The 115,343-nt window shown below is 45.7% G+C and carries 90 protein-coding genes and 1 pseudogene (1 of these 91 running past the window's edge); 72 read left to right on the top strand and 19 right to left on the bottom strand.

The window, feature by feature from the left end:
* From ARB69_RS03380 to ARB69_RS03345, 8 genes are all read left to right on the top strand, one after another.
* Positions 1-6, top strand: partial view of an RpiB/LacA/LacB family sugar-phosphate isomerase gene (locus tag ARB69_RS03380; RefSeq protein ID WP_055151077.1) — the final stretch only. The gene continues 579 nt to the left of window position 1, outside the view; only the last 6 of its 585 coding nucleotides appear in the window; its start codon lies off the left edge, out of view; its stop codon occupies positions 4-6.
* A 276-nt stretch (positions 7-282) separates the two neighbouring features.
* The gene (locus tag ARB69_RS03375) at positions 283-1,602 is read left to right on the top strand and encodes an ABC transporter substrate-binding protein (RefSeq protein WP_055151074.1); all 1,320 of its coding nucleotides are present in this window, start codon (positions 283-285) and stop codon (positions 1,600-1,602) included.
* A 24-nt stretch (positions 1,603-1,626) separates the two neighbouring features.
* On the top strand, positions 1,627-2,496 hold the full coding sequence (locus ARB69_RS03370) for a carbohydrate ABC transporter permease (RefSeq protein ID WP_055151071.1): 870 nt from the start codon (positions 1,627-1,629) through the stop codon (positions 2,494-2,496).
* 21 nt (positions 2,497-2,517) lie between these two features.
* A complete protein-coding gene (locus ARB69_RS03365) occupies positions 2,518-3,357 on the top strand; it encodes a carbohydrate ABC transporter permease (RefSeq protein WP_044926034.1) in 840 nt (279 codons plus the stop codon).
* A 64-nt stretch (positions 3,358-3,421) separates the two neighbouring features.
* The gene (melA, locus tag ARB69_RS03360) at positions 3,422-4,735 is read left to right on the top strand and encodes an alpha-galactosidase (protein ID WP_055151068.1); all 1,314 of its coding nucleotides are present in this window, start codon (positions 3,422-3,424) and stop codon (positions 4,733-4,735) included.
* A 19-nt stretch (positions 4,736-4,754) separates the two neighbouring features.
* Entirely contained in the window at positions 4,755-5,879 is a 1,125-nt protein-coding gene (locus ARB69_RS03355) for a uroporphyrinogen decarboxylase family protein (RefSeq protein ID WP_055151065.1), read from the top strand.
* Positions 5,880-5,955: 76 nt separating this feature from the next.
* Positions 5,956-7,734, top strand: coding sequence for a sensor histidine kinase (locus ARB69_RS03350; RefSeq protein WP_055151062.1), 1,779 nt, complete (start codon positions 5,956-5,958; stop codon positions 7,732-7,734).
* A gap of 18 nt (positions 7,735-7,752) precedes the next feature.
* On the top strand, positions 7,753-9,198 hold the full coding sequence (locus ARB69_RS03345; protein ID WP_055151060.1) for a response regulator transcription factor: 1,446 nt from the start codon (positions 7,753-7,755) through the stop codon (positions 9,196-9,198).
* A 219-nt stretch (positions 9,199-9,417) separates the two neighbouring features.
* On the opposite strand, the gene ARB69_RS03340 is transcribed toward ARB69_RS03345, so the two are convergent.
* A complete protein-coding gene (locus ARB69_RS03340) occupies positions 9,418-10,677 on the bottom strand; it encodes a response regulator transcription factor (RefSeq protein WP_055151058.1) in 1,260 nt (419 codons plus the stop codon).
* Between the two features lie 23 nt (positions 10,678-10,700).
* Positions 10,701-12,407: a sensor histidine kinase gene (locus ARB69_RS03335; protein WP_167702479.1), complete on the bottom strand. Its 1,707-nt coding sequence runs from the start codon at positions 12,405-12,407 to the stop codon at positions 10,701-10,703.
* A gap of 265 nt (positions 12,408-12,672) precedes the next feature.
* On the opposite strand from ARB69_RS03335, the gene ARB69_RS03330 reads away from it, so the two are divergent.
* The 4 genes from ARB69_RS03330 to ARB69_RS03315 are packed head-to-tail and all read left to right on the top strand — an operon-like array spanning position 12,673 to position 16,714.
* The gene (locus tag ARB69_RS03330; protein ID WP_055151052.1) at positions 12,673-13,947 is read left to right on the top strand and encodes an ABC transporter substrate-binding protein; all 1,275 of its coding nucleotides are present in this window, start codon (positions 12,673-12,675) and stop codon (positions 13,945-13,947) included.
* A 25-nt stretch (positions 13,948-13,972) separates the two neighbouring features.
* Positions 13,973-14,842: a carbohydrate ABC transporter permease gene (locus tag ARB69_RS03325; RefSeq protein ID WP_050639288.1), complete on the top strand. Its 870-nt coding sequence runs from the start codon at positions 13,973-13,975 to the stop codon at positions 14,840-14,842.
* A 9-nt stretch (positions 14,843-14,851) separates the two neighbouring features.
* On the top strand, positions 14,852-15,682 hold the full coding sequence (locus ARB69_RS03320; protein ID WP_050639289.1) for a carbohydrate ABC transporter permease: 831 nt from the start codon (positions 14,852-14,854) through the stop codon (positions 15,680-15,682).
* Positions 15,683-15,688: 6 nt separating this feature from the next.
* Positions 15,689-16,714, top strand: coding sequence for a family 43 glycosylhydrolase (locus tag ARB69_RS03315; RefSeq protein WP_050639290.1), 1,026 nt, complete (start codon positions 15,689-15,691; stop codon positions 16,712-16,714).
* A 214-nt stretch (positions 16,715-16,928) separates the two neighbouring features.
* Here the strand turns inward: ARB69_RS03315 and ARB69_RS03310 are convergent, their stop codons facing one another.
* Both ARB69_RS03310 and ARB69_RS03305 read right to left on the bottom strand, forming a co-directional pair.
* Positions 16,929-18,419 carry an LPXTG cell wall anchor domain-containing protein gene (locus tag ARB69_RS03310; protein WP_055151050.1) on the bottom strand — a complete coding sequence of 497 codons (1,491 nt, stop codon included), beginning with the start codon at positions 18,417-18,419 and terminating at the stop codon, positions 16,929-16,931.
* A gap of 342 nt (positions 18,420-18,761) precedes the next feature.
* A complete protein-coding gene (locus ARB69_RS03305; RefSeq protein WP_050639292.1) occupies positions 18,762-19,394 on the bottom strand; it encodes a TetR/AcrR family transcriptional regulator in 633 nt (210 codons plus the stop codon).
* Positions 19,395-19,635: 241 nt separating this feature from the next.
* Here ARB69_RS03305 and ARB69_RS03300 point away from each other — a divergent pair, with 241 nt between their 5' ends.
* The 12 genes from ARB69_RS03300 (at position 19,636) to ARB69_RS03245 (ending at position 32,153) form a co-directional block, all read left to right on the top strand.
* Entirely contained in the window at positions 19,636-20,754 is a 1,119-nt protein-coding gene (locus tag ARB69_RS03300) for an alpha/beta hydrolase family protein (RefSeq protein ID WP_055151047.1), read from the top strand.
* Between the two features lie 290 nt (positions 20,755-21,044).
* Positions 21,045-22,064, top strand: a complete 1,020-nt coding sequence (locus tag ARB69_RS03295) for an SPFH domain-containing protein (protein ID WP_055151043.1) — start codon at positions 21,045-21,047, stop codon at positions 22,062-22,064.
* A 2-nt stretch (positions 22,065-22,066) separates the two neighbouring features.
* Positions 22,067-22,270, top strand: coding sequence for a PTS ascorbate transporter subunit IIC (locus ARB69_RS03290; protein WP_050639295.1), 204 nt, complete (start codon positions 22,067-22,069; stop codon positions 22,268-22,270).
* Positions 22,271-22,538: 268 nt separating this feature from the next.
* Positions 22,539-23,129 (top strand): RNA polymerase sigma factor, encoded by a 591-nt coding sequence (locus tag ARB69_RS03285; protein ID WP_070102313.1) that lies wholly within the window; start codon positions 22,539-22,541, stop codon positions 23,127-23,129.
* Positions 23,053-24,156 carry a DUF4179 domain-containing protein gene (locus tag ARB69_RS03280; RefSeq protein ID WP_055151040.1) on the top strand — a complete coding sequence of 368 codons (1,104 nt, stop codon included), beginning with the start codon at positions 23,053-23,055 and terminating at the stop codon, positions 24,154-24,156. The genes ARB69_RS03285 and ARB69_RS03280 overlap by 77 nt, the downstream gene beginning before the upstream one ends.
* Before the next feature lie 133 nt (positions 24,157-24,289).
* Positions 24,290-25,009 (top strand): deoxyribose-phosphate aldolase, encoded by a 720-nt coding sequence (gene deoC, locus ARB69_RS03275; protein WP_055151036.1) that lies wholly within the window; start codon positions 24,290-24,292, stop codon positions 25,007-25,009.
* Between the two features lie 57 nt (positions 25,010-25,066).
* Entirely contained in the window at positions 25,067-25,504 is a 438-nt protein-coding gene (locus ARB69_RS03270; RefSeq protein ID WP_055151033.1) for an RbsD/FucU family protein, read from the top strand.
* A gap of 17 nt (positions 25,505-25,521) precedes the next feature.
* Complete coding sequence (locus ARB69_RS03265; protein WP_055151030.1) at positions 25,522-26,976, top strand: xylulokinase; 1,455 nt, start codon at positions 25,522-25,524, stop codon at positions 26,974-26,976.
* 248 nt (positions 26,977-27,224) lie between these two features.
* Positions 27,225-28,385: an iron-containing alcohol dehydrogenase gene (locus tag ARB69_RS03260; RefSeq protein WP_055151027.1), complete on the top strand. Its 1,161-nt coding sequence runs from the start codon at positions 27,225-27,227 to the stop codon at positions 28,383-28,385.
* Positions 28,386-28,406: 21 nt separating this feature from the next.
* Entirely contained in the window at positions 28,407-29,540 is a 1,134-nt protein-coding gene (locus ARB69_RS03255) for a substrate-binding domain-containing protein (RefSeq protein ID WP_055151023.1), read from the top strand.
* A 96-nt stretch (positions 29,541-29,636) separates the two neighbouring features.
* Entirely contained in the window at positions 29,637-31,136 is a 1,500-nt protein-coding gene (locus ARB69_RS03250; protein WP_055151020.1) for a sugar ABC transporter ATP-binding protein, read from the top strand.
* Between the two features lie 177 nt (positions 31,137-31,313).
* The gene (locus ARB69_RS03245) at positions 31,314-32,153 is read left to right on the top strand and encodes an ABC transporter permease (protein WP_242857519.1); all 840 of its coding nucleotides are present in this window, start codon (positions 31,314-31,316) and stop codon (positions 32,151-32,153) included.
* A gap of 100 nt (positions 32,154-32,253) precedes the next feature.
* Here the strand turns inward: ARB69_RS03245 and ARB69_RS03240 are convergent, their stop codons facing one another.
* Positions 32,254-33,237, bottom strand: a complete 984-nt coding sequence (locus tag ARB69_RS03240; RefSeq protein WP_055151014.1) for an AraC family transcriptional regulator — start codon at positions 33,235-33,237, stop codon at positions 32,254-32,256.
* A gap of 349 nt (positions 33,238-33,586) precedes the next feature.
* Between ARB69_RS03240 and ARB69_RS03235 the strand changes: the two genes are divergently transcribed.
* Positions 33,587-36,340 carry a cation-translocating P-type ATPase gene (locus ARB69_RS03235; protein WP_083487006.1) on the top strand — a complete coding sequence of 918 codons (2,754 nt, stop codon included), beginning with the start codon at positions 33,587-33,589 and terminating at the stop codon, positions 36,338-36,340.
* 161 nt (positions 36,341-36,501) lie between these two features.
* Here the strand turns inward: ARB69_RS03235 and ARB69_RS03230 are convergent, their stop codons facing one another.
* The 10 genes from ARB69_RS03230 to ARB69_RS03185 all read right to left on the bottom strand — a co-directional run bounded on the left by ARB69_RS03230 (position 36,502) and on the right by ARB69_RS03185 (position 43,628).
* Positions 36,502-37,563 (bottom strand): type IV pilus twitching motility protein PilT, encoded by a 1,062-nt coding sequence (locus ARB69_RS03230; RefSeq protein ID WP_050639302.1) that lies wholly within the window; start codon positions 37,561-37,563, stop codon positions 36,502-36,504.
* A 60-nt stretch (positions 37,564-37,623) separates the two neighbouring features.
* On the bottom strand, positions 37,624-38,130 hold the full coding sequence (locus ARB69_RS03225; protein WP_055151008.1) for a hypothetical protein: 507 nt from the start codon (positions 38,128-38,130) through the stop codon (positions 37,624-37,626).
* Positions 38,127-38,582, bottom strand: a complete 456-nt coding sequence (locus ARB69_RS27585) for a type IV pilus modification PilV family protein (RefSeq protein ID WP_050639304.1) — start codon at positions 38,580-38,582, stop codon at positions 38,127-38,129. The genes ARB69_RS03225 and ARB69_RS27585 overlap by 4 nt, the downstream gene beginning before the upstream one ends.
* 21 nt (positions 38,583-38,603) lie before the next feature.
* Positions 38,604-39,095 (bottom strand): DUF4860 domain-containing protein, encoded by a 492-nt coding sequence (locus tag ARB69_RS03215; RefSeq protein WP_055151005.1) that lies wholly within the window; start codon positions 39,093-39,095, stop codon positions 38,604-38,606.
* Positions 39,096-39,097: 2 nt separating this feature from the next.
* Complete coding sequence (locus ARB69_RS03210; RefSeq protein ID WP_050639306.1) at positions 39,098-39,427, bottom strand: hypothetical protein; 330 nt, start codon at positions 39,425-39,427, stop codon at positions 39,098-39,100.
* Positions 39,428-39,439: 12 nt separating this feature from the next.
* The gene (locus ARB69_RS03205; RefSeq protein ID WP_050639307.1) at positions 39,440-40,492 is read right to left on the bottom strand and encodes a type II secretion system F family protein; all 1,053 of its coding nucleotides are present in this window, start codon (positions 40,490-40,492) and stop codon (positions 39,440-39,442) included.
* A gap of 129 nt (positions 40,493-40,621) precedes the next feature.
* Complete coding sequence (locus ARB69_RS03200; protein ID WP_050639308.1) at positions 40,622-41,557, bottom strand: transglutaminase-like domain-containing protein; 936 nt, start codon at positions 41,555-41,557, stop codon at positions 40,622-40,624.
* A gap of 30 nt (positions 41,558-41,587) precedes the next feature.
* Positions 41,588-42,313 (bottom strand): hypothetical protein, encoded by a 726-nt coding sequence (locus ARB69_RS03195; RefSeq protein WP_055151002.1) that lies wholly within the window; start codon positions 42,311-42,313, stop codon positions 41,588-41,590.
* A gap of 16 nt (positions 42,314-42,329) precedes the next feature.
* A complete protein-coding gene (locus ARB69_RS03190; protein WP_050639310.1) occupies positions 42,330-42,899 on the bottom strand; it encodes an RNA polymerase sigma factor in 570 nt (189 codons plus the stop codon).
* A 42-nt stretch (positions 42,900-42,941) separates the two neighbouring features.
* On the bottom strand, positions 42,942-43,628 hold the full coding sequence (locus ARB69_RS03185; protein WP_050639311.1) for a GGDEF domain-containing protein: 687 nt from the start codon (positions 43,626-43,628) through the stop codon (positions 42,942-42,944).
* Between the two features lie 377 nt (positions 43,629-44,005).
* Here ARB69_RS03185 and ARB69_RS03180 point away from each other — a divergent pair, with 377 nt between their 5' ends.
* From ARB69_RS03180 to ARB69_RS03090, 20 genes and pseudogenes are all read left to right on the top strand, one after another.
* Positions 44,006-59,815 carry a DUF7507 domain-containing protein gene (locus ARB69_RS03180; protein WP_055150999.1) on the top strand — a complete coding sequence of 5,270 codons (15,810 nt, stop codon included), beginning with the start codon at positions 44,006-44,008 and terminating at the stop codon, positions 59,813-59,815.
* Between the two features lie 35 nt (positions 59,816-59,850).
* Positions 59,851-60,063: a hypothetical protein gene (locus ARB69_RS03175; protein WP_050639313.1), complete on the top strand. Its 213-nt coding sequence runs from the start codon at positions 59,851-59,853 to the stop codon at positions 60,061-60,063.
* Positions 60,064-60,130: 67 nt separating this feature from the next.
* Positions 60,131-60,322: a hypothetical protein gene (locus ARB69_RS03170; protein ID WP_050639314.1), complete on the top strand. Its 192-nt coding sequence runs from the start codon at positions 60,131-60,133 to the stop codon at positions 60,320-60,322.
* 152 nt (positions 60,323-60,474) lie between these two features.
* Positions 60,475-60,993: a signal peptidase I gene (gene lepB / locus ARB69_RS03165; RefSeq protein ID WP_055150996.1), complete on the top strand. Its 519-nt coding sequence runs from the start codon at positions 60,475-60,477 to the stop codon at positions 60,991-60,993.
* 192 nt (positions 60,994-61,185) lie between these two features.
* Entirely contained in the window at positions 61,186-62,025 is an 840-nt protein-coding gene (locus ARB69_RS03160) for a tyrosine-type recombinase/integrase (RefSeq protein WP_055150993.1), read from the top strand.
* Positions 62,026-62,390: 365 nt separating this feature from the next.
* Positions 62,391-62,783 carry a hypothetical protein gene (locus ARB69_RS03155; RefSeq protein ID WP_055150990.1) on the top strand — a complete coding sequence of 131 codons (393 nt, stop codon included), beginning with the start codon at positions 62,391-62,393 and terminating at the stop codon, positions 62,781-62,783.
* Positions 62,784-62,802: 19 nt separating this feature from the next.
* Positions 62,803-63,189, top strand: a complete 387-nt coding sequence (locus ARB69_RS03150) for a DUF2304 domain-containing protein (protein ID WP_083487005.1) — start codon at positions 62,803-62,805, stop codon at positions 63,187-63,189.
* Positions 63,186-65,309 carry an NAD-dependent epimerase/dehydratase family protein gene (locus ARB69_RS03145; RefSeq protein ID WP_055150987.1) on the top strand — a complete coding sequence of 708 codons (2,124 nt, stop codon included), beginning with the start codon at positions 63,186-63,188 and terminating at the stop codon, positions 65,307-65,309. Before ARB69_RS03150 ends, ARB69_RS03145 begins: the two co-directional genes overlap by 4 nt.
* 15 nt (positions 65,310-65,324) lie before the next feature.
* The gene (locus tag ARB69_RS03140; protein ID WP_242843797.1) at positions 65,325-66,236 is read left to right on the top strand and encodes a hypothetical protein; all 912 of its coding nucleotides are present in this window, start codon (positions 65,325-65,327) and stop codon (positions 66,234-66,236) included.
* Between the two features lie 98 nt (positions 66,237-66,334).
* Positions 66,335-68,557, top strand: coding sequence for a hypothetical protein (locus ARB69_RS03135; RefSeq protein ID WP_055150983.1), 2,223 nt, complete (start codon positions 66,335-66,337; stop codon positions 68,555-68,557).
* On the top strand, positions 68,554-68,850 hold the full coding sequence (locus tag ARB69_RS27580) for a glycosyltransferase (protein ID WP_242857518.1): 297 nt from the start codon (positions 68,554-68,556) through the stop codon (positions 68,848-68,850). Before ARB69_RS03135 ends, ARB69_RS27580 begins: the two co-directional genes overlap by 4 nt.
* Positions 68,814-69,326, top strand: a complete 513-nt coding sequence (locus tag ARB69_RS03130; RefSeq protein ID WP_242857516.1) for a hypothetical protein — start codon at positions 68,814-68,816, stop codon at positions 69,324-69,326. Before ARB69_RS27580 ends, ARB69_RS03130 begins: the two co-directional genes overlap by 37 nt.
* On the top strand, positions 69,323-70,999 hold the full coding sequence (locus tag ARB69_RS03125) for a DUF2194 domain-containing protein (protein WP_055150980.1): 1,677 nt from the start codon (positions 69,323-69,325) through the stop codon (positions 70,997-70,999). Before ARB69_RS03130 ends, ARB69_RS03125 begins: the two co-directional genes overlap by 4 nt.
* A 56-nt stretch (positions 71,000-71,055) precedes the next feature.
* Positions 71,056-72,495, top strand: a pseudogene (gene pelF, locus ARB69_RS03120) (GT4 family glycosyltransferase PelF).
* Entirely contained in the window at positions 72,476-73,933 is a 1,458-nt protein-coding gene (pelG, locus tag ARB69_RS03115; RefSeq protein ID WP_055150977.1) for an exopolysaccharide Pel transporter PelG, read from the top strand. Before pelF ends, pelG begins: the two are co-directional and overlap by 20 nt.
* Positions 73,920-75,419 carry a hypothetical protein gene (locus ARB69_RS03110; RefSeq protein WP_055150974.1) on the top strand — a complete coding sequence of 500 codons (1,500 nt, stop codon included), beginning with the start codon at positions 73,920-73,922 and terminating at the stop codon, positions 75,417-75,419. The genes pelG and ARB69_RS03110 overlap by 14 nt, the downstream gene beginning before the upstream one ends.
* Before the next feature lie 41 nt (positions 75,420-75,460).
* Entirely contained in the window at positions 75,461-76,525 is a 1,065-nt protein-coding gene (locus ARB69_RS03105) for a glycosyltransferase family 2 protein (protein WP_055150970.1), read from the top strand.
* 51 nt (positions 76,526-76,576) lie between these two features.
* Positions 76,577-77,596: a glycosyltransferase family 2 protein gene (locus tag ARB69_RS03100; RefSeq protein WP_055150967.1), complete on the top strand. Its 1,020-nt coding sequence runs from the start codon at positions 76,577-76,579 to the stop codon at positions 77,594-77,596.
* A gap of 43 nt (positions 77,597-77,639) precedes the next feature.
* Positions 77,640-78,926 (top strand): DUF4832 domain-containing protein, encoded by a 1,287-nt coding sequence (locus ARB69_RS03095; RefSeq protein WP_242857514.1) that lies wholly within the window; start codon positions 77,640-77,642, stop codon positions 78,924-78,926.
* A 13-nt stretch (positions 78,927-78,939) separates the two neighbouring features.
* A complete protein-coding gene (locus ARB69_RS03090; protein ID WP_055150964.1) occupies positions 78,940-80,109 on the top strand; it encodes a CDP-glycerol glycerophosphotransferase family protein in 1,170 nt (389 codons plus the stop codon).
* A 20-nt stretch (positions 80,110-80,129) separates the two neighbouring features.
* Here ARB69_RS03090 and ARB69_RS03085 read toward each other — a convergent pair whose 3' ends face one another.
* Both ARB69_RS03085 and ARB69_RS03075 read right to left on the bottom strand, forming a co-directional pair.
* A complete protein-coding gene (locus ARB69_RS03085) occupies positions 80,130-80,972 on the bottom strand; it encodes a DUF368 domain-containing protein (protein ID WP_055150961.1) in 843 nt (280 codons plus the stop codon).
* Between the two features lie 732 nt (positions 80,973-81,704).
* Complete coding sequence (locus ARB69_RS03075) at positions 81,705-82,982, bottom strand: MFS transporter (protein ID WP_050639330.1); 1,278 nt, start codon at positions 82,980-82,982, stop codon at positions 81,705-81,707.
* Positions 82,983-83,266: 284 nt separating this feature from the next.
* Between ARB69_RS03075 and ARB69_RS03070 the strand changes: the two genes are divergently transcribed.
* From ARB69_RS03070 to ARB69_RS02985, 18 genes are all read left to right on the top strand, one after another.
* Complete coding sequence (locus ARB69_RS03070) at positions 83,267-84,253, top strand: carbohydrate kinase family protein (RefSeq protein ID WP_050639331.1); 987 nt, start codon at positions 83,267-83,269, stop codon at positions 84,251-84,253.
* A 23-nt stretch (positions 84,254-84,276) separates the two neighbouring features.
* Positions 84,277-85,068: a BtpA/SgcQ family protein gene (locus ARB69_RS03065; protein ID WP_055150958.1), complete on the top strand. Its 792-nt coding sequence runs from the start codon at positions 84,277-84,279 to the stop codon at positions 85,066-85,068.
* 7 nt (positions 85,069-85,075) lie between these two features.
* Complete coding sequence (locus tag ARB69_RS03060) at positions 85,076-85,807, top strand: tryptophan synthase subunit alpha (protein ID WP_278312353.1); 732 nt, start codon at positions 85,076-85,078, stop codon at positions 85,805-85,807.
* Positions 85,808-85,913: 106 nt separating this feature from the next.
* Entirely contained in the window at positions 85,914-86,675 is a 762-nt protein-coding gene (locus ARB69_RS03055; RefSeq protein WP_050639334.1) for a GntR family transcriptional regulator, read from the top strand.
* Positions 86,676-86,758: 83 nt separating this feature from the next.
* The gene (locus tag ARB69_RS03050; protein WP_055150952.1) at positions 86,759-87,340 is read left to right on the top strand and encodes a cysteine hydrolase family protein; all 582 of its coding nucleotides are present in this window, start codon (positions 86,759-86,761) and stop codon (positions 87,338-87,340) included.
* 14 nt (positions 87,341-87,354) lie between these two features.
* Positions 87,355-87,936 (top strand): cysteine hydrolase family protein, encoded by a 582-nt coding sequence (locus ARB69_RS03045; protein ID WP_050639336.1) that lies wholly within the window; start codon positions 87,355-87,357, stop codon positions 87,934-87,936.
* 13 nt (positions 87,937-87,949) lie between these two features.
* Positions 87,950-88,681: a tryptophan synthase subunit alpha gene (locus ARB69_RS03040; RefSeq protein ID WP_050639337.1), complete on the top strand. Its 732-nt coding sequence runs from the start codon at positions 87,950-87,952 to the stop codon at positions 88,679-88,681.
* A gap of 61 nt (positions 88,682-88,742) precedes the next feature.
* Entirely contained in the window at positions 88,743-89,465 is a 723-nt protein-coding gene (locus tag ARB69_RS03035) for a tryptophan synthase subunit alpha (protein WP_055150949.1), read from the top strand.
* Between the two features lie 26 nt (positions 89,466-89,491).
* Positions 89,492-90,697, top strand: a complete 1,206-nt coding sequence (locus ARB69_RS03030) for an iron-containing alcohol dehydrogenase (RefSeq protein ID WP_050639339.1) — start codon at positions 89,492-89,494, stop codon at positions 90,695-90,697.
* Between the two features lie 517 nt (positions 90,698-91,214).
* On the top strand, positions 91,215-92,573 hold the full coding sequence (locus ARB69_RS03025; protein WP_055150946.1) for a Wadjet anti-phage system protein JetA family protein: 1,359 nt from the start codon (positions 91,215-91,217) through the stop codon (positions 92,571-92,573).
* A gap of 94 nt (positions 92,574-92,667) precedes the next feature.
* Complete coding sequence (locus tag ARB69_RS03020; RefSeq protein WP_055150943.1) at positions 92,668-93,312, top strand: DUF4194 domain-containing protein; 645 nt, start codon at positions 92,668-92,670, stop codon at positions 93,310-93,312.
* The gene (locus tag ARB69_RS03015; protein WP_055150940.1) at positions 93,263-96,613 is read left to right on the top strand and encodes an ATP-binding protein; all 3,351 of its coding nucleotides are present in this window, start codon (positions 93,263-93,265) and stop codon (positions 96,611-96,613) included. The genes ARB69_RS03020 and ARB69_RS03015 overlap by 50 nt, the downstream gene beginning before the upstream one ends.
* A gap of 87 nt (positions 96,614-96,700) precedes the next feature.
* Positions 96,701-97,888, top strand: coding sequence for a Wadjet anti-phage system protein JetD domain-containing protein (locus tag ARB69_RS03010; protein WP_055150937.1), 1,188 nt, complete (start codon positions 96,701-96,703; stop codon positions 97,886-97,888).
* 98 nt (positions 97,889-97,986) lie between these two features.
* The gene (locus ARB69_RS03005) at positions 97,987-98,664 is read left to right on the top strand and encodes a TIGR00266 family protein (RefSeq protein WP_055151166.1); all 678 of its coding nucleotides are present in this window, start codon (positions 97,987-97,989) and stop codon (positions 98,662-98,664) included.
* Between the two features lie 47 nt (positions 98,665-98,711).
* Complete coding sequence (gene yfcE / locus ARB69_RS03000) at positions 98,712-99,266, top strand: phosphodiesterase (protein ID WP_055150934.1); 555 nt, start codon at positions 98,712-98,714, stop codon at positions 99,264-99,266.
* The gene (locus ARB69_RS02995; RefSeq protein WP_050639345.1) at positions 99,242-100,207 is read left to right on the top strand and encodes an NYN domain-containing protein; all 966 of its coding nucleotides are present in this window, start codon (positions 99,242-99,244) and stop codon (positions 100,205-100,207) included. Before yfcE ends, ARB69_RS02995 begins: the two co-directional genes overlap by 25 nt.
* Positions 100,208-100,438: 231 nt before the next feature.
* Positions 100,439-102,847, top strand: a complete 2,409-nt coding sequence (locus ARB69_RS02990; RefSeq protein WP_055150931.1) for a glycyl radical protein — start codon at positions 100,439-100,441, stop codon at positions 102,845-102,847.
* 13 nt (positions 102,848-102,860) lie between these two features.
* Entirely contained in the window at positions 102,861-103,772 is a 912-nt protein-coding gene (locus ARB69_RS02985) for a glycyl-radical enzyme activating protein (protein ID WP_055150928.1), read from the top strand.
* A 117-nt stretch (positions 103,773-103,889) separates the two neighbouring features.
* Here the strand turns inward: ARB69_RS02985 and ARB69_RS02980 are convergent, their stop codons facing one another.
* Positions 103,890-104,702 carry a GntR family transcriptional regulator gene (locus ARB69_RS02980; RefSeq protein ID WP_050639348.1) on the bottom strand — a complete coding sequence of 271 codons (813 nt, stop codon included), beginning with the start codon at positions 104,700-104,702 and terminating at the stop codon, positions 103,890-103,892.
* A 291-nt stretch (positions 104,703-104,993) separates the two neighbouring features.
* On the opposite strand from ARB69_RS02980, the gene ARB69_RS02975 reads away from it, so the two are divergent.
* From ARB69_RS02975 to ARB69_RS02940, 8 genes are all read left to right on the top strand, one after another.
* On the top strand, positions 104,994-105,785 hold the full coding sequence (locus ARB69_RS02975) for a DeoR/GlpR family DNA-binding transcription regulator (protein WP_050639349.1): 792 nt from the start codon (positions 104,994-104,996) through the stop codon (positions 105,783-105,785).
* Positions 105,786-105,830: 45 nt separating this feature from the next.
* Positions 105,831-106,439 (top strand): sugar O-acetyltransferase, encoded by a 609-nt coding sequence (locus ARB69_RS02970; protein WP_055150925.1) that lies wholly within the window; start codon positions 105,831-105,833, stop codon positions 106,437-106,439.
* Complete coding sequence (locus tag ARB69_RS02965; RefSeq protein ID WP_055150922.1) at positions 106,436-107,311, top strand: PHP domain-containing protein; 876 nt, start codon at positions 106,436-106,438, stop codon at positions 107,309-107,311. Before ARB69_RS02970 ends, ARB69_RS02965 begins: the two co-directional genes overlap by 4 nt.
* 27 nt (positions 107,312-107,338) lie before the next feature.
* Positions 107,339-107,950, top strand: coding sequence for a DUF1349 domain-containing protein (locus tag ARB69_RS02960; protein ID WP_050639352.1), 612 nt, complete (start codon positions 107,339-107,341; stop codon positions 107,948-107,950).
* Positions 107,951-108,340: 390 nt separating this feature from the next.
* Positions 108,341-108,994 (top strand): nuclear transport factor 2 family protein, encoded by a 654-nt coding sequence (locus tag ARB69_RS02955; RefSeq protein WP_055150919.1) that lies wholly within the window; start codon positions 108,341-108,343, stop codon positions 108,992-108,994.
* Positions 108,995-109,278: 284 nt separating this feature from the next.
* Positions 109,279-110,850 carry a response regulator transcription factor gene (locus ARB69_RS02950; protein ID WP_055150916.1) on the top strand — a complete coding sequence of 524 codons (1,572 nt, stop codon included), beginning with the start codon at positions 109,279-109,281 and terminating at the stop codon, positions 110,848-110,850.
* Complete coding sequence (locus tag ARB69_RS02945; RefSeq protein ID WP_050639355.1) at positions 110,837-112,510, top strand: sensor histidine kinase; 1,674 nt, start codon at positions 110,837-110,839, stop codon at positions 112,508-112,510. The genes ARB69_RS02950 and ARB69_RS02945 overlap by 14 nt, the downstream gene beginning before the upstream one ends.
* Before the next feature lie 102 nt (positions 112,511-112,612).
* Positions 112,613-113,905 carry an ABC transporter substrate-binding protein gene (locus ARB69_RS02940; protein ID WP_050639356.1) on the top strand — a complete coding sequence of 431 codons (1,293 nt, stop codon included), beginning with the start codon at positions 112,613-112,615 and terminating at the stop codon, positions 113,903-113,905.
* 244 nt (positions 113,906-114,149) lie between these two features.
* On the opposite strand, the gene ARB69_RS28205 is transcribed toward ARB69_RS02940, so the two are convergent.
* Positions 114,150-114,551, bottom strand: coding sequence for a PBECR4 domain-containing protein (locus ARB69_RS28205; protein WP_278312356.1), 402 nt, complete (start codon positions 114,549-114,551; stop codon positions 114,150-114,152).
* Between the two features lie 512 nt (positions 114,552-115,063).
* Between ARB69_RS28205 and ARB69_RS02935 the strand changes: the two genes are divergently transcribed.
* On the top strand, positions 115,064-115,255 hold the full coding sequence (locus ARB69_RS02935; RefSeq protein ID WP_055150913.1) for a sugar ABC transporter permease: 192 nt from the start codon (positions 115,064-115,066) through the stop codon (positions 115,253-115,255).
* The last annotated feature ends 88 nt before the right edge of the window (positions 115,256-115,343 follow it).

Below are 115,343 nucleotides of genomic sequence, written 5' to 3'. Positions count from 1 at the left end.
AGGTAGAAATGAGAAAAATTTTATACTTTAGAACAATAGAAAAGGTTTGATATGCTCCCTTCCGGGCAGCAAGTTGAAGTAATTAGGACTTGCGGCTCAGGAGGGAGCATATTTTATGGGAATAAATAGCAGGGGGCCGGCAGAGAGTATAAAAATACACCCCTAAAGTATAAAAAACGACTCTTATAAGGTAAATGGAATCCGTATATAATAGATTCAGGATATCCGAAGAAGAAACTCATTTAGCAGTGAAAAAGTGAAAAGTACGTGGGAGGGTTCATCATGAAAAGAAGATTAAAAAAATTAGCTGCATTTGGTTTGGCAGCAGTTATGACAACTGGTATGCTGGCAGGCTGCGGCAGTGGACAGGCCGACAGTGAAAAAACAGATTCCAAAGAAGCGGATAAGTCAGCAAAAAATGAGAATACGCTGGAGGTAGAGGTTATCTACACGGGTCAGCCGCTGGATCAGTTCCGGGAAGTTTTGGACGGATTCACAGAAGAGACAGGAATTGGAATTGAATTGGTTACACCGGGTTCAGATTATGAGGCTGTTATGAAAACAAGGATGGCATCAGGAGAAATGCCGGATGTTTTTGTGACACACGGCTGGTCTATTGCAAGGTATAAGGAATACCTGACAGCCTTGAATGACGAGGAGTGGTACGACAGAATTGATGATCCGGTTCTGCCCATTATTTCTGACGACGACGGCAGCATATACGTACTGCCTGTCAGCCAGGTGACAAACGGTGTTGTATATAATAAGACGGTGCTTGAAAATGCAGGAGTAAATGTCGGTGATATCCGCACTATGGACGATTTTAAAGATGCCTGTGAGAAGATTAAAGCTTCCGGGGTTACCCCATTTTTCGTGGGAGGAAAAGACACCTGGACTGCAGCGGTTCTCTATAATGCGATGGCGCCGGCATTCTATACCACAGAAGGCTGTAAATACCCATCCGGTGAGGAGCTGAAAGATGGAACCTTCGACTGGGATACAAAAGGAAGCTGTGTTCTGGAAGAAATCGCAGATATGGTACAGGCCGGATACTTTAATAAAGACCTTGTTACCGCTGATAATGCGGCAACCCTGACAGCTCTGGGGGAAGATGCCTGTGGATTTAGTACCGAGGTTGAGATTGTGAAAGTATTAAACGTAGCTCCGGATGCACAGCTTGGGATCATGCCGATTCCATGTACGACTGAGGAGGGTAAATCCCAGTATATGATCGGGGAAGGAAGCTGCTTTGGAATCTGGAAAGACACAGAAAAGATGAAGGAAGCAAAACAGTTTTTAAATTACCTTGCAAAACCGGAAGTGGCAGACAAGATCATGGAACTGGACGGAGGGCTGCCCGCTCTTAAGGATATGAACACGGAAAATGTAAGCTACAAGGCCTTTTCAGAAAGCCAGGAAATCTTTGAAGGTGATATCTTCTACGATAATCTGTTCGACCGGGAATATTTCCCAAGCGGAATGTTTAATGCAGATGCGGATGCAGTGATCGAGGTTTTTATGGACCCAACAGAAAAAGGGGTTAACGCCGGACTGCAGCATTTAAAGAGTACGTTCCAGGATAAATATGTAGCAGCAGAGTAAGCAATGTAAAGGAGTGAAACCAAAGTGAGGAAACGAGCAGTAAAAATGAGCTGCTTTTACATACCGGCCATTTGTCTGATTTTGTTTTTTGTAGTGAGGCCTTTTTGTGAAACGGTTTATGTATCTTTGTGTAAGTGGAATGGGTATTCGCCGGAAAAAATCTTCATAGGACTTGAAAACTACAAGGCAATGTTTTCGGACAAGCGTCTCTTGACGGCATTTATTAATACACTCATATACGGTTTTGTGTCCACTGTGCTTCAGAATATCATCGGATTGGGGGCGGCATTGTTTGTCAATTCCCGTTTTAAGGGCAACAACCTGATCCGTGTGGTGATCTATATGCCGATTATGATATCAAGCCTGATTATGGGGTACATCATGTATTTCTTTTTAACCTATGACAATGGTGTGCTCAACGATATTCTGGGGATATTTGGCAAGGGGGCAGTAGATTGGCTGGCAGACGGAAAGAATGGAGTATTGTTCATCACCATAATTAATACCTGGCAGTACGCGGGATATTGTATGATCATATATCTTTCCGGGCTTCAGAATATCTCGAAAACATATATTGAGGCGGCAGAAATTGATGGAGCAGGCTCATTTGCACGTTTCCGGTACATTACCCTGCCCATGCTGATTCCGGCCATCACAAGTGCTGTAATGATCGACCTGATCGGCGGACTGAAAATATTTGACGGCATTATATCATTGACAAACGGCGGGCCGAATTACAGCACGCATTCGATGATGACGTATTTGAACAGCCAGTATTTTCTGGCGGAGAAAGCGGGTTATGCATCTGCCATAGGTATTACCACCTTTGTTATGATTATGGTGGTCGCTCTGTACAGCAATCACTATTTAGAGAAAAAGAGTATCGAAGCGTAGAGAAAGCGGGACGGTTAACAGATGAAAACAGGAACATTAAAAAAACAGATCAAACAGAATTGGTGGAAGTATCTGGTGGCGGCCGGCATATTGATTATTTATCTGCTTCCAATTTATGTGGTAGTGGTTACATCCTTAAAACCTATGACAGATCACACGTCCAGACTGCTGCCGCCCATGGAACTTCATTGGGAGAATTATATCAGGGCATTTCAAAACAGTAACATATTAAATGCCATTAAAAATTCCTTTATTATTACAGTTGGAACAGTTATGATTGTAGTGATAGTAGGCTGCCTTGCAGCTTATCCAATGGCAAGGAATAGAAACCGGCTCAGTAAGACCATGAAGACTTTTGTGCTGGGCGTGATGATGGTGCCGGGAATGTCTATGGTTGTTGGTATTTATTCCACCCTGGTTTCGATCCACGCGATTTCTACCTACTGGGGAATTATCGCGGTGAGTGCGGCGTTTGGACTGCCGGTATCCATTTATATGTACAGTAACTTTATTATGGCAATCCCGACGTCTCTGGACGAAGCAGCTTATATGGATGGCGCCGGAATTTTAAGGACATTTTTTCAGATTATCCTTCCGCAGCTGAAGCCGGTGACGGCCACGGTTGTGCTGATGCAGGCGGTTTCAACCTGGAATGAATATGGATATTCACTCTATATTCTGCAGAAGAAGGAGATGTATAATGTCACCCTGACCGTAAAACAGTTTTTCGGGGAGCAGATGAAGGACTTAAACGGTGCAGCTGCCTGTGCGGTGATTGCGATTGTTCCGGTGGTGATTGCCTACTTGTTTTTACAGAAATATTTTATCCAGGGCAGCCTGGACAGTGCGGTAAAAGGGTAGGGAAGAGGTAAGTGTTCCTAACCATGAGCCGCCACAATGAGACAAGACACAAGGAGTAAATAAGATGAAAAAAATTGCATTTATAGGCGCAGGCAGTGTTGTATTTACCAGAAGCCTGGTGCGGGATCTGATGACGTTTCCGGCATTCCAGGATGCCACGATTGCCCTGATGGATATTGATGATGAAAAACTTATGTATGCTGCAAAGTCTGTAGAGAAAATTATTGGTTCCGGAAATTATCCGGCAAAAGTGATTTCTACGAAAAGCCGGATTGAGGCTCTTAAGGATGCTGACGGCGTTGTCAGCACCATTAATATAGGAGACCTTGCTGTCTGGGCAAATGATATTACGATTCCAAAGAAATACGGTGTAGACATTAATGTGGGGGATACCAGGGGACCGGCCGGAATCTTCCGGGCGATGCGGACCCTGCCGGAGATGCTTGCTATCTGTAAGGATATTGAAACCTACTGTCCCGGGGCCATATTTTTGAACTATACCAATCCTATGGCAATGCTGTGCAGAGGGATGCAGAGCGAGACAAAGGTGAATGTGACGGGACTGTGCCATAGCGTCCAGGGGACTGCGGAAATGCTGGCACGGTGGATCAAAGCCGATATGGAGGATATTACATATACCTGCGCCGGCATCAACCATCAGGCCTTTTATCTGGATTATAAATGGAAGGGGGAGGATGCATACCCTCTGATTAAACAGGCGGCAGAAGAGCATTATCAGGAGGAGATCGTGCGAAATGAGATGCTCCGTCATCTTGGCTACTATGTGACAGAGTCCAGCGGACATGCCTCAGAATATGTGGCCTGGTTCCGTAAACGTCCGGATCTTATTGAAAAATATTGTACTCACGGAACAGGCTGGAACCCCGGACACTATTTCATGGTGAAGGACGAGTACGAAAAAAGAGAACATACCTGGAAGAAAGAATTTCTGGAATGGGCCGACAATCCGGTGAATCTGAAACGTGGAAATGAGTATGCCGCCAATATTTTCAATGCCATGTTTGGTGATGGCGCGCTGTATAAATTCAACGGGAATGTAAGAAACTTCGGCCTGATTGACAACCTTCCGGAAGGCTGCTGCGTGGAAGTGCCGGTGCTTGCCTCCAAAGGCACGCTGGAACCGATTCATGTAGGTCCGCTGCCTCCTCATCTCGCGCTTCTAAATAATGTGAGCTCCAGAATCGAGGAGCTGGCTGTAGAAGGGGCAATTACCGGAGATCCGCAGAAGATCTACCAGGCCTGCTATTTTGACCCATTGACGTCCGCAGTCTTAAGCCTTGCAGAGATTAAATCTATGGTGCGGGAAATGTTTGAAGCAAATAAAGAATATCTGCCGCAATTCAAATATTACGAATAAATACAGAGGAGATTATAGCATGACATTTCGTGAGAACGTACTGGCGATCCTGCATTATGAAAAATATGAACACTTCCCGGTAGTTTCCTTCGGGTATTGGGAAGAAACCTTGGACAAATGGGCGCAGGAAGGCCACATTACCCAGGAAGAGGCAGAAGGATACCGCAGGGAAGGGGACAATTCCTCCGCTGATCAGTCTGTCATGAAGAGGTTGGGATTTGATTTTAACTGGAATTCCTGTATAAGCACAAAAAATCAGATGTTCCCAGCCTTTGAAAAAAAGATTCTGGAGGAAAAACCAGATGGCAGCAGGATTGTAAGGGATGAGCAGGGCCTGATTGTTCTGGAAAAACTGGACACCATTTCAATTCCGGCGGAAATTGGGACTTCTCTTATGGATCGGAAGGCATGGGAAGAACTCTATCTGCCAAAGCTTGAGTGGAAGGAAACACGGGTAGACCGGGAATTTTTCAAAAATCTTCCTTCTCAGGGCAGCAGGGAAATCCCCATTGGCCTGCACTGCGGCTCTCTGATTGGGTATATGAGAAATCTGCTGGGGGTTGAGCAGTTAAGCTATCTGTATGTGGATGATGAGGATCTGTATGTGGAGATCATTGACACCATCGCAGAACTGGGGTATCAATGCCTGGAAGAGGTCTTAAAGACGGGAGCAAAGTTTGATTATGCTCATTTCTGGGAGGATATTTGTTATAAGAATGGACCGTTGGTTACACCAACCGTTTTTGAGGATTATGTGGCTCCTCATTATAAAAAGTATACGGCATTGCTGAAGCAGCATGATATTGACATCGTTTCTGTGGACTGTGACGGCTGTATTGACCGACTGGTACCTATCTGGCTTGAGAATGGGGTTAATACCATGTTTCCCATTGAGGTGGGTACCTGGAATGCAAGCATTGGGCCATGGAGAGCGCAGTATGGCAAAGAGCTCCGCGGCGTGGGCGGCATGAACAAGACAGTATTTGCCCGTGATAATAAGGCGGTCGACGAGGAGATAGAAAGGTTAAAGACGCTGATTGAACTGGGAGGATATATCCCATGTCCGGACCATAGAATTGCTCCGGATGCTAAGTTTGAGGTGGTTCAATACTACTGTGAGAAAATGCAGAATCTGAAATTATAAAGAATGGGGCGCAAAGGGGTCTGACCCCTTTGCGTACCATTTTCTGAATATTCTGAACATTATCGGGGAGGGCATAATGAAAAAATATTCTTTGAAGGTATCTTTGTACCGGGCATTTGCCAGTTCTGTGTTTATGCCCTTCATTATAATCAGTTTTATTTTATTGAACTTTTTTAACCATCAACTCTTAAACAGTTACAATACTAACAATAGGATTATTCTTCAGACCCTTACAAATCAGCTGGACAGTTCCCTGCAGAATGGAGAGCATTTTTTTCTGCAGTATTTGGCGGATACGAATATTGCCAGGTTTTATCAATATGTAAATAACACTGAAATTGATGCTTCACAGGAGAATTTGTATGGTTATATCCGATATTCGGTCAAGTACAGAAGCGCATTGAATAAGTATCTGACCGTGTCGGATCCCATTCACAGAGGGATTGGATTTTTGCCGGAAAATGCGAATAAGGGAAATTTCTTTTATTTGAATAAGTATGGCGGATCAATCCTGCGGTATGAGGAGAATGCAGAGCCGTTGTATGAAGAGCTGACAAAGCTGTTATCTGGTGAGGTGAGATTTTTCCCCGGCAGCCTTATGTCCGGAAGTGAGGAATATCATGAGGAGCAGCCTGTCTTTACGATGCTGTGTCCGGTGAGCAATCTGGAAACGGCATCACGGCAGGGATATGCGTTTTTGGAACTGTCCCAATCGGTATTTTCAGACCTGAATGAAAAAATTACGCTGCCTGAGGGAGCGGGACTGGTTATTTATTTTCCGGACGGGACTCCGGCCTATGCCACAGAGGAAAGGTTTATCACAGAGCAGGATGATATGGCGGACACGAAGGAGCTCATGGGCAGGAAGGTGAGGATAGAAGGAGATACACATTATCTGTACCATATGAAGGAGGAGAAATATGGGTTCAAAATTGATTATGTGCTGCCGCACAGCACCATATTAAGGGAGGCCAACCATACTTCATTTGTGATCCTGCTGTTTTGGTTTTGTGCGATGGCAGCGGCATTTTTTATTTTTATGAATTTAAGCCGCCGTATATCTGTTTCTACGGAAAGGATTGTCTCGTATATCCAGAAGTACCGGTTGGGAGATGAGGAGAGCAGCGGGAATATGCCTGCAATCCCCATAGAGGAGTTTTCGGAGATTTCTCTGGCAATGACGGAGATGACAGAGCGGATCACGGATCTTGTACAGCACGAGTACATCTGGAAAATGAACCAGCAGATGGCGGAATATAAGGCTATGCAGGCGGAAATTAATCCTCACTTCTTCTATAATGTCATGAACTCCCTTCAGGCGCTGAATCGGATCGGGGATACGAAAAATCTGGAAAAGGGGATTTTAAATCTTTCCCGGATGTTTCGTTATACCTGTGAACCGGGATATGATTCAAGCATTCAGAAGGAATGCCAGTTTATTGAAAGTTATCTTATGCTGGAAAAAATCCGGTTTGAAGAACGCTTGTATTATGATATTCAAGTGGAGGAGCAGCTAATGGACTTTACCATTCCCAAGCTCTTGCTTCAGCCTTTGATTGAAAATGCTATGCGTCATGGAATGGCGCCGGATGGAAGTTCCTTAAGCATTTTGCTGCGGGTCTGCCAGGTAAAGAGCACAAATGGAGCGGCTTTTGTATGGATTCAGGTAGCTAATGACGGAATCCCATATAAAGAGCAGGATATCTATACCAAGGACAGGGTAGGAATTACGAGTGTTCGGGATCGCCTTTTTATTACATATCCGAACTCCTTTTTTTGGTATGACAGAAAAGGAAGATATCAAACGGTCTGTAACCTGTTGATTGCAAAAGAAGAAAGTCTGTACCAGTATTGAGGAAGGCAGGGGAAATTTATGAATATCTTAATAACAGATGATGAGAGGCTGATAAGGCTGAGTTTACTGTCTATGCTGGAGGAACTGTATCCGGGGATTCATCACATTTCACAGGCAAAAGATGGGGAAGAAATGATCCGTATGGTGGAACAATCATTCTACGATCTGGTTTTTCTGGACATTAATATGCCGAAAGTTAATGGACTGGATGCTCTGGAAATATGCCGTCAGAAGGCTCCTGAGACCCAGTGGTGTATTCTAACGGGGTATGCTGAGTTTGAATATGCGAAGCGGTCGATTGGCCTTGGAGTCAAGGAATATCTGCTGAAGCCATTAGATATTGACCAACTAAAGCAGCTCATGGGTGAGATCATAAAAGGAAAGCAGCAAAAGCTTCAGAACCAGAATCAGCTCTTCGAAAACAGAGTGAGCCAGGCCATTGCCCTGGCGGACATGGCAGGGGGTGTCAAGCAGATGCAGCCGGCAGGGAAGGACGCGGTTTACAGTATGTATGTGTTCTTCTTGGATACGGATGAGAACAGAAAAAGGCAGGAGCTATATGCAGAGCTGTACGAACATCTCTCCGTATATCTGAGCAAAACTATAGAGGAAAGGGACCGCTATGCCTTGTTCTTTCTGCAGACCAGTGAGCTTTGCCTGGTCATTGAGGGAAAAGAATATATGAGGATTCATTCCTATTTGCGCCACCATCAGGATCTGTTTGACAAAAATACGAGAATTGTGGCAGTAAGTGCGGTGGCAAAGGACTTCCGGGAGATGTATATGAATAAGCAGATTATGCTGGCGCTGGCAAGCGTCCGTATACTGGAGGAAAATTATAAGACCATATCTTTACAGGCATTAAATGATCAAAAAGATTTGATGGAAAAACAGTATTTATGCGAGAAAATAGAAATGCTTACAGCCAGCTATATGACGGGAAACTATGGGTTGGCAAACGAATTGCTGCAGGAAATGGAGCGTGAAGACGAACTGAGAAAAAGCTTTGAAAAAATAGACAGCCGTCCCCTGCGCGCCTATTTGTCCGTTATCTGGAAAAGCAGCTTTGAGGGAGAAGAATATGCAGATCTGCTACGGCATTTCCGAAAGCTCCTGCAAAATGCCACGTGGGAACAGAACAGCGAAAATCATGATATTGTTCAGCAGATTAAGGATTATGTGACGGTAAATTACATGAATGATGTGACCATAGCGGAGATGGGGAACCGATTTGATATCAGCCCTTCCTATATCAGCAGAATTTTCCGGAATAAAACAGGGGAGAAATATATTGACTTTGTCACCGCAGTAAGGATGAAGAAGGCAATGGAAATTATCCGGAAGAGCCCGTCTTTATCAGTTAAGGAAGTGGCGGAACGTGTGGGATATATTAGTGAAAAGCATTTTTCAAAAACCTTTAAAAAATATTTTGACTGCCTGCCTTCGCAAGTGGCGAGAGAATAGGCGGTTTATTATGGGAAACTATATACCCAAAGGGCACTCCGCAACTTATGCCCTTTGGGTATATCTTATTTTTCAGCTTTGCTGAGGACTCGCCCGGCAGGGGGAGGGAATCCTTTTGGTGATGCAATGCCTTGTCTTTATGTAGGATTCAAATACAATAGTTGAATATATAAAATGCTAAGCTTCGACATATGTAAGCACAATTTAAAAGCAAATCATCTAATTGATCTCCGAAATCATTCTAAATTCCGTAGGAGACATACCGGCTATTTTCTTGAATGTATTAGAAAAATAGCTTACATCGTTAAATCCAACTGCCATGGCAATATCCCGTAATCTTAAGGATTCATCCTTTAAAAGTTCCTTTGCCTTTTCGATCCGAAACTGAGTAAGGTGTTCTGTGATAGATTCACCCGTTTCTTTTTTGAATAAACGGCTAAGATAACTGGCATTAAGACCAACAGCGTCTGCAATGTCGTTAAGCCCAATCTGTTCATTAAAGTTGTTTTCGATATATTGTACAGCTTTTTTTATAGGCAGATTCTGGCTGAGTGAGGGAGAAGATGTATTATTTTCGGCGCTGTAAAACAGGATTTTCTTTTCACTTTTTGCTTTGTGTTTGAAACAATAGCAGCATTCGAGATAAGCTGTATTCAGTTCTGTGATCGAAGAATGGGGAGTACTGATTGCAGCTTTTAATCTGTATGCCGGATAATTTTCTGCAAAAGTAAAAATCTGATTTAAGGAAGGCACGATGGGTGTATGCTCCAGTTTACTGGTATCATTTAATACAATGCACAAGTATTTGGAGTGCACCGGAAAAATAACAGGTTTTACAGAGGAGAAAATTCCTCTGAGGAATCGGGTAACTGTGTTGATAAAATCTTCTTTAAGCTGGGCGGAGTCGTCGATGATCCGGATCTTTATGAGGATACAGTAAAAATTATTGCCGGATACCTGATAAAGCCGTGTTTTATCGATAATCTCATCGGGAGAAAGCGGAACATCGTAGACAAGATCCTGGTAGAATTTTATCTGAAGTTCTTCCTGATTTTTGATAATTGTCTCCTGTATACTGTCAAAATGGCGCTGCTTTTTCTGCTCCTCCTGTATGGCACTGATTGCCCTGCGGACAGCATTTTCTATCTTACTTAAGGGATTATCCTTTAATATAAAGTCGAATGCCCCATGACGCAGGGCTTCCTGGGCATACTTAAAATCGGAATACCCGGACAGGATGATTAATTTGGTGGAAGGGGCATATTTCTGCACATACTCTGCTAACTCTAACCCATTTTTTCCGGGCATGCGGATATCCGTAATTACGATATTCACACAGGTGGTTTGGAGAAATTCAATAGCTTCCAGACCGTCGGATGCTGAGTGTACAATCTGGCAATCCAGGCCTGCCCAGTCTATAAAAGTGCTGATTCCTTCCCGGATAATTAATTCATCATCTACAATCATGATTCGATACATAGAACATCCTCCTTTTTGCTCTGTCATGACAGCGGCAGCCTGACAGATATTGTAGTTCCTTCGCCCGGCGTGCTGGCAATGGTAATCCCATACTGTTCGCCATAGGTGTATTTTAAGCGTAAGTGTGTATTAATCAGACCAATGTGGTGTCCTTTTCCCTCGGATTGGGATAACACTGAAGCATCTGGCTCATTCAGCTGTCTATTCATTTCTTCTGGATGAAACCCAATTCCATTATCAATGATCTGGAGCAGCATTTCCTGTTCATCTACGATATCTCCCGTAATTAATATTGTACCTTCCTCCACCTTATTCTCCAGGCCATGGACAACAGCATTCTCTACAAGCGGCTGCAGGCAGAGCTTCAGAATGGAATGATCCATCAATTTTGTATCTACATCAATATCGTAAGATAGTTTTGGACCAAAGCGCACCTTCTGTATCTGCAGATAGTACCGGACATTCTGAAGCTCTTCCTGCAAAGTGATAAACTTTGTTGCAGGAGTATAAATATTGGCATTGAGTAAACTGCTGAGTGCCGTAATCATCTCATAACATTCCATATCCTGGTTTGCACGGGCTTTCCAGCTGACAGACAGAAGCGTATTAAATAGGAAATGCGGGTTAATCTGCGCCTGCAGTGCCTTGAGTTCACTCTCTTTTAAAAGGACTTCATTGGCATACTTTTCATTTAAAAGCCTTTTGATCTGAGAGGACATCGTAGTAAAAGCTGTACTGAGGTTATCAAGCTCTGTAATTCCGTATACAGGCAGGGTTTGTGAATAGTCGCTTTGGCTTAACCGGGTCATGCGTTTGATCAGTAAGTGAATATATCTGCTTACATACCGGGAAACTGCGAGGGCAAATACGATAACGAGCAGCAGCAAACAGATAAAGATAACCAGATAACCTCTTAATTGACTATGAAGTTCCTGATAGATGGGCTCCAGCGGAATCAGTACGCAGGCAGTAAGCGGATAATTCGTTAAAGTCTTCGTTTTGGCCAGATAGTTGTCTGGATCTTCCATCATATGTTTTAAAGAGACCCCTTGGACGGATAAAGCGGATATGGTTTCGCCCTGCAGTTCCTCTTTGCTGCTCATGATGACAGTTCCTGATTCATCAAAGGCAAAACAAAGCGTGTCCGTGTACTTATCAAAGTCGGTGAAATTGGACATGAGTGATTCCTCGCTTAACTGGAAACTGAGCAGGCCTTTAAAAGCGCCATCGGGATACCCATAATAGTCCCGTATATAAAACAGGCTGCCGGAGTCATCTCTGGAATGCATAAGGGTGTGGATTCTTTCGGTACCCAGTGATTTGCTGAGAGCTTCCCGATTATCGGTAATCATGTTAAGGGCGGAAGAATCCTCCTTGCCAGGATATACGCCATATTTTGGATTACCTATATAATGATACGTATTAAAATCATTCGTAAGGGTAATTGAAGTCAGGATATTTTCGTTCCAAATCGTGGTATAAAACATCATTTTCGTAAGGCGTTCATCGACAGATTCGTTGAATGTAGTTTCATTGCCTGGAAAGATATAATTATATAGCTCGGGATTGATTACCGGATCACTGATGATTGAGTAATAAGCATTTTTTACAGAGAGCAGAGTAGAGTCAAGAGAGCTGAAGGAGCTTTCGGCGGATGAATCGATATTTCGCTCAATTGTATCAAAGGTGCTGTTCCTCAGAGTGGCATAGAAGTAAATACCTGCAATCATACAAGGCGTAATCATACATAAGGAAATAATAAGGGTTATTATAACAAAAAGTGATACAGGTTTTTTCGTATGCGGCAGCAAATTGGACACCCCCATAAAAGGTAAAATAATTACATAATATAAAAATGTTTTACATGTTTCCAGGTCAAAAGCATTATAATGTAAAAAATATATAAAAACAAGTAAAATCCACTGATTTATTTATAGATTATGCCAAGATATAATAAATCCATCAAATACAAAAAATAAAAAGGAGAAAAGGAATATGAAAGCAAAACGAATCGTATCGTTAATGCTGGCATTTAGTATGGCAGTGGGATTAACGGCTTGCGGCGGGGAAGCAGGAGGAAAAGCGGAAAAGGAAGACGGAAAGGTAAGCATTACCGTTTTCAGTGAATGGGTAGGAGCACATCCATATGCAAAATATTTCGCAGAGAGGGTGGAAAGTTTTGAAGAAGCCCATCCGGAGATCGATGTAAATGTTGAAGAGATAGCAGGTTCTACAACAGCCAATATGGATGCAAAATTAAAAGTGCAGGTTTCATCTGGAGAACTTCCGGATGTATTCTATACCAATGACCAGAGTATTATTGATCTGGCCAAAAAGTCAAACTTACTTTATGACTTTAAGGATAAATTGGATGCAGACGCTGAATTAAAGGATGAGCTGGATATGGAGGACATTGCGTCGTGGAATGAGGGATCGGACCAGGTATATGGCACCTGTTCTCATAAAGATTTTTTTGGGTTTTTCTATAATAAAGAAATACTAAAAGCGGCTGGATATGAAAAATTTCCAGAGAGCTGGGATGAGCTTTATGATTTATGTGAAAAATTAAAAGGAGACGGAGTAGCTGCTATGGCTCTGGAGACAAAGACAGCTTGGTATTCAAGCCTTACACTTCTGGCAGCACTGGCCAGCGGAAGCGAGAAAGGGCAGGAGATGGCGAAAACGGTTGGGCTTACAGATTATAACACGCCGGAATTCATCGAGGCCGCTTCACAGCTTCAAAAAATGTTTATGGAATATTCAACCACAGATGCTCCGGGTTCGGATATTAGCGTTGCTTTGAATAACTTTACAAGCGATAAAACAGCGATTGTTCTGGATGGGGCCTGGAGGATTGCCGAACTAACGGAAGCTATGGGAGATAAGGTGGGAGAAGCATATCTTCCTGGTAAGGGTGCTGTATCTTACCCGGGGTATGCATGGTTCTCCGGCTCTAAGGATGAGAAAACGGCGGCGGCTTCCTATGAATTCATTAAATGGTTTAACAACAAAGAGGATCAGGCCATCCGCCTGGAACAGTTAGGTTTGATTCCGGCCTCCGCAAATATTGACTATGAATCTCTGGAACTGTCACCACTTATGATGGAAATTTTGGAAATGAAAGACGATGTTAATTACACAGTAAGTTCCTGTTGGAGAGTGTATCCTGCCGCAGTGACGGCCATCATACCCCAGGAACTTGCAGCATTGGGAACAGGCCAAAGCACGCCCGAACAGTTTGCAGAGAATTTAACAAAAGCATCAAACTAAACGCACCCCTGTAGGAGGAGTCTGAATGAAATCTAAAAAAACTAAAATCTGGCTTGCAGCCTTTTTGGCTCCCACGCTGATCCTCTTTTTGGGGTTTTACGCATATTCCATTATTACGGTCGGAATTACCGGATTTACGGACTGGAAGCTGGGGGAGCCCATAAGATTTGCAGGTGTTGACAATTTTATAAAAATGTTTCAGGATTCCACTTTCCATATATCCTTTAAAAATACAATTATATGGATGGCCCTGCATTGGGTCATATTAGTAGGAACCAGCCTTCTGGTGGCATTGGCAACGTTAAAAAAGTCACGCTTATCAAAAGCCGTGAGAGTAATCTATCTGATCCCGAAAATGATGCCGCTGGCAGTAATCGGATTTTTATTCTACTTCATGTTTAATCCATCTATTGGGCTTGTAAATGATTTTATCCGCAAAATAGGATTTGAGAATTTTAATGTAAACTGGTTTCAGGACGCAAGGACTGCATTTGTGGCGGTTACTGTGACGACCATTTTTTACGGGGGAGTTTTTATGCTGCTGATCTCATCAGAGATAGCAGCAATCCCCGCAGAAGTATATGAGTCGGCAAAAGTGGACGGAGCGACAGAATCCCAAATCAACAGATTAATTGTGATGCCCCTGATCAAAAATATCGTGGGAACATGCCTGATTCTTGCAACGGTAGACTGCCTGAAAACGTTTGAAGTCATATATCTGACCACGAGCGGAGGCCCGGGTAATTTAACAATGAATCTGCCGGTTATGATTTTCAGGACGGCAATGAATAATTCCAATTATGGATATGCCAATGCAATCGCGTTTGTAACAATTCTGATTGGAGCAGCAGCAATGCTGTTGATAACAAAAGTGTTCCGCATAGGAAAAGATTAAGGAGTAGCTATGAAGGCAGGACAAATCATCGGAAAATTAGGAAGAATTGTATTTTTGGTATTTATAATTGCAATTTCGACGGTACCACTTTTATGGACGCTGGTATCTTCTTTCAAAACAAATAAAGAGATTATGGATTCCGCATTCTCCTTACCGGTTTCCATCAACCTTGACAATTATATCATGGCATTTAAATATTCACCGTTGGGTACATACTTTTGGAATACATTTATAATCACCGTTTTCTGTATTTTTTTTGGGCTAATCATATTCAGCATGTCGGCATATGTGTTTGCAAGGTTCGAGTTTAAAGGAAAAAACTTTTTATTTGCCTTAATCGGCATGTCAATGCTTGTACCTACATCGGCATTGATATTTCCGGTGTACAAGCTGATGAATGCCATGAACCTTTATAATACGAAAAGCGGACTTGTGCTTGTATATATGGCAATTGCGATGCCGGCAGTACTGTTTGTTTTAAGAAGTTATTTCCTGACGATCCCGAGGGAAATGGAAGAGGCGGCGAGAATTGACGGTTCCGGGTTTTTAAGAACCTTTATTACTATTATGCTTCCGCTTGTTAAGCCGGCCATGGCAACGGCTGCGATACTGATCTTCATGGCGAGCTGGAATGATTTTATTTACAACCTGATGCTTTCATCAGGCAACAATGCGAGAAATGTATCGGTAGCATTGTCGCAGTTTTTGAGCATGTTTGGAAGCGACTATGGTCAGCTGTTTGCGGCATCGTTTGTCGTAGTGCTGCCAAGTATACTGCTCTATTGTCTGCTTCAAAAAAGAATAGAATCCGCACTATTAGCAGGTGCAGTTAAGGGGTAACAGAATATGCAGTATAATTTAGCAAAATATAAGACTGATGTAAAATATGGGACAGAGGTTATGGGGCCGTCAGGTGTCCCTGGCGCATATGATGAGATGGCTGTGGATTGTCCCTTCGTGTTTTATCACAATAATCAATACTATATGATGCATGTAGGTTTTGACGGAAAAGGATATCAGACAGGTCTCGCAGTAAGCCGGGATCTGCTTCACTGGGAAAAAGAGTCGATTATATTCAAAAGAGGAGAACAGGAAGGCTGGGATAAAGGTGGAGTCGCAGGCATGTGGATCCTGAAAGAAAATGATCTGTTCAAAAAACCGTCCTTAAAAAAGGTGGACGGGAAGTACTGGATGATATACCATAGCTATCCGGATGAGGGATATGAGGCTGGTCCTGCCCAAATCGGACTTGCTTATACTGAGGACGAGTCGCTGCATCACTGGACACGTCTGGACAAACCGATCCTGAGCTGGAAAGATGGTGATGACTGGGAACGGGCAGGGTTATATAAAGGCTGCCTGATTGAGGACCGTGGGAAATATTATATGTTTTATAATGCCAAAGACAGCGAGGTATGGAAATGGCATGAACAAATTGGAATGGCGGTATCCGATGATATGCTGGAATGGAAACGGGTATCCGGGCAGCCGGTTATTTGTAATACAAAACCTGGCTGGGATTCGTACTTTTGCGCTGACCCCTGTGTGGTTAAGGATGGTGGATTATGGCTGATGTATTATTACGGATATGATGGAGAGCATGCACAGGAGGGGATTGCATTTTCAGAAGACTTGTACCGCTGGGAGAAGGTGGATACCCCGATTTTAAAACATGGGAATGCGGGAGAGATCGATGAACTGCATGCACATAAACCCTGCGTTATAGAAAAGGATGGAACCTTGTATCATTTTTATTGTGCTGTAAGGGAAAGCAGGGAAAAAGACAAGGCTGTCAATATAGATCCTACCCAAGAGGAGGGAGAAGAAAAAACGGAGTATCGCTGCATATCTGTAGCAACAAAACGGGCATAGAGTACTAAGTATTCATGGTTATATATATCTTCCTTTACAACAAAAAGATATGCTAAATGAAAATAGAAATAGGAGCAACCGCCTGCGAAGTAGTTAGCCTCTGATTAGTAAAAAGCCTACTTAGTACTGCAAAGTACAGAAGTAGGCTTCTTAATTTTCGATTATTAATTTTTATTTAGACAAGCAGTGTAATATGAATGATATCAATATCAAATTATCTGTGTCTGCGCTTCACAGAAACAACAGCAATCCCGCATGCTGCGAACAATGCAATTATGTAGAACACCATCATACTGCTGTCGCCTGTTTTTGGGCTGACGGCTTTTGCAGTAGTTTTAGGCTTTTCAGTAGTCTGAGGTTTTGTTGTGTTATCCGTTTTCCCCTTATCATCGTTCTGACTTGGTTTATTATTATCCGGTTTATTATTTGGTTTGTTATTTGGCTTGTCATTTGGTTTGTCATTTGGTTTATTACCCGTCTCATCTTTCAGAGCCGGTATTGTTAAGTTAATAGATACATAACCCAACCCATCACCTTTTGTTAAACTTAATGATCCTTCTTCAATCAGGCCATCCTGGTTTTTCTGGGCTTTGATCATTTTGAAGTCAGCATACCACTCGATATTAATATCGTTACCTATTGCATTTTTTACGACATTATAAATATCATCTTTCGTTGTATCGTTCGATGGTACAAATGCATCTAAAGCGTCATATGCTGCCTGCTTTGCTTTTTCAATATATTCCTGGTCTGCGTTCGGATTATTCTGGGGCTCGTCAAGTTTAGGGATTATCAAATTTACGGAAAGTATCGTGCTTTCACTTCCTACGGATAACCGTATCTCGCCTGTGACAGCGCCTTCTTTTGTTGTAGTAGCTTGCTGGATTTTCATTTCTGTGGCCCAATCTGCATCGGCAGCAGAACCAATCGCATTTTTTACTAATTGGAGAATCCCTGGAGCATAGGCGTTATTCGAAGGTTCTATAGCTTTTAGGGCCCTTGTTGCATCAGCTATTGCAATCTCCAGGAGCTCTGCATCGGTCATAGGCCTTTTGGGGATGGTAAAGTGCCAGGCAAAATTCTGACTGTTGTCTTCCCCTGCTGTCATTCGAAAGTTTATATCAAATGTGCCTTCCTCCGTGAGTGTGGACTCTTTTTTGTCACAGTCAATCAGACTGAATTCCACACCATTAATATAACGGCTGAGAGCGCCTAATATGTCTTCCGGCATCATTTCGTTAGACATTTCCATGGCAACTTGCGCCTTAATGTCGTCTAACTTTGAAAGTGCATTTTCAAAATTCTGTTCATCTTGAGTCATAATCCGGATCGTTCTTTCAAAGGGGTATTTTTGCGATTGGTTACCTACGCATATAAGTAACGTTGCCCGAATCTTTCCTTCACGTTCTGTAGTAGCATTAGTTTTTCGGAAATCTGTAAAGGTAAGTGTGACCTTATCTGACACCTGCCCACGGCATGCATTTAAAAAAGTTTCCTCATTTGTCGAATTAGTAACCGGATCAGGGATACTGCTGATACAACCATCCACGATCCAGAATGCTTCAGTAAGCAGCTCCTCATCCGTCTTATCTGCAGCATTTACCTCCGCTGCACCCATTCCGCCAAGTAGAGAAATTCCCATTATGACAGCGGCGAGCAGGCTGAACAGTCGTTTCCCTATTCCTTTTTTCTTTTTCAATTCCATTGTCCTTCCTCCTAGTATTCTTCCTAACAGGTCCCGGGAATCTGTTCTCCCCGATTTTCTCCCCTAAATCAAATATTCACAGGACTGCCGGACATAGTTTTACTCTCCTAGAATACTATAAAAATCTCATTCTGGTGTGATTTAGAAGATTTGTTGTTATTTGTTGTTGTTTTTTGCAAGGAGCGGTATGCTTCTTGGGAGCTGATGCCTACATTTGGTTCGCAGCAATTTAAATGCACAAAAGCACCCCCGCTGAAATTATGTTTATCATTAGTATAATTTCAGCGGAAGGTGCTTTAGTGTGTGTTTGATGTGGCGGAGAACCTCACATTCTATAAAAGTTTAAGATATACTTAATATCTCATCTAAAAATTCCTGATATAAGTCCATATAATCCTTAACAATATATGGTTTCAAAAGTACGGAAAGATTTTTCGAAATAGGTACCGGTGTAAGCCCTTCGTTATAAAACGGCATGCATTCCATAAGCCAGCCGGCTGTTTGTGCTGTAAAAGATAGTGAAAGGATATTTAGCTCTTCAGCAGAAAATTTTTTATCGATAATGCCGGCATTTTGAAGCGTAATAAAACAGGAATTATAGTAATTATAAAGCTTTATCTGGAAGTTAAATCCCTTACTCTTAAAATAATCCGAGCTTTTTACAAGATCATTGAGATTTTTAAAATAGAACGGAAAATGCTGTTCATTCTCTTCTACTTTTCTAAATGACGAGATCAAATCTTTTAACAAATCCACCCCGGAGAGCTCTGCATTGAGATATATCTGGAAATCTTCATGAAGTTCTGAAACGATCTGTATCACAATATCTTCTTTTTTAGGGAAATAATATGTCAAGTTTCCAATCGTTGTACCTGCTTGCTTAGCAATTTCCCGCATACTTACCTGATCATATCCTTTTTCATTAAATAGCTGTGCCGCTGCATCACAGATGGCCTCTTTTCTATTGATACGCATTCTACATCACCTTTTTTCATCATAATCCCTATTCTATCAAAAGACCCGGAGAAAGTAAATGCATAAGAGTTCAGGCAAAGCCGGACGGTAACCACAAAGTGTAACAGTTCAAACAATCCTGAATTGTTATCATAAATCTACAATATTTAGTACAATGTACTAAATAATGATTGACAAATAAAATAGTACAGTGTACTATAAAGTAAAGAACAAATTAAAACTACATACAGGAGGTAGAAAAATGGAAATCAGAAAACGTCCGCCAGCCCAAAACATGGGGAGAATTCTTGCCGGAGGAATGGCAGCAGAGGATTTTATTGTGTTAATGAACCGCACAGAGCTTAACTGTGAAACATTTGAAAAGGTATCCCCCGAGGATGCAGAGGATTTTGTAGCAGTGTGTGAAGAACTCGGGGACAAAGCAATTGCTTATGCCGAAGAACACGAGAAACTTGGTCATAAACAAACAGCAAGCGACTACTATTTTAATGCATGTTCTCTTTTCAGAATCGCAGATTATGGTATACGCGGAGTGAATGAAGAAAAATTTAGAATATATGGAAAATTAGTAGATAGCTTTCATAAAAGTAAGGAACTTACCTGCTATGAAAAAGTTGAATTTGTTGAGGTGCCGTTTGAGGGAAACAGCATGCCGGGATATCTTGTGCTGCCGGATCATATTGATAAAGAGACGCCGGTGATCATTTATGTTCCCGGAGCAACCGGTTTTAAGGAGGAAAATTACACCGCACCAAAAAAACTATGGGAACGCGGAGCAGTATCCATCATCTTTGACGGCCCGGGCCAGGGAGAGGCCCTATTAAACAGAAATATGTATTTAACGGCAGATAATTATGACAGGGCTATTAAGGCAGTCGTTGACTTTATCAAGGAGGATGGCAGATTTGGTAATAAGATTGGACTTATGGGAGTGAGTTATGGTGGATATTTAGCGGCCAGCGGCGCTATCTACTGCGGCGATGATATCAAGGCGCTGGTATCACGCGGGGGATGTTCCAAAACGGATCAGCTCACCATGCATCCGTTTGCGGGAATCGATAACTTCTACCTTAACGGCTTTCTTCCGAAGTTTCATGTCACAGACCCGGAAGAAGCAGCGGCCATAAGCCATCAGATGGACATAGAGGATAAACTTTATAAGATCAAGTGTCCATTACTTGTCCAACATACGGAAAAAGACCCCATTATTGGAACAGAAGGGGCAAAAGCGCTCTATCATAAGTCATCAAGCGAAGTGAAAGAGTATTGGGAACACGAAGGAAGTATGCATTGTGCAAATGATATAGAGCTGAAAGCATGTGCATATGCTGTTGACTGGATTTTAGATCAGTTAAAATAAACAGATGTCACAATAAACCCATGATCCAGAAGATTTTTATGGCATATACGACATTTAAAAGATGAATACAAGAGCAGGCACATGATTCTAAATGAATATTAAGACTACATCACAGAAGGTTTACCGGTCGGCTTAGCTGACCGATAAACCTTTATTATAATAGGGAATTGCCCGGCACGCTTTGTTTTTTTTCTATCATATTGGTAATTGACAAAATGATATCATTATGATATCATTCAGATATAAACAAGAATTACCAATTACTTAGGAAGTGAAAGAGAGGGATTATTATGAATGAAAAGATCCTTAGTACAAAAAAGAATGGCATGCTGGTTTTAATTATTACAATACTGCTCTATGCAGCAGCCATCGCAGGCTGCATATTCGGCGGGGTGATCGTGAACGACGGCGGCTTGCCGGTTCTGCTGATTATCAGCATAATCTGGCTTTGCATCGGATGGCTTCCATTCTGTGGGCTAAAGGTTTTGAAACCGCAGGAAGCGCTGGTACTGACGCTTTTTGGTAAATATGTGGGCACCTTAAAGGATGACGGCTTTTACTTCGTGAATCCATTCTGCACCAGCGTGAACCCGGCAGCCAAGACAAAGCTGAACCAGAGCGGCGATGTGGACGGCGGAGCACAGAAGGCCTTCGCAGTCACTGTTAAAAATGAAATTTCCGTTGGGGAAGCATCCAGCAAAAAGATTTCCCTGAAGATCATGACGCTGAATAATAACCGGCAGAAGATCAATGACTGCCTTGGCAATCCTGTTGAGATTGGGATCGCAGTTATGTGGCGGGTGACAGATACCGCAAAGGCAGTATTTAATGTAGACAACTACAAAGAATATCTGTCATTGCAATGCGACAGTGCGCTCCGCAATATTGTACGGATTTATCCATACGATGTGGCGCCGAATGTAGATACTACTGGTGATGGCGTTGCGGATGAGGGAAGTCTGCGTGGTTCCAGTGAAGTGGTTGCTTCCAGAATCCGGGATGAGATCCAGCAGAAAGTAGCGGATGCAGGGCTGGAGGTGATCGAAGCCCGTATTACTTATCTGGCGTACGCACAGGAGATCGCAGCTGTTATGCTCCAGAGGCAGCAGGCTTCCGCAATTATCGATGCAAGGAAGATGATCGTGGACGGTGCGGTCGGCATGGTGGAGATGGCTCTGGACCGTCTGAACGAGAAAGAGATTGTGGAACTGGATGAAGAAAGAAAAGCGGCCATGGTTTCCAATCTGCTGGTGGTGCTCTGCGGCAATCATGATACGCAGCCCATCGTTAACACGGGAAGCCTCTACTAAGTATGGCAGATTCCAAGAAGAAACAGGTTCCCCTGAGGTTATCCGAAAAATTGTACAATGCCATTGCCGCTTGGGCGGAAGATGATTTTCGCTCTGTGAACGGACAAATCGAATACCTTCTGACAGAATGCGTAAGGCAGAGAAAAAAAGATGGGAAATACGTTTCAGAGCATTTGGATGAACCACCGGAACTGGATATTAAGTAGCGCAAAGGGGTCTGACCCCTTTGCCGAAAGGTTTGTTCTTTTTAAAGATTAACAGTTATATAAAAGAGGTTTTCAGCATAATACTGGAAGCCTCTTTTTCGTTTAAGGAGGGGAATTTGAAAATCAGCAGTATTATTCATGAAAAAATGTACTGGGCGCAGGTAAAGCAGAATGGATAAGAATAAATAGTGAAATGTTTAAAAAGTTGAAACAGGAAGTCCAATTACAGTGTCTAATGAGTAGAAAGAGGCTGAGGGGAGGGAAAAGAGTGGAAGAGCTGGTTCGAAAAGCAAAACAGAAAGATCCGGAAGCATTTACGGAGCTGATGCGGTTACACATGCAGAGCATGTATAAGGTTGCCAGGGCATATCTATCCTCAGACGAGGATGCGGCGGATGCTGTGCAGGAGACGATTCTGACCTGTTATGAAAAGCTTCCGCTGCTGAAACACGATAAATATTTCAAAACATGGATGACAAAAATACTAATGAGAAAATGCTGTGATATTTTAAAGAGCCAGAAGGTCATTGATTTTAACGGGAAAACCGCGGAGCAGGGGGCCTGTGATAAGTCCTTTGAGGAATTAGAATGGAAAGAAGTCATTGGGCTTTTGGATGAAAAATACCGTCTGATTATGGTGCTGTATTATGTGGAAGGGTTTCAGACAGGGGAGATCGCCCAGATCCTGGATATGAATGAAAATACGGTGCGGACCAGGCTGAAACGGGGCAAGGAGCAGATGCAGGATGTATATGTAAAAAAATCAGGAAGGAGGAAACCGCATGGACGAAAAACGGGAGTGGCTGCGAAAGCTGCAGGAAGAGGCGGAAATTCCGGAAGTCGTATGGAAAAAGGCTGAGCAGACCTTTGAAAAAATCCGGGAAGAAGAAACTTACAGGGAGATTCCCAGGCGTACAAATAAGAGGAAACGCAGGCGTAGCAAGAGGACAATCGCAGTTATCATTGCGGCGGCAGTGCTTATGGTCAGTACATTGACAGTTGGGGCAGCCAAATATTTTCACTGGAACGACAGCTTTTCCAAAAGATACAACATTGATCCTGAAACAGAGAAAAAGCTGAATGATGCGAACTCTGCGAAGGAAATGAACCAGTATACGGAACATGACGGCATCAGGATAGAGGCAGTGCAATCCGTAGCAGACAGCTATGCGGCTCATATTGTTCTGATGATCCGGGGAAGCGAAGAGTTCCCGCTTGAGAGCCACATGGGGTTTGAGAGCATTGATGTGCAGGTGGAAGGGAATGAAATGATCGGCTGGGAGGGGAGATTCCTCAAAGAGGTGACCGATGACTGGTCGGATGGAGTGGAATATGAAATTACCGTACAAGATCTCGGTGAAAAAGGGTTGTTAAACAAACCTATTAAGCTGTCGTTTCACAAAATAACAGATGCGTACACAGGAAAATTAAACAGAACCGCGCCGCCTGTACTGCTGGATACCTCCTGGGAGCTTACACTGAATCTGGATAATGAGGATACCGGAAAGGTATACCAGGTCAACCAGAAGATACCTGGAAGTGAAGCAGTCGCCAAATCGCTTCGTTTATCCTCAATCTCTTATACTCTGGATATGGAATGGACGTATCAGAAAGAGACTTTGTCGGGTATTGATCCCAACACAGGTGTGGAGGTGGAATTTGAACATGTCAAGAACCCGCCAATGCTTATGGGGCTTGTATATGAGGATGGGAGTGTGCGTGAAAATGTACTTCTCCATATGAGTGGACATTTTACCAATGAAGAAAGAACGGAGTACCGGGCGTATGGGTATAATTACGAGATGGCTGAGTATGAAAATGTGAGCGGGCTGCTCTTTTTTGTGGGAGAAGAAGTGGTACGTGTGCCGGTGGAGAAGCCGGATTAAAGTAGTGTCAATAATTGCTTACATTTTGCCATACGGAATCTGTGCTTTTTGCGTTACGCGGCGAATTTTCCTTTGTTAGAATACAATTGTTACAAGCTCAGTTAACAATGATTCATTATAGGAGGAAATGACAATGGTAGATCTTTCAAAAATTGCAAACAAAGAGGAATTCGCTAAATTATTTGACTATAACATTCTAGGGCGTAAGGAAGCCACAACTGCAGAACTTTACTCTGCCCTGGAAACAATGAAAAAGTATAAGTTTGCCTGCTTTATGACTGGAGCTGCAATGGTTCCTATCGTAGCAGAAGAGCTAAAGGACTTAGACTGTGAAATTGGGACTGTTATAGATTTTCCTTTTGGATATTCGGATACAAAAACTAAAATTCAAGCTACCCAAAATGCGGTAAAATTGGGTGCAACCTCTGTTGACATGGTGTTCAATATAAGAGTGCTCAGGGAACATAGATATGATTACTGCCTGAATGAATTAAAAGAACACGTGAAGGCAGCAGAGGGCGCGGTTACCAAGCCGATACTGGAAGTTGCGTTTTTAACCGATGACGAAATCAAGGCTGGGTGCGACATTATTGTTGAAGCAGAGGCAACCTTTGCAAAAACTTCTACCGGACAGTCTAAAGGTCCTTCCCTGGAACAGATTCTGGTAATCAAAAAGGCTGTGGAGGGAACGAATGTAAAAGTAAAGGCAGGGGTTGTTTTTCCGAAACCTCAGAATTCAGTTGCTTTCTTTAAGGCAGGGTGTGATCGGATCGGATGCTTTGAGGCCCCAATGGTGGTGGATTTGTTTGATACCATGCGTGAGATTGATATTATCCCGCCTTATGCAGGTTGAATAAAGAGCTGAGCAAGGAGTGTTTAGAAACGGAGTTTCGGAAAGGAAGTGCAGGTTATGTTAAAAAAAATATCACCATTATTATCCCCGGAAATATTAAAACTGCTGGCAGAGATGGGGCACCAGGACAGACTGGTGCTTGGTGACGCCAATTTCCCGGCGGAGCGTTATGCAAAACAGGGTGTCATTGTACTTAGGGCGGATGGAATCCGGGCGCCGGAGCTGTTGGAGGCGGTTCTGGAATTATATCCGTTGGATGAATATGTCCGGACTCCGGTTAACCTGATGGCGGTTCCGGCGGATCAGAATGTGGAGACGCCCATCTGGGATACTTACAAAGATATCGTAGGGAAATACGACAGCCGCGGAACAGATGCTGTCGGGGTACTGAAGAGGGACACTTTTTATGAAGCATGCGCAGACGCATATGCTATAATACAGACAGGAGAAACTGCGGTGTATGCGAATATCATGCTGGATAAAGGCATCGTATAGTGAAAGGCGGAGTAAGGATGAAAAAATCTGCAATAATGGGAGTCGATTTTGGACTTTCAAAAATCAATTCTACACTTACCTGTATAGAGAACGGAAAGCTTCTGCTGGATTCTGAGTTCAGATACAAGTGGGATGTTCAGGCAAATAACTGGATGGAGACGAACCCGGAGCAGTTGTGGGAGGTGTCCCAGAGGGCGGCGGAGGAAGTGATCGCCAGATGTGATTTTCAAGAGGTGGAGATCTGTGCCATTGTATTGTCGTGCTTTGGGGAAACGATCGTGCCTGTTGACAGGGATGGGAATCATTTATATCCGATCATTGGATCCAATGATATCAGAGCCAATAGGGAAAGTATGCAGATTAAAGAAGGCGTCCCGGATTACAGTCAGATCGCAGGAGGAAACATAGCGCCCTCTGCCGCGGCCTCAAAGATACTGTGGCTTCGGAACAACCGGCCGGAGATCTTCGGAAAGACGGCAAGTTTTTATTCGCTCCAGGAATATATTCTAAGGAAAATGGGTGCTCACCCAATGAACGATTACACCCTCGCCTCCAGAAAAATGCTGTATGACTTGAGGCGGTATGAATGGTCAACAGAGATCACCCGGTTCCTGGAAATAGCGCCGGAACAGCTGGGTGTGGCGGGTCCTTCAGCAGAAACAATAGACGAGCTGGATCATTATGGGCGGGTAAAACTTCCGCATAAGGTGCCGGTTGTGATTGGGGCGCATGACGCCTGCAGCTCCGCTCTGGGCCTGGGGATCCATCCGAAGAACGATGGGACTCTGAATGGAAATAATTCGGGGACATGGAATTTAATGAACCTATATTATAACCACTTTGTGGATGTATCGGAAAATGCGTCGAAACTGACGCCGGGGTGCGGTCCCGTCCGGGGCAGCTATTATTACCAGGCTGCGGGTGCAGTTGGGCCGGTGCTTGATTGGTTTATCAGGACATTTTCCAGGGAGGGCTTAAATGAGCTCAGTAAAAAAGCCGTGTATGACGGTTCCTGTCATGTGCGCCTGCAACAGGATCCGATGGAAGGGAGCGGAGTCTTCTCAGGTTTGTCACTGACGGACGAACTTTCCGATGTCTTTACGGGCCTGATTGAAAGCGTTACCTTTCCGATGAAGGATATGCTGATACAGTTTGAAAACCTCACAGGAAGACGATTTGAGGCCATGCGCATCAGCGCAGGCGGGGCCAAAGCGGACAACTGGGTGCAGCTGAAAGCGAACGTCATGAATATTGCTATGGAGCGGGTCTCCAACCTGCAGGCATCCGCCCTGGGAGCTGCTATTAATGCAGCAGTCGGGATTGGGGCTTATGCGGATTATGATGAGGCAATCAAAAAGATGGTACAGGTCGAAAAAGTATTTGAGCCGGATTCGGAGATGGTGAAGAGATATCAGGAACGGAATGAAGAATTCCGCGAGCTGGGGGTGAAGGGGCCCTGCTTTTTCCTTTAGCCCGGGTGGTGCTGCCTGGGGCTGTAATAATAAGCAAGGATTAGTTGTTTTTTATATATGAAAGATATAGAGACGGGGGGCAGATCAAGAGGTCTGCCCCCGTTGTTGTCCCTCCTTACCGATATGATCCAATAATTTAACAGATGACATCTTAGAATTTCGCCTTATTCATATAAAACTGCACTGATATAATTAGGCTATCACTAACAGACCTATAGTTATTCAGCAAAGAAAAGGAGGAAAACATTATGCAAAAGGTAAAGTATTTCATGACAAGTCCGGTTTTGGCAGGCCAGGGAGCGGCGAAGGATGTTGGAGCAGAAGCCGGGAAACTGGGGATGAGAAAGGCCATGATTGTGACAGACAAGGGTGTTGCAAAAGCCGGGATTGCAGAGCTGATTGCAGGGTATCTGAAGGCAGCGGGGATTGAGACAGTCATCTTCGATGAAGTACAGCCGGATCCACTGGATACAACTTGTGTGGCGGGGGCCGAATTTGCGGTGGCAAATGAAGTGGACGGTATCATCGGGCTGGGCGGTGGAAGTGTGATGGATGCCAGCAAGGCGATGAATATTCTGACCCATAATCCCCTGCCTCTGTCACAGTACTATGAGTCCTGGGATTACAATAAGGCGTTTCCGCTTATCCTTATTCCAACTACAGCAGGAACCGGTGCGGAGAATACTTTATATGGTGTAATCAGCTGTACGGAGACGGGACGAAAGAGAGTTGTCTGTGAGGTGGGCAGCCTGACAATCCTGGATCCCGAGCTGGCGTACGGGCTGCCGGCTGATATCACGGCTTACACAGGGATCGATGCATTTTCGCATATTGTAGAAGGCATGACCTGCAATGTATTAAATCCGCTGACTGACGCTCTTGGCATTGACGCAATCAAACGGATTTACAAATGGCTCCCTATTGCGGTAAAAGAGCCTGACAATCTGGAAGCGCGGGAAAACATGGCGATTGCCAGTAACTTTGCGGGAACGGCGAACACGAACACATGCAGCCATCTGGGACATGCGATGGCACAGTGTATCGGGGCAAGATTTCACGTGACGCATGGAATAGCCTGTGCCTGGTCTGTTCCGGAGGTCATGGCATATGCTGCGAAGGGCCGCATGGACCAGCTGCAGAAAATTGCCGATGCATTGGGATTCACGTTCGATGAAAACGATACGGTTGAGGAAAAAGGGCAGAAAATAGCTGACTTTATCCGGAGTTTCTATAACAGTCTGGGAGATGTAAAGATTAAGAAGATTTCAGATTATGGAATTACCAGAGAAGAGTTCCAGAGCATTGTGGATGATGTGAGAAAGGACAACTGCTATGCATTTCTGCCGATGGAACTTACAAGGGATGAAGTTTATGAATTCCTTGGCAGGGTATACGATACGAATAGCTGATGGCGGAAGGAGAAAGCCGATATGAAAAAGAAGATAATGAGTTTATTTTTATGTGTAACGTTGGTGTTCGGACTTGCGGCATGCGGGAGTGCATCTGACAGGGAACAAAACAGCGTCGATGCCGGAAAGGAAAAAAGCAGCAGCACTGAATCCGGTTCCAATAAAAATCTGCAGACTGATGTAACAACGACAAATTTGGTTCTCGACCGCAGTGACGAGCCGATTGCATCCTATGAGCCTGAGAAAGACAGCTATTACATTTATTGTACCTATAAGCTGGTTCATGCATGGTATGACACCATTAAGATCGGGGTGGATAAAGCGGTGGAAGAATACGCCGAACAGGGGATTGAGATCAAGCTGGATTGGAATGCGCCGACAGAACCGTCCGGAGAAGACCAGGTGAACCGGATTGAGGCAGGAATCGCTAAAAATCCGGATGTGATTGCAGTCGATCTTTCCGATCCGGAACTTGCGGTGTCTGCAATTAATGAATCTGAGGATGCTGGAATACCGGTTCTTCTGTACGCATCGGCGGATGAGGCACCGGAAGCCGGCTGTAAAAGGACGGCGTTTATAGGAACGAATGATAATGTGGGGGATGCTGAGGCACTTACAGCAGAGATATGTAAGGCAATTGACGACGAAGGCCAGATTGCTATCCTGAGCGGAACAATCGGAGCTGCAAACCATGAACTCCGCCTGGATGGTTTTGACAGCGAACTGGCAAAACACCCTAACATAGAAGTCGTCGATTCCCAGAGAGATGAAGACTTTGTAGAGAAAGCCACACAGATTACGGAAACCTTTATCCAGAAATATCCGGATCTGAAGGCGATTCTGTGCAACAACATGTCTAATCCGGTCGGAGCAGCAGTAGCAGTCAAGGATGCAGGAAAGACAGGGGAAATTCTGATAGGGGCATATGATCATGACAGGCGTACGCTGGAAGCGCTGAAAGAGGGCGTCATTTACTGCTCTGTTATTCAAAACTGTATAGATATGGGGTACTGGATGGTCAAAACCGCTGTTATGATGGCGGATGGATTGGAACCGGGCGCGGATACATATCCGGAGGTCTATGACACGGGCTCAACGATTATCTTCCAGGATGATGCGGATGAATGGATTCAGAAATTATATGGAGAATCATAGAACGTTTTACGACTAACGTACGTAACAGCTGAATCGGAATGTCAGAAACGGCATTCCGATTTGATTGCTATAAAGAAAGGCAGGTGGGGATGTTTCATGGAAGCGGCGTATATTGTTGATATGCAGGGGATCGTAAAGAACTTTCCGGGGACAAGGGCACTGGACGGGGTGGATCTTCGGATAAAAAAGGGGGAAATACATGCGCTACTGGGAGAAAACGGCGCCGGGAAAAGTACGCTGATGAATATTCTGCTGGGAGTCTATGCTATGGATGAAGGCAGAATATTGTATGAAGGCAAAGAGCTGCAGATTAAATCGCCGGCAGAGGCGCTGAAGCTGGGAATTGCTATGATTCCACAGGAACTGAATTTAGTGCCGGAGGCGTCGGTTGCGGAAAATATTTTCCTTGGAAATGAACAGCGATCGGCCGGAGGGATGATCCGCTGGAGTGAGGTACAGAAAAAGGCAACAGAGGTGCTTGAAGGGCTTGGAGTCTCTATGGATGTCGGGATGCAGGTGAAAAAACTCAGCGCATCCTATCAGCAGCTCGTTCTGATTGCCAGATCTTTGGCCTATAATCCTAAGGTACTGATTCTGGACGAACCGACTGCTGCGCTGACACAGGAGGAAGCGAAGCTGCTGTTTGCGGCGATGGGAAGACTGAAAGAAAAAGGCACGGCGATGATTTTCATTACCCATCATCTGAATGAGGTGATGGCAGAGGCTGACAGAATGACAATTCTGCGGGACGGACAGCTGGTTCATGTATGTGAAAAGACAGAGATTACAAAGGACCAGATTATTTCTTTCATGGCAAACCGGCAGGTAACACGCAGGAAAAAGGTTAAGCGGCAGGTATTCGATGAGGTTTTCTTCGAGGTGAAACATATGAGCAGAAAGCCGGAGTATGAAGATGTGTCATTCCAGGTGCGTAAAGGAGAGATATTGTGCTTTGCAGGGCTCATCGGAGCCGGACGGACGGAGCTCTTCCAGTCCGTTTACGGACTGACGAAGCCGGATCCCCAAGCAGAGATTTATTTTGAAGGTAAAAGGGTAAACATAGACGGCCCAAGGGACGCAATACGGCTTGGAATAGGCTATGTACCCGAGGAACGCAGGCTGATGGGAATATTTCCGATCCTGGACATTTCTGAAAATATGATGCTTCCGGCCTACAGGCAGTATGTCAGATCCGGATTGATCCAATATAAGAAAGTACATCAGACAGCAGATGAGTATGTAGACAGGATAAGGGTTAAGACACCATCTCTGGGTACCTTAATTCGGAACTTAAGCGGCGGGAACCAACAGAAGGTGATCGTGGCAAGATGGCTTGCGAAAGGAATCAGGATGATGATTTTTGATGAGCCTACAAGGGGAATTGATGTAAACGCCAAGGACGAAATCCACGATCTGATAACGGAACTGGCGGATCAGGGAGTGACGGTCGTAGTGATCTCCTCCGAGATGGAAGAGGTCATGGCACTGGCAGACCGTATCATTGTCATGCATGCAGGAAAAGTGCAGGGAGAGATTGAGCAGGTAGAGTTGGTACGGGAAGACGACATTTTAAAAGTGGCTTTCCAGGATTCATAACCGGTCTATATTATACAGGAAGGTAAAGGAGATATCTATGGATGGGAAAAAATAAATACAACTGCACGGAAGCTGCCGGCCTCTCTGAAATCAACGGCTGCAGCAGTATTTATCATCACCGTGCTGATTACAATTATTGTACATATTTTGACTGGAAACTTTTACACAGTGTACAACATGGGAACATTTTTAAGATCGACATCTATCAGCATACTTGTCGGGTTCGCACAGACTATTATCCTATTGACGGGGGGGATTGACCTTTCGGTCGCAAGTGTGGGCGGATTGTCCAGTATGGTGACGGCAATGCTGCTGACCAGAACCGGTATACCAGCCATTTTGGCAATGCTGATTGCCTGCCTGATTGGTTTTATATGCGGGCTGATCAATGGCTTTTTTGTGGCTTACTGCCGAATTACGCCCTTCATCGTTACACTTGCTACAGGGGAGATATTCAAGGGAATTGTTTACATCATTACACTGGGCTCACCTATTATCGGTATCCGGGAATCAGCATCTGTCATCGGAAGCGGCATGCTTTTCGGCGGAATTCCGTATGTATTGGTTTATATGCTGATTGCCTGGCTTTTGCTGACTACAGTGCTTAAATATACGGTATTCGGCAGACATATATTTGCAGTTGGCGGGAACCGCAGTGCTGCGGCCATTGTGGGGGTAAAAGTAAAAAAAGTGGAGCTTCTGACCTATGCGCTCAGCGGTCTGCTCGCCGCATTTGCCGGGGTTCTTATGACGCTTCGCCTGGCTTCCTTTCAAGTCAGCATTGGTTCCGAGTGGGTCATGCCTTCCGTGACCGCAGCTGTATTGGGCGGCACTTCTATGACCGGAGGAAAGGGCGGCATGACGGGGACGATCGTGGGCGGCCTTTTGATGGGCGTTATCTCAGTATCCATTACACTGCTCAGTGTATCCTCGTATCTGGAGACGGTCGTGACGGGAATGGTGGTATTGATTGCAGTATTCATTGATGCAATGACACAGCGGAAAAATAGAAATTAAACCTTCCGGTGATAATGTATGCGGCCAAAAACGGCATTAAGGCAGCGGGTAAAATGGGCAGGTTATATAAAATTAAGAAACCTGCCCGCTTAACTATTTATTATCCGTTTCCAGGTTTTGACTGTATCCGGTATTGATGTGGAGAAATATGATATTCTTTTTTGAAGGTTTTATAAAAGTTACTGCTATGAGGATAGCCGACTAACACAGCAATTTCTTCAATCGGAAGCAGGGAATATTGCAGGAGTGTACAGGCGCGTTTCAGACGGAATTCACGGATTAACTCGGAGAAAGTTTTGCCGGTTTCCTTCTGAAGAATCGTCGATAAATAATTAGGATGATAGTTGAATTTCTCTGCTACATCTTTTAAGGTGGCGGTAGCACAGTTCCGGCTCAAATACTTCAGAATGTTGTCAATTAGTATTTCGGACTGGCTGCTGGGATTCTTGAAATTGTCTGCGCAGTAGCAGCGGGAAAACAGAGAAAAAAGCATGGAGAGGGCGCTGTCCAGCAGAGTATCATATCCGGGAAGCATATTTACATATTCCAGAATCAGAATCTCAAAAACCGAGTGCATGGAGGCATTGAGTACATCATCACCCGATAGAATCAGGTATTTATGGGTATCTGCAGGAGATCCGCTTAATGGTGACAGAAAGAAATGCAGTAAAGCCTCGTGTTTGGGCATCAGCGGAAGAAGAGAATGGAAGATCAGTTCCTTCCGGATGCGGACGGACAGGATGCTGTCCCCGGCCGTTGCATGAGGAAGCAGGGAATGTGCCACATAGGGCTGAAAAAGCAGGACTTCTCCCTGATGGAGAATCATATTTTCTGATTCTATACATTGGGTGTAGTCACCGCGGTAGGAGTAGTTGATTAGAAAATAATCATGGCGGTGGTAAGGCTCACCCTTATGAAGTTCCCCATGGGCACTTAAAATGATGTCACCACGTTTATGCGGAAGTACAGGAACCGGCATTTTAAAAATCTGTTCATTAATGTTCTTCACATTCTTTTGGGTAAATTGAAGCTTGGGGTACTGCGTGATTAGAATATCAATCGCTTTATCAATTTGATTCGCCATGTTGAATCCTCCCTTAAAGTAATTTACTCCTAAAAAGTTTTTTCAATCTTACTGACTATTGTTTTATTAGCTCCAATAGAATAGGTGGTAGATTGCGGGTGCTTTCGAATACTTTCTTTTGCTTGTATTATAGCTGGTTTTTTATGCAAATACAATATATCTTCCCAATAATGCTAATCACGTTTTTTACTAAATAAAAGGAAATTATATATTAAGCACTATCCGCCAGCGAGGAAAATCCAGTCTAAAAATTCCTAATAACCATATTTTAGAAAAAGGACTAATCCTCTTCTTTCAAGCATAATATACAGTACTAATGTATTGTACAAGCGTGAAAGGAGAGGGTATTTTGTTTGAGGAAAAGTCACTACATGAGATATCAGAATTGCTGCATACGGACAGGGGAAAGGGCCTGTCGGAGGCGGAGGCAGCGAGGCGGCTTGGGGAAGACGGGCCAAATGTTTTAAAAGAAGGAAGAAAAAAAACGGCCGTGGAGTCTTTTCTGGAGCAGTTGAATGACCCGCTTATCTGTGTGCTCCTTGTGGCTGCTCTTGTTTCCTTTCTGCTGAAGGAAGTAAGCGATGCAATTATTATCGCTATTGTGATTGTAGTAAATGCAACGGTAGGCGTGATTCAGGAAGGGAAGGCCCAGAAAGCCCTGGAATCGCTTAAAAAGCTGACAAGCCCCAAGGCGGTGGTAAGAAGAGACGGTATAATACGTGAAATTCCGGCTTCCGAACTGGTAAAAGGGGATCTTGTTCTTTTGGAAGCAGGCGTCCAGGTGGCCGCGGACCTGCGGCTTGTTAGGACCTGGAATCTGAAGGTGGAAGAGTCGGCATTGACAGGAGAATCGCTGCCCGTGAATAAAGATTCGGCTTTTCAGGCGGACAAACCGCTGCCTGTAGGGGACAGGAAAAATGAGGCGTTTATGTCCACCCTGGTGACCAGCGGTAGAGGGGAAGGCGTTGTAATTGGAGCAGGCATGGATACGGAGATTGGGAAAATCGCGGCAATCATCAGCGATGTACCGAAAGAATTCACGCCGCTTCAGAAGAAACTGGCCGGACTGGGAAAGATGCTCAGTATCGTATCGGTTCTTCTGTGTGCCGCCCTGTTTGCTATTGCGGTCTTCCAGAAACGCAACATACTGGAAATGCTGATTACGGCTATTTCATTGGCTGTAGCTGCTGTACCGGAGGGCCTGCCGGCTATTGTAACCATCGTTTTGGCGCTGAGTGTTTCGAAGATGGTCCGGGTGAACACAATTGTAAGAAAACTCCCCTCCGTTGAGACTCTTGGTGCTGTTAATGTAGTCTGCTCGGATAAAACCGGTACACTGACTCAAAATAAAATGACAGTTACGAGATATTTTGTAAACCAAAACGTTTACAAAAGCAGCCAACCGGCGCCCAATATGCCGGAGGAGTTCGTGGAAGGAATGACGCTCTGCAATGACGCGGTTATAACGGAACGGGAAGAACTGGGAGATCCAACCGAGCTTGCCCTGCTTCGTTTCGCTCAGGGATACCGTTCCAGAGGCGACGCGCAGTCTTCGGGACGTTCCCAGAAAGAAGCGCTGGAGGGAAGAATGCCGCGGGTAAACGAGAAGGCTTTCGATTCCCAGCGCAAGATGATGACCACGGTACATCAAAGCACACAGGGGCTTAAGGCCTACACAAAAGGCGCCCCCGAGGTTATATTGGGAAGGTGCAGTAAGATCCTGATCAATGGAAAAGTACAGTCCCTGACAGATGCCCACCGAAGACAGATACGGCAAGCTGTAGACGACTTCTCAGCCCAGGCGCTGCGTGTGTTGGCAGTTGCAGTAAGGAAGGGCGAAAAGGAAGTAAAAGAACAGGATATGACCTTTGTCGGACTTGCCGGGATGATCGATCCCGTTAGGCCGGAGGCAAAGGCCGCGGTGGAGCGGTTTAAAAATGCATCTGTGCGTACCGTTATGATCACCGGTGATCACATTGATACCGCATTTGCAATTGCAAGAGAGCTTGGGATCGCAAAGAAGCTGGATGAATGTATGACAGGAGAGGAGCTGGAAAAGACATCCGATGTCCAGCTGAAGGAGAAATTAAAAAGAACCAGCGTATTTGCAAGAGTTTCACCGGAGCATAAGGTTCGGATTGTGAAGGCGCTGAAGGAAACCGGAAACATTGCAGCCATGACCGGAGACGGCGTGAATGACGCTCCTTCACTCCGCATGGCGGATATCGGGATCGCAATGGGGGTTACCGGGACGGACGTAGCCAAAAATGCGGCAGATATGATTCTGACAGATGATAATTTCGCTACAATTGAAAAAGCCATAGAAGAAGGCCGCAGTATCTATGAAAACATCAAGAAAACGGTACTGTTTTTATTGTCTTCAAACTTTGGAGAAATCATCACGATGTTCACTGCCGTCATCCTCGGGCTTGCATCCCCCCTCAAAGCCAGCCATATCCTATGGGTCAATCTGATCACAGACTCCCTGCCGGCGCTGGCGCTGGGGGTCGATAAAAACGATAAGGAAGCCCTGATGAAGATGCCTCCCAGAAAGGCAAATGAAGGCTTATTTTCAAATGGGGGAACCGCCTGTACCATTTTCTACGGCTGCCTGATTGCGGCCATAAGCCTGACCGCATTCCTGAAAGTTCCCTGGGATATACTTGCCTCCCAGCAAAAAGCATTTACCCTGGCCAACATCTCGGTTATATTTGCCGACGCGGATCTGCTGGCCAGAGCACAAACCTATGCCTTTACCGTACTGGGAATGTCTGAACTGTTCCATGCACTGGGAATGAAAGACATACATACTTCCGTGTTTTCCAGAAAACGGGACTTTAATGTGGTGATGCTTGCTTCCTTTGGAGCGGGGTTCGTCCTGCAGGCCGCAGTAACCGAGATCCCCTATCTTACAGCTATGTTCGGGACAGCGGCTCTGTCTCTCGGAGAATGGGTATCCCTGATTATCCTGTCTGCATTCCCGATATTGGCGCATGAGATATTCGTGCTGCTGGGAGTGACACACTTTGGGTCGGCCAGTGTCAAACAAAAACTGGCTTCAGAAAACAAAAAAATTAGCCCGCAGGCGGATGGGGCTAAATAAGAACGGATATATCCGTAAAATACAAATAAGACGCGCTTTTCGCAGGAAAGCGTGTCTTATTTGTCTATATTACAATATTTCGCAAAGGGGTCAGACCCCTTTTATACATTCTTCCGCAGCTGGCTGAGGATCCGCGCGCAGGTCATGAGTTACGGGGTGGCCTATGGGGTTAATTTTTTCCCCAGCATCTCCGGATTCGAAGCATAAGTCAGTGCAGTATCCCGGGATATTAATCCATCTTTATAAAGCTTCAGCAGACTTGTATCCATTGAAACCATATCTTCCTTAACAGAACTATAAATAATTCCATCGATCTGATGCACCTTATTATCCCGGATCATGTTCCGGATCGCCGGTGTAACGGTCATTATCTCGAATGCCGGCACTACTTTTCCATCCACCGTAGGAACCAGCTGCTGAGACACGACGGCATTGAGCACCATGGAAAGCTGCACAGCGATCTGCCTCTGTTGATTCGACGGAAATACATCGATAATACGGTCGATGGTATTCGCGGCGCCGATGGTGTGCAGAGTAGAGAAGAGCAGATGCCCTGTCTCTGCGGCGGTCATGGCAACGTTGATCGTCTCGTAGTCGCGCATTTCCCCAAGCAGGATCACATCGGGGCTTTGGCGGAGCGCAGCGCGCAGGGCGGTGACGTAATTGTCTGTATCCACGTTAATTTCGCGCTGGCTGACAATGCTGCGGTTGTGGCGGTGCAGGAATTCCAGCGGATCCTCCAGGGTGATGATGTGCTCATCCCTTGTCTTGTTGATCTGATCAATGATGCAGGCGAGCGTGGTAGACTTGCCGCTCCCGGCGGGGCCGGTGACAAGAACCATGCCTTTGCCGCTGCTGCCGAGCTGGATGATATAATCCGGAAGCCCAAGCTCTTTAGGATCCGGCAGGGTGAATGTGATGACGCGGATGACCGCGGAGAGCGCACCTCTCTGTTTATAAGCGCTGACACGGAAGCGGGAAACGCCCTGGATGGCAAAGGAAAAGTCATCATCCCCGTGCTTGTGGAGTTGGCTGATATCCCGGTTGTCTGCCAGGCGGTATATCTCCACCAGCAAACTTTCCGTATCCGGGGGGAGCAGCCTGTCTTCATATATACGATTGATGACACCGTTCTTCCGGCAGGAGACGGGCAGCCCGGCTACGATAAAAATATCAGATGCACCATTGGCCACAGCCTGTTCCAGTATTGTTTTTGCGTCCATAGATCTATTCTCCTTTAATTCGTAACAGTTCAGGCGGAGCCGACGGTTACTTCAATTCCACTATTTAATGAGTTTTAACGTATTATCACCATTCCATTCCGCCTGGGAAACGACTTTCCACTGTGTAACCCGGTAGAAGCCGTCTTCTTCGTCGGCAGGCAGCAGTTCCAGAACCACAGATAAAAATTGTTTGTCATTAACAGGCACCTGGTAAGACACGGAAGGTTTTTTAGCAGAAATGTTCACCTCCAGCACAACATCATCGGTATCCACAACCGGCGTCAGTGCAGAGAGCTTTTTTTCTACTGTTGAATAATAAGTTCCGGGGGCATCTTTGTAAGCCTCCGCAAGAACGGTATCAATCTGATCCAGTATGGTTTCGGCCTGGCTCGAAGCCCTGTAATAGTCGGTTTTGCGTTCCGCCAGCCTGCTGCTGAAGCCGTAGTCGCTGCGGGCGCTGGAAAGAGACAGTGTCGCAAATGTTACCAGGCACAGTACCAGAAAAATAACCAGCAGCAAGGAGGAACCGATATTTACAACGGGGGAATGTTTTTTATTTCCATTCATGATTTATCCCTCCTTTGCAGATGATGGGAGTTATCCAGTGAATAGATGACCTTCCCGTCGGTTTGTCTCTTCATGTTTATTTCGGCGTGAAGCATAAAATCTTCCTGGGAAAGGGCTATATCCAGAGTGTAGGCAGCATCATTCTGTCCGGTACGGGAAAAGCTCTTATCATAAAAAATTGTCACCTTCTCCATACCGATGACTTCTGAATCCGGATATTCCGAACAAATCAAATCGATTGCTGACTGCTGATCCGAAGAGGCATTCATAAGTTCCGCAATGCTGGATACTTCATTGGCGGAAACCTGGAGTTCACGCGATTCCTGGCTCAGCAGATGTGATTTTACAAAAAATTGTACGCAAACGGCACTTGCAATTGAGAAAAACAAGATTGCAAGAATCAGTTCCAAGAGGAACAGACTGGAAGATTTGGCCCGGTTTCTGCGTGTCATAGTGCTCTCCTTTACTGTATATTACTGTGCTTCGGTGCTTCTTGCCGTTACGACAGAGGTGGCATTCTGCCCCGCATCATCTGTACAGGTGAAGCGGAAGGTATGATCACTTACGGCCTCCATCTCAAAGGACTTTACCTGCAGGATCTGCCTGCCCCGGGAGGCATCAGCCTGTACGCCTTCTTTTACAAACAGCTCTTTTAACTCATGTTCATCGGTGTAAATATAAGTAAAATAGGATGCCCCGTCGTATTCCTGCTCCAGGATAAGCGCATCCAGCCCGTCAAATGTCCCCAGTGAAACACTCCCGTTCTCATCACTCTGATGGATCTTTTCGCTGATATAGGACAGTGATGTGCCGGCCGTATAATTCAGAGACGAATGTTCGGTGGCAGAGCGGTATATATTGGTGGCAAGAAGGATGACTGTCAGTGCGGACACTGCAAACACAAAGAACAGCGCCACTGGAAATAAAAAATCAATCATGTGGTTCTTCCGGGTTCGAAAACGCATAGTCAGTCTCCTTTCTCAATGATTGTCACATCGGGCAGGATGTTGGCGCCGACGATTTTATAATCAACAAAAAATCTATCTTCATCATAAGTAATACCATAATGTTCCTTCAGATATTCCAGGCTTTCCGGATAACTGCCCTCCACGGCATAGCAGTAAGTGATACTGCGGTTCAGCGCGTTTTCCAGGCTTTCTTTCTGGCGGCGCACAGAACCGGAGGACAGCGATTCAATGCCCTGATAGAAAAGAAGCACAATCAGCAGAAAAACACAGACTGAAATGATAAACTTCCGATATGTATGCTGTTTTTTCTGATATTCAAAACGTGCCATAAGAACCTCCGTTTAAATACTGGACATGATTCCCATTAGAGGAAGCATGACAGAAAGTAAAATTACGCCGACGATCAGAGAGAGCGCGATGACAAGTGTAGGCTCCAGTACGGCCAGGCTGTTATTCATACGGGTATCAATATCATCCTGATAAAGCCCTGCAATATTGTCCATTACCTGGTCCATAGAACCGGTTTTAGCGCCGATAGAAGCCATTCTGGCATACATTCCGGTTAAAATGCCTGTGCCGTGCAGAGCTTCGGCCAGATCCTGCCCCTCATCGATGAGGCTTTGGCAGGCATCAATTTTTTTCTGAAAATGCACGTCGTCATTCAAGGCGCTGACCAGTTCCATGCTGCGCTCCGGATTCAGTCCGCTGCTAAGCGTGAGTGCCATACCGCTGGCAAACCTGCAGGCAGCAATCTCTTCATAAATAACACGGGTAAACCTAAATTTATAACCAATATTACGGGACATCTGTTTTCCGCCGGCCGTTCTGGTACCGAATAGAATCAGGGCCGCAATGACGACCAGAATGACAACAAATACGATAGAATAACGGTTGATAGCATTGCCAATCCCCATGAGCGTCCGGGAAAATCCGGTCATCTCGGTGCCCAGCTGGATAAATACCTGATTGAAGATGGGCATAACCTTCACAAGAAGTACAATAATGACCACCACCATCATACCGGCCATGATAAGCGGATAGGTTACCGCATTTTTAATACTTTTGGCAATGGAGTCCTCCCGGTCGTAATGCTCGCTCAGTGCAGACATGACCTCGTCAAGGGTGCCTGTCTCCTCGCCGATCTGTATCATATGCAGCATATAAGACGGGAAAAGCCCCGTATTCTCAAGCGCCTGATACATACTTCCGGTTTCCTGCATGTGATCCAGAATCGCCTGCAGGATATCTTTTTCATCTGCAGAGGCAGCGTCCTCCAGCATGATTGTAATACCTTCCAGAGAGGAGATGCCCGACTTTAATATCAGGGCAATCTGCCCGCAGAAGGAAGAAACCTCCATATTTGTAAATGGTTTTCCCTGTACTTGCTTCTCCATAGTGTGCCCTCCGTTATTTTCTGAATAGGAATAAACATGATTATTAGCATAAAAGTAACTGTTCAGTACAGGACTGTGCATTTACTGCACAGTCCGTACAAAAACCATGAACAGCCACGAATAAAATTACTAATAAGAATACTTTACTGTGTAATGGCTTCCGTCACCGATGTACTTGCCGACTGCCTTCCTGCTGTTATTTGCGGCAAGAGTCGGATCCATAAGGGACCAGCTTTTGCCGTCAAACTGAATGATCTTATCAACCCAGCCTTTTTCCTTCAGGTAAACGCTTACCCATGCGTGGTATGCTTCCCCCGAATATCCGACTTCCAGCCTGGTCGGAACCGACTGGGAGCGGAGCATGGCGGCCATCAGCGAGGCATAATCGAAACATATGCCCGTCTTATCTTTTAAGGTCTGATCCAGGTTGGGCAGGTAGTCGGTCGGAATGTTTTCCGCTTTCTTATCATCATATACAATATTCTCAATGACGTAATGATACACATTCTGAACATAACTGAGATCATCGGAGGACTTATCAGAAATCTCCCGTCCCAGCTTAACGGCCTGGGAATCCTCTGTAAACCATACGTATTGGTTGGGATAGAGGAAAGGCTTAAACTCATCACTGATATTGACCTCTATATCCTGGGAAAATGCGAGAGCATAGAGGTCGTCCCGGACATTTTCCAGGATATCCAGGTGATAGGAGCCGTTTCCCCCTGTAAGAGGAAATGTTTCATAGGAACCTCCGCCCAGTGTGTAAGTGTAAACAGTTCCGTCAGGTATCGTGATCTGCAGTTTGACCTTAGAGGCGCTGCCGCCGTATTGTACCATAACGTAGCCTTCGCCTGTATTGGATGCATCAATAGAAATAATTTCATTTCCATAAACGACTGAACCTGATGCCTGCGGATTAAGAATCTGGAGCGCGCTCTGCCTTTTTTTACCAGTCGAAGCGGAGGCGCTTGAAATGTCGCCGTTTCCCTTCGAACAGCCGGAAAAAGAGGAGACCGCAATCATAATGAACAGAACTGCACTTAATAACCGTGAACTCTTTCTCATTACATCAGGCCTCCTCTCAGGGTTTCTGTATTATTCCCTGATTGTCAGAATCAGGTGAAGCGTATTGCCGGCCTTGTCCGGCACATAAATATTAAGTGATTTTTCGGGATAATCAAATATAATGTAGTTCCCCTCCTCATCAAAGGAGACGGGTTCTACTTCTTTTCCGTCTATATCCAAAGCAGATATATTATCATAGTCAACGCCGGAGTCGGGATCGGAGAGATACAGATAGATCTGGTCTCCCACCTGCTTGTCAGAAAGAACCACCGGCGAGGTGGTATCCACACCGCTCACCTCACAGGTAATGGAAGCGAACTGGCGGTTTTTTAGGGTAACGGTAACAATCATGGTTCCATTCAGTGTGGGTTCAATGGAATAGGTCTTGTCGGCCACTTCATATACCGGAACATTGCTGCCGCCTATATTGGCGGTGATCCTGCTGACTGGTATAAATGTATCGACTACCAGTTCGTATGCGGGTTTGCCGTTAATCCCCTGATCCTTGAGGTTCAGGTCTATATCCGGTGCGATAAACATAAGAGGCGCCAGGCAGAAAAACAGCAGGATAATTACGAGGAGGACTTTCTGCAGAAGAAAGCGCTCCCTGCGGTAATTGCTGTACGATGTCAGCACGGAAAGAGGAACAGTATTGGGTTCTACCTCGCATGCGTCAAATATATTTTCAAGCATCTGGCTGGCTAAGGATTCATCCAGCACAGGGCCTTTTGGCTTTTTAAACTTGTCAGTTAACACGGTAAAACTCACCTCCTTAGCGTTCCAGTGTCTGTGCCAGCTTTGTACGTCCGCTGTTAAGATACCTCTTTACAGTACTTCTGCTGACTTCCATCACATCGGCGATGTCTTCCAGCTTCATATTCTGATAATATTTCATGATAATAGCCTGTGATTCGGTAAACGACAGATCCAGAATCTTTTTCATGATATACTCTTGTTCATCTACCCTGATGACCTGTTCTTCCGGATTCGGATGATGCTTCATATGGCGCTTATTTCCCTTCATGTCTTCCTTGGCATAGACGGACAGTTCCTGGTCAAAACGGTTCTGCTTGCGGTGCATATTAAAGCAGACACGAAAATTAATCTGATTGAGCCAGGAAATAAAAAGCTTGGAATCCCGAAGCGTATAGAGATTCTTCAGTGCAAGGATATAAGTCTCCTGGAGGGCGTCCTGCGCAAGATATTCATCCTTCAGATAATTATATGCGAACCTGTATTCTTTTTGATAGGTGGCAGCATATAATTCGGCAAAGGCATCGCTGTCACCGGTACGGGCGCGGCTGACCAGGGTCGATATATAATCATAATCTAATTCTGCCATCTATTCACCTACTTCCTATTTTTAGTCACAAAACATTAAAATTTAAGCGTTGTATATCCGCTTATTTGCAAGTGCGATCAGATCTGTAATCGTATTGGCTCCGCTTCCTTCATTGAAAGCGCGGCCGTATTTGTATGTAATAGGATGTGTTCCCGATCCCGAATTGTGTGAATCGACCTTTGTATAAACACGCTCCAGGAAATTATCAAGTTTCTCATTGCTTCCATTCTCAAACAAAGCCATAAATTTATTTCCTCCATTACGGCCAATAAAACAAAGGTCTACAGATGCCATCTTGAGGATATTAGAGAAATCTTTTATCAGAGCATTTCCTTCAGCGTGTCCATACAGGCGGTTAATATCACCTACATTTGTAAGGTCGAACATGATGCAGCCAATATCTGAAGGCAGCGGCTGGTCAAGATATTTCTCAATCAACGCGTCACAGCTGAAACGGTTTGGTATACCGGAAAGAGGGTCTGAATGTACGGCAAAGTCCAGATCCCGGTAATCCCTCTTAAAGGATGAGAAAAAGTTAAAGTCAAGAAACAGAAATAAGAAAGACAAACCGAGTACAGCCCATAACAGGCCGCAGATAAGCCGGATGGACGGGTTAGTGGCTATATATTGATATACCTCAGGATCCATCATAATCTTGTATATGCAGAACCCTGTCAAAAAGACATAGATGATCAGTTGTATTGTTTTGAAAATATCTAGTTTTTTCATAAAATAAAGCCTCCTTATTCCTTTGGATAAAATCCCGGAACCTCCCGTTACTAATACTGAAAATATTCAGTAAACATTATAAGTATATCATATTATAAGAAATATACCTATATTTTTTCAAGTTATAATTTGTGTACATCATAGTTATGCTATAAAATTGCACAAGTATTTAATATGAAGTTAATGCAGATAATATGAAGTTAAGAAAAAAATAAAAAAAGACTAATAAAAATGACCCTTTTCCCCTTATCAGGCCCTCTTTATATATGTAACGTCTAAATCTGCAAGTCCTTAATGTTGAATGGTTCTAGGACAATTCAAGGGATTGGATTTTGGCATATAGATGATTGGAGATTTAAAGAGGAAGGAGAAAGATTATGAAGAAGAATTTTAAACGCTGGCTTGCTCTTCTCTTAGCGGTTGCGATGGTAGCGACAAGTGCCGTGTATTCATCCGGGACGTCTCTCAAAGCCACCGGTGATCCGGAGAATGTGGAGCAGAGTGACCAGCAGAGCGAACCTCAGACCGGGGATGAGGGAACGGGCAGCGCGGATGCGGCGGCGCCTGACTCGGATGCAGGGACCCAGGAAACTGGTGAGACCGAGTCGAAGCAAGTGATCGAACTGGAAAAACCACAGGGAGATCAGGGAACTTCGGATCAGGAAGCGCAGAATCCGGAGCAGAAAGAGAAGGAAGAAGTCACCCCAGAACAAGGCGGCGAACAGGAACAGACCGGAGATATGCAGGAAGAACCAACGCCACAGAAGTTTAGTGTTGTGTTTCATAAGCCTGCGGTTGAGGGCGGTTCCCTAAAAGTTTGGGAAGATGGAAGCGATAAGAAAGACGCTACATATGATGGAGAAGAGAAATATACAGAGGAAATAACAGAGGGCGCTCTGTTAAATTTCGAGATCACGGTAGATGAAAAGTATTCTATTGAGAAAGTTACGGATCAGAACGGGGCAGAGATCGCTCCTGTATCTGCAGAAGGAAATATCTTTACTTATCAGATGTCCGTTTCTGAGAACAAGGAAATAAATATATTATATAAGGAAGTTTCTCAGAATAAAGAAGAGCCAACTCCTTCGGAAGATAAGAAAGAGGAAACGGAAAATACGGTTGGTGAAGCTAATAATGAAGATGCTGAGCATACAGAGATGCCGGCAGCAAACTTCGAAGGCAGTGCATCTAACGGACTGAACGTTACGGCAACGGTAGACGAGGGGGTATTCCCGGCGGGAACCACCATGAAGGTCACGAGTGTTTCGGACAGCAAAGCAGAGAGCCTGCTGGAGGAAGCATTGGATGATAACCAGAAAGTAGTATCTGCGCAGGCGGTCGATATTATATTCCAGGATGCAGACGGCAACGAGATACAGCCGGCGGACGGCGGCATTGTAAATGTTTCAATCACGGGAGCAAGCGTTGCGGGTGACGAGATTGCTGTTTACCATGTGGATGAGGCAGAGAATGTGGAGAAGGTTGCAGAGGCCGTTTCTACAGGGGCTGAATTTGCTGCAGAAGCATTTTCAATCTATGTTGTCGGCGGATACACAGACGCAGGTCGGTACGAATATTATCGGTATGAGCTGAAAGTAGGAGAGTCTGTCGAGGTATATACAAGTTCTAGTTCAAAAAACAAAAGCTGGAATAGCAGCAATACAGCAGTAGCAGCTGTAACAAAGTTATCCGGCAATAATGGACGGTATGCCCAAATAACGGCAAAAGGTGTAGGAAAGGCAACCATCACCTATAACAATAGCAGCTACGAGAAGTTTTATGTAGAGGTAACGCAGAATAATGTGAAGGTTACATCTATTACAATAAGCGGCAACAATACTGTTAACGTTGGCGAGAGCACCACCTTAACTGCAACGGTACGTCCCAATGATGCAGCAAATAAAAACGTGACATGGAAGTCTTCGAATACGGGTGTTGCCACTGTTAATAGTTCAGGCAGGGTGACGGGGGTCAATGTTGGTACGGCTAAGATCACCGCTACTGCAGCCGATGGTAGTGGAGTGAAAGATGAGTTTACCATACAAGTTGGCCGGGCAGTAAGCTCTCAGACCGCATATTTTTATATTCAGCGGCCGGAACAGGATCCGGGAAATCTAACGGATGATGCATGGCTTTATGTTGGAACAGGTTCAATTGATACTGCAGGACTAAACCTTCAGGCGGGAAAAGGTCAGTTTGCTTTAAATATTGCGGACCGTATACTTTCTTATCCGAATGAAGCAACGATCAAATCCAGGATTGCAGCTCTTTATGGTGTAGATGTAAGTGCAGTTGCCATTGAATATAGCCCTTATAAAATCACCTACCCGATGGGGTGGGTGGATGAGAATGGCACAGGCCATGATGGGGGAAGAGCTTGTTATCATGTAGACATGACAGTTTCTATTACTACAAAAGAAAAGGCAAGTGCAACCTATCACCTTTGGGATTATAATTCAACCGGATTCACACCTGTTGAAAGTTCCATGGTATATATTGGAGAAACGACAAGTCCAAAGTCAGGTAATTATCCTGCTACCAAGAAGGACGCTTACGGGAATGTATATACGTTTGACGGCTGGTATACAAATGCAGGTTTAACAGGCGAGAAGGTAGTTTTTCCATACACTGTTAATTCCGCTGTGAATTTCTACGCGAAATATGTGCCAAAGAATACGTTCAAAGTTACTTATGACGGTAACGGCAATACGGGAGGGACGGTTCCTACAGATGCGGCATCCTATTTGAGCGGGAATCAAGTTACTATTAAGCGCGGAACACCGGAAAAGAACGGTTATACATTTGAAGGCTGGGAATATGACGGGGACGTATATACACAGGGGCAGACATTTACGATGCCGGCATCCAGTGTAATTCTCAAAGCAAAATGGGCGCCAAAATCCGATGTGGGTTATACCGTACATTACTATCTGCAAGGGTCTGCGGTTAAGGTGAGAGATGACAAAGTAGTTGACGGGCAGACCTTTGATTCAGAAGTAACGGAGAATGCGGTAAACATTACTGGTTATACCGCAGTGGCTCCTACAGAAAAGACAATTAAGTTAGATGCATATGATAAGGAAATTGCGTTCTATTATACTGCAAACAAAGATGTAAGTTATACAGTGCACTATTATCTGCAGGACACAGAAAACAGCCTTGCACCTGATAAGACGGTCGATAACCAGGAATTTAATAAGGTAATAACAGAGACAGCAAAAACGATTCAGGGTTATGACCTCGTTGGCGATAAGACACAAACATTCAGATTAGATGAGTATAATAAAGAAATCGTGTTCTATTATACTGCCGGAACAGAGACGCCATATCAGATAGAGTACTATCAGCAGAATGTGAACAACGATGACTATACGAGGGTAGAGACGGTAAGAAAAACCGGAACCACGGGAACAATAGCAGCAGCGGAAGAGAAGTCCTACACCGGGTTTAAACTGAATAAAGATGCAGCGGATACAGTAGCAGAGGGAACAATTGCTGCAGACGGCAGTCTTATATTGAAGCTCTTCTATGACAGGAACCAGTATAAGGTAACTTACGAATATACCGGTACTGTTCCTGAGGGAGCAACAGCACTTCCGGAAGAAGCGACTTATAAATTCGGCGCTCAGGTAACCGTAGCAGAGGCTGCTTCAGCACCGGGCTACACATTCAGCGGATGGAACAAAAACGGCACATTTACAATGCCGGCAGAGGATGTTTTAATCCAGGGTTCGTTCACTGCAAATACAAATACAGAATATATCGTACAGCACTATTGGCAGAACATTGACAATGATGAATATACTTTGCATGAGACAGAGAACCTGACAGGAACAACAGGCGTCGAAGTAACTGCAGAGCCTAAGAGCTATACCGGCTTTACATTTGACAACACCGTAGATGGCACAGTTGAAAAAGGCACAGTAAGAGGCGACGGCAAGCTTGAGTTGAGATTATACTATACAAGGAACAGCTACCCTGTAGAATATTCCTATGTATATAAAGTCCCGGACGGCGCAAGCGAACTGCCGGCAAAGGCATCTTACAAATACGGAGCTACCGTTAAGACCGCAGAGGCGGCAACAGCGCCTGGGTATACTTTCCGTGGCTGGGATAAAGAGGCTGAGTTCATAATGCCGGCTGGACCGGTTTATATTCATGGCTACTTTACTGCTGACACCGATACGAAATACACTGTGATTCATTATAAAGAAAAACTTGAAGGCAAATATGAAGTAGCTGATACAGAGAATTTGACCGGAGTTACAGACGAAGAAGCACTAGCAATTGCAAAAAGCTATCCGGGCTTTACGTGGGATCCGGAAGTAGCAGGAACCAAAGTGACTGGTATAATCGAAGCAGATGGAACGCTTGAGTTAAGACTTTACTATAACCGTAATATACATGCTGTAACATACGGCTATGAGGGGGTAGTTCCGGATGGCGCAAGTGACCTTCCTGCTTCAAGAGACTATAAGTTTGGCGAAGTTGTCAATATTGCAGGACCGGCCTCAGCGCCAGGATATGATTTCAGCGGATGGAGCCTGACAGAAGGCTTCACTATGCCGGATAAGAACGTAGAGATCAAGGGACATTTTACTGCAAGAAACGATACAATTTATACGGTAGAGCATTATCTGCAGGATCTGGACGGCAACAGCTATACCCGGGAAGAAGCAAAAGAATGGACCGGAATTACAGGGGCTACTGCTACCGCAAAGCCGAATACCTATAAGGGCTTTACTTTTGACGGCAGCGTGGAAGGCACAGTTCAGACAGGAACGATCACCGGAGACGGCAAGCTTGTATTGAAATTGTTCTATACCCGCAACAGCCATACGGTAACCTATAATTATGAAGGCAAGGTTCCTACAGGAGCAACGGCGCTGCCTTCAGCAGAAACATACAAATATGGCGAACAAGTGAAAGTGGCGGACGCGGCAACAGCGCCGGATTATATATTCAGCGGATGGAATAAGAGCGATTTTGCAATGCCGGACGAGGATGTGGAAATCACCGGAAGCTGGAGCAGAGACTTCAGAACGATTTCCGTTGCGCCATATCATGAGATATACGATGGTGAAAGCCACGGAGTTACAGTAACCGGAACCGTTGAGGGAGATATGATTGAATATTCCACAGACGGAGAAAACTTCGATTCTGAAGAACTTCTCTATAAAGATGTTGTAAAAGATGACAAGGGAGAGGTTACAAGCTATCCGGTATACGTAAGGGTGAAAAATGGGGATGAATATTCTTCCATCATGGAATCCTATGTTAAGATCACCCCGGCAACGCTGACAGTACAGACCAATAACGGCTGGAAGGTTTATGACGGTGAACCTTTAGTTGGAACCGGTAGTATATCCGGTTTTGTAAATGGTGAGAAAGCAGAATTTATAGTAACCGGTCAGTTGACAGATGTAGACATAATTCCGAACACCTATGAGATTAAGTGGGAGGGAGCGACAGCGCTGATTGATAACTATGTAATCTCTGAGACGCTTGGTAAATTGGAAGTTGTTCATAATACACAGAAGATCACAGTCACAACAAAGGGAGACACATACACTTACGATGGAACCAAACATGGTGCGGAGGTCACGGTATCTACACCACTGCCAAAAGGTTACGAAGTGAAGAAAGCAGTATCCAACACAAGCGTAAAAGACGTCACAACGGATCCGGTTGAGGTTACATGCGATGAACTGATTATCGTAAATGCCGCAGGAGAAGATGTAACGAAGGATCTTAACATCGAATACGTGGACGGCACGATTACCGTAAATCCTGCAACACTGTATGTACACACCTATGAGGCGGAGAAAGTATACGACGGTACAGCCCTATTGGGAGACGGGAAGATTGAAGGCTTTGTCAAAGGAGAGACAGCGGACTTCAAAGTAACCGGATCACAGACAAAGGTAGGGCACAGTAAAAACACATATAAGATTGAGTGGAACGGTAATGCGAAAGAGAGTAACTATGTAGTTGTAGAAACACTTAAATTCCTGTATGTGAAAGAGTATGCCGAGGAAATCGTTGTAACTACAAAGGGTGGTACCCACGAATATACAGGCAAACCATTTGGGGCCGAGGTAACCGTATCCGATCTGCCGAAGGGATATCATTTAGAGGAAGCAGTATCCTATGCGACAGCAACCCATGTCGCAGACGGAGCCGTAGAGGCAGGCTGTGACAAACTGGTTATTAAGAACGATGACGGAGAAGATGTAACGGGCAATTTGGTAATTAAATATGTAAACGACACGATTGTCATTACCCCTGCAACATTGGATATAGTAACCTTTACTGATCAGAAGGTATACGACGGAACAGCTCTTATAGGAGACGGTGAAATCAAAGGTCTTGTAAACGATGAAACAGTCGGATTTAAAGTAACCGGAAGCCAGACAAAAGTAGGTACCAGTGATAACGAGTACGAACTAGAATGGAGCGGGACAGCAGTCGAAACAGATTATGCAATCCATGAGAGCATCGGCCAGCTGACAGTATCCGAATCCAAAGAAGAAATTGTAGTAACAACAACAGGTGGAACCTACACATATTCAGGGGAACCACATGGTGCAGAGGTAATCGTATCTGATCTGCCGGAGGGTTATACTCTGGAGACCGCAGAATCCAATGCAGCAGTTACAGATGTAACTGCAGAACCGGTTACGGCAACCTGTAACAATTTGGTTATCAGAAATGCAGAGGGAGAAGATGTAACATCCAGTCTGAATATTAAATATGTGGACGGACAAATTACAGTAGAACCGGCAACTCTGACAATTGTAACGGAATCTGCAAAAAGGGAGTATAATGGCAAACCACTGACGGCAAACGGAAGTATTACTGGTTTTGTTCACGATGAGGACGCAACCTTTACCGTAATTGGAAGCCGTACTGAAGTAGGAACAAGCAAGAACACCTATGAGCTGGTATGGAATGGTTCCGCTAAAGAAAGCAACTATGTAATCAAAGACACTATTGGGGAACTGACCATTGAAGAGAGCACTGCTGAGATCGTGGTAACAACCACAGGAGGAGACTTCACTTATACAGGAACTCCTCATAAAGCAATGGTATCAGTATCGACACTTCCCGAGGGTTACAAACTGATAACCGCGGAATCCAATGATAGTGCCAAAGATGTTACAACAGAGGCAGTAGAGGCGAACTGTGATACTCTAGTTATTCATAATGCAGAAGGCAAAGATGTAACAGAAAAGCTGAATATCAAGTATATCAATGACAAGATAACCGTAAAACCTGCAGTTTTGAGGGTTGTGACACAAGGTGCATCCAAAGAGTATGACGGAACACCACTGACAGCAGATGGAGAGATGACCGGTCTGGTAAACAATGAGACAGCTAAGTTGAGTGTAACCGGAAGTCAAACGAAGGTGGGCAAGAGCGATAACACCTATAAGATTGAATGGAACGGAACGGCTAAAGAGAGCAACTACGAGATTCAGGACACGATCGGGAAATTGATTGTTGAAGAGTCGACAGCAGAGATTTTAGTAACTACAGCCGGCGGCGATTTCACTTATACAGGTGAACCGCATGGTGCAGAAGTTACTGTTTCCAATCTGCCAAAGGGGTATAGAGTAGTAACAGCCGAATCCAGTGCAAGTGCAACGAATGTAACAAAAGAAGCTGTAACAGCAACTTGTGATAAACTGGTTATCTATAATGCAGAGGGAGAGGATGTCACCGATAAACTGAACATTAAACTTGTAGACGGTGAGATCAATGTAGAACCTGCAACGCTGAAAGTGGTTACAAACAATGCTGATAAGCCTTATGACGGCACGCCGCTGACAGCAGAAGGAATGATTACAGGCTTTGTCGAAGGTGAAACAGCAACATTAAAAACAACCGGATCACAGACGAAAGTAGGATACAGCGATAATACTTACGAGATCATATGGGACGGAACTGCAGATAAGAATAACTACAAGATTGAGGAGTTCCTGGGATTGCTGGAGGTATACGAAAATACTGCCGAGATCGTAGTAACGACAAAAGGTGATATCTATACCTACACCGGAACACCACATGGAGCAACCGTAGAAGTATCAGAACTTCCGACCGGCTATGAATTAGAATCAGCCGTATCTGATGCAGCAGTAACAGATGTTACCGAAGAACCTGTAAAGGCAGGCTGTGACAAATTAGTCATCAGAAATGCAAGCGGGGATGATGTTACAAAGAATCTGAATATCACATATATTGACGGTGAGATTACAGTCGTGCCGGCAACACTGACAGTAGTAACTGAGGGTAAGGAGAAGGTTTACGATGGTGAGCCGCTGACAGCGCCGGGGAAGATTGATGGATTTGTAAATAATGAGACCGCAGAGTTCCGCGTGACAGGAAGCCAGACGGCAGTCGGAGACAGTCTGAACAGCTTTGAGATCATCTGGAATAAAACGGCAAAAGAAAGCAACTATACCATCGAGAAAGAACTGGGAACACTGTTAGTAAAAGAGTATGAAGACAGCATCGTAGTCACAACTACGGGAGGCAGCTTTACTTATACAGGTAAGCCTCACAAAGCAACTGTCACAGTATCTGATCTGCCGCAAGGCTATACATTAGAAACAGCCGAATCCAGCGCAAGCGTAACAGATGTTGCGGACGGTACAGTAACAGCCACCTGTGATAAGCTGGTCATCAGAAATAAGCAGGGAGAGGATGTAACCAAACAGCTGAAGATTCAGTATGTCAATGATGATATCAAGGTTACTCCGGCCAAACTGACAGTGAAGACAGAATCAGCCAATGGCGTTTATAACGGCCAGCCGCTGACGGCAGAGGGAAGTATTGAAGGATTTGTAAATGATGAAACCGCAGACTTCCAGGTAACCGGAAGTCAGACGAAAGTCGGACATAGCCTGAATACTTATGAAATTAATTGGAACGATACTGCCAAAAAAGACAACTACGAGATCAAAGAAGATATCGGATTACTGACAGTAAGTGAATACAAAGAAGAGATCGTAGTCACAACAACAGGCGGAAGCTTCCCTTATACCGGTAAAGCCCACGGAGCAACAGTTTCCGTATCCGACTTGCCGGATGGCTATGAGCTTGAAAAGGCAGAGTCCAGTGCAAGCGCAACAGATGTAACGTCAGAAGCAGTAACCGCGTCTTGCGACACGCTGATTATCAGAAATGCGCAGGGTGAAGATGTAACAGAACGTCTGAAAATACGCTATGAAAATGGCTCTATTACAGTAACCCCGGCAAAATTGACGGTGGTTACGCAGACTGCAAATAAGGTATATAACGGAACACCGTTGACAGCAGGCGGAAGTATTGACGGATTTGTTGAGGGCGAGACCGCAACCTTTACCGTAACCGGAAGCCAGACAGAAGTTGGTTATAGTCCGAATACCTATCATATTGAGTGGGATAAAACCGCAAAGGCCAAAAACTATGAGATCGACGAATCCGTTGGAGAACTGACTGTAACAGAAAATAAAGCAGAGATCGTAGTAACCACCCAAGGCGGAACCTTCACCTATACAGGAACCGAACACACGGCAGATGTAACCGTATCCGATCTTCCTGACGGATACGAATTAGAAAAGGCCGAATCCAGTGCAAGCGTTACAGATGTAACGGATAGCCCGGTTTCAGCAACATGCGATACTCTCATCATTAGAAATAAGCAGGGAGTCGATGTAACTTCGAGACTGAATATCAGCTATGTGGATGGTGAGATCATCGTAGAACCGGCAGTGCTGACCGTTAAGACAGAACGCGCGGAGAGAGTATACAACGGAGAGCCGCTTACAGCCGGAGGAACAATTGAAGGATTTGTAAACAACGAAACCGCAGACTTCCAGGTAACCGGAAGCCAGACAGAGGTCGGAGTAAGCGATAACACCTACGTGATCAACTGGAATGGCACGGCCAAAGAAAAGAATTACAAAATCAATGAAACTGTAGAAAAACTGATTGTAAAAGAAAACGCAGAACAAATCGTAGTAACAGTGACAGGCGGCACCTTCACCTATACAGGCTCGCCTCACAAAGCAACTGTATCCGTATCTGACCTGCCGGACGGCTATACATTAGAGACAGCCGAATCCAGCGCAGCAGTAACTGACGTAGAGGACGGAACAGTAACAGCAACTTGCGATACACTGGTAATCAGAAACGCACAGGGTGAGGATGTAACGGATAAGCTGAACATTATAATCGTTACAGACACAATCGCAGTGGCTCCGGCGGAACTGATAGTTGTTACAGACGGCGCAGAAAAGGTATATGATGCGAAGCCTTTGACAGCCGGCGGTACAATCAACGGCCTGATAAATGAAGAAACAGCAACATTAAAATTAACCGGAAGCCAGACAAATGCCGGAACAAGCGATAATACCTATGAGATCGTTTGGGACGGAACCGCAAAACAGAGCAACTATATTGTTAACGCAGCAGAGTCCCAAATTGGAGTATTGGATGTTCAAAAACGTCCGATTCTGATTACGGCGGCAAGCGCTGATAAGACCTATGACGGAACAGCACTGGTTAAGGCAGTCAGTACAGCCGGACTTGGACAGTTATTACCACTGCATACTTACACGGCAAATGTGGAAGGCAGTCAGACATACGTAGGCACAAGTGACAATATCGTTAAGGATGCCGAAATTGTTACGCTTCTGGGCAGAGATGATGTAACACCGAACTACGCCATTTCCTATGCAAAAGGCAAATTGACTGTAACGGATCAATCAGTAGATGTTGATGACGTAGTCACCAAGACACATGATGATAATAAGACCTATAAGCTGGGAGATACCGTAACATTCGATATCTCAGTCAAGAACATCTATGATGAAGCCAAGACAATTACCATCATAGAGCAGGATGGCGTAACCATCACCGGCAATGACGTATTCGAAGATGTAGCGCCAGGTGAAGTAGTAACAACGACTGCCACCTACACAGTAACAGAAGAAGACATCCTGAACGGAAGCTTTACAAATACCGTTACAGCGAAGTTTTCAGACGAAAACAAAGATTACGAGAAGGACGACACGGTTGACAAATTTGAAGATCCAGCCGGCCATCTGACCGTAACAAAGGAAACAACAAGCAAGCCCGCAAACGGCAAAACATACGCCCTTGGCGAAACAATCATTTACAAGGTTGTGGCAGTCAACGACGGAAATCTGACGCTGAACAGCGTGGTAGTAACAGATGAGCTGACCGGCGATGAATGGACAGTAGGAACACTGCAGCCGGGACAGAGCAGCGAAGCTTTCAAAGCTGAATACACCGTAACAGAGGAAGACATCCTGAAGGGCACAGTGCTTAATGAAGCTGCGGCAGCAGGCAAGAGTACAGATCCTGAGAATCCAAATCCGGAGATCGTACCTGGCAATACCGAAGACCCGACAGATCATCCGAACGGCCATCTGACCGTAACAAAAGAAACAACAAGTACACCGGCAAACGGGGAAGCATACGCTCTTGGCGAAACGATCACCTATAAGATCACAGCCGCCAATGACGGCAACCTGACGCTGAAGAATGTAGTTGTAACAGATGAACTGACCGGAGACGAGTGGACCATAGATTCACTTGCGCCAGGACAGAGCAGCGAAGCATTTACAGCGAGCCACAAAGTAACGCAGAAAGATATTCTGAACGGTTCCGTAGTAAACGAAGCGACAGCAGCGGGCAAGAGCCCGGATCCTGATAAACCGGACCCGGGAGTAGAACCTGGTGAGACAGAGGATCCGACAGTAGATCCGAACGGCCACCTGACCGTAACTAAAGAAACAACAAGTACACCAGAAAACGGAGCAGCATATGCTCTTGGAGAAACAATCACTTACAAGGTTACAGCAACCAATGACGGAAACCTGACCCTGAAAAATGTAGTGGTAACGGATGAGCTGACCGGAGACAAGTGGACAATTGAGTCCCTGAAACCGGGAGAAAGCAGTGAAGCATTTACCGCAGAATACAAAGTAACAGAGCAGGATATTCTCAAAGGAAGCGTACTCAATGTAGCAACAGCGAAGGGGGAAAGCCCAGATCCTGATAAACCGGATCCGGGAGTAGATCCTGGTGAAAAGGAAGATCCGACAGAGACCCAGCAGCCGAGCCTGTTTGTAGAAAAAACAGCGGCACCTGCACCAAATGGCGGATATGCCCTCGGCGATACCATTCCTTATACCATTAAGGTTGTGAACAATGGAAATGTAACCATAAGCGATATTACAGTAACAGATGATCTGACAGGAAATCAGTGGACAATTGGCAGCCTTGAACCTAATGCTGAGAAATCATATTCTACAGAGTATGTTGTAACAGAAAAAGACATCATGGCAGGCAAGGTTGTTAATGTAGCGGCAGCCGAAGGAACAGCTCCTGACGAAAGTAAAGTAGGAAAAGAAGATACGGAGACAACGGTGACAGAAAACTCTAATCCGCATCTGAGCGTTTCAAAAGAGACAACAAGCAAGCCGGCTAACGGAGAAGCATATGCTCTTGGTGAAACCATCACTTATAAGATTACGGCAGTCAACGACGGAAACCTGACGCTGAAGAACATTGTAATTACAGATGAACTGACCGGAGATGAGTGGACAATTGATACACTTGTACCGGGACAGAGCAGTGAAGCATTTACCGCAAGGCATAAGGTAACAGAGAAGGATATTCTGAAAGGATCTGTATTGAATGAAGCCGCAGCGTCCGCAGAGAGTCCAGATCCGGAGAATCCGGATCCGGGAGTCGTACCTGGCGAAACAGAAGACCCGACAGTAGATCCGGCAGGCCATCTGACCGTATCAAAAGAAACGACAAGTACACCGGCAAATGGAGCAGCATATGATCTTGGCGAGACGATTACTTACAAGATTATCGCAGCGAATGACGGAAATCTGACTCTGAATCATGTAGTAGTAACAGACGAACTGACCGGAGATGAGTGGACAGTTGGAACACTTGCACCGGGACAGAGCAGCGAAGTATTCACTGCAAGCTACAAAGTAACAGAGCAGGATATCCTCAACGGCAGGGTACTTAATGTAGCAACAGCCGCCGGCGAAAGTCCTGATCCGGAAAATCCGGACCCGGGAGTAGACCCAGGCGAAAAAGAAGATCCAACAGCATCACAGCAGCCGAGCCTGTTTGTAGAAAAGACAGCGGCTGTAAAAGAGAGCGGTGCGTATGGCCTTGGCGATACCATTCCTTATATGATTAAGGTGGTTAACAATGGGAATGTGACCGTAACAGATATTACAGTAACCGACGATCTTACAGGAAACGAATGGACCATCGACCAGCTTGAACCTGGTGCATACGAGGAGTATCAGGCTGAGTATACCGTTACCGAAGCAGATGTTATGGCTGGCAAGGTAGTCAATGTGGCAACTGCAGAGGGTACAGATCCTGAAGGAGAAAAGGTAAGCAAGGAAGATACGGAGACCGTAGAAACAGAGATTTCTAATCCGCATCTGACCGTTGTCAAAGAGACAACGAGTGCACCTGCGAACGGAGAGTCTTATGTTCTGGGTGAGACGATTTCCTACAAGGTTGTCGTGACAAACGATGGAAATCTGACGCTGAAAAATGTAGTAGTAACCGATGAACTGACCGGAGACGAGTGGACCATCGACTCACTGAAACCTGGTGAGAGCAGCGAAGCATTTAACGCGAGCCACAAGGTAACACAGAAGGATATTCTGAAAGGTTCCGTAGTAAATGAAGCAACCGCAGCAGGCGAAAGCCCTGATCCGGATAAACCGGATCCAGGAGTAGACCCGGGAGAGACAGAGGATCCGACCGACAATCCGAACGGACATCTGACCGTAACTAAAGAAACAACAAGTACACCAGAAAACGGAGCGGCATACGCTCTTGGAGAAACAATCACTTACAAGATTGTGGCAGCAAATGACGGAAACCTGACACTGGAAAATGTAGTGGTAACAGACGACCTGACCGGAGACGAGTGGACGATTGATTCCCTGAAACCGGGAGAAAGCAGCGAAGTATTTACCGCAGAATACAAAGTAACAGAGCAGGATATCCTGAACGGAACGGTACTCAACGTAGCAACCGCTAAGGGAGACAGTCCAGATCCGGAAAAACCGGATCCGGGAGTAGATCCGGGCGAGAAGGAAGATCCTACAGTGACTCCGCAGCCAAGCCTGTTTGTAGAAAAGACAGCAGCTGCAGGTCCGGAAGGCGGATTCAGCCTTGGCGATACAGTACCTTACACAATCAAAGTTGTAAACAATGGTAATGTAACAATCAGCGGCATTACAGTAAATGATGATCTGACAGGCGGGCAGTGGACAATTGACAGCCTTGCGCCAAATGGTACGCAGGAGTTTACAACAGACTATGTTGTAACAGAAGCTGACATTCTGGCAGGCCAGGTAGTCAACGTTGCTGCAGCAGGCGGTACGGCTCCTGACGGAAGCGAAGTAACAGGAGAAGGTACGGAGACAATTGTAACAGAGAGCTCCACCCCGCACCTGAGCATTTCCAAGGAGACAACGAGTACACCGGCCAACGGTGAGACTTACGCCCTTGGCGAAACCATCACTTACAGTATTGTTGCAACAAATGACGGTAACCTGACATTAACGAATGTAGTGGTAAGAGATGAACTGACCGGAGATGAGTGGACCATAGATTCACTTGCACCTGGAGCAAGCAGCGAAACATTTACCGCAGAGCACACAGTAACATCAGCGGATATCCTGAATGGCTCAGTTCTCAACGTGGCAACAGCCGGCGGAGAGACTCCGGATCCGGATAAACCAGACCCAGGAGTAGACCCGGGAGAGAAAGAAGACCCGACAGTAGATCCGAATCCAAGTGTAGCAGTAGTTAAGGAAGTTACAAGCACACCGGCTGACGGTGAGGCATACGCACTCGGTGAGACGATCAGTTACAGAATCACCGTAACGAACGACGGCAACATACCGGTTGAAAATATCAGGGTTGAGGATAGTCTGGTAAGTATTACAGAGAATATTATCACAAGCCTTGCACCGGGAGAGAGCAGAGAATTCACATACGAATATACCGTAACAGAAGCAGATATCAGAAACGGCCAGGTAGTTAATACGGCAGCAGCATCCACTGATGATCCGGAAGGGCCTAAGGGAAGCGATGAAGTCGTAACTCCGACAGAGCCGGCAGATGCGGCATATACAGTGAATAAGTCCGTAGTGGAACCGCAGGATGAATACAGGGTTGGCGATACAATCCAGTACCAGATCGCGGTAAGCAACACCGGAAATGTGACACTGCACAACGTAGTTGTAAGTGATAACCTTCAGGGAGCATCCGGCAGCGTAACATTTACAAATGCAGGAGACTACACCGTTGAAGGAAACAAAGCAATAATTAATGAAATTGGCATCGGTGAGACAATAGTACTGAACTGTGAATACCTGATCGTCAGAGAAGATGCAGGAGCATCCATCAGCAACATCGCAAGTGTAAGAACAGATGAAACGGGTGAGACTCCACGTGAAGACGAGACAGAGGAAACACCGGTTGTAAATATCTACAGACTGACCATTCATTATGTAGATGCAGCCGGAACAGCGGTAGCACCGGATTATACCGGCGAATACGAGGTGGGTGCAGCATTCTCCATCGAGTCACCGGCAGTCACAGGCTACACACCGAATTACGCAACCGTAAACAGTGGCGCGGACGGCATGCCGGCAGCGGATGTAGAGGTAACAGTAACCTACACAGCGAATCCGGTCATCGTACCAATCGTACCGCCGGTAACACCGACGACTCCGGCAACTCCGGCAACACCGGCAGCACCAGTAACGCCAGTAACACCGGCAGCGGTAACGCCAACCACACCAACGGCAATTATACCGCCGACACCGACACCTGCAGCACCGATTGACGCTGAACTAACAGAAAACGATGAAGGCGACTATGATTTAACACCAATCCAGGACGAGGAAACACCATTAGCGAAACAGAACCTCGATGACCACGTTTGCTGCATCCTTCACTTCTTACTGATGCTGCTCGCACTGATTGTGCTGGCATTCTACACTAGAAGCATGAAGAAACGGCAGGCAAGAATCTTCGAACTAAGAGAAGAGCTGGAGCTTGAAATGGCGAGAAGAGGCTTAGGCGAAGAGGAAAAGGAAGATGACGCTGAATAATCAAAGCAGCGCAAGACCGAAAAGGAGGGAACCATATGTTGTATAATTTATATCAATTCATACACAACACTTTAGGGTTATGCTTCTGGGATTTACCGGCGCTGCTGGTGGGAATCATCATGATAGTCGTATTCGCAGTGCATAAGCATAATCAGAAGAAACGTCAGAGCAACTTCGAAGATGAGCTGGAAGAAAAAATGAAAGCAATCAAAGAAGGAACAGCGGGCGAGGAGCCCGTGCAGGCATAACAACAAAGGCTGGCGCCGCCGGTTCCATCCGGCGGCGGACAGCACAAAATGAAAAGGAGGAATCAATATGTCATATATCTTTTCACACACCGTGCTTGGTTTTTGCTGGTGGGATCTTCCTGCATTAATCGTTTTGATTGTTGTTATCGTTGGATTTGCGGTAAAACACCACAACATGAAAAAAGAGGAAAACGATCTGGAAGATCAGCTGTCCGAACTCTACACAAACGATACAGTAGAGATTGACAGTAAAACATAATTATTAAAAACAATAAGCCCCTGGGAGTAACCTTCCGGGGGCTTTTTTAGAATATTCTGAAAACGGTACGCAAAGGGGTCAGACCCCTTTGCAATATTCCCAATCCGAGGTATAATAGGGATATATAATTTATATAGAAAGCAGTGAATTCCATGTCAAAGAGAATACTAAGCAAATATGACGGTAATAAGCAGAAGTGGCTGCATGATATTATTGAGATCATTATAATTTTTCTTGTAGTTCTTATTTTATTTAATTTTATTATAGGAGTATCGTTTGTTAAAGGAAAATCCATGTATCCAACGCTTCATAATAATGAGATTGCCTTTTATACCAGAATTATTCCGCATTTTGACAGGGGGGATGTGCTGTCTGTGAGAATGCCTTCCGGGGAGTATTACGTGAAGCGTGTCATTGCAGTTGGCGGTGATACGGTGGACATCAGGAAAGGAAAGTTATATGTTAACGACGAGGAGATGGATGAGCCCTATGTGAATGGGGAGACCGAGAGGAAGGTCGGAGGGGTTGAGTTCCCTTATACTGTTGAGGACGGAAAGGTTTTTGTAATGGGGGATAATCGTGAGGAGTCTATGGACTCCAGGGATTTTGGTGCTGTTATCCGTAAACAGATAAAGGGGAAAGTGTGGTTGTACATCGGCAGGATATCGTAAGAGCTGCCGCAGAGGAATGAGAACCAATAAAAGAGAGCTTCACAGGACTGATGCCAGAGGGTGGCAGTTCCGTGAAGCTTTTTTTCGTAATGGGAATGCTTTCATTTCAATAATAAAAAAAGAAAAAATACTTTCAAAATGTATAGTTTTCTGTCAAAATTGTATTTTAATAAATAAACGGAGGAAAAAAATATGACAGAAAAATTATGTATTAAAAAAGTGAAAGAATTTGAAAGAAACCTGGTTTTGAATGAAAAATCTCAGGCTACTATAAAAAAATATTTAAAGGAAATACAAAATCTATTTGATTTTCTTGGTGACGGGGAATTGAGTAAAAGCAGACTGTTAGAATACAGAGAATCTCTGCAGGAGGAGTACAAGGCACAGACGATTAATGTAAAGCTGTCGGCTGTTAATGCGTTCCTGGAATTCGCAGGCCTATCGGACTGCCGTATAAAATTTGTTAAAGTCCAAAAGAAATCGTTTGTAGAGGAAGAAAAGGAGTTAAAAGACGCGGAATATAAGTCTTTGCTGATTTCCGCCAAAAAGACAGGGAAAACCCGGCTATATTATATTCTGCTTACATTATGCGGGACAGGAATCCGAATCAGTGAGCTGAAATATATCACGGTTCATGCAGTAAGCCAGGGCCGGGCGGAGATAAATATGAAAGGCAAGCACAGAGTAATCCTTCTTCCCAACGAGCTAAAGGATAAGCTCAAAGAATATATAAACCATAAAAATATTAGGGAAGGGTGTGTGTTTATAACAAAAAACGGGAATCCGGTAGACCGGTCCAACATCTTTCATGAAATGAAGAAGTTGTCTAACGCGGCAGGAGTAGAACCGCAAAAAGTATACCCGCATAATCTCAGGCATTTGTTTGCGAGAAGCTTTTATGAAGTAGAAAAAAATCTATCCCATTTAGCGGATATTCTGGGCCATTCTTCTATTGAAACAACGAGGATTTATGTTGCATCCAGCTATAGGAACTTTGACAGGATACTGGATAAAATGCAGCTGATAATATAAAAACCACAGAATCAGTATTCTGTGGTAAAAGAGATAAGTTATACATAAATTTGATGCTTTTATTATATATTAAAATCCGTCGATATTCAATTACATTTTATAAAAGCAATATAATTTTATACTGTTTTTAAGCATTCCTACACAATTTATCATAATTTAAAGATCTATATGTATAAAAATAAGACCTGCCGCAATTATTTTTCAAAACAGGTCTGCCCAACTACGCCCAAAATGTAATCTGAGCATATAAAACATAGATATCTCTAAAGAAGAATCAGAAAATGGCTTACATAATCTGAACCTCTCCACCACAGAATACTGATTCTGTGGTAATTCAATGAACAGGATAAAAAGGACGGCCCCCTATGGATAAAAGATATCACATTTCCGCTCCGTTGAGCATAGAATTTCAAAAAAAATCCATGTTTTTCCTTTATGAAGAAAACATAAAAAAGGAAATCCCTTATTCAGAGCTCATCATTGTTTATCTGGCAGTGAAAGACAATTATTCCGGCGGAATATACATGCCGGATATTACAGAAATCACCCCGGACATGGATGGCTTTATTATGATATACGGGCGGGCAGCGGATTATGAGCTGCATACATATAAGACACATAAGACTGCAGGCGAATTGTTTATTGAGATGGCAGCACATGCAGGGCAGGGTCTGTTTGGCTATGAGCAGTGGATCGAAGAGATAAGGCGGGATGCTTTTGAAGAAGCCGGAGACATGATGTCAGGATGGCAGTACTAGTATAGAGGAGGGACAGTATATGAGCATCGTTCTACAAATATTATCTGTTGCGGTATGTCTGTTAATGTTATACGGCCTATGCCGGGAGATGAAAAAGAAGCATCTGTCAGAAAATCAGGCGATCCTATGGATTGCAGGGGTGGCAGGCCTTCTGATTTTATCAGTTTTTCCAAAGATACTGCCTTGGGCGGCACAGCTTCTGGGAATCTGGTGGCCGCCGGCATCCCTGATCTTTTTCTTCCTTATCGTTATTATATTGATTATACTGCGCCATACGATCACGATCTCCTCGATGGAGACAGAGATAAAAGAGCTGGCAATGCAGATAGCACTTTTAAAGGACGAGAACACTGAACTGGAAAACAGGTTAAACAGTAAAGCTAAAGGGGAGAGCGCCGATATATGAAAGTATTGATTTGTGGAGAATATGGCATATACTGCAAGGAGTTAATTTCCAGGCTGAAAAAAGAGAAGCATGACATTTTTGTTATAACAGGATCGGAGAAAGCCCGGAGGGAGAAACCAAGATCCGGAGTTTTTCAAGAATACAATTTCAGTTACCGGAGTAAAAATATCGGTACGATCATGAAAAATGTACAGGCGGATGTGCTGCTGATTATGGGAATCTGCGACACCAAATTTACCTGGCAGGATATAAATCAGGAGTCGGTGCGCTATCTGACCAGTATCACTAATATCCTGATGAGCGCAAAGGAAGCGGGAATCAAACAGGTCATCTACTGCTCCTCCCTGGGGATCTACGATGGCTGTGAGGATGAAGTTATTGATAAGGACACTGATTTTGAAGCCAATTCTATTCTGATGCAGACGGTAATTCAGACGGAATACATGTGCGCAGAGCAGAATATCCCGGGGGAGTTTGAAATATGTGTTATCCGTTATCCGGAAGTATACGGTGATTATAAGACCCATAATTGCAATATCTGTACAAGGCTTATGGAGACCTTTTTTACCAGTACGGAGATGGAGATTGAAGCGGGAAGGCAGCACCGGGTGCTGTATGTCAATGATGCTGTAGATGTTCTGATGCGGGTATTTCTGTGCAAAGAACGGGAGAAAAATTACCTGATACCAGGAACTGTTTATACGGAACGGCAGCTCATCGATGCAGTTAAGACCGTGATCCCGGGAAGGGAGACCAGGATCAATGAGGCCGTGTATAAAACAATTCCACTCCCCGGGATAGCGGATCCGCATCTGGAGAGGCTGGGGATTTACGAAAAATACAGCCTGGAAGATGGGCTGAGAGAGCTGTTTAAGATATACGAAAAGGAAAAAAATCTGGAGATAAAAGAGGAAAAGAAAAAATCGGTTATCAAAGACAAATTAATTCCTCTGTTGGAGAATGTAGGGCTGTTTCTTCTCATGACACTGCTGACCTACCTCCTCAAAGACACCTGGTTCGGGAGCATAGCCGATCTTTATCTGATCTATGTAGTTATTATTGCCGTGGTATACGGGTGCGCCCATGCGCTTTTTGCAACGCTGCTCACGCTGCTGGCAAAGATTGGGGAGATCCTTATTACAGGAGGCGCATTTGATTATGCGGCTTTTACAGGAATCCTGCAGGTTCTTGTCATCGGCGTTGTTGTGGGGCATATGAGAGACAAATACAGAAGAAAAAACGGCGATCTGGAGGACGAGAAGAAATATTACCAGAGCGAGCTTGTAGATATGACCCGAATCTACGATGGGAACCGGTACGTCAAAGAGATTTATGAAAAACGGATTGTAAACTACGAAAACAGCATGGTGAGGGTCTATGAAGCCTCCAGTCAGCTGGACTTCTGGGAACCGCAGAAGGTGATTTTCCAGGCGGTCGATGTAGCGAGGGAGCTGATGGGAATCGATGACGTAGCAATCTACATAACAGGCAGCAATACGGGATATCTGCGCCTTGCGGCTGCTTCCTCCGAAGAGGCGCGTCAAATGGGCAAGTCCATTCATGCGGACGAGAATTTCTTCATGGGTAGGCAGCTGGTTGAAAGAACGGTATACCGGAACAGGGATCTTGAGTCGTCCCTTCCATCCTATGCATGCGGAATATATGACAGAGAGAATCTGAATGCCATTATCATGCTGTGGACGAAAGACCTTACCAAAATTAACCTCTATGAGTCTAATATGCTGGCTCTGATCTGCCGTCTGATTGAGGCATCTATGAACCATGCGGCCACATACTGGAACCGGCTGGCGAACCAGTATATCGAGGGGACAAATGTACTCAAAGAAGAGGAATTTGATAAAATGTATCAAATCTGCCAGGAGGGATCCAAGCAGAATAAGCTGGAATATACGGCCCTCAGGGTACCCGGACCGTACCTGCAGAGCAGGGGGGCAGAAGGGTACACCCAAATTGCTTCCTTAATAAGGCAGACAGATATCATTGGGGAAAGAGACGGAGATATATGCATTCTCCTGATGAACACGAACGAAAAGGAAGCCGATTATGTAATTCAGCGCTTTCAGAATGCAGGAGTACGGGTAGAAAATGGAATTGGATGATAGGAGCTGGAAAGAGTGGAAAACAAATGGTTCATGTGGATTTTGATCATAAACACGTGTCTGGCGCTGGTTTATTTTCTGTACAGAGGCGTACTAAAAAAAGAATATAAAAAGGCCTTTCTTCTGACCATATTCATGATACTGGTTCCGGCAGTTGGAGTCATATTCTTATCGTGCAGTGAGCTGTTTAACTTTATCCTGTTTCATAAGCGCGACGGACTGTTGAACGAAGAGGAACTAAGTTTCAGCAAAAAAAGAACCCGTATGATCATAGGCGAAGATATTGAGAAGGAGGTTGACAGAGTGCCCATCGAGGAAGCGCTGATGATCTCTGACACCATGAACAGAAGGCAGCTTTTCCTGGAGGTACTTAAGCGTCCGGATGTGGAAGATTATATGGGAGGAATCCGCAGCGCCATGGCGCAGGAGGATTCAGAGGTGGTGCATTATGCGGCATCCTACATAACAGACACGATTGCAAAATATAAAGATACGGAGAAACGGCTCCGGTCGATCTATGAGCAAAGCAAGGAAATTGATACGCTTCTGCTGTACCTTCAGTTCTGTGACAATATGCTTCACAAAAAAATATTCAGCGAACCTGAGCAGAAAATTTATCTGAATTTTTTTGAAGGATACATGGAAGAACTCTATCAGAAGGACAAAGCAAAGGTGAATGGAGCCATGCTGGGGGATATCATTGAATTCCGGAACGAGTATCAGGACGTGGGCAGCACTGAAAAATGGGTGAAACGTGCAGAGGATATGATGGAACAGGATCTGGCTGCGGCTAAGGAAGTTCTGAAGTACTATTTTAAGATAAAAAACAAGTATGGGTTCAGGGAAGCTGTCCGGCGGATTAAGGAGTCGTCTCTGAATCTGGACAGCGAGCTTCTTGAATGGATCCGGTTTTATCCGGCAGACTGATGAACCTGAGAAAAGAAGCATGACATGACACACGACGTGCGCCCCGTCCTGGTAATTCCGGGGTGTACTTGAATAAACAGACAGGGTGGTAGATGACGATGATATGGGAAAATGTGTGGACGATAATAGGGAGCGCGGCAGGATATTTTTTTCTGACTCTGATGCTTCCCTCTGTCTGCCTCCGAAAATATACAGCCGAAAAAGAGCTGACTTTCCGTTTTTTCTTCTATCAGTGCATCGGAAATTTATATATTAACTTTATTGTTCTTTTACTTGGATTTCTGCATTTGGTTCATTTTATTTCTCTGCTGCTCCTGCTGGTTATCCTGCCTTTATCCCTGACATCCTGGAGAGAGCGCAGAAGGATCATGGCCTTTTGGCGGCGTTCGGCAAAGGTCCTGAAGGAACTGATACTGGGAATCTATGGCTTCCAGGTGTTTTTCCGTAAAATCAGGCAGAAGCTGCTGGGGTGGCTGATCCAAAAGAAGCGCTGTCTTAAGGGAAATGTGGCAGAAATCCTGATATTTAGTGCTGTGATGGCCTGGATCATCTGGTTTTACGGATGGTACAAACTGCATAACACGGGGTATGGGCACACGGACGAGGAGATCCACCTTTACTGGATCGGGGCGCTGATCCATGGTAACCTGTTCCCGGCCGGAATGTATCCCCATGGCGTGCATACCCTGAATGCAGCGCTTGGAACATTGTTTCCGATGAATGTTACCCGGGTTTACCTGAACTTTTCGGTTCTTTCAACCGTCATGGTTTTTGGCTCGGCATATGCACTGTTCAGAAAATTCTTTTCCAACAGATATGTGGCCATGGCAGGCTGGGCCTTTTTTGTTTTTACGGATTTATTCCATACTACGTCCTATTTTAGATTTCAGTTTTCCTTTCCAATGGAGTTCGGGCTTGTTGCTGCTTTCGGCATGGTCTATGCCATGCTGGCGTACATAAAAAATAAGCAGAAGGGAGAGCTGATATTGTTCTCCGCGTGTATTACGTGGACGCTCATGGCCCATTTTTATATCACCATCCTTTGTTTGGTTATCTGCGTCTGCTTTGGGTTGGTCTTTTTCATTCCCATTCTGCGAAAGAAAGTCCTGCTTCGATTTGCTGCGGCCGGGCTTGCAGGCGTTATTCTGGCGTGTATCCCCTACGTCTGGGGATATCTGAACGGATATGAGTTTGAGCGTTCCATTGAATGGGCGCTGGGGATCGCACAGACAACGGCGGAGTCGGAGAATCAGGAAGATGCGGATGGCGGGAAGGCGGAAGCAAAGTCCTATAACTGGCGGGAGGAAGATGTCCTGACGCTTGCGGAAAATCTTCTGAAGGATGAATCCAAATATCTGTCTTACAACTATGTGAACAAGAGAGATACGGCCAGTATGCTTATGCTGGCGGACGGGGCGCTTGCCGTTTATGCCCTGCTGGGCCTGATCTTTTCCAGACAGAAGATAAGGTATCTGGGGTATCTCTTCTGGGCGGTATTGTGGGAGGCCGGCGCGATACTCGCATGTGCCTATTACCTGAATCTTCCGGCCCTGATCGAAGTAAAGCGCATGGCAACGTTTCTGACGTTTTTGAGTATCCCGCTGCTGGGACTGCCTTTCGAAATGCTGTTTACTATGCTCAGGCTGTGCAGGATAAAGGAAAAGTACCTGGAAATGTCCTTCGCGGTTCTGATTACCGGCGGTATCTGGGCCATGTCGTCTGCAGGGAGAATAAAGGAAGAGCGCTATTACAGCATTACAATCTCTGAGGCAGATATGAGGGTGAGCCTGGATCTTTGTGAAAATCACGAAAAGTACACGTGGACAGTCATATCGCCCACCAATGACCTGTCGGTAATCCGGTACGATGGCTATCATTATGAAATCGTGGACTTGTTAAAAGACTTAGACAGGGGAAAGAAAAGTATCTATATTCCCACTCCGGACATATACGTAGTGACAGAACGGCATCCGATCTCCTTCGCCAATGACCGGCGGGAAATAGACAGAAGCGACATCGATGCACCGGACAAGGTGAAGGCAATCAGCCCGGAGATGGCACTGCAGGACATTGACTGGACCGAGGATTCAAGCGGGCTGCATGGTGCAGATGCGCCGTATTATTACCAGAGGGATGTGGTTATGTCCAAGCTTCATTACTGGATGGAGGCGGTAAAACAGATCTATCCAAACCATGTCTGGGAATATTACAGCGATGAGACGGTGACTGTTTTTAAGATTTCACAAGATCCTTATTTTACATTAAATCTTTCTGTAGACTATAAGAAACTAGCGGAAGAAGAGGTAGGTGGCAAAGAATGAATAATATACTTTTGATGATACCGGCGTATAATGAGGCTGAAAATATAGGAGATCTGCTTCTAGACATGAAAAAAATGGGGCTGGAGGCGTACATGGATGTCCTGGTGATCGATGACTGCTCTGCGGACAGTACTTCAAAAATTGTGGAGGAGACCGGTTTTAAGGTGATACGCCAGGTCTTCAATATGGGATACGGCGCAGCTTTGCAGACCGCCTATAAGTATGCCGTGGAAAAAAATATGCTTATCTGCTTCAGATGGATGCGGACGGCCAGCACGATCTCTGCAACATAAGAGTAATTTGTGAAAAACTGGGCTGTTTTCCGGCGGATGGCGGCGAGCAGAAAGGCACATGTGGGGACGGCGCCTGCCCGGATATTGTGATAGGTTCCAGGTTTCTAGAAGGGAGCCAGTCTTTCCGGATTTCAAAATTAAAAAAGTATACGATCTATTTCTTCCGGAAAATCATTAAAAAAGTGACCGGCTGCAGTCTGACCGATCCTACCAGCGGCCTGCAGGGACTGAACAGAAAGGCGTTTGCATTCTATTCTGAGTACAATAACTTTGATTTAAAGTATCCGGATCTGAATATGATCGTGCAGATGCTGCTGCTTGGTTTTAAGATCGAAGAGGTACCTGCCGTCATGCATGAGCGGACCGCGGGGGTATCCATGCATACCGGCCTGTTAAAGGTAGGGAAGTATATGGTGTTAATGATGTTGAGCACATGGAATGCCTGGTCGCGTTATAAAGCAGGGAGCATAAAATGAAATTACTGAATAAGCTTGGTCTTTCCAAAAAGAACCAGCTGAAGAAATACATATTTGTTTACATAGTGATTATCCTGTTCTGCCTTCTCTTTGTTTTTTTGATTGTGAGCAACCTGGATAATATTTGGAGGAGCATTCATGAATCCAGCCGAGTCGAAACAGACAACCGTGCAGAATATAAGGCGGTGGTGAAGCTGGCGGAGCAGCTGGATAAAGAACAAGCCGGAAAGGGAGCAGAATACAAGACTGCTGAAAAGACTGTAGTCTGGGGGCGGGATACCGCAGGTTACCAGACATCCGTCCTGCAGCTTGAAAATATGAAAGAAGGTTTTCGGACGGAAGAGGTGCTTGAAGATTGTGCCGGGGCTGAAATCTTATTTATATGCAGAACAGATTTTTCGGAGCAGGAGCTCAGGCTGCTAAAACAGTACAGTGAAAGAGGCACAACACTTTTCTTTACAGAGATCCCCTCGGAAACCGCACTGGAGGACAAAAGCGTGAGAGATCTCCTGGGAATCGATACTTATAAGGGGATTGAGCAAAAAAAGGGGATCCGGCTTACAGAGAATCTTTTGTTCGGTGAGATAGCAGAGAGCAAAGAAGCATTTACGATGAAGGCCGTAACCCTGAAAAGGCAGACAGAAGTCTATGGCTCGGCACTGCAGGATAAGAAGGTAAAAAACGAAAAGCTTGCCCCGGTATTCTGGCGTTATCAGGACAGCATAAAGGGCGGAAGCGTTTATGTGGCGGACCGGGAGCTGATGTCCGCAACCATGGGCTATGCAGTAATCAGCTTTCTTTTTACAGATTTATACCAGGCGTATATGTACCCTATCGTGAATGCTTATTGCTTTGTTGTATCAGGAATGCCATATACCGATGAATTCTCATCAGATTATTTGCAGAAGGAATATGAAAGAAACAGCATGGGAGTGCAAAATGATATTTTCTTCCCGGAATTCCGGCGTTGCGAAGAGCGGTATTCGGTTAAAACGACATGGTACACAGATGACGGTGAGGGGATCAAAAAACCTTCGAATGCGATGCTCGCATATTATCTGGAAGGGATTGTGGAGGGAAGTAATGAGATCGGCTCGCTTAACAGCTACAGCCAGAAACGGGAGACGGACTCGCCCTTTGATAACCGGCTGGAGTTGTGGGATTCTGATTTTAAATGGACAGAAGGGATGACGGATACGGTCTGCATCCCATATCGGCAGATATCAAAGAAAAAATATCAGAACGTCATATTTCAGGATAAGGGGTTAAGCCGCGGAATAGGATTCAATAGTGTTTTTACAGATATTCCCCCGTTTCTATACGGCACGGATGAGGGGAAACCGGTACGATGGATTGACTACTGCCGCAATCTGGAGACAATACTGGGGGTAGAAAAGGAAGATATCCCATGGCTGGAACGAGTGACGGTCGGCGAGGCCGTGTACAGAATCAAAGCGTTTCAAATGATGGAACCGAATATTACGTATTCGGATACCGGGATAGATGCAGTAATCGGTAACTTTACAGGGAGGGCATTTTTCTATCTGTCCCTGCCGGCAGGCCGGGAAATAGTATCGGTAAAAGGGGCTGAGACTACTAAAATCAATGATACGCTTTATTTGGTAGATGCGAAAAAAGAGCATGTAAAGATTACATACCAGGAGAAAAGGTAACAGGAACCGGATGAGGCCGCACAAGGGCAGTATAAGGAAGAAAGGAAATGGTTTGAATGAAAGTATGTTTAATTGTTGAAGGAGCATATCCCTATGTCAACGGCGGGGTATCAAGCTGGATGCAGGGGCTGATGCTTGCCATGCCGGATGTAGAATTCGTTGTACAGTCTATAGCGGCAAGCCCGGATGCGAATCTGCAGTTTAAATATAAGATTCCTTCGAATGTCAGTGAGATTCAGGAGGTGTATCTACTGGATGACGATTATGTGAATAATAAAACCCAGAAAAGGGTTTCCCTGACAGGGGAAGAGTACGATGCGTTCGAAAACCTGATGTTCGAAAGCAATCCTGACTGGAATGTGATAATCCGATTTTTTGCAGAAAAAGAGGTTTCGCTGAATGCGCTGCTTTCGGGACGTGATTTTTTTAAGATGACTCTGGACTACTATAATACGAATTTCAGAAGGGTTGTATTTTCAGATTTCCTTTGGACCATGCGTTCCCTTTAGCTCCCCCTGTTTACGATCTTAAAATCCAGGACGGAGAAGGCGGATCTGTACCATTCCGTATCCAGCGGGTATGCCGGGATCTGGGGGTGTATGCAGAAGAGCTTATACGGGCGCCCCTTCCTGATGACAGAGCATGGGCTGTACACACGGGAACGGGAGGAAGAGATCATCAAAGCGGACTGGGTAAGCGGGATCTACAAGGATATCTGGATCGACCAGTTCAAAAAGATCGGAGAATGTTGTTACCAGTACGCCGACAGGGTGGTATCCCTGTTTGAAGCTGCCCGAAGGTTCCAGATTGAACTGGGATGCGACGAAAAAAAGACGGTGGTTATTCCGAACGGCGTAAATTACCACAAATTTGAGGGGATCCGGCAGAAAGAGGATACGGATCCATATATCAATGTAGGAGCAGTTCTTCGTGTCACCCCTATCAAGGATGTTAAGACTATGATCAGCGCCTTTGCGCTGGCTAAAAACATGGAGCCAAGACTAAAGCTGTGGATCATGGGGGGCATGGAGGAAGCAGAGGAATATGCGGAGGAATGCCGTACCATGGTGCGGGATATGGACATTCAGGATGTGGAATTTACTGGGATCATTGACGTAAAAGAGTACATTGGCAGGATGGATATTCTGATGCTGACGAGTATCAGCGAAGGCCAGCCGCTTTCTATTCTGGAGGGCTTTGCCGCGAAGAAACCATTTATTGCCACAAATGTAGGGAACTGCAAGGGGCTGATCGAGGGGGAACGCGACAATTACGGCATGGCCGGTTATATTGTGCCTGTAATGGGCGTATCCGAAATTGCCCGCGCGATCCTGAAGCTGGCAGGAGATGAAGCGTCCAGAATCAAGATGGGGCAGGCGGGTTACCAGAGAGTTGTAAAGGCATACGATGAGTCCGAGGTTTTCAGCACATATTATAATCTTTATCTTGAACTGTCAGAAAGAGAGGAGGAGAAAAATGGCGGGCATCGGATTTGAATTAAAGAAAATATACAGGAAAGAAAGCATATCCAGGGGAATGCTGGGCATTGTGTACAGTTCCCTTGTGACCATCGGTCCAATGATACTGGTGATCGTGGCCATCCTTCTGCTCTATTTTTTTCTGGGGATGACGAAGGTGCCGTATGCGGACAGAGAGCTGCTGTCCTCCACCATACTTTACACCTTTATCTTTTCCGTCATACTGACCTCTCCGTTCAATGTCATCTTTTCCAGATATCTGGCGGATAAATTTTACATGGAAGAGTATTCCAACATACTGGCCTCCTACTATACGGGGAATTCTGTATGCTGTATCATAGCAACGCTTATGTTCCTTCCTGTGGGATGGAGCCTGAGGGTACGGGGGAAGATCGACCTGCCGTTTATTCTCGCTGCCTATGTGCAGTGGATGTCGCTGGTTATATTATTTTTTGCGATCACGTATCTGCATGCGACCAAAGATTATAAAATCATTGCGCTGTTCTTTGTGATTGGTATGGCGATCAGCTTTGTCGTGTCTTTTGCCTTCTACCGGTTGGCTGGACAGGATGCGATCCACTCCATCATATACGGGCTGTCGCTGGGATTCTTTGTGATCGCAGTCTGCGATTTTTCCTATATCAAGCGGTATTTTAAAAGCGTGTCGAACGAATACGGGGAGTGTATGCATTACTTGTGGTCGTTTAAACGACTATTAGGGGCCAACCTTTTATACATCCTGGGCCTGTATGTCCATAATTTTGTATTCTGGACCGTGCCCGGCCGCCTCTATGTGGCTTCTACTTATTACAGCCACCAGGCCTATGACATGGCCTCCTGCCTTGCCATGTTTACAAACATTTCCGTGATGGTTTCCTTCATGGTTGTGGTGGAGACGAGGTTCCATACTGCCTATAAAGAGTACATGGAAGGCGTCATCGGGGGAACCTATAAAATGATCGCAAAGGGACGCAAAAAGCTGTTTCGGACGCTCTCTCAGCAGATTATCCAGGTGTTTGGCACACAGATTGCAATCACGTCGGTTATATTTCTGTTTATGGTGTTGTTCGGAAAGAAGATCGGGTTCGACAGTGTTACGATGACGATTTATCCTATGCTGGTCGTTGCCTTTCTCGGAATTTTCATGATGTATGGGAATATTATTTATCTGTATTACTTCGCAGATATGACGGGAGCATTTCTGACGGGCGCGCTGTTTTTTGCAGTTACGCTGATTGCCAGCCTGTTCTCCAGCAAGTGGCCGATTCCGTTTTGGGGAACGGGGGTATTTATCGGAATGCTGACGGGATGGACATACAGCTTTTTCAGAATCCGCTGGATCGAGAGAAATCTGGATACCTTTATCTTCTGCGATTACAAAGTCGTGGACACGATGAAGTCTTCTAATAAAGGAAAAGTTGTTTACCGAAAGAAGGAGCGCAATGCAGCAGGATAGTGGAAAAAAGCTACTGCAATGGAATATCATTGTCAGCATGCTCAGCCAGGTCTTGTCACTGGTGATTAATCTGATATCAAAGCGGGTGATATGCCTGTATCTGAACGTGGAGTACCTGGGCCTCCAAAGCCTGTACTCTAATTTCTGTGACGTGCTGTCCTTTGCGTATTTTGGCGCGGGGACGGCCATGCTGTTCAGCTTTTACGGCCCGCTGGCCAGGGGGGACAAAGAAAGGCTGGCCGCAATTTACAGGTATTATGACGGCATTTATAAAAAAATGACCTGGGTAGTTCTGGGAATCGGAACTGTATCGACCATATTTGCAGTATTCTCGGTAAATGCCAGTATCAGTGATGTGGAGGTCACTGTTACATATCTGACATTCATGCTGTCCGTTGTTTTATACAACAGGCAGATGGTGAGAAATTACTTCATCCAGGCGGATCAGCGCAGATACTTTGTGGCGGCGGTGACCGGCGGGGTGGATGCCTCGGCTCTGATCGTTGAGATTCTGCTGTTAAAGTATTTCAGGAGCTATGAGGCATTTGTAATCTGTATACTCGTAAAAAATATTTTCATAAATGGAATTTTCGGCAAATATCTGAAGGCCCGGTATGGATTTTTGTTTGAACCGGGTAGGGAGTTGGAAAAAAAGGAAGCAGATGCCATCAAAAACAATGTGGCCGATATGGTGATGTACCGTTTCGGGAAAGTCCTGATCAGCAATACGGACAATATCTTCATCTCCCGCTTTATTAATACGGCTATGGTTGGAATCTATTCCAATTACCAGTTCATTATTGCGGGAATTACAAGCCTGATTGGAGCATTCTACGAGGCTATTACGGCAAGGGTGGGACAGCTGCTGTCTGTAAGCGAACGGGAGAATCAATACCAGGGATTCCAGTTTTATTCGTTTATCAATTCATGGATGACGGGAGCCACAATCGTCTGTTTTTATTATCTGGTTCAGGATTTTATCAGGATCTGGATGGGGACGGTGGAGTTGTTGTCCCGGGAAGTGATTATAGTGATCATTGTAAATTACTACCTGGAAATATGCCGTTCTGCCACCAAGATGTACCGGGAGAGTGCCGGGCTGTTTAAAAATATAAAACGGATGATATTGATTAAGGGCGGACTGAATATCGTCCTTTCCTTTGTGCTGGGAAAAATATGGGGTCTGTGGGGGATTTTATTTGCGACGACCATTGCATCGGCGGTCACGCTTTTTTGGTATGAACCCCTCATTGTGTTCAGGTATTTTAAGAAAAGCTTCTTGAATGAAATATACTACCAGTTTATCACGCTTCTGCTACTGGCAGTGTCCCTCTTTGTTACGGGGGCTGCCGTGAAGGCGCTCCCGGAGGGCGGGGTCCTGCATTTTCTGCTCAAAGCGGCTGTATGCGGGGTGGTGTGCAACCTCTGCTATCTGGCATTCTATCTCATCTTTAACCGAAGGATGAAAAAGAACATGAAGGCATAGAGGGCGTGGGCCCGGAAAATTATATCGAAAGAGGAGGCGCTATGGAGATCAGTTTTATCATACCCGTATATAACGGGGAGAAGTTTATACGACGCTGTATTCGTGCGATTCGCAGATGGGAACGGGAGGAACAGATCGAGATTCTGATCATTGACGACGGTTCTGTGGACAGCACGGGGAAGATCTGCGACGAGGAGGCCGCAGAGGATGGCAGGATCAAAGTGTATCACATTGAGAACTGCGGGCAGGGGCTGGCCAGAAACTACGGGCTCAGAGCGGCGTCAGGGAAGTATATCTGTTTTGCGGATGCGGATGACTGGTCGGACACTGACAGTATATACAGGCTGTGGAAGCAGGCAGAAGACGTCCGCGCGGACGTTGTCATGGGCAGTTATTACCGGGTAAACGGCGAAACCCGGGAGTGGGTGCACGCCGCCGGAGAAGGCCTGATGAAGCGGGAGGGAACCGCCGCAGAAACGGGACTGTACCATAAGGTGAAGACGGAGAGCATGTTTGGTTATGTGTGGAACAAATTATACCGGAGGCAGTTTCTGCGGGAGCATGATATATGGATGGATGACATCCGGTCTATGAATATGGAAGACTTTCTGTTTAATATGAAGGTATGGAGCCACTATCCAGTGTTTTATTGCATGGACTGTCCGGTCTGCTATTATGTGACGGATCATGCTTCTACGACCCGAAAATCAGATCCTCAGATACACACAAAAAGCGTCAACATGATTTGTTCGCTGGTTAGTTATCTCGAGGGGGAGGGCGTACTGGAAGAGAACTTGGATATGGTTGTTCCGCTGATCATGCGGTCTTTCTGCTGGTCAATGATAAAAAATATTCCCTTTGAAGGAAAGTCTTTGAGACGCCTTGAGGAGCGGGCAGGTACGTTTGCCTATGCTGCGGAGACAGAGAAGGCGCTTGGGACCGCAAAGGCATCAGAACAGCTGAAGACACTTCCCTCGGCGCTGCAGCGGTGGTTCTATCTCTTCTGCATGTGTGCACTGAAACGCAAATTAATTAAGATTATCAGTCTGTTTTTTTATATATGTTATCCGCTGATGAAACGGTATGTATCGGCAGTTTTAAAGTAGAGGGTAAGAGTTCGGGCAGGCCTGAATTCTTACAGTAGAGGAGCTAAAGATATGATAAGTGTCATTGTCCCGGTTTACGGGGTGGAAAAGTATCTGGAGAGATGTGTCGGTTCTATTCTTAGCCAGACATTTCAGGATTTTGAGTTGATCCTGATAGATGACGGTTCCCCGGACAGATGTGGGGAGATGTGCGACAGGTATGCAGGGCAGGATGCCAGGATCCGCGTCGTGCACCAGGAAAACCGGGGGCTGTCCGGGGCCAGAAACACAGGGCTTGGCCTGGCAGCAGGGGAGTATATTACATACATTGACAGTGATGACAGGATCGAGCCGAAATACCTGGAGGTGCTGTATAATAATGCCGTAGAATTCCAGGCGAAGGTATCTGTCTGTGCATACGGCCTGGAATGGGAGCACAAAAGCAGACAGGGTCAAAACAAGCAAAACGAAAGCAGGCAGAACAAAAATCAAGGGGAAGAGGTCTTCCATACCGTGGTTTATACCGGCAGGCAGGCTGCCGAAAAGATTGTGAAAGAAAGCGCACGTGCGATGATTACTGCCTGGGGAAAGCTTTATCACAGAGACCTAAAGCCGCTGCTGGTATATCCGGAGGGGAAGACTCATGAAGACGAGTTTGTGACATACCGTGTTTTTTATGAAGCCGGCCGGGTCGCCGTATCAAACCAGCCGCTGTACCGTTATCTGCAGCGCGGCGGGAGTATCATGAATGACGGCTTTCGGGAAAAGCGCCTGGATAAAATCAGGGCGCTGCGGGAGGCTGTTACATTTTTCAGGGATAACAATGACTGGGAGTTGGAACGGTATGCGAGGAAAAGATATCTTACCAATTTGCAGATCGCCTGGTACCGGACCGCGAAGTTTCTGCCGGACCGAAAAGAGCTGGGTGCTTTGCTGAGAGCAGAATGGAAGCTGACTTACAGTACATATAAGAAAGAGATCCTGGAATGTGCGGGATTTATGGATCGGTTATCGATCCTCGTATTTTCCGTTTCGCCGCATGTATACAGGGTGATGGCGGAAGTGTATTTGAAATTATTTCCGGAGGTTTGATACGATTAAAAAAGATAGAAAAGTCCGAAAGGCACTACGGTTTATGATTCTCATAGTTTTATTGGCCGCCGCGGTTATCTGGTTGGTATCTGAATATCGGGCCAGACTGGTTTTTACTTACAGGGAAAGTGGCAGCAGAGTGGCAAATCCCTTTCAGGGAGTCTATTTTCAGTGCTCGACCGGTGATCCTGACAGGCTCTATGATGTGGCGGAGGAACACCCGGATTATGATGTTGTTCTGCTTACATTTCTTTTGGATGACGAGCGGGAAATGGAGGTGATACCGAATGACAAGATGCGGGATCTGGAACATACACTCCAGATTGCACAGGAATTGGGGCTTTCGGTGATCTTCCGGGCGGCATATGATTTTATCGGGGAGTATGAGGATCCGGAGTTTGAAATTATGTTAAAACACATCCGGCAGACCGGCCAGGTTCTGAATGCATACAAAAGCCGCATTGCGGGAGTCCAGGCCGGTATGATCGGGGCGTTTGGGGAATGGACCCAGAGCCGGTACATGGATACAAAAATATACCGTATGGAGGTCATCCGAGCATGGGAGAGTGTGCTGGATGCAAGGATCCCCGTGTCTGTAAGAAGACAGAAGTTTATACGGGAAGCCGAATCGTGGGGATGTGACACCGGCAGGCTGGGAGTTTATAATGACGGACTGTTTTCCAGTGAAAGCGATCTGGGTACTTACAGGGAGGATTACACAAGAGAAGAGGATCTGAAATGGTCCGCTGCGAACATCAAGGTGCCGTTTAACGGGGGAGAGATGCCCTTTATCAGTGAATTCACTGATATACACAATGTGGCGGAAGAAGCGCGGCAGCTGAATCTGTCGTACCTGCATGCGGAGTATAATCATGAGGTGTGGCAGTACTGGGCGGAGCAGGAATATGACAACATGCCGGGTGATGAATACATTAAAATGCATCTGGGCTGCAGGCCGTGGGCAGAATCATTTAGTATTGACAGACATTTTACGGCGAAAAAGCAGTTACGGCTGGAGCTGAAGGTCAGAAACAGCGGATTTGCTATGATCAATCCGGACTACCGGTGGTATTTTATACTGCGGTGCGGGGATGTGGAAAAGCGGATAAGGGCCGACGCAGCAATGGAATCCAAGGAAAAGGGGACAGTCAGCGCCGAATTTGCAAATCCCTTTCCGCAAGAAAAGTTGGGGAAGAACGGAATGACCGTGGGAATCCAAATTTCAAAAGAAGAGCCGAGGGATATAGTTGAAGCTTACTGTGTCCGGCTGGCAAACGATAAAACGGCATATGAAAACGGAATAAACATTTTAGCAAATATCAATGAGTGAGGGCAGAGGGTAAATGAAAAAGCAGCGTAAACCGTGCTGGCTGGAAAAGGCATATTGGGTGGCATGTGAAAAGATCCTGTGTTTCCTGGCATTGCTGCCGGCCAGGGATCATAAAATTGTGTTTGATAATTTTGGAGGCAGGGGATATGGCTGCGATCCGAAGTATATAGCAGAGGAGCTGTTAAAGCGGGACGAGGATCTGGATCTCGTATGGCTGACCCGCAGTATGTCGGAAGAATTCCCCAAAGGTATCCGTCCGGTCCGGTACGGTGGAATCAGGGCGGTGTATGAGCAGGCGACGGCGCGGGTGTGGGTGGATAACTTTAAGAGCGGTATCCGCATACGGAAAAAGAAGGATCAGTACTATATTCAGACATGGCATTCTTCCCTGGGACTGAAGAAGAATGAACAGGATGCAGGGCGGCTGGACCGGGCCTATGTAAGAAAGGCCGTGCGGGATGCATCCATGACGGATCTGATGTATTCCAATAACGCTTTCCGGGCGGATAAATACAGAAATAGCTTCTGGTATCATGGAGAAGTGATGCGGTGCGGTCATCCCAGAAACGGGGTTCTGCTCCATACGCCTCCTGCGGTAATCCGGAAGGTACGGAAACATTTTGGGATACCGGAAGAGAAAAGGATACTTCTCTATGCGCCTACTTTCCGGTCGAAAACGGGAGGCGTGGGGTACCGGCTGGATATCGGCGCCTGCCTGGAAGTTCTGCGGGACAGATTTGGAGGGGATTATATCTGCCTTTTCAGAATGCATCCCAATGTGGCATATCAGGGTACAGACTGCTCGGAGGGCGTAATCCCGGCCTCTGATTATCCGGACATGCAGGAGCTTATGGCTGCCGCGGATGTTATGATTACGGACTATTCCGGGAGTATGTTTGAGTTTATGCTGACGGGAAGGCCGGTATTTCTTTTTGCGGGGGATGTTGCCAGGTATCTGGCAGAAGAGCGGGAATTGTACTTTACCTTCGGGGAGCTGCCCTTTTCCCTGGCAGAGGATAAAACACAGCTGCGCCAAAATATTCTGGCGTTCGATTATGAGGCGTATAGAACAGCGTGCAGGCAGTTTATGGAGCTTGTTGGGATGGAGGAAGACGGAGAAGGGGCCAGGGTGCTGGCGGACCGGATATTAGAAGAGATACATAAAGGGCAGACGGATTGCTGATCCGCCTGCGAACCCCTATTTTATTGATATTCGGGTCTGGATTTTTGGAGTTGCTTTATTTCGGTTACAGAAACCAGCCGGATGATTCCGAATCCGGCAGCAAAAGTGAGGATGCAGAAAAGTATTTCCGGCCCGGACGGAATACCGGGGAAGAGTTCCACAATGGAACCTAGTACAAATCCTAGAATTATAAGATATGCCGGCCGGGGGTATTTTGTCATGGCGTGTTCCAGGAGCTTCGTGGTAAAGACAATTCCCAAGAGCAGCCCGATGCCAAGGGGCGCAAGGAATGTCAGCCGGAAACTGCTGATTGCCCGCATAACGGAATCGTATATCCCCATCAGGAGGAACAGATAGGAGACACTAATTCCCGGCAGCACCAGTGCGATTGCTGCGACAAATCCAGCTAATACCAGAAGCAGCAAGCCGCCAGCCCCTTTAGCCATATCAGCCTGTAAGGCGCCGGAGGGAAGCAGGGCGAATAGGAGAACCACAGACAGCCCAATGCCCATGTACAACGGATATTTCCAGGAGAAGCGCCGGATGTCCGCCTGCTTAAGCGTTAAGGGTACACTGCCCGTTACTGCACCCATAAAGAAGTACAAAGTAGGCATGGGATAATTTTGGATGAGTCCGAGAATAGGACGGGCAAAGAGAACCATACCAAATCCGCCGCCTGCAGAAAAGGCTGCAAGGAAAAGAAGGTTTTCTTTTTTATGTTTTGTAAAGGAACTTACGGAATGGATTAATTTGGTGTAAATGCCGAGTATCATAGCCATGGAACCGCCGCTTACACCCGGTACCAGCATGGTTCCGCCTACGATCATTCCTTTGATTGCTGTCAGTAGGTTAGTATGTTTCATTTGGTCTCCTTTTTGCGCTTTATTATATGGGCAGAGGGGGCGGGATACAATGGGGGCAGGGGAATTTTAGCGGGTTTTTAGCAGATGGGGGAGGTGCGGGGCGGTATTATGTTATGCGGAGCAAGATGCTTGTCTTGGCGTACTTGAAAAAACAGATTTTTGTGCATGAACAAAAGAGGCTGCCCTTTTCACGGCCGGGTAGTGGCCTGAAAGGACAGCTTCTTTATCTTAGAGGGACCCGTCTGGGTTTACGTAAAAAACAATTTTATAGTAATTCCGGATTTATCAAAGGAATATCAGTCATACTATCATGGATTTCATAAAAATAGAAAAGGATATCACTGCAGTACTGCCACAGAATTAGTATTGCGCTTCTCTTTCATATTATGCATGTAATGTGGTATAAATAGTGAAAATGAATAAATGGTTTATCATTATTCGAAGATCAGTTACTAAACTGTGAAAACAGAACCAGGTTAAAAGAACTAAATAACTTGTTATATTATACTATTTGAGTGCTGGTTTGTCAATAAGATCAGCGATTGTATGTCAACTTTGTGTAAACTTTTTTGCACCTTTTTTTGTGCTGCACAGAACGTATGTATTTGAATATCTACTTGTCCTGAAGTTTGCATTACTTTTGGAATATAAATAAAAAGAGCTGTTCCGAACCTTTTGGTGCGGAGCAGCCTTTTTTCTGCTATCTTATATTGAATTGCTTATTCTTACAATCTAGTCCACTCTTTCAATACCAAGAGTCTCTTGAAACGCTTTAATCGAAAGTTTGTTGGAAATAAACAGGCAGATTGTCAGTATGACTGCAAGGACAGCGTATAGGAACCATGCAATCCGGTAGCTTCCTGTTAAATCGAAAATGATTGCACAAAACGGAATGCCGACGGCGCTTCCAAGGAACAGAATCGTAGTAAACAGACTGACATTTGATGCATAGTCCAGCAGGCCGAATACCCTCTGTACAGTAAAGGAAGGAACGATAACCAATTCAGCAGACACGATTCCGAATAAAATAACCGGTATAAAGGCGCTTACGTTTCCAAGGCAGGTGGCAAGGGTAGCAAATGCCGCTGCACAGATGACCCCGCAAATAATAATGGACTTTGAACTTCCAAAATGGTCGAATACACCTCCAAGAAGAATTTTTGCTACCAATCCAACCAGCATAACAACTGAGAAGAATGTAGCGGCCCTGGCTGCAGAGATTCCTTCTGAAGTCCAATAGGCGACTAACTGCTGCTGGGTACCGGATACGACTAACCCCATCAGGAATACGCCGATTGCGTAAGTCCAGAACCAGATTTTTTTCATCGCATCTTTACGCATAAAACCAGTTGGTTTGATTTCGGCTTCACTTTTGTTCTCGGTACCGAGGGGCCTTTGCCCGATATCTTCAGGCTTGGTACGTATTAACAGAACAGAGATTAGAACAACGATTACGATTGTTACGGCCAGGATGCGGTAAGTTGTCCGCCATCCATATGCTGCGATCAGCCTGGTGACAACAGGGGAAAGTGCAGAAGTAATCAGGCTGGAACCTGTAAAGGCAATTCCTGTCATTGTACCACGCTTATCATAGAACCAGTTTGCCAGCAGATAATTCATTGGGATTGTTCCAAATAATCCTGATGATGCCCCGGCAATAATTCCGCCCAGATAAAAGAACCAGACATTGGCTGCAACGGAGTAAATTAAATGCGCGCAGGCCCCCAGAATACCTCCGATGATAATAAGCTTTCTAGCGGAGTGTTTACGGAATAAAGGCCCGATAAAGGGAGTTGCAAGCATAGAGGCAAACATAGCCAGTGTACTGAATAACATAAATGTAGAATGATTTACTTTTAATGTTTCAATTGCAGGCGTAATAAAAAGTGAGTTCAGGTTCGTAAGAAGGCCGGTACTGGATGCCGAGAGCAGAAAACAGGCGACCACGATAAACCAGCCATAAAACCCTTTTACTTTCCCATTTTGGTTTCCTTGTGTATTTTGTGCCATAAATTTATCCTCCTAATAAGAATCTTTATTTGCGATGACAAACATTACCAGGAATAAAAGCGATGACACGGTTTTATTGATAGTTTTATTATAAACTTATATCCTTGTAATTACAAGTGGCGATATTATCAAAAATAGAGAGCAAAAACTGTATAAAACCATGAAAAAAGAGCCTAGAATAAAAAATATGAAAAACATACTTGCAAATAGAAAACTCATGTGCTAATCTTGTAGTGATGACATTACCAGGTGCGGTGACAATTTTCAATCAAAGGAGGAAAGATATGATGAAGAAATATGAATTTACAGTATTTGGCACAGCAACAACTGTAAAAGTATTTAAGTTTAAAGAATTTCCGCAGCCAGGCGTGACAACTCCGATTTCCAATACTAATTTCGATAAACTGTATTATGGAGGGAAAGCATGGAATATCGCATATAATATGATTAAGTTAGGTGTACCGGTTTATCCGGTTCTGGCATATTCTGATGACCGCATGCAGGATGAAATTCATCGCGTGAATGCGGAATACGGGACACCGGTTGACGCGGTCTTTAAGTCTCCAAAGGGGGAATATGATTATTTAACCTGTTATATGCTGGAGGACGAGAACAAAAACCACATTACGATCGGCGGTTATCACTCCTCAGAAGGGCATGTGGATCTGCGTAAGCTGGTAGCGGAGCATATTCCCCTTCGTCCGGAGTTTTTGAGTGACAGCAGGATGGCAGTCCTTACTTGTCCGAAGGCAGGAGATTTGATGCCGATGTATGAAGCAATCAAGGAATCCGGCCTGCCGATGGTGCTGTCCATGAGCCAGGATGCTTCTGTCTTCAACAAAGAAAATTTAGAACCAATTTTGAGGGATACCGCGATTCTATTCGCAAATGAATCAGAAGTAGAATGGATCAATGAGATGTATGGATATACAGATATTACAGATTTATTTAAGTTCGGTAAAGCAGAGATTATTGTGAAAACATTGGGTATCAGAGGCTGCATTGTATACGAGAAAAAGTGCGGCGAGGCCGTAGAGACAACGGTTCCGATCACGGATAACGCTGCCGGCAATGTAAACGCCATCGGTGCAGGCGATGCCTTTGTCGCAGGATTTCTATATGGGTTGAGTAAAGGCAAAGATCCTGTGACGGCTGCACAGTATGGAAGCACGGAAGCCTCTTTTATTATTGAAGACTATGGCTCTGTGACACGTGCCCCATCAGAAGAAGAGTTACTGGAACGAAACAGACAGCGTCCGGATGCAAAATAGAAATGAAGGGAAAGTGATACCGTATGAAATTTATGAATATGCTTGAGAAAAACAGTGCTTTAATCGGTATGGTGCATTGTCTTCCTTTGCCGGGGACTATGAATTATGCAGGCAGTATGGACGCAATCATTGAAAAAGCGGTTTCAGATGCAAAGACTTTGGAAAGAGCGGGATTTGATGCAATACTGACAGAGCCTACGTTAGATCTTCCCTCGGGAATGGCGCGGGGGCAGCTGCAATTGGCGGCAATGAGTATTATCTGCAAAGCAGTAAGCCAGGCAGTAAGCCTTCCTACGGGAGTATCTTATTTAACGCCGGACTGTATGGATATGTTTTCGGTTGCGAAGGCATCCGGAGCCGGTTTTGTCAGGCTGACAACATTTGTAGACACGATGATTTTTCCACCGGGAGTTTCTTATCCAAGCGCCAATCGGGTCTGGGAGGTGCGCAGACAGGAAGGAATGCGGGATATTGCAGTCTTGGCTGATATACAGGTAAAACACGGAACAATGATGTATCCGGAGACGCGGCTTGAGGAGTCGGCATATTTTGCAGAAAAGCAGGGCGCGGACGCCATTATTGTTACGGGAAGGGCAACCGGCGAGGAAACACCCATCGAAACCATACAGCGTGTGAAACGGACCGTAAAAATCCCGGTTATCGTTGGAAGCGGAGTATCCGTGGATAATATTCAGGAACAGATGCCGTATGCAGACGGATTTATTATCGGTTCCTCCATTAAGGCCAATGGGAAATTAGAAGCCTGTGTAGACGAGAAGCTGGCAGCTGCTCTGGTATCTGCAAAAAATAAATAAAAAGGAGGTGCAGGGAATGAAGATGGTAGGTTATCTTTCGCTTGGCTATCCGACACTGGAAAGAAGCCTGGAAATGGCGGATGTCTATATAGAAGGCGGGTGCAACGCGGTGGAAATCAGCATTCCAAGCCCCAACCCATGTTACGAAAAAGAGACAATTAAAACGTGGATGCAGGAGGCGTACGCTGCGGAAGCTGATTATGAAGTATATTTTAATGCGATAGAAGGAATCAAGAAGAGACATCCGGATCGGGAAGTATATACCATGGTATATCAGGAAGTTTTTGATATGGTAACCCCGCAACGCTACGCGGATTTTTGTGTGCAGGCGGGCGTGGACTGCGTGATTTCAGCAAATCTGACGAAGGAGTCCATAGATGCGTTAGATGAAAAGGCTGTTTCCAGATGTTCATTTGGCAGCTTTATACTGGATCCTAAACGGCTGAACAATTGTCTGAAGCCGGGGGGACTCATCTATATGCAGACAAAGCCGTTCCCCGGGCAGACGGCCCTGCCCGGATATGAGACATTAGGGGATGTGATCCAATATATGCATGACCTTGGAATTACACGCCCAATCTACTGTGGAGGGGGAATCCAAAGCCCTGCAGATGTGAAGGGTGTAAAGGAAGCCGGGGCGGACGGATTCTTTGTAGGAACCGCAATGATCAGCCTGGCCAAAGACCTGGATAAACTCCGCAGGGAAATCTATGAATATAAAGCAGCAGCTGCAGACTGATAACATCTCACATAAGAAAAAAGCGATAACAATGAAGCTTTTAAATGTTTGGCAATTTTTTCTGGATATGGTATAATAACAGCAAAATGTAAAGGATTGAAGATGAATGGAGCAAGAAAATTATAAAAATGTCATGGATAACACATCTGAAATTCCTGTGCCAAAATATTATCGTCTCAAGATGGATATTATTACGAAAATTAATTCAGGACTTTGGGCTGAGCATGAGAAGCTTCCATCTGAAAATATATTGTGTGAACAATATGGAATCAGCCGGACTACTGTTAGGAAAACATTTGATGCACTTGCAGCCAGCAAGTATATCTACAAAATTCAGGGGAAAGGCACTTATGTCGAAGAGGCATCAAAACGCCAAAATGAGATACGCAAGGATGATTACGGATGCAGCGAGATGATCCGGCGGCAGGGTATGGAGCCATCCCACAAAGTACTCAGGCAGGAGCTGCTTCCAAGCGACGCCGTTTCGGCGGAATGCCTGCATCTTGATTCAGGAGATGAGGTTCTGAATTATGAACGGATATATTATGGCGACGGGATTCCGGTAATTTATGCTAAGACAGCCATTAATATAAAGTATCTCCGGGGACTTTCAGAAATCGACTTAAGCAAAACCACTTTGTCGGAAGTGCTAAAGAATAATTTTGGGCTTTCGATAACACCCGAAAGGTGCGTACTGCGTGCAATCTCTGCGGATGAGGAGATGAGTTCTGCCCTGGAAGTTCCAAAGGACTTTCCATTGCTATACCGTGCAATCGTATGTACTGCGACAAATGGTGTGGTGACATTTCCGGTAGAAGCGAGCCAGCTCTATTTCAGGACTGACTGCATGCCAATACAAATCCAATAAAAAGGAGATGATATTTAAATAATGCACATAAGTGCGTTATACAATTACTTGTAGTATCAACATAACAACGGGAGGTGATTACTATGGAAACAAAAACGGCATTGCTGGTAGTTGATATGCAGAACGATTTTACGAAGCCAGGGGCAAAAGCGTATTATCATACCACAGAGATTATGCTGAAAGATTTTGCTGAGAAAATAAACCGCATGAGAGACGAGGGAGTCCTCATAGTCATTATCTATTCTCTTGTACCGGATAAACATAAACCCAATCCGGAGCTTACACGGATTACACACGATACGAGAACGCTGGTAGAAGGGACTTATGGAGCTGAAATTGATGAGAGGATTCCTTATGACCCGGAAAGAGACTGGAAGATGCAGAAATTTGCAGCCAGTTCATTTCTGCATACCGACCTGGCGGAACGACTAAAGAAAAAAGGCGTTGAAAATGTATTGGTCAGCGGAGTAAAGACAAATGTGTGCTGCCGTGCAACGACCATTGATTCGGCCAGTTACGGTTTCCGCACTTTTATGGTCAGCGATATGCTGGGAACAAATACCGAGGAACTGAATCAGTTTCATCTAAACGAAATGGGCCATCAGTACTGCAGCGTTGTAAATTCTGAAGAGGTTATGGAGCTGCTGAAGGCAGGAAAACTGTAAGGGAGGGAGATAACATGCAGAGAACGAACCGGACCGCAATGGTAGTGCTGGATATGCAGAATCAGTTTACGAATAAAAAAGGCTGCTTGTTTTATGAAACAACAGAAAAGGTAATTCCTGCTATATTGGATGGTATTCAGAAACTGAGAGAACGCGGTGTCCTTATCGTATATGCAAATTTAGAGTCTGAGGGAGAAGAGTGCTCCCTGGATACGGAAGTTCTGAAAAGAAGGGATCCTGTCCCGCCTAAGGGAAGCTGGGATGCCGAAATGGATGAGCGGCTGGAGGTCCTTCCGGAGGATCTGGTCATATCACATTTTGCGTCCTCCGCATTCTTTGGCACGGAGCTCGAAAAGAAGCTGAAGGAGAAAGAGATCCGTAATGTAATTGTGTGCGGTGTAAAGACGAATTATGATGTGCGCGCAACAGCCACGGATGCAATGTGGCGGCAGTTCCAGGCCTATGCGGCCTCGGACATGGTGGCATCTGATACGGAAGAACGGTCGAAGATTCATTTGGAAGAATTGACAAAATATACGGCAAAGGCAATCCCTCTGGAAGAGATTATCAGGCGTATCGAAGAAGGCAGATTGTAAAGGAGGTAGAAGGGTGAAATTTAGTCCGGCTTTTTATATTATTAACGGGTGGCCATCCGTAGAAAAAACGATTGAAATGGTCGATAAATATGTCGATCATGGTGTAAATGCAATTCAGATATGCATGCCGTCCTCTAATCCATACGGGGAATCCAAATTTATTCAGGAACGCATGAAGCATGCAATTGATCAATATGGATTGAATTATGACATATTCATGGATTGTATCAGGGAGATCCGAAAGAGGCATCCCAAAATAGAATTCCATCAGGTACTGTACAATGATGTGGCGGACCGCATCGGACTGGAAAAGTTCGCGGATTACTGTCTGGAAGTCCAGACATATACGGTTATGGTTGACAATAATGAAACCGCAGATTATCTGAACAGCCGGGGCGTGCGCACCACAGATTTTCTGCACTATGATATGCCGGAGTTCATGGTCGAACGTGCGGTTCGCACGAAGAATCTTGTGATGCTGCGCAGCAATAGCAGATATGAAGACATGGAACCAAGAGAGGGCCTGGCTACATGGAAGCAGCGGATTGAGTGGCTCCGGAAACGCGGGGTAGAAGGTCCGATTTATCCGGTATCTGGAATTTCAACGAAGGAACAGCTTCAGGAAGTAAAAGATGCAGGCGCCGATGGAGCCTATATCGGTACGGCATTGATGGAACTATGGGAAGATGAAGATAAACTATGGGAGAAACTGGATTCTTTCCGATATTTAACCGAGGCTGAATGACGGGCGGCAAAAAAGCCTGTTGATCAGTGATTCATAATCGTAGGTGAAAGGAGTGGTGAATATGAGATTCAGGCCTGTATTTTATATTATAAACGGCTGGCCGACCATCGAAAAAACGAAAGAAATGGTAGACAATTATGTTGCGCATGGCGTCTGTGCCCTGCAATTTGATATGCCATCGGCTGACCCGTCCCGCGAGTCGGAGTTTATCCAGGAAAGGATGCGCTCTGCCAGAAATCTGTATGGCAGCGGATATGAAGTGTATATGGATGCGCTCCGCGAAATACGTAAAAAACATCCAAACCTGGAAATCCACCTGGTGCTCTATCCGGATGTGATAGAGACAATCGGTCTGGAGCGGTTTGGTGATTTTTGCAAGGAAATTGAGGTATATTCTGTTCTTGCCATGGATCCGGAGATCATGCGTTATCTGAATGGACGCGGTATCGCTACGGCAACTTTTATTGGCTATGATACCAGTGAAAAAGCAATCGAGCTTGCAAAAGCGAATGATAACCAGATTGTGTTCCTGAGCAATAAAAATGGCAGAACAGAACCAAGGCCGGGGCTTACCACGTGGAAAGAACGCGTGGCCTATATTAGAAAGGCAGGGGTAAAAGCACCTGTTTTCGGGGTAACAGGAATATCAACGGCAGAAGAATTAAACGAAGTAAAACAAGCGGGGGCAGACGGAGCTTACATAGGCACGATCATGATGAAGCTCTGGGATCGGGAGCCTGAACTCTGGAAGACATTGGATGCCTTCCAGCAAATAGCAGAATAAATAAAGTCAAACAGGAGGAAATAGTAATGGAAATTAGAAGAGAAATGGAAGATTTTATGTTTTGTGCACCAACGCAGCTGTTTTTTGGCAGAACAGCGCTCGATAACCTGGCGGAAAGTATTAACATCTGGAGCCCAAACAAACGGGTACTGGTTGTATACGGCGGCGGAAGTATTAAGAAAATGGGGCTGTATGATAAGGTAATGGACATTCTGAATGAGGATGGCGCGTATATTAAGGAGCTCCCGGGAGTCGAACCGAATCCAAAGATGGGCCTGGTGCGCGAGGGCGTCCATATTTGCCGTGAGAACAGGATTGAAGCCGTCCTGGCAGTCGGAGGCGGAAGCTGTGTTGATACAGCGAAGGCAATTGCAACTGCTTTCTATTATGACGGCGATGTGTCCGAACTGGTTGGGCAGTGGTGGAAGAAGGAAGTACTTCCGGTGCTTGTTATTTCCACAGCTTCCGGTGCAGGAACCGAGATGACAACAAGTACGGTGTTGAACAATGAAGATACAAAGGTCAAGAAGGGCTTCCATGGCCCGGATCTTCGGCCCAAGGTAACATTTTTGGATCCGGAATATACATTTACCGTAGGAAAATGGCAGACAGCTGCCGGAATTGTGGACGGGATCAGCCATACGCTGGAGTCATACTTTACCCAGGTGGACGGCGCTTATTTCCATGCACGAGTAGGGGAGGCGCTTTTGAAGACTTTCTTTGAATACGGCCCAATAGCCTACAATGAGCCTGAGAACTATAATGCCCGTGCCAATGTTATGCTGGGCTGTACATGGGCGTGCAACGGCATTACCACAAAAGGGAATTATGCGGCATGGATCTGCCATGGACTGGAACACGAAGTCAGTGCCTATAACGATAAGATTACGCATGGCGCAGGCCTGGCAGTTATCACACCCCGCTGGATGCGCTGGGCTCTGGATGAGAATACCGCATTCCGTTTTGTTGACATTGGCGTAAACGTATTTGGGATGGACAAAAACATTCCGCCGTTGGAAATGGGTGAAATGGTCATCCGGAAGTTTGAAGAATTATTCTTTGACGTACTCCAAATGCCAAGAAACTTCAAGGAACTGGGATTGGCGGACGAAGCACTGGAGGTTATGGTAAAGGATATGCAGGGAGTTGTCACACCAAATATTCAGAAATTACTCTTCAAACCGATGACGCTGGAGGACATCAGAGAAGTTCTGGAAGAATGTTATAAATAGGCCTCCCTGGTGAGCGAGTCTTACCTGCCGATCAGATGAACCAGCCTGTGGGAAGGAGGGGACGTGGCACGGCGCAGGAGGCATATGTGGGTTTACAGGGCATAGAATGCGTGTTACTGCCACTTAAGGGGAAACAACCGGATTTTATGGATGAAATTTGTTTTACCAAACAAATTTCAAGAAGGGCTGAGCCGCGTTTTCATCAGAAAACGGGGTGAATCCCTTCGGATCCATAAAATCCGGCTGTTTCCTCTTTAGTGGCAGTTAACAAATGGAAAGCCTTGTAAACCCACATATGCCTCCTGCGCCGTGCCACGTCCCCTCCTTCCCACAGGCGTCCGATTCGATAACAAGACAAAAGCCCGCAATCGAACTTTCAGTTTACAGTATTTTGGCCGTATGATAAAATGTAATAAGGGTGTGGTGCGGGCTGTCCTGCACCATATGAGTTTGTACGATTGATGCTGTATTTGGAAACCAACAATACCTTACTGAACCAAAGGGGAACAATTACATTATGCAGATGCGTTTTGAAGTCCCGGACACCTTTTGGAGTTTATTCCGCTCGGTGAACCGGGATGCTTATATTGAGGCGTTATTATATATTAATGAAGAATACCAGTACAATAATTACTTTTTGACGCGGGAAGCCTGCATCCAGGTTCTGGGTGATATGAACGCGAGGAAGCGGTTTGAGCTGCAGCGCGAGGAGGATGAGACGGAGTTTGATATGTTGGAGACGCCTTCTTCCCGTATCTTGAACTGGCTGCTTAGGACCGGCTGGCTGAAGAAGATTGAGGATTATAATACGCTGGCTGTGAATATTGTGATACCGGATTATTCCGCTGTTTTTATCGATGCTTTTGAGCGGCTGACATCGGAAGACATGGAGGAGACGGAAGTTTATATCCAGAATGTGTATGCCACGCTGTTTTCATTTCAACATGATCCCCGCGTGAATCTGAATATGCTCCGGACGGCGCTGATCAATACGAGAAAGCTCAATAAGGCGCTGCAGGACATGCTTCATAATATGGACCGTTTTTTTGCGAGGCTTTTGGACCAGAAGACTTACGGGGAACTGTTGAAGGAGCATCTGGAGGGGTATGTCGAAGAGATTGTGCAGAAGAAGTACCATATTCTAAAGACTTCGGACAACTTTTACATTTATAAGATGGATATTAAAAAGGTTCTGCGGGATATGCGGGAGGACGAGGAGTGGATTGAGAAGATCCGGGAGCGTTCCAGGGCGCAGGGAGATACGAAGGAAGATGTGTTGGACCTGCTTGATATGATTGAGCGGGGATTCGATGATATTGAGCACAGGATTGCCAATATGGATAAGGAGCACACGAAGTATGTACGGGCCACGGTGACGAGGCTGAATTATCTGCTCAGTGGGGAGACGGACACGAAGGGACTGGTGATCCGGCTGCTGAACCGCATGGCGCAGGGAGACGATTATGAGGAGGTTCTGCGGAGTACGGGAAGCCGGATGAACCTGTCCCTGCTGGAAATGATTTCCGAAAAGTCGCTGTACAAGCGCCGGAAGGGGCGGCAGGACTTTATCAGCCAGATGGCGCCGGAGGAGGCTGCCGAGGATCTGGAGAGAAGTGATGTGCTGAGGCTTAACCGGATACAGGCCAGATACAATCGAAGGCAGATTGAGGAGTTTATCGAGGCGCATATGAAGGACGAGGTGCTGGATGTGTCAAAGCTGGAGATTACGGAGGAAGGGGATTTTGAAAAGCTGATACTGGCTTATGATATGAGTACCAGGAAGAACAGCCGGTATATGGTGCTGGAGGAAGATACAGCGATGGTGGAGAATCATGGGTACCGCTATCCGGGGCTGAGGTTCGTACGGCGGCGGTGAGACGGGCAGCTTAATAGAATCTCAAAGGAGCCTCAAAGGGGTCAGACCCCTTTGCAGGATGAATGGCATCAAAAAAGTGAGGAGCAGTGTTTCTATGATAGAGTATTATGAACAGCTGATGCAGGAGGAGCAGGAGGCGCTGACGGATGTGATTCAGCTTCTGTACAGGCAGACGTTTCTTCTGGAGCGGAAGTATGACAGGCGTGCGGGAAGGCTGGCCTATGTGAAGGAGTACCGGACATGCAGTAAGCATTTGGAATTTTTGAGAGCATATTTTCAGGTGGCGGGGATTACGCTTCAGGAGAATGCCCATATGGGGCTGATCTATATCCAGGGAGAAGCGCTCTGGGGAGAGAAGATGCCCAGGCTTGCCACGATATATTTACTGGTGCTGAAGCTTCTTTATGATGAGCAGATGGCAGAGGTTTCTTCCAGCAGCCATATCGTGACGACTATGGGGGCGCTCAACGGAAAGGCCGGGGATTTCCGTGTTCTTAAGGGGATTCCGTCGCCTACGGAGATGCGAAGGACGATCTCCCTTCTGAAGAAATATCAGATTATTGAGCCGCTGGATATGCTGGAGGAACTGAACGAACACACCAGGCTGATCATCTATCCGTGTATCAATGCGGTGCTGATGGGAGAGGATATCCGGGAACTGCTGAAAACATTTCACGAGGAGGACAACAGTGGAGACGAAACAGCCATTCAAGGCACTATCAAAGATTTGCCTGAATAACTGGCATTATATAGACAGGAAGATACTGATGCTGAATGAGGGGATTAATTTTTTCACCGGCCATTCCGGCAGCGGGAAGTCTACTGTGATCGACGCCCTGCAGATTGTGCTGTATGCCAATACGGACGGGAGGGGATTTTTTAATAAGGCTGCAGCGGATGATTCGGACCGGACGTTGATTGAGTACCTCCGTGGTATGGTGAATATCAGTGAAAATAATGAATCTCAGTATCTGAGGAACCATAATTTTTCCAGTACCATTGTGTTAGAATTGGAGCAGACCAATACCCATGAAAAGCAATGTGTGGGTGTTGTTTTTGATGTGGAGACTGCGACCAATGAGATCGGCAGGCTGTTTTTCTGGCACACGGGCGGACTTCTGGAGAATGGTTACCGGGCGGATAAGCGCTGCCTGACAACAGGGGAAATACGGGAGTATCTGCAGCGGGTATTTCCGCCGGAGCAGCATTACTGCGGCCCCAGCAACGAGCGTTTCCGCAGACAGCTCTATGATATCTACTTAGGCGGGCTGGATATGGAGAAGTTCCCCAGGCTTTTTAAACGGGCGATACCGTTTCGCATGAACATTAAGCTGGAAGATTTTGTGAAGGAATATATCTGCATGGAGCAGGATATCCACATCGAGGATCTGCAGGAGAGTGTTATGCAGTACGGGAGGATGCGCAATAAGATCGAAGAGACGCTGGAGGAGATCCGGCGGCTGAATGAGATCCGGGAAAGTTATGGACAGTACAGGGAGCGCCGCAGGGAAGCCGAGTCCTGTACGTATCAGATCGATAAGCTGGAGATGCTTTTACTGCGGGCGAAGATTCAGGAGTTGTCGGACAAAATCGGGGGCCGCGAGGAGGAGATCAGCCGGCAGGAGACGATGCAGCGGCGGCGGGAGGAAGATGCTGCCCGGATTCAGAAGGAATATGAGGACGTGCTGCTACGGATCAGCAACAGCGGCTATTCCGGGCTGGAAACGGAGCTGCTGAGCGTGAATGAGGCGCTGGAGCGCCTGAGCAGCAGTAAGGTAAAGTGGGAGCAGACCGCGGGGCGGCTGAAGGACTGGACCGGCTGTGACGCGGCGCCCAACCAGGTTTTATGGGATATCGAGAAATTTGGAAAGGGGAGTATTACCGAAGGGGAGCTGGAACGGCTGAAGGAGAGCCTGGCCGCGCTTCGGGAGGAGCTGGAGGAGGAGCGGCGTGAGACCGATTCCCGGCTTAGGAAGATTAAAAAGGAAGAGCATGAGGCCCGGGAGGAGCTAAAAGAACTCAGGCAGGGGCGCAAGGCATACCCGAAGGAGCTTGAGGAGGCCAGATATGAGCTGCGCAACCGGCTGCACGAGCGCTGCGGGAAGTTTGTGAATGTACAGATTCTGGCGGATCTGCTGGATATCCGGGATGAGCGGTGGCACAATGCCGTGGAAGGATATCTGGGGAATAATAAGCTGCTTCTGGTGGTGGAGCCGCAGTATGCAAAGGCTGCTATGGACATTTACCAGCAGATGGATAAGAAAAAGTTCTTCCGCGCCGCGGTGCTGGATACGGAGAAGGTTCTGGAGGAGGAACATTCGGTACGGCCCGGAGCGCTGGCAGGGGAAGTGACTGCGCGGGAGGCGCATGTGAAGGCATATATTGATTTTTTCCTCGGGAATGTGATGAAATGTGAGAGTGTGGAGGAGCTGCGCAGGTGCCGCGTGGGCGTGACGCCGGACTGTGTCTTGTACCACAGCTACCGTCTGCAGCACATGAATCCGGAGAACTACACCAGAAGGGCTTACATTGGTGAAACGAGTATGCGGCAGCGCATCCGCCAGCTGGAAGAGAAGTGCCGGACGCTGCAGGAGGAGCGGATGCCCCTGCAGGAGATGCTGGAGCAATTCCGTAAGATTGGGCAGTTCGAGGGCCTGCTGCAGCCGGTTTCCGAATACATGGAATGGCTGGACGATGTGGGGAAGATTCCGGGGAAGGAGCGGCAAAAGAAGCAGCTGACGGAGAAGATGCGTACGCTCCGGGAAGAATCTGTGTCTGCGTGGGAGGCCGAGAAGCTTGAGCTGATGCGGCGGCAGGAAGAAAAGAAGATGCAGATCCGGACGGCCCAGGAGGAGATCTGGAAGAATAAGGAGTTTATCAGTAAATGTAAGTCCGACAGCATGGAGATGCATGCCCAGCTTGCGGATCGGGAGCGGTACTTCAAAGAGGATGCGGAGTTAGAGGCGCTGTTTGCTCAGTTTATGGAGGGCAGGCGTTCCGTGAACTACGACTATCTCAGAAGGCAGCGGCTGGGGGACCGGACGCCGCTGGAGGAGAAGAAGGAACGGGCTTACCAGGAGCTGGTGGATATCCGGAGCAGCTACACGCAGAGATACCCGAACCGGACATTCTCAGCCAGTATTAAGGACAACGGCCCTTATGACAGGCTGCTGGAGAGCCTGGAATGCGACGATCTGGAAGGCTACAAAGAAGCGGCCAGGGAGCAGGCGCGGTCGGCGGTAGAACATTTCAAGGACGACTTCATTTTCAAGATCCGCAGTGCAATCCGGGAAGCCTACCAGCGCAAGGATGAGCTGAACCGTATAATCAGCAGGCTGGATTTCGGAAAGGATAAATACCAGTTTGTGATTACAAAGAACAAGGGACCGGACGGAAAATACTACAGGATGTTCATGGATGATTCACTGAAGATCAATCCGTCCCAGCTTACCCATGCCATGGAGAACCAGCTGAATATGTTCACCATGGAGCACGAGGATCAGTACGGGGATATGATGAACGAGCTGATCAACATCTTCATTCCGCCCGAGAATGCCACAAGGGAGGAACTGGAAGAGGCCAAGAAGAACATGGACAAGTATGCCGATTACCGTACCTATCTGTCCTTTGACATGCAGCAGATCGTGCAGGGCGAAAAAGACATGACCATCGGCCTCAGTAAGATGATCAAGAAAAACTCAGGAGGCGAGGGGCAGAACCCCTTGTATGTGGCACTGCTCGCCAGTTTCGCCCAGGTATACCGGATTAACCTGTCGCCCAAGATACATCGGAATCCTACGATTCGGCTGGTGGTGCTGGATGAGGCATTTTCAAAGATGGATGCGGAGAAAGTGGCAAGCTGCATTTCGCTTATTCGTGGATTAGGCTTCCAGGCTATCATCAGTGCTACGAATGATAAGATACAGAACTACCTGGAGAATGTGGATAAGACATTTGTATATGCGAATCCGAATAAAAAGCATATATCTATACAGGAATTCGAGCGGACAGAATTTGGGGAACTGGTGGAGGAAGAATAGGGGTCAGACCCCTTTGCGGACCGTTTTCAGAATGTTCAGCCAATAGGATAACGAAGATGTGTTTTTCCCTTAGGGAGGCGTGATATTGTGTATCTTGTAGAAAGAATTATTGAGAAATGTGAGAACAGTCGTAATGACTGGCGGCTGGGGGCCACGGGCGGGAAGTCTTTGCGGATTGACCAGCAGGAGTATGATGCATGCGGGAAGACGGCTCTGGTGTCGGAGGCGGAGGAGCTGGAGCGGGCGGGGATGGTCCGGATCAAGTGGCTGACCCGGGGGAGTGATATCGAGCGGATTCACTACCGGCTGGAGGATCTGGACAGGTTTTATGCGGTTCTGATGGAAGCACAGCCCGGGCGGCAGCCGAAATGGAAGCAGATCCGGACGTACTGCGAACTGTTAGAGCGGGAACTGGAAGGGCTTAAGACGGAGTGGATCTGCCGGTACTACCGGGATCTTCTGGAGCAGCTGGGGCGGGGAAATATTCCGAAGATGCTGGACAAACGGGAAGTATACCTGCCCTGTTTCCGGGGAATCGATGAACTGAAGGAGCCTGTGTTCAAACGGATTTTCAGCAGTAAATATCTTATGAATTCGAAGACTTTTGAAAATAATGCGGAACCCCATATCATAGCAAAGGCCCGGGAGTATTGCGGGGATGTGGTGGAAGAGATGGACGATAAGGAAGTACTCTCCCAGCTCTATATAGAGGAGTATTCCCAGGAAATGTCTCTAAAGGGGGCTCTGTGTATTGGGATTGTGCAGGGCTCAAAATGTTCTGATATTAACCTGGGAGATTATATCTACGGGACGGTTTTGAACAGCGAGACATTGAAAAATGCCGTGATCCTGAGTGAGCAGCCGGAGATAAAACGCGTAGTGACCATTGAAAACAAGGCGAATTTCGTATCGGCTCCATATCAGGAAGGAACCTTATACATCTTCAGCCACGGTTATTTTTCGCCGCGGGAAAAAAGATTTTTGCAGCGGCTTTGGGCCGTGCTGGAGGGAAAAGGCGTACAGTTTTATCACAGCGGGGATTTGGATTACGGCGGAGTTAAGATTTTTGAATATATTAAGAAAAATATTTTCCCGGATGTGCGGCCGCTTATGATGGACGTGGAGACATATGAACGTTATCTGGCATGGGGAGAACCGATTGCCGCAAAGACGCTGCAGAAGCTGAAAAACACTAAAATACCGGAACTGCAGGACCTGATAGATGCTATCATGGAGAAGAGGGTGGCTGTCGAGCAGGAATGCTTTCTGATGTGAGGCCTGCGCGGAAAAACGCAGGCGAAAATGAGGAATGCTCAGACCGTGCGCTGTGCACAAGAGCTTCCGAGAGTACTCAAAATAAAAAGGAGGTAAGTATGAAATATGAAATAAAAGGCGGGGCATTTCCCGTGGTTGTATGTGAACTTGAAAATGGGGAGCAGATGATTACTGAAAAAGGCTCCATGGTATGGATGAGTCCAAATATGCAAATGGATACTGCAGGCGGAGGCCTGGGGAAAATGTTCTCAAAAGCATTTTCCGGCGAAAGTATGTTCCAAAATATATATACTGCACAGGGGGCAGGGATGATTGCGTTTGGTTCCAGTTTTCCGGGGCGGATACTTCCGTTTGAGATCAGGCCGGGCAGAGAGATGATTGTACAGAAAAGTGCATTTCTTGCGTCGGAGGCAGGAATTCAGCTGTCCATACATTTTAACAAAAAAATGGGGGCAGGATTTTTCGGCGGGGAAGGTTTTATCATGCAGCGGCTTTCAGGTTCAGGCATGGCGTTTGTAGAGATTGACGGGGAACTGGTCGAATATCAGCTGGGGCCCGGACAGCAGATCGTTGTGGATACCGGTAATGTAGCCGGATTTGAAGTCGGCGTGCAGATTGATATACAGCAGGTTCCGGGGATCAAGAATAAGCTGCTGGGCGGTGAAGGGCTGTTTAACACCGTACTGACCGGCCCGGGCAAGATCTGGCTGCAGACGATGCCGATATCCAGCGTGGCGGCATCCATCCGGCCTTTCATACCAAGCGGGAATGCATAAAGGGCGCAAAGGGGTCAGACCCCTTTGCAAGGAAAGGAGCTGCAGAGATGAGATTGATGATTGCATCGGATATTCACGGATCTGCCTTTTACTGCAGGCAGATGCTGGAGGCTTACGAAAGAGAAAGGGCGGACAGGCTGCTTCTTTTGGGAGACATCCTGTATCACGGGCCGCGCAATGACCTGCCGAAGGAGTACGCTCCCAAGCAGGTGATTGCATTGCTGAACCCTATGAAGGAACACCTGCTCTGTGTCAGGGGAAACTGTGATACAGAGGTAGACCAGATGGTGCTGGAGTTTCCGGTTATGGCGGAATACTGCCTGCTGGAACTGGATGGCCAGTCCATTCTCGCCACGCATGGGCACAACTTCAATCCAGAACATCTGCCGGCGCTTAAAGCAGGCGATATTCTGCTGAATGGACATACCCACGTTCCTGCCTGTGAGGAACATGAAACATATATTTATATGAATCCGGGCTCTGTTTCTATTCCAAAGAAGGATTCAGTGCATAGTTATATGATATATGAAAATAAATTATTTCAATGGAAAGATATGAATGGAGAGGTATACCGGATATGGAAGACAAATATGCATTGCTGATTGACGCGGATAATGTTTCCGCAAAATATATAAAGCCGATACTGGATGAATTGTCCAAGTATGGAAACGTAACTTATAAAAGAATCTACGGAGACTGGACCAGCACGTATAATTCAAGCTGGAAAGAGGAACTGCTGCAGAATTCCATTACTCCGATCCAGCAGTTCAGTTATACGCACGGGAAAAATGCAACCGATTCCGCGATGATTATAGATGCGATGGATATGCTGTATACAAGCGAGCTGGAAGGGTTCTGCCTGGTATCCAGTGACAGTGACTTTACAAAACTGGCCAGCCGCCTCAGAGAAAGCGGCAAGACTGTCATAGGAATGGGAGAAGATAAAACGCCGGCGCCTTTTAGAAAAGCCTGTGATATCTTTACCGTGTTGGAATTGCTGCTGGAAGATAACACCATAGAAAAGGAAGAGAAGAATACAGTACATGCCACCGGGAAAGACTGCAAGAAGAGCAGCACGGATGTGGTATCCAAGAATCAGATAGAAGAGGCGGTCGTCAAGATCATAACTGAAAATCAGAACAATGATAAGGAGACCGGCCTTGGTGAGGTTGGCAGCCGTCTGGTCAAACTGTATCCTGATTTTGACGTCCGGCGCTACGGGTACAGCCTGCTGTCAAAGTTTCTGGAGACATTTCCAAAACTAAAGCTGAAACAGGATGGCACCCAGGTTACCGTCACGCTATATGAAGATAAAAGCAGGCAGGAGATGCTGCAAGAGTATATCATCATGCTTGTTCAAAACGCCGGGGCCCAGGGCGTATCCTTAGGCACGCTGGGGAACAGAATCAGAAACCGGTTCGGCGATTTCAAAGTCAGAGATTATGGATATTCTCAGTTTAAACAGTATATTCAGAGCTTCCCCAGTATACAGATTCGGGATGATGGGGAGCAGAACTGGGCAGTACATGTTGATAACAGGTAAATAAGTGCAAAGGGGTCAGACCCTTCTGCAGAGGGGGCTGCTCCCTTTGCAGAAGGGTCTGATCCCTTTTATCATATCTCTTTCGAAAATTATCTTTCTAAAATGTTCGTTTCCGAATAAATTCCCCCAAAAACCCCTCCGCGCCCAATTGATTTGCGTACCCTCTATGCTAAGATAATCTTGTAAAGGCAGCAACTTATTTCATAATCCATAACAGAAAGGAGCAAAGTTATGAGCATAAATAAGAAACTTCTCCCTTCAGGCCTCACCAGGGAAAACAGAACAGAGAAACTAAATCAAGCCATGAGAAATGTAAAACCGGAGATCTGTATCGAGCGGGCCCGCCTTATTACGCAGAGCTACCGCAGTACAGAAGGAATGCCTTACATTATCCGCAGGGCTATAGGCCTGAAAGACCTTCTTGAGAATATGACAATCTTTATAGAGGACGAAGAGCTGATCGTAGGAAATCATGGTTCCAAACCCCGTTGTGCCCCTCTCTTTCCGGAATTCGGAGGATTCAGCAAGGAGGAACTGGACAGGATGCCCACCAGAAAGGTAGACACACTGCAGATTACGGAGGCGGATAAGGCGGCTCTTTTGACGGAAATATACCCGTACTGGGAGAATAAGTCCATAGGAGACCTATCCAGGCACTACATCGACGAGCGGATCATGAAGGTGCTCGACTCCCCCTACCGTGTATTCAATCCACTGAGCCGCGCGCGCAGCGGATATGGTCATTACCTGCCGGATATTCAGAAAATCATCAGCCATGGGTTCCGAAAAGTAGAGGAAGAAGCAAAAGATTACTTGGAAAGTCTGGACATTCTGGATCCTGAGTTTACAGATAAGACTCATTTCTATAAAGCAGTCCTGATTGTATGCGAAGGGATAAGAATCTTTCAGAACCGTTATGCGGACCTGGCAGAACAGATGGCAGCAGAGGAAGGTAATAAGCGCAGAAAACAGGAGCTGCTTCTCATCGCCTCCAATTGCAGGCATGTTCCTTATGAGCCGGCGCGGACATATTATGAGGCGCTCCAGTCATATTGGTTTACGCTTCTGATTGATTACTGCGGCCAGAATGGATCCGCTATATCAGGAGGCCGGGTGGATCAGATGTTCTACCCTTACTATAAAAATGACCTGGAAAATGGCATCATGGTCAAAGAAGAAGCGCGGGAGCTTCTGGAGGCATTGTGGGTAAAGAGCAGCGATGTCATTAAAGCGGGAACCTACATGAGTGCCAGAAATAACGGCGGATTCGCCACTACGATCAACGTGGTGCTGGGCGGTGTCGATAAGAATGGGGAAAATGCGGTCAACGATTTTACCTATGTCTGCCTGGATGCAGAACAGACGGTATTCAATTCGGAACCCAACACCAGCATCCGCATTTCACAGAAGAATCCGGATAAATTTTTAAACCGTGTACTGCAGATCTTAGTGGAAAATGAAGGCGGAAAGCTTCCATTTTTTAACGATGACTTAATCATAGACGGCCTGATGAAGGACGGCGTATCCCTGGAGGATGCCAGAAACTACGCAATCGTAGGGTGTGTGGAACCGACAGGACAGGGCAATACCATGGGCAGGACCAATGCATGTTACTTCAACCTTGCCAAATGTCTGGAGCTTGCGTTATTTAACGGGGTATGCCAGATGTCGGGAGAACAGATGGGGCCGGCAACCGGAAAATTTGAAGAGTTTGAGACTTTTGATGAGCTTAAGAAAGCATATGAGATACAAGTAAATTATTTTGTTGACATGATGATCAGCTCGCTTAACTCCATCGAACTGCTGCACGCACGGTACGGGCAGCATATATACTGCTCCATGCTGCTGGAAGGCTGCCTGGAAAAAGGCAGAGACTGTACGCAGGGCGGGGCAAAATACGACTATGCAGGCGTGCAGGGTGTCGGAATTGCGGATGTGGGAGATTCTCTCATGGCTATAAAAACGCTGATATTTGACAAAAAGGAAATGGCCCCGTCCCAGCTTCTTGATGCATTAAGGCATAATTTTGAGGGGCAGGAAATCCTGAAATACCGTCTCATCAACCAGATACCGAAATATGGAAACGACATCCCCGAAGCAGACGAGATGACAGCATATGTGGGAAAACAGTACTGCAAGAGCGTCAAAGGCCATCGGTCTCCCTACGGTGCGATCTACCGTCCCGGTCTGTTCTGCCTCTCCTCAAACACACCGTTGGGCCGCCAGGTCTGCGCACTTCCAAGCGGCAGAGAGGCGGGGACTCCGCTGGGGGACGGCGGCATTTCTCCGAAACACGGCATGGATATCTGCGGTCCGACCGCTGCGGTTAAGTCTGTAGCCAGAGTAGATCACGGGAGCGCGATCAACGGTGTGAACTTTAACATGAAATTCATGCCTACGATTCTCAGGACAAAAGAAGAAAGGCAAAAACTCATCGACCTGATCCGGACGTATTTCGCCATGGGAGGCATGCATATTCAGTTCAACATCCTGACCCCGGATAAGCTCAAAGATGCACAGCAGAATCCCGACCGCCACAGAAACCTCGTTGTACGCGTAGCAGGATACAGTGCATTTTTCGTGGAACTGGACAAAGACATACAGGATGAAATCATCAGCAGAACCATGCAATGTGTATAGAGGGAGGAAAAGAATGCAGGGAAATATATTTGATATTCAAAGATACAGTATCCACGATGGCCCGGGGATCCGCACAGTGGTCTTTTTAAAGGGCTGCCCGCTGCGCTGCAGGTGGTGCTCCAATCCGGAATCCTGGCAGGTGCATCCGCAGTTATTCTATGCATCCTCCAGATGTATTGGCTGCCTGAATTGCGTAAATCACTGTCCGGACGGGCAAATTACGGCGGAAAATGGTCTGCAGATTCATTGGGACAGGTGCGGAAACGAACATCTGGACTGGGTGGCAAAGTGCCCTACAAAGGCTCTTACCGTAAAGGGAAAATGGATGACGCCAAAAGAGGTGTTCGAAGAGGTCTTAAAAGACGAGTCATTTTATAAAAGAAGTAAGGGCGGGATCACCCTGTCAGGGGGTGAACCGCTGCTGCAGGCGGACTTTGCAGAATCCCTGTTAAAACTATGCCGTAGCCGCGGGATTCATACGGCCGTGGAGACGACCGGATGCGTGCCAAAAGAAAACCTGGAAAAAGTGCTGCCTTACACGGATTTATTTCTATACGACATTAAATCTGCAGACAGCCAGGTCCACAAAACCTGGACAGGTGCAGACAATCAACAAATTCTAAGGAATCTGGAGTGTCTTGCGGGACAAACAAAAGGCATTTTCATCAGGACTCCGATGATACCGGGAGTAAACGATCGGGAACAGGATATTTTGGACATCATCGAGATTATTCAGAAAAATGGAATCCGCCATTACGACATCCTTCCATTCCATCAGTATGGAAGCGGAAAATACATTTCCTGCGGGCTGGATTACTCCATGCAGGATGTAAAGCCCCATGAGGAAGACTATGTAGAAAAAATCAGGAATACCATACACAGCTTCGGCCTTTCCACCAATATGGAAGAAATGGCTGACCAATAAGAAAAAACATCCCCCCCTATATCTGAACTAATCCAGATATAGGGGGAATATGTATCATCCTGGCCGCTGCCGCAGAGCGGTATGTGTAACGGACAGAACGGTGCAGACGAAAAAATATTATGACAGCGTTACCTGTCGGCGGATGTCAATCGGGCTTTTGCTGGCGGATGTGTTGCGGTACAGTTCCAGTTGAAATACGCACTTATCGGCCCGGGTGATAGAAGTGGTGAACTCGAATACAAATCCTGAATCCAGATAAGAGATACGCTGAATCTTATAGCCGGGCACTTTTGCTGCACATTTCAGCAGATCAGCCTCATCCTTATTGATAATGATTGCTTCAATTGTCTCCGTTGCACGGTAGAGATTCAGTGCGTAGCGCTCACTCAGCACCTTGTACAGGGATACGGTTGAAAAATCAAAGAATTCAATCCGTTCGCAGAGATAATAGGGAATAAAAGCCTTCTCAAATAAGATTGGCTCATTGTTCGCACAGCGCAGCCGGTAAAGCTTAAATACCTTATTCTGTGTCGGCGGCAGTTTGAGCTGGTCGCGGATATACTGATCTGCCTCAACCACTTCGCTCTTGATGACAACAGAGGCGGGAACCGCTCCAAGTTCCCTCATATTCTCGGTAAAATTGTATAGATAGTTGATATTTCGTTTCATCTTGGGATCTGCAATAAAAGAGCCCCGTCCTCTGTAACGGACAAGGAGGCCCTCATCCACAAGCCTGTCCATGCACTGGCGGACCGTAGTCCGACTGATATTCAATATGTTGCAAAGGTTTGTCTCTGTGATCATCTGATCTCCGGGCTTCAGGACACCTGCCTGGATTTGTATCTTAATATAGGAGGCAAGCTGCTCATACAGAGGAGAATCGCTCTCAGGCGAAAACTGAAATGTTTCTTTAAAATAGTCAATGTCCAATTGTATAGTTCCTTTCTATAAAATATGAATTTCCGCCCGGATTAGATTGGGAAAATGCAGTAAATATAGCGGATTCAGCTGTTTTATTTTCTTCAATAGTATCATAAATATATACGATATTCAAACATATTTACCAGTTAATGGAATGGTAAAAACAACTGGATTATGTCTATCGGATGTGATACAATAATAATGTATCAAATGTATGATACATTTATATTATCATATTAAATTATAAAACGCAATATCCACGGAAAAAGAAATTGTTGTATGGGGGGCTGATAAGTATTGATGCATACACAGGATCGCAGAAAAGCAATTTTAAAAGAACTTGAGCAAAACGCTTATGTTCGTGTGGGTACACTGAGCAGCATGTTCGGCTGCACTGAGATGACGATCCGCAGAGACCTGAATGAGATGGCGGAGGAAGGCCTGCTGAAAAGAACCCACGGGGGCGCTGTAAAAATAGGAAAGAATTTTGTGACTGACAATGTAAAAGACTTGCTGTACAGCAATCTGCATAATAAGATATACATAGCCAGGCAGGCGTACAAAGTCATCAGGACGCGGGATACCATATTTTTAGATGATGCAACCACATGCCTGTATCTGGCTAAGGAAATTAAGAAAAATGAGAAAAAACAGGTGAATATCATAACAAACAGCGTACTTCTTGCATTGGAACTCATGCAGACGGAACATGTCTCCCTAAAGATTATCGGAGGAGATGCGGCCGGCAATCTTTCTGCGACTGTGGGGCAGGAGGCTGTCGAACAGATCGCACGGTGCAGGGCGGACAAGGCGTTTATTGGAGTCAATGGCATTGACTTCACGGAGGGGATTACAGGGATTGGATACCCCCAGATGGAGATTAAGCAGGCCATGTTAAAAAGTGCAAAAGAGACCTACGTGCTGGCGGACAGCAGCAAATTTGGGCATATCTATCTTTCCCATATCTGCAATATCGATCAGGTTACAGCCGTGCTTACAGATGGGAATCTGGGGGCGGCATTTCAGGAAGAAGCCAGGGCCCAGGGGGTTCCGGTTATCTGGCAGACGGAGGCAGAGAAAAATAAAGAATGAATACGGTTCGGACTGTTTGAACTATTACAAATGAAGGGAGCAAATATGGGCAAAACAAAGTTAAGCGAAAAGGAAAAGTGCCAGGCAGGGCTGCTCTACGATGCCAACTATAATCAGGGACTGGCGGAAGAAAGAAACAGGTGCAAGGATCAGTGCTGGCTGTTTAATTCCTGCCGGCCTTCGGAGCAGGAAAAAAGGATGGACATCATGAAGGGGATTCTAGGGAAGACAGGTAGCTCCTTCCTGATTGAACAGACCTTCTGGTGCGATTATGGATACAATATAGAAATTGGTGAAAATTTTTACGCAAATCACGGATGCGTCATCCTGGATGCGGCCAGGGTCACTTTTGGAGACAATGTCTTCATCGCGCCCAACTGCGGATTTTATACAGCCGGACACCCGTACAGCCCGGATCTGCGCAACCAGGGTCTGGAGTACGCAAAGCCGATAAGCATTGGTAATAATGTGTGGATTGGAGGAAATGTCACAGTGCTGCCGGGAGTGACCATAGGGGATAATACCATCATCGGGGCAGGCAGCGTGGTGACGAAAGACATTCCGGCAGGTGTGGCGGCCGTGGGCAATCCATGTAAGGTGTTAAGGGAAATAACTGAAGAGGAGATGGAAAGAGAAAGGAGGAGTGTACAATGAACTGGCTGGATTTACATATGCATTCCGTCATCAGCGATGATGGAGAATTTGAGCCGGAGAAACTGATGGACATGTGCCGGGAGGCAGGGCTGAAAACCGTGGCAGTTGCGGACCATAACAGTACTAAAGCTCTTGGGCGGGCTGCCGCCAGGGCAAAAGAAAACGCTCTTGAGTTGATCCCCGCAGTAGAGCTGGACTGCTGCATACGGGACAGGGAGCTGCATATTCTGGGATACGGCATTGATCCAGATTATCCGGAGTATGAAAAGGTGGAACAAAATCTGCTGGCCCAGGAACAGGAGAGCTCAAAAATACGGCTGCGGCTGGCGGAGGAAGCGGGATTAATCGTGGATCATGATTTGGTCTATGAGCTGGCACATCACGGTGTCGTGACAGGAGAAGTCATTGCAGAGGCTGCGCTGAAGAACGAGGAGAATCACGGATTGCTGCGGGATTACCTGCCGGGGGGAAAGCGGAGTGACAACCCCTATGTGAACTTTTACTGGGACTGGTGCTCACAGGGAAAATGCGCCTATGCCCCAGTAGAATTTATTTCCCTGGACAGAGCGGTAGAGATTATTACAGCATCGGGGGGAGTTCCCATTCTGGCGCATCCCGGCAATAATACGAGGGAGGATCAGATCCTGCTGGAGGATATCGTGAAAGCAGGGGTCCGGGGAATGGAAGTATTCAGCAGCTACCATACGGATGAGCAGGTGGAGTTCTACCTGGAATGGGCCTTGAAGCGGCAGCTGCTGATCACGGCAGGAAGCGATTTTCATGGAAAGACAAAGCCGTCTATCCATTTGGGCCGTATGGATGTAAGAGGGCTGGAAGATAAAATTTACAAAGAACTTATGGATGCGCTCTAAAGCGTATCTGAAAGGAGGGCATAGATTATGAATGAATTGTACCAGAATGTGCCGTGGGAAGCGGGCGTATGGACGAACGAACCGGCGGAAGTAAAAATAGAAGACGGACGGTTGACCGTAACGGCCGTGCACGAAAGCGATTATTGGGAGAAGACGCTTTATGGATTCCAGCACAGGGACGGGCATGCGCTGCTGGCAGAACTGAAACGGACGGAAGCGATGGAAGTTACATTTCTCCTGGAGGATTTTAAAGAATTATATGACCAGGCAGGGATGATGTTATGGTATGACGACGTACACTGGATCAAGATGACAATAGAAGTGATTGACAACGAGCCGAATATTTCAATTGTAGTAACGGATGTCTACTCTGACTGCTCGAACTTTCCGGTACCGTCCTGGGATGGAAAACAAGTGACATTCCGTGTGTCTCCGTTCGAGGATGCGGTACTGATCCGTGTGCGTACCGGGGACAGCAGATGGATGACCATGCGGCTTGCGCGGTTTCCTTATACGGATGGGATGAAAGCGGGGCCGCTGGTATGTGCGCCTATTAGAAAAGACTTCCGGGCGGTATTTACACGCTGGATAAAAACGGATACTGATAAGGGGCAGCATGAGGATCCTCCGATCTTATAAGAGGGAGATGCTGTTCCTACCTTAACCTGCATAGATAGGAACCATAAGCGAAATAAAAATGCCTACCCTGTCTGACCCACAGGATAGGCGGCTGCCGTAAGGCAATTACTTAACTTAAGAGGTTACCACCCGTGCGGCGGTTGTTCTCTTTGTGTCTTTAATATAGCATATCTAAAATGATTCTGGAAGAAAACATAAACATTCTTTACAAAATAGACTACCCTACTGTTACGATTCACGGGGCCGATGGATGTAGGATGGGTTTGCGCGGGTGTATTTCTTTAGGAGCGGGTAACTTGAAAATTTCTACATTTTCTTGTAATAGTCTGATTGTTTTAGGGGATATCGGAAGGTAGACTATAATTATGGTGCAGAAGGAGGGCAAATTATATGAAAATGTTTTATGAGGCGCCAATGGGAAACCTGTCCGGAGAGGAGATGCTGGAAAAAATCCGAATACGTGAGATTGTAGAGTACGACCGGTACTGTACGGATTATGGCCTGAAAGAACAGCAGAGGGCTTTGTGGCATGAGGATGGCAGACTATTTACAACATGGTTCGAGGGGAGTATCAATGACTATCTGGGGAATCCCACAATCAGATCCAAGGAGCTGCCAAAGACACATCAACCCGAGGAGTCTCACGGTCATCGGATTAATAATACCGTAGTCTGGCTGAACGGAGAAAAGGCGATAGCGGAAGTGCTGTGCTTCTTGAACTTCAGAACAGAAATCCAGGGAGAATGGATGGACTCCCAATGCTGGTGCAGGATGCATTACCGGCTGGAAAGAAGAGCGGATAGGTGGGGAATACTTTATTTCGAAGGAATCTATGAAAAAGACCGTATGGATCCGGTGTTTATGGACAGCTGCCTCGAGATCCCAAGAGATGAACTTGAAAAGTTCAGATCCATTAATTGGAATATGGCATACAGGAGAAGCTGTATTGGCGGGCTGAAGAACGCCGACAGATGGGCCGGCAGCGATGTTCCCGAGACACTGGAGAGGCTGTATACGGAAAGTTCAGAGTGGTTCTGGCTATAAGGGGGTATAAGGCGGCGGAATGAAAAGGGGGCGGTCCCTTCTGTAAAGGGGTCAGACCCCTTTGCAGGAAGCGCAGTAGATGTTGCACCTTAAAATGTTGATATGTATATAAAAAAGTTGTAATAGAAATAAACTGAAAGTTTGATATATAATATGACTAAAAGGGGTCTGTCCCCTCTGCAAAAGGGTCAGCCATTTTTGCAGAGGGGACAGACCCCTTTCATATGGTATAATGGTCTCAGCAAAAGATGAGTACTCAAGAAAAATTCGGAGGTGATTGCAGCATGTACAGTATCTTGATCGTGGACGATGAAAAGAAGGAGCGTGAGGGCATCAGCAGGCTGCTGAAGCGCTATCATTTTAATTTGAAGATCAGCCAGGCAGCAAATGGTGAGGAGGCGCTCAAAGAGTTCGAAAAGCATGAGTATGATATTCTCCTGACGGATATTAAGATGCCGTTTATGGATGGCATACAGCTTATCAAGGAGATACAAAAGCGGGGAATGAATCCCATTTGCATTATCTACAGTGCTTACGGCGAGTTTGAGTATGCGCAGAATGCCATTTCACTTGGGGTACTGGAGTACTTGCTGAAGCCGATCCGCCTGGATGCGTTTGAAGACTTGTTCCATAAAGTTATTGACCTGTGCAGGGAGAAGGATGAGATTGAGAAGGAGAAGGAGCAGACAAGACAGGCCTATGAGGAGGTCGCCGCTTACCGGCTTAGCTGGAATCTTCTGGGCTATCTGGAAGGGGATGGAGCAGCCGGAAAAGGGGAGACAGCTTATAAAAAAGAGACGGTAGAGGAGCTAAAAGCGGAATTTGCGTTTGATAAAAATGTCTGCGTACCAGTGCTGATCTCCTGTTATTCCAACCTCTTCTCCATGGAGTGGGAAGCCTATCAAAACGAGATCGAAAAACAGCTAGGAGGGGAACTTCTTGTCATAAATAAAGCGGATAACCAGATTCTTGTTCTTGTAAAAAGAGAAGCACAGACTTTCCGGGCAAAAGAGCTGAAAAAGAAATGTGAACTGCTCATTGAACAATCGAAAAGAAAATATCAGACCGATGTATTTATCATCATAGGAAGTAAGACGGAAAGTTTAATTCAACTGAAGAAAGAGTATGAAGAGATGAAAGATCAGTTGGATTATCAGTTTTTTGTATCGGACAGTATGCTGATTGTGCATGACGAATCCTATTTTGTGAAAAAGGAGCAGGACATGCTGACTCTGTATTTTGAGCGTATCTTTAATTGTGCCAGAATGCAGGATTACGGCGGGATGAAAAAGGAGCTGGAAAAAGTATTTGCATACATTGAGAAACAGAGCGGATTCAGCTCGATATATGTGAAATATACATTTACCGATGCCGTTAAGAAAATCAATGAGTATACAAAATCAGATATTGATCTTATGTCGTATCTGGAAAGAATATATGAGGCCCGCTCTTTTGAGGAAGTCAGCCAGACGGTATATGAAGTGTTAGATGACATGGCAAATCAGAAGAAGAACGATGAAAAAGAAAACAGGCTCGTACGGATGGCTAAAAATATCCTCTATGAAAGGTACGGCGATTCCAGCCTGAGCGTGTCCTCCATTGCGGAGGAGATGCATGTGTCATCGGCTTACCTCAGCAGTCTCTTTAAAGTTGAAACCGGCGAAAATCTGGTAAAGTTTATTACCAAATACCGGGTTGGAAAATCAAAAGAGCTTTTGAAACAAAGTAATATGAAAATCGGTGATATCGCGGCTGCTGTGGGTTATATCAGCGTTTCCTACTACATATCAATCTTCAGGAACCATGAGGGATGCAGCCCTGTTCAGTATAGGGAGAAGATAAATGAAGACAATTGACTGGAGAGCCCGTTTTAACCAAATGCATTTTTTAAATAAAGTCCGCCTGATTTACAGCCTGATTCTGATTATACCGATCCTGCTGCTTGAGTGCCTGATCTGTATTACTTCCAGCAATTTCATCAAAGAGCAGCAGATGCTGGAGGTGAGGAGCATGATTGAGCGTAATTACCAGGACATCCAGAATCAAATGAAGCAGTGTGAAAAATCACTGCTTTATCTATCCAGCAACACGATGCTGAAAGAGTTTCTTATGACCGGGGATGATGAATATATGAAACGTCTGACGCTCTCAAAAAATGTTGCGCCTCTGGTCTACAACAGCTTGCTGTCAACCCAGGACTTTGAAAAGATACTTGTCTATTCGGAAAAGAATTTCAGCATATCCTACGACCTGTTTAAAAATGATTCGGAAGTGCAGGCGAAGGAATGGTACCGGGAAACGGAAAATACGAGCAAGACCCTCTGGTGGTATGAAGAAGAAAAGGAACAATTCTTTATCACCCGCTGTGTCAGAGATTCCGTAACGGAAAAGAAACTAGGAATTATCCGGATTGACCTCAAAGGTGAGATTCTGGCAAAAAGCTTTGAAATATTTTCCGGGGTACCTGTGGAAATCCGTTTGCTGGGAGAAGAAAATGAATTCTACCGTTATACCAATATAAGTGGGGATGGGGGGCATAAAACCGGCTATGAAACGTCTCTGGATATGGGGCAGCCCGACTGGCAGATTCAGTATGCCGTAGACCAGTCCTATTTTTCAACCATTTTTCACCCGCGGATCTTAATATCACTCATGATTGTCATGATTCTGCTTGCATGTGTCTGGATTCTGGTTAACCGCAGCACAAAGTACTTATTGAAGCACTTGTACCGGATTATTGACGGTGTAAAAAAGGTGAATGACAGCAATTTTGAGATCGAAATAGATGAGTCGTCGGGAGATGAGATCGGAGAATTAGCAAAAAGTATCAACCGAATGTTGAAAAAAATCAGGATGTTGATCGAGGAAGTGTATAAATCGGAACTGGACAAAAAAAATCTCGAACTCAACCTCCTGCAGTCGAAGATTAATCCGCACTTTTTGTATAACAATCTCTCCGCCATCAACTGGATTGCGATTGAAAAGGGGGAGGACAGGATTTATGAAATTACGACGCAGATGGCAACATTTTACAGGACGGCGCTGAACCGGGGAGTGAATATTGACAGGCTGCGGGTAGAGATTGACAATATAAAGTCTTACATGAAACTACAGTCATACGCTCATGATGATTCTTTTCAGGCGGAATATGAGATTGAGGATGCCTTGCTGGACACCCGGATCCCTATATTTATTATGCAGCCCCTGGTAGAAAATGCAATTGAGCACGGAATCGACACGCTGCGGGAAGACAAAGGTAAGATTAGGATACATATTTTCTCAGAGGACGTCTGGTTAGTGATACATATATGGGATAATGGTAAGGAACTGTTCGGGAAAATCGGAGACTCAGAGCTGAATTCTGAAGAATTTGGATATGGCGTCAGTAATGTAGATAAACGGATAAAGCTGCTGTGCGGTGAATCCAGCGGAGTGAAGATCCGGGCAGACAAGTTCGGAACTACTTCGGAGATACGTCTGAAAAAGGATACAATCGTATTGGATGCAAAATCTTAAAAAGTTGATAACCAGTTAAAAATTTTATTATTTTTTCAAAAGAATGCCATAGCTATAATGAATATATACCAAAGGAGACATCAAAAAAGAAAGGGGATTGCTATGAAAAAGAAAAAAGTACTTAGTATTTTACTTGCAGCGGTTATGGCAACAGCAATGATGGCGGGTTGCGGCGGAAAAGAAGAAGACACATCCAAAGGCGAAAAGAAAGAAACAGAAAACAAAACGGTCAGCATAATGGGCTGGTACGACGAGGATGATATGGAGGGTGTAATCAATGCCGTGAATGAACAGCTTGACGGCGCATATACACTGGAGTATACCTACGTTGCACTTTCAGACTATAACAATGTGCTTGGTACCCAGCTGGCATCGGGTGAAGGCCCGGACATCGTGCTGGACGGAGCCGAGTTCCCGGCGAGAGTTAAGGCGGGGAATGTGGAAGAAATTACGGACAAGGATTATGTAAAAGAATTCAGCGAAGCGGGGCTTTCTCTCGCAAGCAAGGATGGAAAAGTATACGGGATCCCGTCCTACGGCTGGTTTGCCGGTATGTGGTATAACAAAGATATTTTATCAGAATGTAATGTAGAGGTACCAAAGACATTTGATGAATTTGTGGCAGCATGTGAGAAGATCCAGGCGGCAGGGCATCAGGCTATGGGATTCGGGCTCGCAGACGCGGATACGGCGCAGGCGTCCCTGATGGGTTATCTGGAAAATTCATTTTATCACAATAATACCGACAATCCTGACGGTATCGATTTCGATGCAAAATTTGCCGCAGGCGAGGCTACGCTGGATGGAAATATCAATGACTGTGTTAAAAAATGGTATACATTAATTGAGAAAAAAATTATCACACCGGAAATGCTTGGGATTTCCAATCAGGATGCACTGAATACATTTAAAGCGGGGGATGTTGCGTTCTTCAATGGGGGGCCTTGGCAGTATACGGAGATCAAGGAAGCGGGCGTGAACTTTGGCCTGATGCCGCAGCTGAGCGAAAGCGGCGAAAATGTATTTACCGGCGGCGGTCCGGCTGCAAGCCTTGGGATCAATGTAAATGCGGCAAACAAAGAGGGCGCTGAAAAGACATTGGAGGCATTTGCTTCTGTGGAGGTGCAGCAGGCGTTTATTGATGCGAACCCGGGATCACCGAGTTACAGAAAGGGTGTGGAGACTGAACTTCCGGATGAATATGCAGAGATCGCAGAGTGCGTCGAGGCAGGCAATATTGCTGTCAATTGGGACCGCTGGTCTGTCAATATGCCTTCTCAGACAATGATTAATGAATCCATTGCACAGATCCAGGGGATGGTATCGGGAGACTTAACACCGGATGACTATGTAAAGGCAATGGATGCTAAGGCGGATTCGGTTCGATATGAATAAGGATAGTAAATATAGTAAGAAATAAAAGCGGCAGGCTGTACGGGATCTTGTACAGCCTGTTTTTACGATTTATAAGAAAAGACTTTCCTTGTGAAAACTCTTGTTGTTAATGGCTTGAGCGCAACAGTTGAAAAATAAAATCAAAAACAATTACCATAGGTTGAATCTATGAGTACAAGCAGTCTGAAAAAACAGCTCGAGAACGGAAACGGGTAGAAATTAAAGTATTAGTTAAATAGTGGGATTAGGAAATCTTATTATCTTTGAATTCGACTTGAGGTGTTAGTTTGTCTAAAAGAATAGTAGATGAGCAGGAACTAATATGTATACGTTCTTTTTTTAATAAGGAGCGAGGTCGTTGATTTGATTCATAATCTCGGGCCCCTTGTTTAAAGGTTGAACAACATGAAAAATCACATTTAGCAGAGCCATCTGCATTTGATTGGATTATGAATACAAAACTTTTTATATCTGAGCGAGAGGAAATGAGGTAATCCGCTTTTATTTGTGTATAAAAAGGGTACATACGTGGCATATATGAAAAAAGCATAAATTCATTGTCAAGAGTATCCTTAATTCGGACTAACGCTTCCAGCCTGGGAACTACCATTTCATTGTATTGAGCAGCTTTCTGGATTTGCTCCAGTTTTATTGTACTTATAATCTGTTAGTTCGTTCCAAACAGAAGCAGCCTGATAAAAAATATCATTTGTTGAAGATGTCAGATATTGTCCCCCCATTCAAAGAAAGATAGAGTGCTCAGATAATAAATGAGACCTTGCATGAGCAAGGCCCCATTAATGCGTTTTCGTTCGATTACTAAGAATCTATTCGGCTTGTGGTTACCGCATAACCCACGGGCAGGTTCCACAATCAGCTGCATGCCGACACAGTCAATTGCTTCAACACCTACGATAGCTGATCACTGCCGCTATCCTCTAACAGCATTATAGCACAAATAAGCTTTAATTCAAGATATCTAAAAGTTTTTTTGAACTCTTTTTGAACTCTCCGTGAATGTAATATTGAGTTCACTATTATTATATGTAGATTTGATAAAAAATTTGATGATTAGCTAAAAAATTTATTATATAAACGGATATTCCTCCATCTTATAATGAATGTATAAAAGAGATAATCTGAAAGGAAGAGGAAAAAATGAAGAAGGCATACAAGGTGAAAAATGGCGCGCCCTATGTGATTATGGTACTTCCGGCGCTTCTGGTTTTTGTCACGTTTTTTATTCTGCCGCTAATATTTACCGCAAAGTACAGTTTTTACAGCTGGACTAATTTTTCGCAGGAGATTACATTTAACGGCTGTTACTATTCACAGTCGATTAGGGCATGACAAATAGAGCGGGTGTCATTTCCGCTTGATTTTTCATATTTGAATCGACTTTCAAAGAGGAGGTGATGAGGAAAAAACTTCTTCAACT

This window comes from Faecalicatena contorta, assembly GCF_001404335.1.
In the GTDB taxonomy this organism is placed as follows: Bacteria; Bacillota; Clostridia; order Lachnospirales; family Lachnospiraceae; genus Faecalicatena; species Faecalicatena contortus_B.
The sequence above is the reverse complement of the archived record's forward strand: the minus strand, read 5'-3'. Positions and strand labels throughout refer to the sequence as shown.

Excerpts from the sequence above, each read along its gene's own strand:
- ARB69_RS27580 (WP_242857518.1), top strand. The coding sequence starts at position 68,554 with ATGAATAATATACTTTTGATGATACCGGCGTATAATGAGGCTGAAAAT.
- ARB69_RS03255 (WP_055151023.1), top strand. The coding sequence starts at position 28,407 with ATGAAAAAGAAGATAATGAGTTTATTTTTATGTGTAACGTTGGTGTTC.
- ARB69_RS03315 (WP_050639290.1), top strand. The coding sequence starts at position 15,689 with ATGCAGTATAATTTAGCAAAATATAAGACTGATGTAAAATATGGGACA.
- melA (WP_055151068.1), top strand. The coding sequence starts at position 3,422 with ATGAAAAAAATTGCATTTATAGGCGCAGGCAGTGTTGTATTTACCAGA.
- ARB69_RS03075 (WP_050639330.1), bottom strand. The coding sequence starts at position 82,982 with ATGGCACAAAATACACAAGGAAACCAAAATGGGAAAGTAAAAGGGTTT.
- ARB69_RS03215 (WP_055151005.1), bottom strand. The coding sequence starts at position 39,095 with ATGCGTTTTCGAACCCGGAAGAACCACATGATTGATTTTTTATTTCCA.
- yfcE (WP_055150934.1), top strand. The coding sequence starts at position 98,712 with ATGAGATTGATGATTGCATCGGATATTCACGGATCTGCCTTTTACTGC.
- ARB69_RS03355 (WP_055151065.1), top strand. The coding sequence starts at position 4,755 with ATGACATTTCGTGAGAACGTACTGGCGATCCTGCATTATGAAAAATAT.
- ARB69_RS03330 (WP_055151052.1), top strand. The coding sequence starts at position 12,673 with ATGAAAGCAAAACGAATCGTATCGTTAATGCTGGCATTTAGTATGGCA.
- ARB69_RS03175 (WP_050639313.1), top strand. The coding sequence starts at position 59,851 with ATGTTGTATAATTTATATCAATTCATACACAACACTTTAGGGTTATGC.
- ARB69_RS03260 (WP_055151027.1), top strand. The coding sequence starts at position 27,225 with ATGCAAAAGGTAAAGTATTTCATGACAAGTCCGGTTTTGGCAGGCCAG.
- ARB69_RS03150 (WP_083487005.1), top strand. The coding sequence starts at position 62,803 with ATGAGCATCGTTCTACAAATATTATCTGTTGCGGTATGTCTGTTAATG.
- ARB69_RS27585 (WP_050639304.1), bottom strand. The coding sequence starts at position 38,582 with ATGACACGCAGAAACCGGGCCAAATCTTCCAGTCTGTTCCTCTTGGAA.
- ARB69_RS03035 (WP_055150949.1), top strand. The coding sequence starts at position 88,743 with ATGAGATTCAGGCCTGTATTTTATATTATAAACGGCTGGCCGACCATC.
- ARB69_RS02950 (WP_055150916.1), top strand. The coding sequence starts at position 109,279 with ATGTACAGTATCTTGATCGTGGACGATGAAAAGAAGGAGCGTGAGGGC.
- ARB69_RS02970 (WP_055150925.1), top strand. The coding sequence starts at position 105,831 with ATGGGCAAAACAAAGTTAAGCGAAAAGGAAAAGTGCCAGGCAGGGCTG.
- ARB69_RS03225 (WP_055151008.1), bottom strand. The coding sequence starts at position 38,130 with ATGAATGGAAATAAAAAACATTCCCCCGTTGTAAATATCGGTTCCTCC.
- ARB69_RS02965 (WP_055150922.1), top strand. The coding sequence starts at position 106,436 with ATGAACTGGCTGGATTTACATATGCATTCCGTCATCAGCGATGATGGA.
- ARB69_RS03290 (WP_050639295.1), top strand. The coding sequence starts at position 22,067 with ATGGCAGATTCCAAGAAGAAACAGGTTCCCCTGAGGTTATCCGAAAAA.
- ARB69_RS03340 (WP_055151058.1), bottom strand. The coding sequence starts at position 10,677 with ATGTATCGAATCATGATTGTAGATGATGAATTAATTATCCGGGAAGGA.
- ARB69_RS03110 (WP_055150974.1), top strand. The coding sequence starts at position 73,920 with ATGCAGCAGGATAGTGGAAAAAAGCTACTGCAATGGAATATCATTGTC.
- ARB69_RS03185 (WP_050639311.1), bottom strand. The coding sequence starts at position 43,628 with ATGAAAAAACTAGATATTTTCAAAACAATACAACTGATCATCTATGTC.
- ARB69_RS02955 (WP_055150919.1), top strand. The coding sequence starts at position 108,341 with ATGAAAATGTTTTATGAGGCGCCAATGGGAAACCTGTCCGGAGAGGAG.
- ARB69_RS02990 (WP_055150931.1), top strand. The coding sequence starts at position 100,439 with ATGAGCATAAATAAGAAACTTCTCCCTTCAGGCCTCACCAGGGAAAAC.
- ARB69_RS03375 (WP_055151074.1), top strand. The coding sequence starts at position 283 with ATGAAAAGAAGATTAAAAAAATTAGCTGCATTTGGTTTGGCAGCAGTT.
- ARB69_RS02960 (WP_050639352.1), top strand. The coding sequence starts at position 107,339 with ATGAATGAATTGTACCAGAATGTGCCGTGGGAAGCGGGCGTATGGACG.
- ARB69_RS03045 (WP_050639336.1), top strand. The coding sequence starts at position 87,355 with ATGCAGAGAACGAACCGGACCGCAATGGTAGTGCTGGATATGCAGAAT.
- ARB69_RS03350 (WP_055151062.1), top strand. The coding sequence starts at position 5,956 with ATGAAAAAATATTCTTTGAAGGTATCTTTGTACCGGGCATTTGCCAGT.
- ARB69_RS02945 (WP_050639355.1), top strand. The coding sequence starts at position 110,837 with ATGAAGACAATTGACTGGAGAGCCCGTTTTAACCAAATGCATTTTTTA.
- ARB69_RS03310 (WP_055151050.1), bottom strand. The coding sequence starts at position 18,419 with ATGGAATTGAAAAAGAAAAAAGGAATAGGGAAACGACTGTTCAGCCTG.
- ARB69_RS03190 (WP_050639310.1), bottom strand. The coding sequence starts at position 42,899 with ATGGCAGAATTAGATTATGATTATATATCGACCCTGGTCAGCCGCGCC.
- ARB69_RS03025 (WP_055150946.1), top strand. The coding sequence starts at position 91,215 with ATGCAGATGCGTTTTGAAGTCCCGGACACCTTTTGGAGTTTATTCCGC.
- ARB69_RS03210 (WP_050639306.1), bottom strand. The coding sequence starts at position 39,427 with ATGGCACGTTTTGAATATCAGAAAAAACAGCATACATATCGGAAGTTT.
- ARB69_RS03160 (WP_055150993.1), top strand. The coding sequence starts at position 61,186 with ATGACAGAAAAATTATGTATTAAAAAAGTGAAAGAATTTGAAAGAAAC.
- ARB69_RS02985 (WP_055150928.1), top strand. The coding sequence starts at position 102,861 with ATGCAGGGAAATATATTTGATATTCAAAGATACAGTATCCACGATGGC.
- ARB69_RS02935 (WP_055150913.1), top strand. The coding sequence starts at position 115,064 with ATGAAGAAGGCATACAAGGTGAAAAATGGCGCGCCCTATGTGATTATG.
- ARB69_RS02995 (WP_050639345.1), top strand. The coding sequence starts at position 99,242 with ATGGAAGACAAATATGCATTGCTGATTGACGCGGATAATGTTTCCGCA.
- ARB69_RS03240 (WP_055151014.1), bottom strand. The coding sequence starts at position 33,237 with ATGGCGAATCAAATTGATAAAGCGATTGATATTCTAATCACGCAGTAC.
- ARB69_RS03280 (WP_055151040.1), top strand. The coding sequence starts at position 23,053 with ATGGACGAAAAACGGGAGTGGCTGCGAAAGCTGCAGGAAGAGGCGGAA.
- ARB69_RS03265 (WP_055151030.1), top strand. The coding sequence starts at position 25,522 with ATGAAAAAATCTGCAATAATGGGAGTCGATTTTGGACTTTCAAAAATC.
- ARB69_RS03250 (WP_055151020.1), top strand. The coding sequence starts at position 29,637 with ATGGAAGCGGCGTATATTGTTGATATGCAGGGGATCGTAAAGAACTTT.
- ARB69_RS03170 (WP_050639314.1), top strand. The coding sequence starts at position 60,131 with ATGTCATATATCTTTTCACACACCGTGCTTGGTTTTTGCTGGTGGGAT.
- ARB69_RS03020 (WP_055150943.1), top strand. The coding sequence starts at position 92,668 with ATGATAGAGTATTATGAACAGCTGATGCAGGAGGAGCAGGAGGCGCTG.
- ARB69_RS02975 (WP_050639349.1), top strand. The coding sequence starts at position 104,994 with ATGCATACACAGGATCGCAGAAAAGCAATTTTAAAAGAACTTGAGCAA.
- ARB69_RS03365 (WP_044926034.1), top strand. The coding sequence starts at position 2,518 with ATGAAAACAGGAACATTAAAAAAACAGATCAAACAGAATTGGTGGAAG.
- ARB69_RS03065 (WP_055150958.1), top strand. The coding sequence starts at position 84,277 with ATGAAATTTATGAATATGCTTGAGAAAAACAGTGCTTTAATCGGTATG.
- ARB69_RS03005 (WP_055151166.1), top strand. The coding sequence starts at position 97,987 with ATGAAATATGAAATAAAAGGCGGGGCATTTCCCGTGGTTGTATGTGAA.
- ARB69_RS03095 (WP_242857514.1), top strand. The coding sequence starts at position 77,640 with ATGATTCTCATAGTTTTATTGGCCGCCGCGGTTATCTGGTTGGTATCT.
- ARB69_RS03050 (WP_055150952.1), top strand. The coding sequence starts at position 86,759 with ATGGAAACAAAAACGGCATTGCTGGTAGTTGATATGCAGAACGATTTT.
- ARB69_RS03325 (WP_050639288.1), top strand. The coding sequence starts at position 13,973 with ATGAAATCTAAAAAAACTAAAATCTGGCTTGCAGCCTTTTTGGCTCCC.
- ARB69_RS03100 (WP_055150967.1), top strand. The coding sequence starts at position 76,577 with ATGATAAGTGTCATTGTCCCGGTTTACGGGGTGGAAAAGTATCTGGAG.
- ARB69_RS03295 (WP_055151043.1), top strand. The coding sequence starts at position 21,045 with ATGAATGAAAAGATCCTTAGTACAAAAAAGAATGGCATGCTGGTTTTA.
- ARB69_RS03335 (WP_167702479.1), bottom strand. The coding sequence starts at position 12,407 with ATGATTGCAGGTATTTACTTCTATGCCACTCTGAGGAACAGCACCTTT.
- ARB69_RS03105 (WP_055150970.1), top strand. The coding sequence starts at position 75,461 with ATGGAGATCAGTTTTATCATACCCGTATATAACGGGGAGAAGTTTATA.
- ARB69_RS03125 (WP_055150980.1), top strand. The coding sequence starts at position 69,323 with ATGAAATTACTGAATAAGCTTGGTCTTTCCAAAAAGAACCAGCTGAAG.
- ARB69_RS03055 (WP_050639334.1), top strand. The coding sequence starts at position 85,914 with ATGGAGCAAGAAAATTATAAAAATGTCATGGATAACACATCTGAAATT.
- ARB69_RS02940 (WP_050639356.1), top strand. The coding sequence starts at position 112,613 with ATGAAAAAGAAAAAAGTACTTAGTATTTTACTTGCAGCGGTTATGGCA.
- ARB69_RS03155 (WP_055150990.1), top strand. The coding sequence starts at position 62,391 with ATGGATAAAAGATATCACATTTCCGCTCCGTTGAGCATAGAATTTCAA.
- ARB69_RS03345 (WP_055151060.1), top strand. The coding sequence starts at position 7,753 with ATGAATATCTTAATAACAGATGATGAGAGGCTGATAAGGCTGAGTTTA.
- ARB69_RS03305 (WP_050639292.1), bottom strand. The coding sequence starts at position 19,394 with ATGCGTATCAATAGAAAAGAGGCCATCTGTGATGCAGCGGCACAGCTA.
- pelG (WP_055150977.1), top strand. The coding sequence starts at position 72,476 with ATGGCGGGCATCGGATTTGAATTAAAGAAAATATACAGGAAAGAAAGC.
- ARB69_RS03070 (WP_050639331.1), top strand. The coding sequence starts at position 83,267 with ATGATGAAGAAATATGAATTTACAGTATTTGGCACAGCAACAACTGTA.
- ARB69_RS03030 (WP_050639339.1), top strand. The coding sequence starts at position 89,492 with ATGGAAATTAGAAGAGAAATGGAAGATTTTATGTTTTGTGCACCAACG.
- lepB (WP_055150996.1), top strand. The coding sequence starts at position 60,475 with ATGTCAAAGAGAATACTAAGCAAATATGACGGTAATAAGCAGAAGTGG.
- ARB69_RS03180 (WP_055150999.1), top strand. The coding sequence starts at position 44,006 with ATGAAGAAGAATTTTAAACGCTGGCTTGCTCTTCTCTTAGCGGTTGCG.
- ARB69_RS03205 (WP_050639307.1), bottom strand. The coding sequence starts at position 40,492 with ATGGAGAAGCAAGTACAGGGAAAACCATTTACAAATATGGAGGTTTCT.
- deoC (WP_055151036.1), top strand. The coding sequence starts at position 24,290 with ATGGTAGATCTTTCAAAAATTGCAAACAAAGAGGAATTCGCTAAATTA.
- ARB69_RS03245 (WP_242857519.1), top strand. The coding sequence starts at position 31,314 with ATGGGAACATTTTTAAGATCGACATCTATCAGCATACTTGTCGGGTTC.
- ARB69_RS03145 (WP_055150987.1), top strand. The coding sequence starts at position 63,186 with ATGAAAGTATTGATTTGTGGAGAATATGGCATATACTGCAAGGAGTTA.
- ARB69_RS03300 (WP_055151047.1), top strand. The coding sequence starts at position 19,636 with ATGGAAATCAGAAAACGTCCGCCAGCCCAAAACATGGGGAGAATTCTT.
- ARB69_RS03200 (WP_050639308.1), bottom strand. The coding sequence starts at position 41,557 with ATGAGAAAGAGTTCACGGTTATTAAGTGCAGTTCTGTTCATTATGATT.
- ARB69_RS03090 (WP_055150964.1), top strand. The coding sequence starts at position 78,940 with ATGAAAAAGCAGCGTAAACCGTGCTGGCTGGAAAAGGCATATTGGGTG.
- ARB69_RS03135 (WP_055150983.1), top strand. The coding sequence starts at position 66,335 with ATGATATGGGAAAATGTGTGGACGATAATAGGGAGCGCGGCAGGATAT.
- ARB69_RS03320 (WP_050639289.1), top strand. The coding sequence starts at position 14,852 with ATGAAGGCAGGACAAATCATCGGAAAATTAGGAAGAATTGTATTTTTG.
- ARB69_RS03230 (WP_050639302.1), bottom strand. The coding sequence starts at position 37,563 with ATGGACGCAAAAACAATACTGGAACAGGCTGTGGCCAATGGTGCATCT.
- ARB69_RS03085 (WP_055150961.1), bottom strand. The coding sequence starts at position 80,972 with ATGAAACATACTAACCTACTGACAGCAATCAAAGGAATGATCGTAGGC.
- ARB69_RS03270 (WP_055151033.1), top strand. The coding sequence starts at position 25,067 with ATGTTAAAAAAAATATCACCATTATTATCCCCGGAAATATTAAAACTG.
- ARB69_RS03130 (WP_242857516.1), top strand. The coding sequence starts at position 68,814 with ATGGATGCGGACGGCCAGCACGATCTCTGCAACATAAGAGTAATTTGT.